The sequence below is a fragment of the Pseudomonas mandelii genome (genome assembly GCF_900106065.1).
Taxonomy (GTDB): Bacteria; Pseudomonadota; Gammaproteobacteria; order Pseudomonadales; family Pseudomonadaceae; genus Aquipseudomonas; species Aquipseudomonas mandelii.
The window spans coordinates 5,305,835-5,420,288 of record NZ_LT629796.1 but is presented as its reverse complement, the minus strand read 5'-3'; the positions used below and the strand labels follow the sequence as shown (position 1 = coordinate 5,420,288).

The 114,454-nt window shown below is 60.0% G+C and carries 107 protein-coding genes and 2 pseudogenes (2 of these 109 cut by a window edge); 53 read left to right on the top strand and 56 right to left on the bottom strand.

Annotation, left to right across the window (positions count from 1 at the left end):
* From benA to BLU63_RS25240, 5 genes are all read right to left on the bottom strand, one after another.
* On the bottom strand, positions 1-164 hold the beginning of the coding sequence (gene benA, locus BLU63_RS25260) for a benzoate 1,2-dioxygenase large subunit (RefSeq protein ID WP_083376536.1). The gene continues 1,201 nt to the left of window position 1, outside the view; 164 of the gene's 1,365 nt are visible here — the first part of the coding sequence; its start codon is at positions 162-164; the stop codon falls past the left edge of the window.
* Between the two features lie 298 nt (positions 165-462).
* Positions 463-1,422: an AraC family transcriptional regulator gene (locus tag BLU63_RS25255; protein WP_083376535.1), complete on the bottom strand. Its 960-nt coding sequence runs from the start codon at positions 1,420-1,422 to the stop codon at positions 463-465.
* Positions 1,423-1,690: 268 nt separating this feature from the next.
* Entirely contained in the window at positions 1,691-2,620 is a 930-nt protein-coding gene (gene catA / locus BLU63_RS25250) for a catechol 1,2-dioxygenase (RefSeq protein ID WP_083376534.1), read from the bottom strand.
* A gap of 55 nt (positions 2,621-2,675) precedes the next feature.
* Positions 2,676-2,966: a muconolactone Delta-isomerase gene (catC, locus tag BLU63_RS25245; RefSeq protein WP_010455050.1), complete on the bottom strand. Its 291-nt coding sequence runs from the start codon at positions 2,964-2,966 to the stop codon at positions 2,676-2,678.
* 10 nt (positions 2,967-2,976) lie between these two features.
* Entirely contained in the window at positions 2,977-4,125 is a 1,149-nt protein-coding gene (locus BLU63_RS25240; RefSeq protein ID WP_162179690.1) for a muconate cycloisomerase family protein, read from the bottom strand.
* Between the two features lie 127 nt (positions 4,126-4,252).
* On the opposite strand from BLU63_RS25240, the gene BLU63_RS25235 reads away from it, so the two are divergent.
* The gene (locus BLU63_RS25235) at positions 4,253-5,134 is read left to right on the top strand and encodes a LysR family transcriptional regulator (protein ID WP_083376533.1); all 882 of its coding nucleotides are present in this window, start codon (positions 4,253-4,255) and stop codon (positions 5,132-5,134) included.
* On the opposite strand, the gene BLU63_RS25230 is transcribed toward BLU63_RS25235, so the two are convergent.
* On the bottom strand, positions 5,131-5,373 hold the full coding sequence (locus BLU63_RS25230) for a DUF1652 domain-containing protein (RefSeq protein ID WP_083376532.1): 243 nt from the start codon (positions 5,371-5,373) through the stop codon (positions 5,131-5,133). The two genes, BLU63_RS25235 and BLU63_RS25230, sit on opposite strands and share 4 nt — an antisense overlap.
* Before the next feature lie 118 nt (positions 5,374-5,491).
* Positions 5,492-6,391 carry a polysaccharide deacetylase family protein gene (locus BLU63_RS25225; protein ID WP_083376531.1) on the bottom strand — a complete coding sequence of 300 codons (900 nt, stop codon included), beginning with the start codon at positions 6,389-6,391 and terminating at the stop codon, positions 5,492-5,494.
* A 279-nt stretch (positions 6,392-6,670) separates the two neighbouring features.
* On the opposite strand from BLU63_RS25225, the gene BLU63_RS25220 reads away from it, so the two are divergent.
* From BLU63_RS25220 to BLU63_RS25210, 3 genes are all read left to right on the top strand, one after another.
* Entirely contained in the window at positions 6,671-7,351 is a 681-nt protein-coding gene (locus BLU63_RS25220; protein WP_083376530.1) for an SOS response-associated peptidase, read from the top strand.
* Between the two features lie 251 nt (positions 7,352-7,602).
* A complete protein-coding gene (locus tag BLU63_RS25215; protein ID WP_077749271.1) occupies positions 7,603-7,875 on the top strand; it encodes a hypothetical protein in 273 nt (90 codons plus the stop codon).
* A gap of 181 nt (positions 7,876-8,056) precedes the next feature.
* Positions 8,057-8,284, top strand: coding sequence for a DUF6555 family protein (locus BLU63_RS25210; RefSeq protein ID WP_077749272.1), 228 nt, complete (start codon positions 8,057-8,059; stop codon positions 8,282-8,284).
* Between the two features lie 124 nt (positions 8,285-8,408).
* Here the strand turns inward: BLU63_RS25210 and BLU63_RS33100 are convergent, their stop codons facing one another.
* The 3 genes from BLU63_RS33100 to BLU63_RS25200 are packed head-to-tail and all read right to left on the bottom strand — an operon-like array spanning position 8,409 to position 9,636.
* Positions 8,409-8,567, bottom strand: a complete 159-nt coding sequence (locus BLU63_RS33100) for a hypothetical protein (protein ID WP_167362281.1) — start codon at positions 8,565-8,567, stop codon at positions 8,409-8,411.
* Between the two features lie 59 nt (positions 8,568-8,626).
* Positions 8,627-8,938: an AzlD domain-containing protein gene (locus BLU63_RS25205; protein ID WP_010455066.1), complete on the bottom strand. Its 312-nt coding sequence runs from the start codon at positions 8,936-8,938 to the stop codon at positions 8,627-8,629.
* Positions 8,938-9,636, bottom strand: coding sequence for an AzlC family ABC transporter permease (locus BLU63_RS25200; RefSeq protein ID WP_042932778.1), 699 nt, complete (start codon positions 9,634-9,636; stop codon positions 8,938-8,940). The genes BLU63_RS25205 and BLU63_RS25200 overlap by 1 nt, the downstream gene beginning before the upstream one ends.
* A gap of 168 nt (positions 9,637-9,804) precedes the next feature.
* On the opposite strand from BLU63_RS25200, the gene BLU63_RS25195 reads away from it, so the two are divergent.
* A complete protein-coding gene (locus tag BLU63_RS25195; RefSeq protein WP_010455070.1) occupies positions 9,805-10,179 on the top strand; it encodes a DUF2784 domain-containing protein in 375 nt (124 codons plus the stop codon).
* A gap of 146 nt (positions 10,180-10,325) precedes the next feature.
* Here the strand turns inward: BLU63_RS25195 and BLU63_RS25190 are convergent, their stop codons facing one another.
* Together BLU63_RS25190 and BLU63_RS25185 are read right to left on the bottom strand one after the other, a co-directional pair.
* The gene (locus BLU63_RS25190) at positions 10,326-11,903 is read right to left on the bottom strand and encodes a sensor domain-containing diguanylate cyclase (protein WP_083376529.1); all 1,578 of its coding nucleotides are present in this window, start codon (positions 11,901-11,903) and stop codon (positions 10,326-10,328) included.
* A gap of 165 nt (positions 11,904-12,068) precedes the next feature.
* Positions 12,069-12,596, bottom strand: coding sequence for a DUF3087 domain-containing protein (locus BLU63_RS25185; protein ID WP_083376528.1), 528 nt, complete (start codon positions 12,594-12,596; stop codon positions 12,069-12,071).
* 226 nt (positions 12,597-12,822) lie between these two features.
* Here BLU63_RS25185 and ppnN point away from each other — a divergent pair, with 226 nt between their 5' ends.
* Positions 12,823-14,196, top strand: coding sequence for a nucleotide 5'-monophosphate nucleosidase PpnN (gene ppnN, locus BLU63_RS25180; protein WP_010455076.1), 1,374 nt, complete (start codon positions 12,823-12,825; stop codon positions 14,194-14,196).
* A 177-nt stretch (positions 14,197-14,373) separates the two neighbouring features.
* On the opposite strand, the gene BLU63_RS25175 is transcribed toward ppnN, so the two are convergent.
* Positions 14,374-14,550 carry a DUF2790 domain-containing protein gene (locus BLU63_RS25175; protein WP_083377299.1) on the bottom strand — a complete coding sequence of 59 codons (177 nt, stop codon included), beginning with the start codon at positions 14,548-14,550 and terminating at the stop codon, positions 14,374-14,376.
* 204 nt (positions 14,551-14,754) lie between these two features.
* Here BLU63_RS25175 and BLU63_RS25170 point away from each other — a divergent pair, with 204 nt between their 5' ends.
* The 4 genes and pseudogenes from BLU63_RS25170 to BLU63_RS25155 all read left to right on the top strand — a co-directional run bounded on the left by BLU63_RS25170 (position 14,755) and on the right by BLU63_RS25155 (position 16,989).
* Entirely contained in the window at positions 14,755-15,495 is a 741-nt protein-coding gene (locus BLU63_RS25170) for a response regulator (RefSeq protein ID WP_077749277.1), read from the top strand.
* A 22-nt stretch (positions 15,496-15,517) separates the two neighbouring features.
* Positions 15,518-15,858, top strand: a pseudogene (locus BLU63_RS32865) (HAMP domain-containing protein); the annotation flags it as partial.
* 216 nt (positions 15,859-16,074) lie between these two features.
* Positions 16,075-16,500, top strand: coding sequence for a hypothetical protein (locus BLU63_RS25160; RefSeq protein WP_083376526.1), 426 nt, complete (start codon positions 16,075-16,077; stop codon positions 16,498-16,500).
* A 264-nt stretch (positions 16,501-16,764) separates the two neighbouring features.
* The gene (locus BLU63_RS25155; RefSeq protein ID WP_010455083.1) at positions 16,765-16,989 is read left to right on the top strand and encodes a hypothetical protein; all 225 of its coding nucleotides are present in this window, start codon (positions 16,765-16,767) and stop codon (positions 16,987-16,989) included.
* Positions 16,990-17,147: 158 nt separating this feature from the next.
* Here the strand turns inward: BLU63_RS25155 and BLU63_RS25150 are convergent, their stop codons facing one another.
* Together BLU63_RS25150 and BLU63_RS25145 are read right to left on the bottom strand one after the other, a co-directional pair.
* Positions 17,148-18,431, bottom strand: coding sequence for a Zn-dependent hydrolase (locus BLU63_RS25150; protein WP_083376525.1), 1,284 nt, complete (start codon positions 18,429-18,431; stop codon positions 17,148-17,150).
* A gap of 130 nt (positions 18,432-18,561) precedes the next feature.
* Positions 18,562-20,046 (bottom strand): NCS1 family nucleobase:cation symporter-1, encoded by a 1,485-nt coding sequence (locus BLU63_RS25145; protein ID WP_010455088.1) that lies wholly within the window; start codon positions 20,044-20,046, stop codon positions 18,562-18,564.
* A 553-nt stretch (positions 20,047-20,599) separates the two neighbouring features.
* Here BLU63_RS25145 and hydA point away from each other — a divergent pair.
* The 3 genes from hydA (at position 20,600) to preA (ending at position 24,839) form a co-directional block, all read left to right on the top strand.
* Positions 20,600-22,039 (top strand): dihydropyrimidinase, encoded by a 1,440-nt coding sequence (gene hydA / locus BLU63_RS25140; RefSeq protein ID WP_010455090.1) that lies wholly within the window; start codon positions 20,600-20,602, stop codon positions 22,037-22,039.
* A gap of 157 nt (positions 22,040-22,196) precedes the next feature.
* Entirely contained in the window at positions 22,197-23,564 is a 1,368-nt protein-coding gene (locus BLU63_RS25135) for an NAD(P)-dependent oxidoreductase (RefSeq protein ID WP_077749282.1), read from the top strand.
* Positions 23,565-24,839, top strand: a complete 1,275-nt coding sequence (gene preA, locus BLU63_RS25130; RefSeq protein ID WP_010455094.1) for an NAD-dependent dihydropyrimidine dehydrogenase subunit PreA — start codon at positions 23,565-23,567, stop codon at positions 24,837-24,839.
* A gap of 147 nt (positions 24,840-24,986) precedes the next feature.
* Here the strand turns inward: preA and BLU63_RS25125 are convergent, their stop codons facing one another.
* Complete coding sequence (locus BLU63_RS25125; protein ID WP_010455096.1) at positions 24,987-25,607, bottom strand: TetR/AcrR family transcriptional regulator; 621 nt, start codon at positions 25,605-25,607, stop codon at positions 24,987-24,989.
* A 318-nt stretch (positions 25,608-25,925) separates the two neighbouring features.
* Between BLU63_RS25125 and BLU63_RS25120 the strand changes: the two genes are divergently transcribed.
* From BLU63_RS25120 to BLU63_RS25090, 7 genes are all read left to right on the top strand, one after another.
* Positions 25,926-27,221, top strand: a complete 1,296-nt coding sequence (locus tag BLU63_RS25120) for an OprD family porin (protein ID WP_083376524.1) — start codon at positions 25,926-25,928, stop codon at positions 27,219-27,221.
* Between the two features lie 185 nt (positions 27,222-27,406).
* Positions 27,407-28,225, top strand: a complete 819-nt coding sequence (locus BLU63_RS25115) for an NAD-dependent epimerase/dehydratase family protein (protein WP_010455099.1) — start codon at positions 27,407-27,409, stop codon at positions 28,223-28,225.
* A gap of 53 nt (positions 28,226-28,278) precedes the next feature.
* The gene (locus BLU63_RS25110; RefSeq protein ID WP_083376523.1) at positions 28,279-29,172 is read left to right on the top strand and encodes an SMP-30/gluconolactonase/LRE family protein; all 894 of its coding nucleotides are present in this window, start codon (positions 28,279-28,281) and stop codon (positions 29,170-29,172) included.
* Positions 29,173-29,233: 61 nt separating this feature from the next.
* The gene (locus BLU63_RS25105; protein WP_010455104.1) at positions 29,234-30,205 is read left to right on the top strand and encodes a TRAP transporter substrate-binding protein; all 972 of its coding nucleotides are present in this window, start codon (positions 29,234-29,236) and stop codon (positions 30,203-30,205) included.
* A gap of 78 nt (positions 30,206-30,283) precedes the next feature.
* Entirely contained in the window at positions 30,284-30,811 is a 528-nt protein-coding gene (locus BLU63_RS25100) for a TRAP transporter small permease (RefSeq protein WP_010455106.1), read from the top strand.
* Positions 30,812-32,092 (top strand): TRAP transporter large permease, encoded by a 1,281-nt coding sequence (locus BLU63_RS25095; RefSeq protein ID WP_010455107.1) that lies wholly within the window; start codon positions 30,812-30,814, stop codon positions 32,090-32,092.
* Between the two features lie 125 nt (positions 32,093-32,217).
* On the top strand, positions 32,218-33,102 hold the full coding sequence (locus BLU63_RS25090) for an aldose 1-epimerase (RefSeq protein WP_083376522.1): 885 nt from the start codon (positions 32,218-32,220) through the stop codon (positions 33,100-33,102).
* Here the strand turns inward: BLU63_RS25090 and BLU63_RS25085 are convergent.
* The 12 genes from BLU63_RS25085 to pedF form a co-directional block, all read right to left on the bottom strand.
* Positions 33,087-34,814 (bottom strand): hybrid sensor histidine kinase/response regulator, encoded by a 1,728-nt coding sequence (locus BLU63_RS25085; RefSeq protein WP_083376521.1) that lies wholly within the window; start codon positions 34,812-34,814, stop codon positions 33,087-33,089. The two genes, BLU63_RS25090 and BLU63_RS25085, sit on opposite strands and share 16 nt — an antisense overlap.
* Positions 34,798-35,961, bottom strand: a complete 1,164-nt coding sequence (ercA, locus tag BLU63_RS25080) for an alcohol dehydrogenase-like regulatory protein ErcA (RefSeq protein ID WP_010455114.1) — start codon at positions 35,959-35,961, stop codon at positions 34,798-34,800. The genes BLU63_RS25085 and ercA overlap by 17 nt, the downstream gene beginning before the upstream one ends.
* 227 nt (positions 35,962-36,188) lie before the next feature.
* Complete coding sequence (gene pqqE, locus BLU63_RS25070) at positions 36,189-37,322, bottom strand: pyrroloquinoline quinone biosynthesis protein PqqE (RefSeq protein ID WP_010455116.1); 1,134 nt, start codon at positions 37,320-37,322, stop codon at positions 36,189-36,191.
* Positions 37,319-38,071 (bottom strand): pyrroloquinoline-quinone synthase PqqC, encoded by a 753-nt coding sequence (gene pqqC, locus BLU63_RS25065; protein WP_083376520.1) that lies wholly within the window; start codon positions 38,069-38,071, stop codon positions 37,319-37,321. The genes pqqE and pqqC overlap by 4 nt, the downstream gene beginning before the upstream one ends.
* 139 nt (positions 38,072-38,210) lie before the next feature.
* Positions 38,211-39,125 (bottom strand): pyrroloquinoline quinone biosynthesis protein PqqB, encoded by a 915-nt coding sequence (gene pqqB / locus BLU63_RS25060; protein WP_083376519.1) that lies wholly within the window; start codon positions 39,123-39,125, stop codon positions 38,211-38,213.
* A 53-nt stretch (positions 39,126-39,178) separates the two neighbouring features.
* Positions 39,179-39,250 carry a pyrroloquinoline quinone precursor peptide PqqA gene (gene pqqA / locus BLU63_RS25055; protein WP_010455123.1) on the bottom strand — a complete coding sequence of 24 codons (72 nt, stop codon included), beginning with the start codon at positions 39,248-39,250 and terminating at the stop codon, positions 39,179-39,181.
* Between the two features lie 248 nt (positions 39,251-39,498).
* Complete coding sequence (gene exaC, locus BLU63_RS25050) at positions 39,499-41,019, bottom strand: acetaldehyde dehydrogenase ExaC (protein ID WP_010455125.1); 1,521 nt, start codon at positions 41,017-41,019, stop codon at positions 39,499-39,501.
* 262 nt (positions 41,020-41,281) lie between these two features.
* Entirely contained in the window at positions 41,282-43,060 is a 1,779-nt protein-coding gene (locus BLU63_RS25045) for a PQQ-dependent methanol/ethanol family dehydrogenase (protein ID WP_010455128.1), read from the bottom strand.
* Between the two features lie 272 nt (positions 43,061-43,332).
* The gene (locus BLU63_RS25040) at positions 43,333-44,271 is read right to left on the bottom strand and encodes a quinoprotein relay system zinc metallohydrolase 1 (protein WP_083376518.1); all 939 of its coding nucleotides are present in this window, start codon (positions 44,269-44,271) and stop codon (positions 43,333-43,335) included.
* A 16-nt stretch (positions 44,272-44,287) separates the two neighbouring features.
* The gene (locus BLU63_RS25035; protein ID WP_010455133.1) at positions 44,288-45,049 is read right to left on the bottom strand and encodes a quinoprotein dehydrogenase-associated SoxYZ-like carrier; all 762 of its coding nucleotides are present in this window, start codon (positions 45,047-45,049) and stop codon (positions 44,288-44,290) included.
* Positions 45,046-45,924, bottom strand: a complete 879-nt coding sequence (locus tag BLU63_RS25030) for a substrate-binding periplasmic protein (RefSeq protein ID WP_083376517.1) — start codon at positions 45,922-45,924, stop codon at positions 45,046-45,048. The genes BLU63_RS25035 and BLU63_RS25030 overlap by 4 nt, the downstream gene beginning before the upstream one ends.
* A 3-nt stretch (positions 45,925-45,927) precedes the next feature.
* Positions 45,928-46,389 carry a cytochrome c-550 PedF gene (gene pedF / locus BLU63_RS25025; protein ID WP_010455137.1) on the bottom strand — a complete coding sequence of 154 codons (462 nt, stop codon included), beginning with the start codon at positions 46,387-46,389 and terminating at the stop codon, positions 45,928-45,930.
* Between the two features lie 254 nt (positions 46,390-46,643).
* Between pedF and exaA the strand changes: the two genes are divergently transcribed.
* Together exaA and BLU63_RS25015 are read left to right on the top strand one after the other, a co-directional pair.
* Complete coding sequence (gene exaA / locus BLU63_RS25020; protein WP_083376516.1) at positions 46,644-48,536, top strand: quinoprotein ethanol dehydrogenase; 1,893 nt, start codon at positions 46,644-46,646, stop codon at positions 48,534-48,536.
* Between the two features lie 235 nt (positions 48,537-48,771).
* Positions 48,772-49,419 (top strand): pentapeptide repeat-containing protein, encoded by a 648-nt coding sequence (locus tag BLU63_RS25015; RefSeq protein ID WP_010455142.1) that lies wholly within the window; start codon positions 48,772-48,774, stop codon positions 49,417-49,419.
* A 139-nt stretch (positions 49,420-49,558) separates the two neighbouring features.
* Here the strand turns inward: BLU63_RS25015 and BLU63_RS25010 are convergent, their stop codons facing one another.
* The 3 genes from BLU63_RS25010 to BLU63_RS33565 are packed head-to-tail and all read right to left on the bottom strand — an operon-like array spanning position 49,559 to position 51,581.
* Complete coding sequence (locus BLU63_RS25010) at positions 49,559-50,197, bottom strand: response regulator (protein ID WP_083376515.1); 639 nt, start codon at positions 50,195-50,197, stop codon at positions 49,559-49,561.
* Positions 50,194-51,456 carry a sensor histidine kinase gene (locus BLU63_RS25005; protein ID WP_083376514.1) on the bottom strand — a complete coding sequence of 421 codons (1,263 nt, stop codon included), beginning with the start codon at positions 51,454-51,456 and terminating at the stop codon, positions 50,194-50,196. The genes BLU63_RS25010 and BLU63_RS25005 overlap by 4 nt, the downstream gene beginning before the upstream one ends.
* A gap of 2 nt (positions 51,457-51,458) precedes the next feature.
* Positions 51,459-51,581 carry a hypothetical protein gene (locus BLU63_RS33565; protein WP_255311831.1) on the bottom strand — a complete coding sequence of 41 codons (123 nt, stop codon included), beginning with the start codon at positions 51,579-51,581 and terminating at the stop codon, positions 51,459-51,461.
* 159 nt (positions 51,582-51,740) lie between these two features.
* Here BLU63_RS33565 and BLU63_RS25000 point away from each other — a divergent pair, with 159 nt between their 5' ends.
* From BLU63_RS25000 to BLU63_RS24975, 6 genes are all read left to right on the top strand, one after another.
* Positions 51,741-52,925, top strand: coding sequence for an ABC transporter substrate-binding protein (locus tag BLU63_RS25000; RefSeq protein WP_083376513.1), 1,185 nt, complete (start codon positions 51,741-51,743; stop codon positions 52,923-52,925).
* Positions 52,926-52,965: 40 nt separating this feature from the next.
* Positions 52,966-53,925 carry a YVTN family beta-propeller repeat protein gene (locus tag BLU63_RS24995; RefSeq protein WP_077749296.1) on the top strand — a complete coding sequence of 320 codons (960 nt, stop codon included), beginning with the start codon at positions 52,966-52,968 and terminating at the stop codon, positions 53,923-53,925.
* Positions 53,922-54,653, top strand: coding sequence for an ABC transporter ATP-binding protein (locus tag BLU63_RS24990; protein WP_083376512.1), 732 nt, complete (start codon positions 53,922-53,924; stop codon positions 54,651-54,653). Before BLU63_RS24995 ends, BLU63_RS24990 begins: the two co-directional genes overlap by 4 nt.
* Positions 54,650-55,441 carry an ABC transporter permease gene (locus BLU63_RS24985; RefSeq protein ID WP_083376511.1) on the top strand — a complete coding sequence of 264 codons (792 nt, stop codon included), beginning with the start codon at positions 54,650-54,652 and terminating at the stop codon, positions 55,439-55,441. Before BLU63_RS24990 ends, BLU63_RS24985 begins: the two co-directional genes overlap by 4 nt.
* 298 nt (positions 55,442-55,739) lie before the next feature.
* Positions 55,740-56,297, top strand: coding sequence for a PQQ-dependent catabolism-associated CXXCW motif protein (locus tag BLU63_RS24980; protein ID WP_077749299.1), 558 nt, complete (start codon positions 55,740-55,742; stop codon positions 56,295-56,297).
* Positions 56,298-56,353: 56 nt separating this feature from the next.
* Positions 56,354-57,019 carry a response regulator transcription factor gene (locus BLU63_RS24975; protein WP_010455152.1) on the top strand — a complete coding sequence of 222 codons (666 nt, stop codon included), beginning with the start codon at positions 56,354-56,356 and terminating at the stop codon, positions 57,017-57,019.
* A gap of 180 nt (positions 57,020-57,199) precedes the next feature.
* Here the strand turns inward: BLU63_RS24975 and nahK are convergent, their stop codons facing one another.
* The 4 genes from nahK to BLU63_RS24955 form a co-directional block, all read right to left on the bottom strand.
* Positions 57,200-59,797, bottom strand: coding sequence for a hybrid sensor histidine kinase/response regulator NahK/ErcS' (gene nahK, locus BLU63_RS24970; protein WP_077749300.1), 2,598 nt, complete (start codon positions 59,795-59,797; stop codon positions 57,200-57,202).
* A complete protein-coding gene (nosP, locus tag BLU63_RS24965) occupies positions 59,766-60,929 on the bottom strand; it encodes a nitric oxide-sensing protein NosP (RefSeq protein WP_010455155.1) in 1,164 nt (387 codons plus the stop codon). The genes nahK and nosP overlap by 32 nt, the downstream gene beginning before the upstream one ends.
* Positions 60,930-61,204: 275 nt before the next feature.
* Positions 61,205-62,389 carry a porin gene (locus tag BLU63_RS24960; RefSeq protein WP_010455156.1) on the bottom strand — a complete coding sequence of 395 codons (1,185 nt, stop codon included), beginning with the start codon at positions 62,387-62,389 and terminating at the stop codon, positions 61,205-61,207.
* A 175-nt stretch (positions 62,390-62,564) separates the two neighbouring features.
* Positions 62,565-63,371, bottom strand: a complete 807-nt coding sequence (locus BLU63_RS24955) for a sulfite exporter TauE/SafE family protein (protein WP_083376510.1) — start codon at positions 63,369-63,371, stop codon at positions 62,565-62,567.
* Between the two features lie 161 nt (positions 63,372-63,532).
* On the opposite strand from BLU63_RS24955, the gene BLU63_RS24950 reads away from it, so the two are divergent.
* The 6 genes from BLU63_RS24950 (at position 63,533) to BLU63_RS24920 (ending at position 71,696) form a co-directional block, all read left to right on the top strand.
* Positions 63,533-64,396, top strand: a complete 864-nt coding sequence (locus tag BLU63_RS24950; RefSeq protein WP_083376509.1) for an MBL fold metallo-hydrolase — start codon at positions 63,533-63,535, stop codon at positions 64,394-64,396.
* A gap of 161 nt (positions 64,397-64,557) precedes the next feature.
* Positions 64,558-66,081, top strand: coding sequence for an alpha/beta hydrolase (locus tag BLU63_RS24945; protein ID WP_083376508.1), 1,524 nt, complete (start codon positions 64,558-64,560; stop codon positions 66,079-66,081).
* Positions 66,082-66,151: 70 nt separating this feature from the next.
* Positions 66,152-67,453, top strand: coding sequence for an ISL3-like element IS1411 family transposase (locus BLU63_RS24940; RefSeq protein ID WP_011920678.1), 1,302 nt, complete (start codon positions 66,152-66,154; stop codon positions 67,451-67,453).
* A gap of 85 nt (positions 67,454-67,538) precedes the next feature.
* Entirely contained in the window at positions 67,539-68,189 is a 651-nt protein-coding gene (locus tag BLU63_RS24935) for a caspase family protein (protein ID WP_197678974.1), read from the top strand.
* Positions 68,190-68,270: 81 nt separating this feature from the next.
* The gene (locus BLU63_RS24930; protein ID WP_011920678.1) at positions 68,271-69,572 is read left to right on the top strand and encodes an ISL3-like element IS1411 family transposase; all 1,302 of its coding nucleotides are present in this window, start codon (positions 68,271-68,273) and stop codon (positions 69,570-69,572) included.
* 480 nt (positions 69,573-70,052) lie between these two features.
* A complete protein-coding gene (locus BLU63_RS24920) occupies positions 70,053-71,696 on the top strand; it encodes a hypothetical protein (RefSeq protein WP_083376507.1) in 1,644 nt (547 codons plus the stop codon).
* A 31-nt stretch (positions 71,697-71,727) separates the two neighbouring features.
* Here the strand turns inward: BLU63_RS24920 and bkdR are convergent, their stop codons facing one another.
* Positions 71,728-72,216, bottom strand: coding sequence for a Bkd operon transcriptional regulator BkdR (gene bkdR, locus BLU63_RS24915; protein ID WP_083376506.1), 489 nt, complete (start codon positions 72,214-72,216; stop codon positions 71,728-71,730).
* Between the two features lie 186 nt (positions 72,217-72,402).
* Here bkdR and BLU63_RS24910 point away from each other — a divergent pair, with 186 nt between their 5' ends.
* The 5 genes from BLU63_RS24910 to BLU63_RS24890 all read left to right on the top strand — a co-directional run bounded on the left by BLU63_RS24910 (position 72,403) and on the right by BLU63_RS24890 (position 78,624).
* On the top strand, positions 72,403-73,638 hold the full coding sequence (locus BLU63_RS24910; protein WP_010455169.1) for a 3-methyl-2-oxobutanoate dehydrogenase (2-methylpropanoyl-transferring) subunit alpha: 1,236 nt from the start codon (positions 72,403-72,405) through the stop codon (positions 73,636-73,638).
* Position 73,639: 1 nt separating this feature from the next.
* Positions 73,640-74,698, top strand: coding sequence for an alpha-ketoacid dehydrogenase subunit beta (locus BLU63_RS24905; protein WP_010455171.1), 1,059 nt, complete (start codon positions 73,640-73,642; stop codon positions 74,696-74,698).
* Positions 74,699-75,976, top strand: coding sequence for a dihydrolipoamide acetyltransferase family protein (locus tag BLU63_RS24900; RefSeq protein ID WP_083376505.1), 1,278 nt, complete (start codon positions 74,699-74,701; stop codon positions 75,974-75,976). It begins immediately after the preceding gene.
* 3 nt (positions 75,977-75,979) lie between these two features.
* The gene (gene lpdA / locus BLU63_RS24895; protein ID WP_083376504.1) at positions 75,980-77,362 is read left to right on the top strand and encodes a dihydrolipoyl dehydrogenase; all 1,383 of its coding nucleotides are present in this window, start codon (positions 75,980-75,982) and stop codon (positions 77,360-77,362) included.
* A gap of 242 nt (positions 77,363-77,604) precedes the next feature.
* Entirely contained in the window at positions 77,605-78,624 is a 1,020-nt protein-coding gene (locus BLU63_RS24890) for a branched-chain amino acid aminotransferase (RefSeq protein ID WP_010455177.1), read from the top strand.
* Between the two features lie 57 nt (positions 78,625-78,681).
* On the opposite strand, the gene BLU63_RS24885 is transcribed toward BLU63_RS24890, so the two are convergent.
* The 3 genes from BLU63_RS24885 to BLU63_RS24875 form a co-directional block, all read right to left on the bottom strand.
* Positions 78,682-79,515, bottom strand: a complete 834-nt coding sequence (locus BLU63_RS24885; protein WP_083376503.1) for a TIGR03915 family putative DNA repair protein — start codon at positions 79,513-79,515, stop codon at positions 78,682-78,684.
* Positions 79,512-80,732 carry a putative DNA modification/repair radical SAM protein gene (locus BLU63_RS24880; protein WP_077749306.1) on the bottom strand — a complete coding sequence of 407 codons (1,221 nt, stop codon included), beginning with the start codon at positions 80,730-80,732 and terminating at the stop codon, positions 79,512-79,514. The genes BLU63_RS24885 and BLU63_RS24880 overlap by 4 nt, the downstream gene beginning before the upstream one ends.
* Positions 80,733-80,812: 80 nt before the next feature.
* Positions 80,813-81,568 (bottom strand): ArsR/SmtB family transcription factor, encoded by a 756-nt coding sequence (locus BLU63_RS24875; RefSeq protein ID WP_083376502.1) that lies wholly within the window; start codon positions 81,566-81,568, stop codon positions 80,813-80,815.
* An 82-nt stretch (positions 81,569-81,650) separates the two neighbouring features.
* Between BLU63_RS24875 and BLU63_RS24870 the strand changes: the two genes are divergently transcribed.
* Both BLU63_RS24870 and BLU63_RS24865 read left to right on the top strand, forming a co-directional pair.
* Positions 81,651-82,775, top strand: coding sequence for a cytochrome P450 (locus BLU63_RS24870; protein ID WP_083376501.1), 1,125 nt, complete (start codon positions 81,651-81,653; stop codon positions 82,773-82,775).
* A 208-nt stretch (positions 82,776-82,983) separates the two neighbouring features.
* Positions 82,984-83,727, top strand: coding sequence for an SDR family NAD(P)-dependent oxidoreductase (locus tag BLU63_RS24865; RefSeq protein WP_083376500.1), 744 nt, complete (start codon positions 82,984-82,986; stop codon positions 83,725-83,727).
* 33 nt (positions 83,728-83,760) lie between these two features.
* On the opposite strand, the pseudogene BLU63_RS24860 reads toward BLU63_RS24865, so the two are convergent.
* A pseudogene (locus BLU63_RS24860) lies at positions 83,761-84,624 on the bottom strand (LysR family transcriptional regulator).
* Positions 84,625-84,758: 134 nt separating this feature from the next.
* Here BLU63_RS24860 and BLU63_RS24855 point away from each other — a divergent pair.
* The gene (locus BLU63_RS24855; RefSeq protein WP_083376499.1) at positions 84,759-85,790 is read left to right on the top strand and encodes a D-cysteine desulfhydrase family protein; all 1,032 of its coding nucleotides are present in this window, start codon (positions 84,759-84,761) and stop codon (positions 85,788-85,790) included.
* 151 nt (positions 85,791-85,941) lie between these two features.
* Positions 85,942-86,289 carry a pyocin S6 family toxin immunity protein gene (locus BLU63_RS24850; RefSeq protein ID WP_306092901.1) on the top strand — a complete coding sequence of 116 codons (348 nt, stop codon included), beginning with the start codon at positions 85,942-85,944 and terminating at the stop codon, positions 86,287-86,289.
* 72 nt (positions 86,290-86,361) lie between these two features.
* Here the strand turns inward: BLU63_RS24850 and BLU63_RS24845 are convergent, their stop codons facing one another.
* Positions 86,362-86,700, bottom strand: a complete 339-nt coding sequence (locus tag BLU63_RS24845; protein ID WP_083376498.1) for an FKBP-type peptidyl-prolyl cis-trans isomerase — start codon at positions 86,698-86,700, stop codon at positions 86,362-86,364.
* Positions 86,701-86,865: 165 nt separating this feature from the next.
* On the opposite strand from BLU63_RS24845, the gene BLU63_RS24840 reads away from it, so the two are divergent.
* Positions 86,866-87,939, top strand: a complete 1,074-nt coding sequence (locus tag BLU63_RS24840) for a sensor domain-containing diguanylate cyclase (protein ID WP_083376497.1) — start codon at positions 86,866-86,868, stop codon at positions 87,937-87,939.
* Positions 87,940-87,948: 9 nt separating this feature from the next.
* On the opposite strand, the gene BLU63_RS24835 is transcribed toward BLU63_RS24840, so the two are convergent.
* Positions 87,949-88,257, bottom strand: coding sequence for an RcnB family protein (locus BLU63_RS24835; protein WP_077749312.1), 309 nt, complete (start codon positions 88,255-88,257; stop codon positions 87,949-87,951).
* A gap of 205 nt (positions 88,258-88,462) precedes the next feature.
* On the opposite strand from BLU63_RS24835, the gene tcuC reads away from it, so the two are divergent.
* Entirely contained in the window at positions 88,463-89,755 is a 1,293-nt protein-coding gene (gene tcuC, locus BLU63_RS24830) for an MFS transporter (protein WP_083376496.1), read from the top strand.
* A 25-nt stretch (positions 89,756-89,780) separates the two neighbouring features.
* A complete protein-coding gene (locus BLU63_RS24825; RefSeq protein WP_010455200.1) occupies positions 89,781-90,557 on the top strand; it encodes a substrate-binding domain-containing protein in 777 nt (258 codons plus the stop codon).
* Here the strand turns inward: BLU63_RS24825 and BLU63_RS24820 are convergent.
* Positions 90,547-91,461: a LysR family transcriptional regulator gene (locus BLU63_RS24820; RefSeq protein ID WP_010455202.1), complete on the bottom strand. Its 915-nt coding sequence runs from the start codon at positions 91,459-91,461 to the stop codon at positions 90,547-90,549. The genes BLU63_RS24825 and BLU63_RS24820 overlap by 11 nt on opposite strands.
* 157 nt (positions 91,462-91,618) lie before the next feature.
* On the opposite strand from BLU63_RS24820, the gene BLU63_RS24815 reads away from it, so the two are divergent.
* Positions 91,619-93,430: a monovalent cation:proton antiporter-2 (CPA2) family protein gene (locus BLU63_RS24815; protein WP_010455204.1), complete on the top strand. Its 1,812-nt coding sequence runs from the start codon at positions 91,619-91,621 to the stop codon at positions 93,428-93,430.
* Between the two features lie 109 nt (positions 93,431-93,539).
* Here the strand turns inward: BLU63_RS24815 and hcnC are convergent, their stop codons facing one another.
* The 5 genes from hcnC to BLU63_RS24790 form a co-directional block, all read right to left on the bottom strand.
* The gene (hcnC, locus tag BLU63_RS24810; protein ID WP_083376495.1) at positions 93,540-94,790 is read right to left on the bottom strand and encodes a cyanide-forming glycine dehydrogenase subunit HcnC; all 1,251 of its coding nucleotides are present in this window, start codon (positions 94,788-94,790) and stop codon (positions 93,540-93,542) included.
* The gene (gene hcnB, locus BLU63_RS24805) at positions 94,783-96,192 is read right to left on the bottom strand and encodes a cyanide-forming glycine dehydrogenase subunit HcnB (protein ID WP_083376494.1); all 1,410 of its coding nucleotides are present in this window, start codon (positions 96,190-96,192) and stop codon (positions 94,783-94,785) included. The genes hcnC and hcnB overlap by 8 nt, the downstream gene beginning before the upstream one ends.
* A complete protein-coding gene (gene hcnA / locus BLU63_RS24800) occupies positions 96,189-96,503 on the bottom strand; it encodes a cyanide-forming glycine dehydrogenase subunit HcnA (protein WP_010455211.1) in 315 nt (104 codons plus the stop codon). Before hcnA ends, hcnB begins: the two co-directional genes overlap by 4 nt.
* 237 nt (positions 96,504-96,740) lie before the next feature.
* On the bottom strand, positions 96,741-97,280 hold the full coding sequence (locus BLU63_RS24795; RefSeq protein ID WP_010455213.1) for a hypothetical protein: 540 nt from the start codon (positions 97,278-97,280) through the stop codon (positions 96,741-96,743).
* A 304-nt stretch (positions 97,281-97,584) separates the two neighbouring features.
* Positions 97,585-98,526, bottom strand: a complete 942-nt coding sequence (locus tag BLU63_RS24790; RefSeq protein WP_010455215.1) for a hypothetical protein — start codon at positions 98,524-98,526, stop codon at positions 97,585-97,587.
* 277 nt (positions 98,527-98,803) lie between these two features.
* Here BLU63_RS24790 and BLU63_RS24785 point away from each other — a divergent pair, with 277 nt between their 5' ends.
* Together BLU63_RS24785 and BLU63_RS24780 are read left to right on the top strand one after the other, a co-directional pair.
* Positions 98,804-99,487 carry a response regulator transcription factor gene (locus tag BLU63_RS24785; RefSeq protein WP_010455216.1) on the top strand — a complete coding sequence of 228 codons (684 nt, stop codon included), beginning with the start codon at positions 98,804-98,806 and terminating at the stop codon, positions 99,485-99,487.
* Positions 99,465-100,859, top strand: a complete 1,395-nt coding sequence (locus tag BLU63_RS24780; protein ID WP_077749319.1) for a sensor histidine kinase — start codon at positions 99,465-99,467, stop codon at positions 100,857-100,859. Before BLU63_RS24785 ends, BLU63_RS24780 begins: the two co-directional genes overlap by 23 nt.
* Before the next feature lie 136 nt (positions 100,860-100,995).
* Here BLU63_RS24780 and BLU63_RS24775 read toward each other — a convergent pair whose 3' ends face one another.
* The 3 genes from BLU63_RS24775 to BLU63_RS24765 are packed head-to-tail and all read right to left on the bottom strand — an operon-like array spanning position 100,996 to position 103,249.
* Entirely contained in the window at positions 100,996-101,406 is a 411-nt protein-coding gene (locus BLU63_RS24775) for an SRPBCC family protein (protein ID WP_083376493.1), read from the bottom strand.
* A 26-nt stretch (positions 101,407-101,432) separates the two neighbouring features.
* Positions 101,433-102,230 carry an SDR family NAD(P)-dependent oxidoreductase gene (locus BLU63_RS24770; RefSeq protein ID WP_010455223.1) on the bottom strand — a complete coding sequence of 266 codons (798 nt, stop codon included), beginning with the start codon at positions 102,228-102,230 and terminating at the stop codon, positions 101,433-101,435.
* Between the two features lie 11 nt (positions 102,231-102,241).
* The gene (locus tag BLU63_RS24765) at positions 102,242-103,249 is read right to left on the bottom strand and encodes an aldo/keto reductase (protein WP_010455225.1); all 1,008 of its coding nucleotides are present in this window, start codon (positions 103,247-103,249) and stop codon (positions 102,242-102,244) included.
* Positions 103,250-103,367: 118 nt separating this feature from the next.
* Here BLU63_RS24765 and BLU63_RS24760 point away from each other — a divergent pair, with 118 nt between their 5' ends.
* Complete coding sequence (locus BLU63_RS24760; protein WP_083376492.1) at positions 103,368-104,264, top strand: LysR substrate-binding domain-containing protein; 897 nt, start codon at positions 103,368-103,370, stop codon at positions 104,262-104,264.
* A 726-nt stretch (positions 104,265-104,990) separates the two neighbouring features.
* The gene (locus BLU63_RS24755; protein WP_083376491.1) at positions 104,991-105,350 is read left to right on the top strand and encodes a DUF6124 family protein; all 360 of its coding nucleotides are present in this window, start codon (positions 104,991-104,993) and stop codon (positions 105,348-105,350) included.
* A 132-nt stretch (positions 105,351-105,482) separates the two neighbouring features.
* Here BLU63_RS24755 and BLU63_RS24750 read toward each other — a convergent pair whose 3' ends face one another.
* Entirely contained in the window at positions 105,483-108,740 is a 3,258-nt protein-coding gene (locus BLU63_RS24750; protein WP_083376490.1) for an RCC1 domain-containing protein, read from the bottom strand.
* Positions 108,741-109,005: 265 nt separating this feature from the next.
* On the opposite strand from BLU63_RS24750, the gene BLU63_RS24745 reads away from it, so the two are divergent.
* Positions 109,006-109,926, top strand: a complete 921-nt coding sequence (locus BLU63_RS24745; protein ID WP_077749432.1) for a LysR substrate-binding domain-containing protein — start codon at positions 109,006-109,008, stop codon at positions 109,924-109,926.
* Here the strand turns inward: BLU63_RS24745 and BLU63_RS24740 are convergent.
* From BLU63_RS24740 to BLU63_RS24725, 4 genes are all read right to left on the bottom strand, one after another.
* Positions 109,847-110,440 carry a DinB family protein gene (locus BLU63_RS24740; RefSeq protein WP_077749433.1) on the bottom strand — a complete coding sequence of 198 codons (594 nt, stop codon included), beginning with the start codon at positions 110,438-110,440 and terminating at the stop codon, positions 109,847-109,849. The two genes, BLU63_RS24745 and BLU63_RS24740, sit on opposite strands and share 80 nt — an antisense overlap.
* Positions 110,441-110,542: 102 nt before the next feature.
* The gene (locus BLU63_RS24735; protein WP_083377298.1) at positions 110,543-111,658 is read right to left on the bottom strand and encodes an NAD(P)/FAD-dependent oxidoreductase; all 1,116 of its coding nucleotides are present in this window, start codon (positions 111,656-111,658) and stop codon (positions 110,543-110,545) included.
* A gap of 16 nt (positions 111,659-111,674) precedes the next feature.
* Positions 111,675-112,988 carry an MFS transporter gene (locus BLU63_RS24730; RefSeq protein WP_010455258.1) on the bottom strand — a complete coding sequence of 438 codons (1,314 nt, stop codon included), beginning with the start codon at positions 112,986-112,988 and terminating at the stop codon, positions 111,675-111,677.
* 270 nt (positions 112,989-113,258) lie between these two features.
* Complete coding sequence (locus BLU63_RS24725) at positions 113,259-114,047, bottom strand: SDR family oxidoreductase (RefSeq protein ID WP_077749434.1); 789 nt, start codon at positions 114,045-114,047, stop codon at positions 113,259-113,261.
* A gap of 154 nt (positions 114,048-114,201) precedes the next feature.
* Here BLU63_RS24725 and BLU63_RS24720 point away from each other — a divergent pair, with 154 nt between their 5' ends.
* A protein-coding gene (locus BLU63_RS24720; protein ID WP_083376489.1) for an iron-containing alcohol dehydrogenase crosses the window boundary here: on the top strand, positions 114,202-114,454 show its 5' end (the start). Its footprint extends 914 nt past the window's final position; only the first 253 of its 1,167 coding nucleotides appear in the window; the start codon lies at positions 114,202-114,204; its stop codon lies beyond the right edge, outside the window.

Below are 114,454 nucleotides of genomic sequence, written 5' to 3'. Positions count from 1 at the left end.
ATCTGGCTTTCGTGCGCCAGGTACAGCCAGTTGCCTTCGAAGATGTGTTTCATCTCCAGGTCGAACAGCCGTGGATCAGTGAACATCTCGCGCTTGCAGCGGTAGATGCCCTGTTCTTTGTCATCTTCAAGCAGGGAGTGAAGGTATTCGGGTCGCAGGGACATGGCCGCCGCCTCCATTGTTTTTATTCAGGCAGGGCCATGCTAGGACGGGGGGATGCGGGGGACTATCCGATGGGTGCAGACCTGTATCCGTTTACTGCAACGTGCGGTGAATCATTGATGCCCACCCATCAGGACCGACAGGAACCTGTGGCGAGGGAGCTTGCTCCCGCTCCAATGCGCAGCAGTCGCAAACCTGTGACCCCCGGTTTTGCAGAATAATCGCGGTCGCAGGTTTTGGGGTTGTTTCGCAGCCCGGCGGGAGCAAGCTCCTTCGCCACAAGTTGCATGTCGCCAGGGGTCAGTGCCGGCGCTTGAGGGTGTCGGACGGTAACTCGCCGAACTGTTTGCGGTAGTTGTCGGAGAACCGCCCCAGGTGCAGGAAGCCGTAATCCATGGCCACTTCCGTGACGTTTCGCACGTTGCAGGTCGGGTCGCTCAGGCACTGGTTGATGCGTTCGAGTTTCTTCTGCCGGATGTAGTTTTGCGGCGAAGTCCCTGCGTTGCGTTCGAACAAACCATACAGCGAACGCAAGCTCATCCGCGCCTGACGCGCCAGTTCTTCACTGTCGATGTCCTGCTTGAGGTTGCGCGCGATGTAATCGGCAATCCCTTCGAACGTCGTCGCCGGCGAGCCAAGGCTGCTGCGGATGACGTTGGTTTTCATCAGGCTGAGCATCTTGCTGACGATGATCTGCGCGTAGTGTTCCTGAACCCGGGGAATCTGCTGGGTGGCCTCGGCTTCCTGGCAAATCATCGCCAGCAGGCCGACAAAACCTTCCAGCTCATCAAGCTGATAACGATTCTCCAGAAACCGCACGCCCTGCCCCGGATAGCGCCAACGCTGCTCCTCGCACACCGACTCGAACAGCCGGGTAGGTACTTTGAGGATGAATTTTTCGCAATCGTCGGAGTACGTCAAGTCCACCGGGTCGTCGGGGTTGATCAGCAGCAATTCACCTGGCGCAAAGTAATGCTCCTGACCGTAACCGCGCCACAGGCAGTTGCCGCGCAGTAGCACTTGCAGGTGATAGATCGTTTCCAGCGCGCCCGAGGTCACCCGCACGCTGGCGCCGTAGCTGATGCGGCACAGGTCAAGGCTGGCGAATTTGCGATGATCGAGGCTGGCCAGAGGACGGCCGGCCCTGGGCATGAGGATGCAATGATTGCCGACATGCTGATTGACGTAACCCGACACCGCGTAAGGGTCGGCGTGGTCGAATACTCTGCTGCGCTGACTCAACAGTTGCGCGTGCATCATCGGGTTACTCTCGTTGTTGTTATCGATTGCGTCGGGTCATTCTAAGGCCGTATCTGCAGCGGTGTGTCAGTGGGCTGACCTGTGGAAGGTTCTGGCCCTATCGCGAGCTGGCTCGCTCCCACAGTTGACCGCGTTCGCCCTGATGTAACTTGGTCAATGTGGGAGCGAGCCTGCTCGCGATAGGGCCATCAGTCTCAACATCAACGTTGACGGACACCCCGCATTCGCAAGCAGACTCGCTCCCACAAAGATTCGACGATCGAGGCAATCAATCCTCGAGCGCGCGAACCCGTTCGTGGCGCTGCTGCTCGTCAGGTTGCGCGGAGGTCTGCAAGGTGAAATCGAAGTCAATCTCGGCAAACCGGCCGCTGACACCATGGGCCGCCGCGCGCTGCGGGTCGTCGCTGAAGGTGATGTGGGCGATCAGCTCGTCGCGGGTGGCGTAGGCAAAATCGTCATGCAGGTACTGATCGCCATCGAGGTTGATCTGGGTGGTCAGGTGACGATGGTCCGGCGCGGAGATAAAGAAGTGAATGTGCGCCGGACGCTGGCCATGACGGCCCAGTTGATCGAGCAATTGCTGGGTCGGACCGTCCGGCGGGCAACCGTAGCCCGACGGCACGATGCTGCGGAAACGGTAGCGGCCCTCGGCATCGGTGACGATACGGCGGCGCAGGTTGAATTCCGATTGCGTGGTATCGAAGTAGGAATACGTGCCGCCCGTGTTGGCGTGCCAGACATCCACCACTGCGCCGGCCAAAGGTTCGCCAGCGGTGTTGCGTACCTGGCCCTGCATGAACAGAACCACGCCCGGATCAACGCCATCGTCCAGTCGTGCCTCAGCCTCGGACAACGGCGCGCCCGCCACATACAACGGGCCTTCGATGGTCCGCGGCGTACCGCCCGCCTTCCCCGCCTGCTCGTCTTCGGCGTCCATCAGCAAGTCCAGGTAGTGTTCCAGGCCGAGGCCGGCCACCAGCAAACCGGCCTCCTGGCGCGCGCCCAGCACGTTGAGGTAATTGACCGCTTTCCAGAACTCTTCCGGGCTCACGGCGAGGTCTTCAATGATGTTTACCGAATCACGCAAAATACGGTAAACCAAGGCTTTGACCCGCGGGTCGCCAGCGTCGTTGAGCAAGCCGCTGGCGTCTTCGAGAAACTTCTGGGCACTGGCAGTGTGGGAAATCTTGACGTTCATTTTTTGGGGTTCCTCATCTTGTAATTATGGGCGTAGCGAACTGAACAGGCTGGGTTCAGCGGTCATCCTCGCGAATGGAAGAAGGATGCCGGCACATCGCATCGACCTCGATCGCCATGTACGGAAACAGCGGCAATTGCATCAGCAGGTCGTGCAGTTCCTGAACGCTGTCGACGTCGAAAACGCTGTAATTGGCATAGTGCCCCGCGATGCGCCACAGGTGACGCCATTTGCCTTGCTCTTGCAGGCGCTGGGCCAGGGCTTTTTCATCGGACTTGAGCTGGGTGGCGAGATCCGGGTTGATGTCGACCGGCAGATTCACGGTCATTTTTACGTGAAATAGCATGATGCTCTCCTCAGGCTTGATGAACGGAAGTGGATGTTTTGTCGCGCCGGAAAAACGCCAGGCGTTCCTCATCCAGGCTCAGGCCAAGGCCCGGTGTTTGCGGCACGTGCAGCGCAAAATCGCGATAGACCAGCGGCTCGCTGAGCACGTCTTCCGTCAGCAGCAACGGGCCGAACAGCTCGGTGTCCCAGGCCAGTTTATTCAGGGTGATAAAGGCATGGGCCGAGGCTAGCGTACCGATCCCTCCTTCAAGCATAGTGCCGCCGTACAGACCGATACCGGCGGCTTCGGCGATGGCGGCGGTCCGCAGCACGGCCCGTGGCCCGCCGTTCTTGGCGATTTTCAGGGCGAACACCGAAGCGGCCCCTTCGCGTGCCAGATTGAAAGCGTCTTCCACGCACTCGATCGATTCATCGGCCATGATCGGCGCCGGGCTCATGGCGTTCAGGCGCACCATGCCCGCGCGGTTGGTGCGTGAGATCGGCTGTTCGATCAAGTCGATGCCGTTGCTGCCCAGTATCCGGCAGGCGCGCAGTGCGACCGCCTCGTCCCAGGCCTGATTGACATCGACCCGCACGCTGGCGCGATCGCCCAGGGCTTTCTTGATGGCAATAACGTGGGCCAGGTCACGATTGACTTCTCCGGCACCGATTTTCAGTTTGAAGATCCGGTGGCGCCGCAGGTCGAGCATTTTTTCCGCTTCGGCGATGTCCTTGTCGGTGTCGCCGCTGGCCAGGGTCCAGGCCACCGGCAGCGCATCACGAACGCGACCGCCCAGCAACTCACTGACCGGCAGGCCAAGGCGTTTGCCCTGGGCGTCGAGCAAGGCGCTTTCGATACCTGATTTGGCAAACGTGTTACCTCGAATGCTGCGCTCCAGGCGCAACATCGCCGCATTGATGTTGCCGCTGTTCTCACCGATCAGCAGTGGCGCGAAGTGTTTGTCGATATTGGTCTTGATGCTGTCCGGGCTTTCATTGCCATAGGCCAGGCCACCAATGGTGGTGGACTCACCAATGCCTTCGATGCCATCGGCGCAGCGCACGCGGATGATCACCAGAGTCTGGTTCTGCATGGTGTGCATGGCCAGTTTGTGCGGGCGAATGGTCGGCAGATCGACGATGATCGTCTCGATCGATTCAATGGCAGTTGCACGCATGTCGATACCCGTCAGGTTCTTTAAGTTCTGAAATGGATTCTCATGCGGCTTTTTGCCGACGGCCAATATAGAATTGGTCTGGATCGATACCTTAAAGGTATTCAGCCGCTCAATGCCTGGAGGCACCATGGAATTGCGTCACCTGCGGTATTTTCAGGTGTTGGCTCAAACCCTCAATTTCACCCGCGCCGCCGAACTGCTGCACATTGCCCAGCCCCCGTTGAGCCGACAGATCCAGCAACTGGAAGATGAACTCGGGGTGTTATTGCTCGAGCGTGGCCGTCCGCTGAAGCTGACCGACGCCGGGCGCTTCTTCCATGAACACTCCACCGCCTTGCTCGAACAGCTGGCCAAGGTCTGCGACAACACCAAGCGCATCGGCCTGGGGGAAAAGACCTGGCTGGGCATCGGTTTTGCGCCATCGACGCTGTATGGCGTGCTGCCGGAACTGATTCGTCGCTTGCGCAGTGGCGAGCCTCTGGAGCTTGAGCTCGGGCTTTCGGAAATGACCACGCTGCAACAGGTGCAGGCGCTCAAGGCCGGGCGCATAGACATCGGTTTCGGGCGGATCCGCATCGACGACCCGGCGATCATCCAGACGGTATTGACCGAAGACCGGCTGGTCGCCGCCCTGCCCGCCGGCCACCCACTGCTGGCCGGGCCGATCAGTCTGCGCCAACTGGCGAAAGAGCCTTTTGTGCTGTACCCCGGCAATCCACGCCCCAGCTACGCCGACCACGTTATTGCGCTGTTCGAATCCTACGGCGTGAGCATCTACGTGGCGCAATGGACCAACGAACTGCAAACAGCAATCGGTCTGGTAGGGGCCGGTATCGGGGTCACACTGGTGCCCGCGTCGGTGCAGTTGCTGCACCGCGACGACATTGGTTTCACCCCGTTGCTGGAAGACAACGCGACGTCACCGATCATTCTCAGTCGGCGCGTGGGCGATGTGACGCCGGGGTTGAACCATTGCTTGAAGATAATTGATGAACTGCTGCCCCGCTAACCGGCGAAGGCCCGGCGCCCGGCACGCAGTTCGGTGCGTAATTCGCCAATAAGGTCGGAGATCGCGCGAACGGTGGTCAGCCTGGCGGGCGTTACACAGGGAATCAGCAAATCGATGCGCCCGGTGGCCCGGTCGTACACTTTGATCCGCAACAATCCATTGGGATTCACTGTGCACTCGCAGGAGAGCGGCTTAAAACCGGACTCTACAATGATGCAAAGGACTGAAATAGAAACCATGACTGACGCCTCCTTGGCGGCTCATCGGATTCGACCCGCTGAGGATAGATCCATTTTCGCCCGTCTGCGCCCGCCGGCCTCACATTAAGTGTTAGCTGTTTCTCATTTTGCTGAAGTTCTAATGAGAATCCCCGTCCCACAACCAATTCCAGATCCCCGGCAACTTCACTGCCTCTGAACCGCTTCTGACGGTGCGCGCCAAAGCCGCCCGTTGCAGCGCCGCCCTGTCGTCGTAAAACGGCTTCTGCGCCACCGTCACCCCCGTGGCACGGGCGCTGTCGAGGAGGATTTGCAGGTATTCGCGGGCATGCCGGGCGGTGTAGCGATTAAGGTCGTGGAAGGTCACCACCACCGGAATCACACCGTCCACCGTCGGCAATTCGCCCAGTGCAATGCGTTCACGCACTTCGGACAGTTGCCGCAACATGTTGGCCCGTCGCCGCGGGCTGGCGTTGAAGCCCCAGATCTTGCCGTCGTTGGCGCTCAGGTCGGTCAGCAGCAGGTGCAGGCCATGTCGCTGATAGGCGGCGAACACGCGTTTGTCATAGCTCCAGAACGGCGGACGCACCAGGGTGGGCGGTGCGCCGGTGATTGCGGCAATGTCGGCACTGCCCTTGCTCAATGATTGCTCCAGCTCTTGCGGGCTCAGCGAGCGGTGATTGGTGTGCGAGTGGGTCGCCGTGTGGAAACCCAGCACATGCCCTTCAGCCTGCTCCCGGTGCATGACCCCGCGTCCGATGTCGCTGTCGCCGGCCCGTGGCGCGCCGGTCTGCACGAAGAACACCGCTTTGATCCCCGGTTGCACCGGGTTCTGCGCGAGGCTGTCGAGCACCGTCATGCTCGGGTTCCAGAAACTTGACGCGCTGGGACCGTCGTCGAAGGTCAGCACAAAGCGGATCGGTGGCTGCGCGCGCAGACGCTGTTCGGTCTGCGGGGTCAGCTCGATCGGTGAAGCGATGCAGCCAGCGAGCCCGACAGCGATGGCTAGCGTAGTGAGAGCCTTGAACAACTGTTTCATGGTTTGCCTTGGGCCAGACCGTAATGGTCATCACGTTAAAACGGCAAAAACCCTTCGCCCATTGATCCCTTGTCAGCCCGCAGGTCGCTGCAGGCCGAGGTTGGATCAGGGTACACAGTGTTTGGTTCCAGCGCTCACCCTCGTGGCTTACCGCGCCAACGACTGCTGGAACCATCGCCAGAGCTACATTCGTCAGGAATTGGCCGTTCAACCACAGCATCCTCGCGAAGGACGGTACCCGTGCTCCTACACTAAAAGCTCAAGCCTGAGGATTAACCGATGTGCGGACGACTCTCGCAGTACCGTGGCATTCACGACTTTGTCGCGGTGCTGAGCATTCCCGACGCGCTGATCAACCATGTCGGTAATGAACCGCTGGCCCGCTACAACGCTGCGCCCACCACTCAACTCGCCCTCCTACACCTTGAGCCTGAAGGGTTGCACGCCGATTCGGTGCGCTGGGGATGGCGGCCGCACTGGGCGAAGGACCGGGCGGCGCCAATCAATGCCCGGGTCGAGAAAGTCGCTCATGGCCCGTTCTTCCGGGCGATCTGGCCGCACCGTGCGATTGTGCCGATCGACAACTGGTTCGAATGGGTGGATGCCGGCGACACGACGCGGCAGCCGTGGCTGATTCGTCGACGGGATCGGGCGCCGATCTACTGCGCGGCGATCGGCCAGTTCCCTCACGGTGGCAGCGAGCCGCGCGGCGACGACGGTTTCGTCATCATCACGGCGGACAGCGCTGGCGGCATGCTCGACATTCATGACCGACGGCCAGTTGTATTGTCTGTGCAACTGGCACATGAATGGCTGGACCCGGCTACGCCCAAAGAGCGTGCCGAGCAGATGGTGCTCATGCAAGGTGAAGTCAGTGAAGTGTTCGAGTGGTACAGGGTCGATAAGGCAGTGGGAAATGTCAGGAACCAGAGTGCAATGTTGATTGATAAGCTGACTTGAATTGGATCCATTTCCGGTTTCTAAATAGCCGAACGGCATAAACGTTACACAGACTGTTTCATCCAAGAAACACTAAAAGGAATGCGGCAAAACGATGCATTAACCGCTTGTCTGACAAATGAATTGCTGTACATACATTTAGTAGTGCTACAGATAGCATGCGCGCCGCATTTCCCCTGGCAGTACCTAATTGACCAAAGAGTCAATAAACAAGGAAATCCCTAAATCCAACGAGCCTGCAGAGAACTAAGTTGCGCGAAGATCTTGTCATTAATCAAGTCGGCGGTCTGGAGTGCGTGTACCTGTCGCTGACAGAACGCTATCAACTTGACTGCTTTATCGGGCAATACATAAAGACCCGAAACCTGCGTTCCATCCCCAATATCAACGACATCCTGCGCTCAACCCTCGCAGCCTACTCCGGCAAGCCGCCAGTCATGGTCAACGAATTGAATGCCTGGATCGACAAGACGTTGGGCTACCGGGCCTCCCACCCGGATTTTCCGTCACTGGACGATATTTGAAGTGAGGCGCTGCTGAGTTCAGCACAAGACTGAACGAACCGAACATTGTTGCACTCTGAAGAAGAGGCCCATCGAGGCCTCTTTTTTTCAGCTCTTATCCGCACAAGGATTGCACCCCAGACTTTGCGAATTGCCCGTTCGATGCCTGAATCAAAGCCCTGGCGAATTTAAGGAGGAATACATGAGCGAACTCGTTCCCTATGCCGTGCATTATTTGCTCGATGGCGTTCGTCAGCACTTTTTCAAACTGGCTGAACAGTTCTCCGATGTTGACGCGATTCGTTCAGCCTCGGCGCATGCCTTTCCGCAATCCGACGGAAAGATCGCCGCCCACGCCTCCCCCGAAACGGCGCGTTTGAGCGCTCAACAACTGGGTATCACGCAGATACGTTGGAATGAGGCGATCTGACGGCCTTACCCGCCCCGCTTGATCGCGAATGACTGTTCAATCAAGCAAAGTACTTCAGACACACCTGCTTTTGTGGCGAGGGCGCTTGCTTGACTGAAGATCAGCGGTGGGGGATGCGGACCCGTCAGGGCTTCAGCGGACGCTCTTGGTCACGATCTGACAGTTCTTTACCATCGTCGGGGTGCTTCCAGTCCGGTGTCGAACGCCTCTGTCGCTCAAGCTCTTCTTGAGTCGGTTCATCCTCATCTTCATCCAGATCAGGACGTTTTGGTTCATTGGCCATACGCGCCTCGCTTCCTGAAGGAATTCCCTTTAAGCGTAGAACAGTTTCCGAAGCGCGACTCAAAGCCACCAGCGCAGCAAAAAGAAAAACCCCATGCTCAAAAGCATGCTGAGCAAGGTATTGCGGGTGTACAGCACCAATCCCACTGCCACCAGCGAACTGATCAGGTACGGGTTGTCCCACTGCAGATTCAGCTGTTTGTCCGGCATGAACACAATCGGTCCGCAGATCGCGGTCAACATCCCCGGCACGGCAAAACCGAGGAACTGCCGGGCATTACTGCTCAAGCGCAGCGGCAGTCGTGGTTCGAGGAATACGTAGCGGTTCAGGAAGACGAGCACGCCCATCCCGATAATTACAGCCCAGACCATCATGTGCGCCCCCCATGGAATTTGTTGCAGATGAAGCCTGCAGTCATGCCCGCCAACCCCGACAGCACCAGCGCCGAGCCCCATTGCCAGTAGCTGAACAACACGGAACAAAACAGCGAAACCGCGACGCAGACCACCGTCGGAACGTTGCGTACCACCGGGGTGATCAGGGCAATGAAGGTCGCAGCGATGGAGAAGTCCAGCCCCAGGTGTTCGAGGCCGGGAATGCTGCTGCCGAGGACGATGCCGGCCAGCGTGAACAGGTTCCAGGCGATGTAAAACGTCAGGCCAACGCCCAGGGCGTACCAGCGATTGAACTGCTGTTTGTCATGCTGGCTGGTCAGTGCGAACAGCTCGTCAGTGAGCAAAAACCCCAGCCCCACGCGCCAGCGACCCGGCAGCGGTGAAATCACCGAACGCATACTCATTCCGTACAGCAAATGCTGGGAGGTCAGTAACAGCGTGGTCAGCAAAATCGAAAAGATCCCGGCACCGCCCTTGAGCATGCCGATGGCGACCAATTGCGCGGCACCGGCAAACACGATGCTCGACAACCCTTGACCTTGCAGCGGCGTGAGATTGGCCTCGATGGCCATGGACCCGGCCAGCAGACCCCAGGGCGCGGTCGCCAGGGACAACGGCATGATCGCTACAGCGCCGCGAAGAAAGGCACTGCGCGGCATGAGTGAGTTCGACATAAAGCTCTACAACCAGGGGAAGACGCCAGACTGTGCCAGCAGTTGCGTTCGATGGCTTGAACAATCTTGCGCACTTGCGGGCAGCACTTGCCGAATAGCTCTGGGCAGCAGCAAGGAACAGAACCCGAGTACCATGGAGCCATTCGCCTAACGCGTCAGGGAGTCGACATGCTTTACCGGATCGCCGCCGATGGGCTGGTGCTGTTTCATTTGCTGTTCATTCTGTTCGTGCTGTTCGGCGGGCTGCTGGTGCTCAAATGGCGACCGCTGATCTGGTGGCACCTGCCCGCTGCTGTGTGGGGCGTGAGTGTGGAAGTCTTCCACCTGATGTGTCCCCTGACTCAATGGGAAAACGTCATGCGCCAGGCCGCTGGGCAAACCGGTTACGGCGGTGGCTTCATCGAACACTACGTGTGGCCGGTCATTTACCCCGCAGGGCTGACACCGGCGATTCAACTGGCGCTGGGCAGCGTGGTGCTGGTGATCAACGTCATGGTCTATCTTCGGCTGATCAGGTTGTGGAAGTTACGCCGGGCAGCCTGAAATACCCGCCGAGAATCGAAAATGCTGTCGATTGAAGACCTGACGTTGCTTCAAGCCATCCGCGAAACCGGCAGCCTGTCGCGGACCTGGGCAAAGCGCCTTCTACCGTGTCCTGCGGTCCAGGGCAGTGACCGCTTCGTTTCAAGTCAGTTGGCGATGACGCTCATGTTCCGCCCACTGGCCTTGGCCACGTACAACGCTTTGTCCGCAGCGGTGACCAGGTCGTCGGGCTGATCCTGCGAGGCCGGGTTGTAGGCGCAAACCCCCACGCTGACCGTCACCATACCCTCAGGGCATTCGCTGTGTACGATGCCGGCCTGCTGCACCCCGCGACGAATTTTTTCGGCGACCAGAAACGCCCCCACATAGTCGGTGCCGGGCAGCACCACCGTGAACTCCTCGCCGCCATAGCGGGCGGCCAGATCGCCGGGGCGTTTGATGTTGTCCTTGATAATCGCGCTGATTTTGCGCAGACAGTCATCACCCGCCACGTGCCCATAACGATCATTGAAGCTCTTGAAGTGATCGACATCGATCATCAGCATGGCGAGGTGGGTCACCGTGCGCCGGGCCCGGCCCATTTCCGCGAGGATGAACAGATCGAACTGACGCCGGTTGGAGAGCCCGGTGAGTGCGTCTTCGAGCGCCAGCAGTTCAAGGCTGCGGTTGACCTCGATGAGCTTTTCCCGGGCATCAAGCAGCACGCTCTGAAAATGATTCTGCTGCTTCATGAAGCGAATGAGGCGATAGCCGAGCCCTCCCAGAAACACCAAAAGCAACAGCACGATGCCAGCGCTGAGGATGGACTCCTCGCGCCAGCCGGCCAGGACGTCTCGCTTGTCCAGGCCGGCAAAGACGATCAGCGGATAACCATCAACCCGCCGAAACCCCACCACTCGCTCCACACCATCAACATATGACTTGACGGTGGCCGTGCCGGAATTGCCCTTGGGCAACAGCTGCATGAACAGCGGCCCCTTGGCGACGCTGGTGCCGACGTCGGCTTCGTTGAATGGCCGGCGAACGACGATGCTGCCATCGTCGGCGATCAGGTTGATCACGCCGTTTTGGCCCATGTCGATGCTGTCGTACAGCGCGAGAAAATGGTCGAGGTAGATCGTTGCCAGCGCCACACCGGCGAAACTGCCATCTGGATGATTGATCCTGCGTGACACGGTCATGATCCATTCGCGGGTCGATCGACTCTTGATCGACGGTCCGATATGAGGTCCCCGGTCAGTATGTTCACGATGGTAGATGAAGTATTCACGGTCGGAATTGTTCGCACCGGGTATATCCGCACCGTTGGAATTGGCGATCCACCCCCCTTTTTCGTCAAATACGAACAAACCATGGAGCTGGGTCAGCTCACTGCGTTGGGCGGCGAGCAACCGTCTGAATCTGGGCAGCTGCGCTGAGGCCACGCCCTCGTTTTCGACGCGGTCCACCAAGGCAAACAGCAGCGTATCGGCCTGTTTGATTGACGACTGCGCTTGCGACGTCAGGGTCTGGGCAAGGTTGGACATTGCCACTTCTTTGTCATGCAAATGGTACTGGCGCGAGTTCCAGGCTTCCCAGATCACAATGGCCGTCAAGGACAGGCACACCGCCACGAGCAGGACAACCGCGTAGCGGACCCTGCGCTGGGACTCGATTTGCTCGGCCCCCCAAGGCGCGACGGGCCGGCTGTGTTCAATTCGGTCGTTGATGGACGGATGTCCCATGACGCTCCCTGACTCGTTATGACATGGCGACTTTTCCCGTTCGCCCTTTTAGCGCCATCCAGTCGTGCCTGACACTCGGACCGCTATACCCCACCAGAAACAAGATAGGCGATTTGCTCGCGTTGTGACGGGTTTGTGTGGGGTGAGGATGCGACCCCACGGGATTTACTTCGGTGTCTGCTTCACTGCTTCAAGCCAGGCCGGGTTCAGTTGTGTCTGTTCGGTGTCGAGGCCCAGCGCTTCCATCCGCGCCTTGTGTTGCTCCACTTCCCGGCTCAATTGCCCATGGTCGCTGGAGTTGCCGTCCAGTTCGTGCATCTGGCTCAAGCCCAGATGGTAGAAACGCAGCAGTTTCATGGCCGTTGGATCACCCGTCTCCACCGCCGCTGTCACCTGATGCATCACATTGGTGATGCTCATCAGGCTGCGCTTGAGCTGCCAGCCGTACACCGCCGGCGCCATCCAGGCCTGAGACCAGAACATGCCGCGCATCAGCGCCACCATCAGCAGCACCGCGACAAACACGCCGCCGACGTTAAATCGCAGATTGTCGCCCCCCGGCTCGCCAAACAACGCCACCGCCGCAGTGGACAGCACCATCGCCAGCGCTAGAAATATCAGCGCAATAATGACCGTGCTGCGCCGCGTCTGCTTTCGAAAGAGTTCGGCGTTCATCGGCTGGATTTCGAACATCGTGACGGGGTTCCTTGCATCAATGGTAAAAGGCTCGGTGAGCGAAAAGACTGCGGGGCATTATCGCCCCTGTGCAGGATTTAGCTATGCTGGGCGCCTCTTCATCTTTTCATCGTCAAACGGGGAACATGGCGATACAGCGCAGTTCGTGCCATCTTCTTTCTTGGATACACACTATTCGGATGCCATTTGCCTGTTTGAACGGCATCGTTTTAAGGATCATTGAATGACCCAACGACAAGTAATCAACGCCTCCGTCAGCCCTAAAGGCAGCCTGGAAACCCTTTCTCAACGTGAAGTACAGCAACTGAGCGAAGCCGGATCCGGCAGCACCTACACCTTATTCCGCCAGTGCGCCCTGGCCATCCTCAATACCGGCGCCCATGTTGATAACGCCAAGACCATCCTTGAAGCCTACAAAGATTTCGAAATCCGCATCCACCAGCAGGACCGCGGCGTCCGCCTGGAACTGCTGAATGCCCCCGCTGACGCCTTCGTCGACGGCGAAATGATCGCCAGCACCCGGGAAATGCTGTTCAGCGCCCTGCGTGACATCGTCTACACCGAAAACGAGCTCGACGCCCAGCGCATCGACCTGAGCACCTCCCAGGGCATCAGCGACTACGTCTTCCACCTGCTGCGCAACGCCCGCACCCTGCGCCCCGGTGTCGAGCCGAAGATCGTGGTGTGCTGGGGTGGCCACTCGATCAACACCGAAGAATACAAATACACCAAGAAAGTCGGCCATGAACTGGGCCTGCGCAGCCTCGACATCTGCACCGGTTGCGGCCCCGGCGTGATGAAAGGCCCGATGAAAGGCGCGACCATTGCCCACGCCAAGCAACGCATCCACGGTGGCCGCTACCTCGGTTTGACCGAGCCCGGCATCATCGCCGCCGAAGCGCCGAACCCGATCGTCAACGAACTGGTGATCCTGCCGGACATCGAGAAACGCCTGGAAGCCTTCGTGCGCGTGGGCCATGGCATCATCATTTTCCCGGGCGGCGCCGGCACAGCCGAAGAGTTCCTGTACCTGCTCGGCATCCTCATGCACCCGGACAACGCAGGCCTGCCCTTCCCCGTGGTGCTCACCGGGCCGAAACATGCGGCGCCGTATCTGGAGCAACTCGACGCGTTTGTCGGCGCAACGCTGGGTGACGCCGCGAAACAACACTACGAAATCATCATCGACGACCCGGCCGAAGTCGCGCGCCAGATGACCCAAGGCCTCAAAGCGGTCAAACAGTTCCGCCGCGAGCGCAATGACGCGTTCCATTTCAACTGGCTGCTGAAAATCGACGAAGGCTTCCAGCGCCCGTTCGACCCGACCCACGAAAACATGGCCAACCTCAAACTCAGCCGCGACCTGCCACCCCACGAACTGGCGGCAAACCTGCGCCGCGCGTTCTCCGGCATCGTCGCCGGCAACGTCAAGGACAAGGGCATCCGCCTGATCGAAGAACACGGCCCTTACCAGATCCGTGGCGATGCGGCGGTCATGCATCCGCTTGATCAATTGCTCAAGGCCTTCGTTGCGCAGCACCGGATGAAACTGCCGGGTGGCGCGGCTTATGTTCCGTGCTATCAGGTGGTTGCATAACAAAGCTTATGTGAGCTGTAACATCGCGAGTCGGCCTTGTGAGAGCGAGGTTGCTCGCGATGAGGCCGGTACATCCAACTGTGCTGTTGCCTGTACGACCGCTATCGCGAGCAGGCTCGCTCCTACAGGTTGAACGGGCAAATCCGGGGAATCTGGTCGGCCCGAAGGCCGCCGAGATCAGCCGCCCTGATTGCCACACGCCGCAAACTTGCTGTAATCCAATACCTTCTGCGTACCGCTCGAATCCAGATACGTCACCCGCGCATTCACAATCCCGCAATTTGCTCCGCCGTCTTCTACAGTGGAAATCACCGTCTTGATATCCCCATTTAAACGGCCGGAGGTATCTTCCATGTGTCGTAAAACCGGGACTACTAAGGCGTAAGGTGTCACACAGGGCAACCAATACAGTTCGATACACCCGCCCCTGAAAAAAAGCCGACTTGTATGCCCCTGTATCAAAGTCATCTCCAGATACAGTGAGATACAAAGGCCGGCAGGCAGGTGCGGCGTGGCTCCCTAGAATGCGCGACGTGCGAATAACAAGAGGTTTGAGCAATGGAACACGTGAACCACATCCTGATCGTCGATGACGATCGCGAGATCCGTGAACTGGTCGGTAATTACCTGAAAAAGAACGGCCTGCGCACCACCGTGGTTGCCGATGGCCGGCAGATGCGCAGCTTTCTTGAAACCAACACCGTGGACCTGATCGTGCTCGACATCATGATGCCCGGCGATGACGGCCTGCTCCTTTGCCGCGAACTGCGCTCAGGCAAACACAAGGCCACGCCGATCCTGATGCTCACCGCCCGCAACGACGAAACCGACCGCATCCTCGGCCTGGAAATGGGCGCGGACGATTACCTGACCAAACCGTTCTCCGCCCGCGAACTGCTGGCGCGGATCAACGCCGTACTGCGCCGCACCCGGATGCTGCCGCCCAACCTGCTCATCACCGAAAGCGGCCGGTTGCTGGGCTTCGGCCGTTGGCGCCTGGACACCACCGCCCGCCACTTGCTGGACGAAGACGACACGATGGTTGCACTCAGTGGCGCCGAGTACCGCTTGCTCCGGGTATTCCTCGATCACCCGCAGCGCGTGCTCAGTCGCGACCAGTTGCTCAACCTCACCCAGGGCCGCGACGCCGACCTGTTCGACCGCTCCATCGACTTGCTGGTGAGCCGTCTGCGCCAACGGCTGATGGATGACTCCCGGGAGTCGACCTACATCAAAACCGTGCGCAGCGAAGGCTACGTGTTCTCCTATCCCGTGGAATTGCTCGGCGCCGAATCATGAAACGCTACCTGCATTGGCCACGGACGCTGTCGGTGCGCAATATGCCTTGGCGTTTACTCGCATCCAAGGTGCGCAACAGCACTTCCAGGCACACCTGAAACTCGCCGACGGCAGCCCGCTGACCATCGACGTCCGGCCATCGGTGATGCCGTTGCCCTCGTGGCTGCCGATGGTGCTGCTGGTGCAACTGACCCTTTTATTGATCTGCACCTGGCTGGCGGTCAGGGTCGCCATCCGCCCCTTACCCGCCTCGCCCAGGCAGTGGACACCCTTGGTCCGAACACCCACGCGGTGCATCTGGACGAAAAAGGCCCGACCGAAGTCGCCCATGCCGCCAAGGCGTTCAACGCCATGCGAAGGCGGCGGCCTGTGCGCTGAGCTCACCCTCGCGGCACAACCCTTGTAGCAGCTTGGGGCAAGGGTTTTGTATCCGTCTGTATAAGAACCCCGAACGGATACGTATAAGCCGATTTCAGCGCGTTCAAGCACACATCACCGATACACCCGGGCGTTTAACTGTGTTCACCGGATAGCAGCAGCTACCGACCCACACACATTCAAGCGCACGGAGAATCACCCATGTTCAACTTCTCGAAAGTCTCGTCCCTGGTACTCGGTCTGGCATTGGTTGGTGGCCTCGGCCTGTCGAACCTGGCGTCGGCCAATACCGTCAGCGCTGCGTCCCACAGCCAGATCCAGCAACTGTTGGTGGAAGGTGGCTCGGACCGGTTGCAACAGAATCGCGTCGCTGAATATGGCTCTGAAAACCTGCAAAACAACCGTGTTGCTGAAGGTGGTTCCGATCGCCTGATCGAGAACCGCGTTGCCGAAGGCGGTGCTGATCGCCTGCAAGAGCTTCGTGAGCGTGTGGCTGAAGGTGGCGCGGATCGCCTGCAAGAACTGCGCGAACGTGTCACGTCGATCAACCCGAAGAATGCCGTACAAGGGGGTGTTGTCGTCGCGGAGAATCGCCCTGAGTTCGGTTCCAAATATCAGCGTTACTGATCAAACTCTGCAAACCGCCAGAGATCAAATGTAGAAGCGAGCCGGCCCCGGGCGGCGTGGTGGTGGCGCGCTGGCAACAGGCGCTGGATGAAATGAGACGCGACGGACGTCTCGAACGACTCAGGCAGCGTTGGCCCAGCCCCCCCCCCCCGCTGACAGTGGATCAACGCGCTCGATATCAACTATGCGCAAGGGTGTTTTCTCATCGCGACGCTCCAGCACTACAGTGGCCACATCTTCTCCCCACTCTACTGGAGCAACATCATGAAAAGCATCATTGGTCTTGGTTTCGCCCTGTCGGTTCTTGGCGCAACATCCGCCATCGCCGCCCCACATGCCACCTCGCAAGTCGTTGCGGCAGCCAAAGTCAGCCAACCGGCAACATTGAACGTGAACACTGTCGGCGTTGATCACAAAGACAGTCAGGCCAGCAAACTCTACGTCGCGGAAAACCGCCCTGAGTTTGGTTCGAAGTATCAGCGCTATTGATTAACGGCTTTGGGCCGTTTGAAACAGGAAACCCCGGGTAGATCCGATCTACCCGGGGTTTCTCGTATCCGGGCAGGCGTGTAACCGAATCACTGTAGATCGTAGGCTCCAGCGGCGCAGGCGCAGGCGCAGCCAAAGTCTACGATCATGTTCGCGCTTCAGGCCGCCAGTTGGCCGCTGGCAATCGCCGCCGACGCGGCCAGCATCGCCCGCAACAACACCGCACACCCTGCCGCCAGATCATCCGGCGCGGCATTTTCGATTTCGTTGTGGCTGATGCCGCCTTCGCACGGCACGAAGATCATCCCGGCCGGGCCGAGTTCAGCGAGGAAGATCGCGTCGTGCCCTGCTCCGCTGACGATGTCCATGTGCGACAGCCCCAGACCTTGCGCAGCCCCGCGTACCGCTTCGACGCAACCCTTGTCGAAGTAGAGCGGCGGGAAGTCGGCGGTGGGTGTCAGTTCGAAGGTCAGGCCGTGCTCCTCGCAGGTGGTTTCGATGACTTCACGGACTTCGGCGATCATCGAGTCCAGGCGCGCCGGTTCCAGATGACGGAAATCCAGGGTCATGCGCACTTCGCCGGGGATGACATTGCGTGAGCCGGGATAGGCTTGCAGGCATCCGACGGTGCCGCAGGCATGAGGTTGATGGCCGAGAGCGGCGCGATTCACTGCGCCGACAATCACGGCAGCGCCGACCAGGGCGTCCTTGCGCAAGTGCATCGGCGTCGGGCCGGCGTGGGCTTCGACGCCGCGCAGTTTCAGGTCGAACCATTTCTGGCCGAGGGCGCCCATGACGATGCCGATGGTTTTGTGTTCGTCTTCGAGGATCGGGCCTTGCTCGATGTGCGCCTCGAAATAGGCACCGACGGCATGGCCGCTGACCGTGCGTGGGCCGGCGTAACCAATGGCATTCAACGCTTCGCCGACGGTGACGCCATCGGCATCGACCTTGGCCAGGGTTTCTTCTAGGGTGAATTTTTCCGCGAACACGCCGGAGCCCATCATGCACGGGGCGAAGCGCGAGCCTTCTTCGTTGGTCCAGACCACCACTTCCAGCGGCGCTTCGGTTTCCACGCCGAGGTCGTTGAGGGTGCGCAGCACCTCGACGCCGGCCAGCACACCGAAGCAGCCATCGAACTTGCCGCCCGTGGGTTGGGTGTCGATGTGGCTGCCGGTCATCACCGGGGGCAGGTTCGGGTTGCGGCCGGGGCGGCGGGCGAAGATGTTGCCGACGGCGTCGACGCTGACGGTGCATCCGGCGTCTTCACACCAGTTGACGAAAATGTCCCGGGCCTGACGGTCGAGGTCGGTCAGGGCGAGGCGACAGACGCCACCCTTGACCGTGGCGCCGAGTTTGGCCAGGTCCATGAGCGACTGCCACAAGCGGTCGCGGTTGATGTGCTGATGGGTGGACTGCAGAACGTCTACAGCAGCGTTCATGGTGATCTCCTCAGGCAGTTCTTATGAATATTTGTTTGGTGTTTTTGAGGCCGTCTTCGCGAGCAACTTCGCTCCTGCAAGGAATACGCGAACCTGTAGGAGCGAGGCTTGCCCACGAAGAGGCCAGTGCTCACGCCGCAGATTTCGCGATTGACGCGCTAGGCCGCATCGAGCACAACCCGTAATAAATCAGCCCCCCCAGCGCCGAGCCGGTAAACCAGCCATAACTGTAAAACCAGCTGAACGCATCGCTGCCCAGGGACAGCAGCGTCAACGCCACCGGCACGCCAAACGCGATAAACCCGAACCAGTTCCACGCCGGGTACACGTCATCGCGATACAGACCGGCCAAGTCCAGTTGCTGTTTCTTGATCAGGAAATAGTCCACCACCATGATCCCGGCGATCGGCCCCAACAGGCTCGAATAGCCCAGCAACCAATTGGAGTAAACCGTCTCCAGGCTCAGATCCGAAACGATCAATCCAAGCTTCTTCAACAGCTCATGGGCCATCAGCGCCAGGCCGACCAGGCCAGTGAGGATCACCGCCTTCGTGCGGTTGATGAGCTTGGGCGCGACGTTCTGGAAATCGTTGGTCGGCGACACGATGTTGGCCGCCGTGTTGGTGGACAACGTGGCAATGATGATCAGCGCCATGGCCACCGCGACCCAGACCGGGCTCTGAATGTGACCGATCAGGGTGACCGGATCGGAGACGCTGACGCCCACCAGTTTGACCGAGGCCGCCGTCATTACCACGCCCAGCGAGGCGAACAGGAACATGGTCAGGGGCAGTCCGATGATTTGCCCGATGATCTGGTCCTTCTGGCTTTTCGCATAACGACTGAAGTCCGGAATGTTCAGGGACAACGTGGCCCAGAACCCGACCATCGCGGTCAGCCCGGCGGCAAAGTAACTGACCACGCTGGCCCCTTCCGGGCGCTTGGGCGGGATCGCCATCAGCTCGGTCATCGACACGTTCGGCATGGCCCACACCAGCAGGCCTGCGCCCACCAGCACCAACAGCGGCGCCGAAAGGGTTTCCAGCCATTTGATCGAGTCCGCACCGCGAATCACCACCCACAGGTTCAAGGCCCAGAACACCATGAAGCCAATTACCTCGCCGGTGCCGCCCAGGGCTTTCCAGCCGTCGAACACCGAGCCGAGAAACAGGTGAATGGCCAGTCCGCCAAACATTGTCTGAATGCCGAACCAGCCGCACGCCACCAGCGCCCGAATCAGGCAAGGAACGTTGGAGCCGAGGATGCCGAAGGACGAACGCAGCAGCACCGGAAACGGAATGCCGTACTTGGTACCGGGGAAGGCGTTCAGGGTCAGCGGGATCAATACGATGATATTGGCGAACAGAATCGCCAGCAGTGCTTCGCCGACGCTCAGACCGAAATAAGCGGTGAGTACGCCGCCGAGGGTGTAGGTCGGCACGCAAATCGCCATGCCAACCCACAGGGCGGTAATGTGCCATTTGTTCCAGGTTCGTTCACGCACCTTGGTCGGTGCCATGTCGTGGTTGTAACGGGGACTGTCGAGGACGTCGCTGCCGGCTTCGAGCTCAAACAAGCCGTCGCGCTCGGTCACTTGCGATCTGATCTGTTGCATGGCCGCTCCACTGTTCTTTGAATTATTTTTTGCTCATCAGGGGCTGTTGGCATCAATAAGCGTGCCGGGCACCCCGTTTTCGCATCGGGCAGTTCCACAAAAACTTCGCAACCAACTGATGTTTATCAGTTTTTATATACCGTCCAAATAGTCCCTTGGTTACTTGCCTGTTCACTCAGGCCGAATGCCGGGCAAGTTGTCCGAACCGTCAGGGCTCAATCTGGTGCATGGGTCTTTTTTTCAAAGTTGCGCATCAACCATAGACCATCCTCAAGCAGCTGATTTCACATAAGAAATCTCGTTCATTTTGAGAACCTGTCAAGTGCGTCAAAATGGTTCAGGACCACACCATTTTGGTGATTTCACAATTTAATCGTTATTTATCAATATGTTAAAACAGATATAAGCTTATAAAAAATATTCTTGCTCATTCCATAAACTCAGACTAGTTTCTATTCCTGACAGCGCTGACAGGAATACACCTGTTTGCGCCGGCTTCATATAAAACATTTAGAACCGACATAAGTCGGTCATTGCCTGCGAGGAACTCGGAATGTCTCTGTTGATCCGTGGCGCCACCGTTATTACCCATGATGAAAGTTATCGCGCCGACGTCTATTGCGCCGACGGCGTGATAAAAGCCATCGGCGACAATCTTGATGTTCCGGCCGGCGCCGAAGTGCTCGACGGCAGCGGCCAATACCTGATGCCCGGCGGCATCGACCCGCACACGCACATGCAACTGCCCTTCATGGGCACCGTGGCCAGTGAAGACTTTTTCAGTGGCACTGCGGCAGGCCTTGCCGGTGGCACCACGTCGATTATCGACTTCGTGATTCCCAACCCACAGCAATCCTTGATGGAGGCGTTTCATCAGTGGCGCGGCTGGGCCGAGAAGTCGGCGTCGGATTACGGTTTCCATGTCGCCATTACCTGGTGGAGCGAACAGGTGCGCGAGGAAATGGCGGAGCTGGTCAGCCAGCATGGGGTCAACAGCTTCAAGCATTTCATGGCGTACAAGAACGCGATCATGGCCGCCGACGACACCCTGGTAGCGAGTTTCGAGCGCTGCCTGGAGTTAGGCGCGGTTCCGACCGTGCATGCGGAAAACGGTGAGCTGGTCTATCACCTGCAACGCAAGTTGATGGCCCAGGGCATCACCGGTCCCGAAGCGCATCCATTGTCGCGACCTTCTCAAGTGGAAGGCGAAGCCGCGAGCAGGGCAATCCGCATTGCTGAAACCCTGGGCACGCCGCTGTACCTGGTGCATGTCTCGACCAAGGAAGCGCTGGACGAAATCACCTACGCCCGCAGCAAGGGCCAGCAGGTCTACGGCGAAGTGTTGGCCGGGCATCTGCTGCTGGACGACAGCGTCTACCAACACCCGGACTGGCAGACCGCCGCCGGTTACGTAATGAGCCCGCCCTTCCGTCCTCGCGGCCACCAGGAAGCGCTTTGGCACGGTTTGCAATCAGGCAACCTGCACACCACCGCCACTGACCACTGCTGCTTCTGTGCCGAACAAAAAGCCGCCGGGCGAGATGACTTCAGCAAAATCCCCAATGGCACTGCCGGTATCGAAGACCGCATGGCTGTGCTCTGGGATGAGGGGGTCAACACCGGCCGTTTGTCGATGCAGCACTTCGTGGCGCTGACCTCCACCAACACCGCGAAGATCTTCAACCTCTACCCGCGTAAAGGTGCGATCCGCGTGGGCGCTGATGCGGACCTGGTGCTGTGGGATCCGGAGGGCACGCGGACCATTTCGGCGAAGACTCACCACCAGCAGGTCGACTTCAACATCTTCGAAGGCAAGACCGTGCGCGGTGTGCCGAGCCATACCGTGAGCCAGGGCCGAGTGGTGTGGGCCGATGGTGATCTGCGCGCTGAGCGTGGTGCCGGGCGGTATGTCGAACGGCCGGCGTATCCGGCGGTGTTTGACTTGCTGAGCAAGCGGGCTGAGCAGAATAAGCCGACTGCCGTGAAACGCTGAAAATCGAGGCCTTCGGCCTTCGCGGGCAAGCCTCGCTCCTACAGTGGTACGCATTCCAAAAAACAGGAGCGAGGCTAGCCCGCAAAGAGGCCGGCAGCGACAACACAAAACCAATGCCCATCAGAGGCAGTACCTCAATAACCGTGAGGCCAACACCGTGATCAAGTCCCTGAACCACCTCCCGCATCCCTATGAGAATGCGGCCGCCCTCGCCGGCCACTTCACCGACCTGGCACCGCCACTCAACGACCGTCAGGCGCATCTGGAAGCTTCGCGCTGCCTGTATTGCTACGACGCGCCGTGCGTGAATGCCTGCCCGAGCGAGATCGATATCCCGTCATTCATCCGCAATATCCATCAGGACAACGTCCAGGGCGCCGCGCAGAAAATCCTCTCGGCGAACATCCTCGGCGGCAGCTGCGCACGGGTGTGCCCGACGGAAATCCTCTGCCAGCAAGCCTGCGTGCGCAACAACGACCACGAGTGCGCACCGGTATTGATCGGCCTGTTGCAACGTTACGCCGTCGACAACGCGCACTTCAGCGAACACCCCTTCCAGCGCGCCGCCACCACCGGCAAACGCATCGCTGTGGTCGGTGCCGGCCCGGCCGGGTTGTCCTGCGCTCACCGCAGTGCGATGCATGGCCACGACGTGGTGATTTTCGAAGCACGGGAAAAGGCTGGCGGCCTCAACGAATACGGGATCGCCAAGTACAAACTGGTGGATGACTATGCGCAGAAGGAGCTTGAGTTCCTGCTGCAGATTGGCGGCATCGAAATCCGTCACGGCCAGAAACTCGGCGAAAACCTGACACTCAGCGAACTGCATCAGCAATTCGACGCGGTGTTCCTTGGCCTCGGCCTGGCCGCCAGCAAGCAACTCGGTTTGCCTCACGAAGACGCCCCCGGCCTGCTCGCTGCCACCGATTACATCCGAGAACTGCGTCAGGCCGATGACCTGAGCCAACTGCCGCTGGCCGATCATTGCATCGTCCTCGGCGCCGGCAATACGGCCATCGACATGGCCGTGCAAATGGCCCGCCTCGGCGCTCACGACGTGAATCTGGTGTACCGCCGTGGTGTCGAGGAAATGGGCGCCACCGGTCACGAGCAGGACATCGCCAAGGCCAATCAGGTGCGCTTATTGACGTGGGCGCAACCCGAAGAAGTGTTGCTCGATGACCAAGGCAACGTGCGCGGCATGCGCTTCGCCCGCACGCACCTGGTGGACGGTCGTCTGCAAACCACCGGCGAAACCTTCGAGCTGGCCGCCGACGCGATCTTCAAAGCCATCGGCCAGGCCTTCGACGCCAGCGCCCTCGCCGATCCGCTGGCACGCGAACTCAAACGCCAGGGTGATCGAATCCAGGTCGATGAACAGCTGCGTACCAGCATTCCCGGCGTGTATGCCGGTGGCGACTGCACCAGCCTCGATCAGGACCTCACCGTGCAAGCCGTGCAGCATGGCAAACGGGCGGCCGAGGCCATCAACGCTCAACTGATGCTCAACGTGGAGGCTGCGTAAATGGCCGATCTTTCGATTGTCTTCGCCGGCATCAAATCGCCGAATCCGTTCTGGCTGGCCTCCGCGCCGCCGACCGACAAGGCCTACAACGTGGTTCGTGCCTTCGAGGCTGGCTGGGGCGGCGTGGTCTGGAAAACCCTGGGTGAAGACCCGGCAGCGGTGAACGTGTCGTCGCGTTACTCCGCGCTCTTCGGTGCCAACCGTGAAGTGGTGGGCTTCAACAATATCGAGCTGATCACCGACCGCTCGCTGGAGATCAACCTGCGGGAAATCACCCAGGTCAAAAAGGACTGGCCGGACCGCGCGCTGATCGTGTCGCTGATGGTGCCCTGCGTCGAAGAGTCGTGGAAGTTCATCCTGCCGCTGGTGGAAGCCACCGGCGCCGACGGCATCGAATTGAACTTCGGTTGTCCCCACGGCATGCCGGAACGCGGCATGGGCGCGGCGGTCGGCCAGGTGCCGGAGTACGTCGAGCAGGTCACCCGTTGGTGCAAGACCTATTGCTCGCTGCCGGTGATCGTCAAGCTCACGCCGAACATCACCGACATTCGCGTCGCCGCCCGTGCGGCCCATCGCGGCGGGGCCGATGCGGTGTCGCTGATCAACACCATCAACTCGATCACCAGCGTCAATCTGGAGCGCATGGTCGCCAATCCCGCCGTGGGCAGCCAAAGCACCCACGGTGGTTATTGCGGTTCGGCAGTGAAGCCGATTGCGTTGAACATGGTCGCCGAAATCGCTCGTGATCCGCAGACTCAGGGTTTGCCGATCTCCGGCATTGGCGGCATTGGCAGCTGGCGTGATGCCGCGGAATTCATCGCCCTGGGCAGCGGCTCGGTCCAGGTGTGCACCGCGGCGATGCTGCATGGCTTCCGGATTGTCGAGGAGATGAAGGACGGTCTGTCACGCTGGATGGACAGTCAGGGTTACGCCAGCATCCCGGAGTTTTCCGGTCGCGCAGTGGGCAATACCACGGACTGGAAGTACCTGGACATCAACTATCAAGTGATTGCGAAGATTGATCAGGACGCGTGCATTGGCTGCGGACGCTGCCACATTGCTTGCGAAGATACCTCGCACCAGGCGGTAGCCAGTTTGAAGCAAGCGGACGGAACGCATAAGTATGAAGTGATTGATGATGAGTGCGTCGGCTGCAACCTGTGCCAGATCACCTGCCCGGTGGAGGATTGCATCGAGATGGTGCCGATGGAGAACGGCAAGCCGTTTCTGGATTGGAATCATGACCCACGAAATCCCTACCATGTTGCCGTTTGAGATCTGCGTCGCCTGAGCCTTCGCCTGCGTCTTCGCGGGCAAGCCTCGCTCCTACAGGTTTTGTGTCGATCCACGATTAATTAATCGACGCTGGCCCTGTAGGCGCGAGGCTTGCCCGCGAAGAGGCCGTCAGCCGCACCGCAAACCTCAAGGCTCCAACCCGATCCCGCGCAAAATCACACTCGTCACCGTCTGCACCGCCCGTTCGAACTGCATGTCCGACAGTGGCTGATGGTCGTTGAGGATATTCACCTGATGATCAAAGTCCGCGTAATGCTGGGTCGACGCCCAGATCATGTACAGCAGGCTTGAAGGCTCCACCGGCAGGATGCGTTTGTCGTCCACCCACTGGCGGATTTTCGCTTCTTTCATCTTGGCCCAGTCGTACAGGCTCGCGTCCAGCGCTACGCCCAGGGTGGGGGCGCCGTGGATGATTTCATTGGCCCAGACTTTCGACCCATAAGGCCGGCTGCGCGAGTGGTTCATCTTGGCGCGGATGTAGCTGCTGAGCACTACGCGCGGATCATCAAACATCTCGAAGCACAGCGCGTCCTGCTTCCACACTTCCAGCAAACCCAACAGCACGGCGCTGTACAGCTCGCTTTTGGTGCTGAAGTAGTAATGCAGGTTGGAGCGCGGCAGTTGCACTTCGGCGGCAATGTCGGCCATGGCGGTGCCGCCGAAGCCTTTTTCGGCGAAGACCTTTTCGGCCCCCAGCAAAATCTTCTCGACGTTACTGCGACGAATCTCGATCTTGTGATTGCCCATGAGGGCTCCCTGACAACAGCGTTGGCCAAGACTAGCATCCGCTCTAGCTCGCGGCGACAAGGGAAAAACGAAACTTCACTCGCAGGTAAACTGGCGCTCCTTTCGACCGGCCTCCGAGGCAGCAGCGGTGTCTCCTCGGCTCCTTGCCCCCGACAATCGTGAGCCGAACCGGATCCCACAGGGATTCGAGCACACCGGCGCAAGTCATCGTATAACTTCTGATTGACAATCCCTGAAAGCCCCGCAAATAATCGCCCCAATGTTGTACGACGACGTATGACAAAAAATAAAAACAACAAGAAACAAGGGAGCGTCACTGTGAGCAAACTCGTCCGCAATTCCTTCGCCAGCACCCCTCGCCCGACCTTTGTATGCCGCACCACCCTGAGCCTGATCGGTTGCAGCGGCCTGGCCTTCGCCTTGCCGATGACCAGCTATGCAGAAGGTTTCGTTGATGACGCCAAAGCCACGTTGAACCTGCGTAACGCCTACATCAATCGCAATTACACCAACCCGGCCTATCCCCAGGGCAAGGCTGAGGAATGGACGCAAAACTTCATCCTCGACGCCAGGTCCGGATTCACCCCGGGCCCGGTCGGTTTCGGTGTGGATGTGCTGGGCTTGTACTCGCAAAAACTCGACGGCGGCAAAGGCACAGGCGGCACCCAGCTGCTGCCGATCCACGACGACGGCCGCCCGGCCGACAATTTCGGCCGCATGGGCGTGGCCCTCAAAGGCAAAATCTCCAAAACCGAAGTGAAGGTCGGGGAATGGATGCCGGTGCTGCCGATCCTGCGCTCCGACGACGGCCGCTCGCTGCCGCAAACCTTCCGTGGCGGCCAGGTGACGTCCACCGAGATCAGCGGCCTGACGCTCTACGGCGGCCAGTTCCGCCAGAACAGCCCGCGCAACGATGCGAGCATGGAAGACATGTCCATGAACACCAAGGCCGCGTTCACTTCGGACCGCTTCAACTTCGGCGGCGGCGAATACGCGTTCAACGACAAGCGCACCCAGGTCGGCGTCTGGTACTCGGGACTCAGCGACATTTACCAGCAGCAATATTTCAACCTGAGCCACAGCCAGCCCATCGGCGACTGGACCCTGGGGGCCAACCTCGGTTACTTCATCGGCAAGGAAGACGGCAGCGCTTTCGCTGGCGACCTCGACAACAAAACCGCATTCGCCATGCTCTCGGCCAAATATGGCGGCAACACCTTCTACGTCGGCCTGCAAAAACTCAGCGGCGACGACGTCTGGATGCGGGTCAACGGCACCAGCGGCGGCACCCTGGCCAACGACAGCTACAACTCCAGCTACGACAACGCCAAGGAAAAATCCTGGCAGTTGCGTCACGACTATAACTTCGTCGCCCTCGGCGTCCCTGGCCTGACGATGATGAACCGCTACATCAGCGGCGATAACGTGCACACCGGGACGATCACCGATGGCAAGGAGTGGGGCCGCGAGTCGGAACTGGCCTACACCGTGCAAAGCGGCCCGCTGAAGAACCTCAACGTCAAATGGCGCAACGCGACCATCCGCAAGAGCTTCAGCACCAATGAATTCGATGAAAACCGCATTTTCATCAGCTACCCGATTTCGTTGCTGTAAGGCAGACATCCCTTGCGGGCTCACATCAATCCTGTGGTCAGAAGATCCTCTTATCACAGGGATGTGTGAAATGACCCTCCGTCATTTTCAACCAAAGTCGCGTTGACAAGACTCGGAAAGCCTAACGATACTTCAACAAAGTCATACGACAACCTACAACAATAATAGCGCCCCAAGGGACTCCCATGACCACCACTTCCACAGCCCCTTTCAATCGCCTGTTGCTGACCGGTGCCGCCGGTGGCCTCGGTAAAGTGCTACGCGAAAGCCTGCGCCCTTATGCCAACGTCATTCGCCTGTCGGACATCGCCGACATGTCCCCCGCCACCGATGACCGCGAAGAAGTCGTCAAATGCGACCTGGCGGACAAGCAGGCCGTCCACCAGCTGGTCGAAGGGGTGGACGCGATCCTGCACTTTGGCGGCGTCTCGACGGAGCACTCGTTTGAAGAGATCCTCGGTGCCAACATCTGTGGGGTCTTCCACATCTACGAGGCCGCACGCCGCCATGGCGTGAAACGGGTGATTTTCGCCAGTTCCAACCACGTCATCGGCTTCTACAAGCAAGGCGAAATCATCGACGCCCACTGCCCTCGCCGCCCGGATAGCTATTACGGCTTGTCCAAGTCCTACGGCGAAGACATGGCCAGTTTCTATTTCGATCGCTACGGCATCGAGACCGTCAGCATCCGCATCGGCTCCTCGTTCCCGGAACCGCAGAACCGCAGAATGATGAGCACCTGGCTGAGTTTCGGCGACCTGACCCACTTGCTCGAACGCGCGCTGTACGCGCCGAACGTCGGGCACACCGTGGTGTACGGCATGTCCGACAACAAGAACGTCTGGTGGGACAACCGTTTCGCGACCGCCTTGGGCTATGCACCGCAGGACAGCTCTGAAGTGTTCCGCGAAAAAGTCGAAGCGCAGCCGATGCCTGCGGCGGACGACCCGGGCATGGTTTACCAGGGTGGCGCGTTTGTGGCGTCCGGCCCGTTCGGTGACTGAAACCGCTGACTTCACTTGATCCCCACAACAAAAATCCAAGGGAATGAGTTGCCATGCAAGCCGAATTGATTGTTGATGCCCGTAACGCGGTAGGAGAAAGCCCGGTCTGGGTCCCCGAGGAAAACGCCCTGTACTGGGTGGATATTCCTGCCGGTGGATTGCAGCGCTGGAGCGCCGACAGCGGTCATGTCAATGCCTGGAAAGCCCCACAAATGCTCGCCTGCATCGCCCGTCACCGCGATCGCGGTTGGGTGGCCGGGATGGAAAGCGGCTTCTTCCATTTGCAGCCGCACAACGACGGCAGCCTCGACAGCGAACTGCTGGCCCACGTCGATCATGCCCGCGTCGACATGCGCCTGAACGACGGTCGCTGTGATCGTCAGGGCCGTTTCTGGGCCGGCAGCATGGTGCTGAACATGGGCGCCAACGCCGCCGATGGCACGTTGTATCGCTACAGCGCCGGGCAACGCGGACCGCTCGAAGCGCAACTCGGCGGGTTCATTGTGCCCAACGGCCTGGGCTTCAGCCCGGACGGCCGGACGATGTACCTGTCTGATTCCCATCCCCTGGTCCAGCAGATCTGGGCCTTCGATTACGACATCGACAGCGGCACGCCGTCCAATCGGCGGTTGTTCGTCGACATGAATCAATTCCCCGGACGCCCCGACGGCGCCGCCGTTGATGCTGAAGGCGGCTACTGGATCTGCGCCAACGACGCCGGGCTGATTCACCGCTTCACCCCGGACGGTCGACTGGACCGTTCCCTCGCCGTGCCCGTGAAAAAACCCACCATGTGCGCCTTCGGTGGCAGTCGACTGGACACGCTGTTCGTGACCTCGATCCGCCCCGGTGACGACGATGACCCGCGATCACTGGCCGGCGGCGTGTTTGCGCTCAATCCCGGCGTCAAAGGTTTACCGGAACCGCTGTTCAACGATCTGCTTTAACCGCTTCTGCTACACCCTTGCGCCTTGAATACAAAAAAAATAACAAACTGGAGACACCCCCATGGACTTCAAACGCACCTTGCTCGCCGCTGCACTTCCTTTGGCCTTCACCCTCAGCAGTGCCGCTCAGGCGCTGGAAATCAAGTTCGCCGACATCCACCCCACTGGTTATCCGACCGTGGTGGCCGAGGAGCAACTGGGCAAAACTCTGGTGGCCGACAGCAACGGCGCCCTGACCTTCAAGATGTTCGCCGGCGGTGTGCTCGGCTCGGAAAAAGAAGTGGTTGAACAAGCCCAGGTCGGCGCCATTCAGATGGCGCGGGTCAGCCTCGGTATCGTCGGGCCGGTGGTGCCGGACGTGAACGTGTTCAACATGCCGTTCGTGTTCCGCGACCAGGCGCACATGCGCAAGGTCATTGACGGTGAAGTCGGCGACGAGATCCTGGCCAAAATCACCGATTCCGAGTTTGGCCTGGTTGCCCTGGCCTGGATGGATGGCGGTACTCGCAACATCTACACCAAAAAACCGGTCAACAACCCCGAAGATCTCAAAGGCATGAAGATCCGCGTAATGGGCAACCCCATGTTCATCGAAACCATCAACGCCATGGGCGGTAACGGTATCGCGATGGACACTGGCGAAATCTTCAGTGCCTTGCAGACCGGTGTGATCGATGGCGCAGAAAACAACCCGCCAACGCTGCTTGAGCACAACCACTATCAAAACGCCAAGTTCTACAGCTTGACCGGCCACCTGATCCTGCCCGAGCCTATCGTGATGTCGAAAATCACCTGGGAAAAACTCACCCCCGAGCAGCAGACGCTGGTGAAGAAAGCCGCCAAAGCCGCACAGGCGCAGGAACGCATCTTGTGGGATGCGAAGACGGCCAGCAGTGAAGAAAAACTCAAGGCCGCCGGGGTCAAGTTCATCACCGTCGACAAGAAACCTTTCTATGAGGCAACCGCCTCGATCCGCGAAAAATACGGCGCACCCTATGCCGACCTGATCAAGCGCATCGAAGCCGTTCAGTAACCCTCCTTGCCCTCATGAAAGGCCCGGCGCCATTGACGTGGGTATATGTCAGTGCGCGCCCGGTTACGGTGAAACCCGATGAAGAATCTACTGCTACGCATCAACGACAAAATTTACATGACCTGCATCTGGGTAGCCGGTCTGTCGGTCCTGACCATTTCCCTGATCATTCCCTGGGGCGTCTTTGCCCGTTACGTCCTCGGCACCGGCTCAAGCTGGCCGGAGCCCACCGCCATCTTGCTGATGATGGTCTTCACCTTCATCGGCGCCGCTGCCAGCTACCGCGCCGGCGCGCACATGGCCGTGGCCATGCTCACCGACCGCATGCCCCCCGGAGTGCGCAATGCGATGGCGATTGTCTCGCAACTGCTGATGGCGACCATCTGCCTGTTCATGACTATCTGGGGCACCAAGCTCTGCCTGTCGACCTGGAACCAGTTCATGAGCGCCATGCCGACGCTGCGCGTGGGCATCACCTACATGCCGATCCCGATTGGCGGGTTGCTGACGCTGATCTTTGTTCTGGAAAAACTCTTGCTCGGTGACCAGAGCAACCGTCGGGTCGTGCGTTTCGACCTGGTTGAAGAAAGCGAAGGGGCTGCCTGAATGGACGCGTTGATTCTGTTGGGCAGTTTTATTGCACTGATCCTGATCGGCATGCCGGTCGCTTACGCACTGGGGCTTTCTGCCCTGATCGGTGCGTGGTGGATCGACATCCCGTTCCAGGCGCTGATGATTCAGGTCGCCGGCGGCGTGAACAAATTCTCGTTGCTGGCGATTCCGTTCTTCGTACTGGCCGGCGCGATCATGGCTGAGGGCGGCATGTCCCGCAGGCTGGTGGCCTTTGCCGGTGTGCTGGTCGGGTTTGTCCGTGGCGGCTTGTCGCTGGTCAACATCATGGCGTCGACCTTCTTCGGCGCAATCTCCGGCTCTTCGGTGGCGGACACCGCCTCGGTCGGCTCGGTGCTGATTCCTGAGATGGAACGCCGCGGCTACCCGCGGGAGTTTGCCACGGCCGTCACGGTCAGCGGCTCGGTGCAAGCGCTACTGACCCCGCCCAGCCACAACTCGGTGCTCTACTCACTGGCCGCTGGCGGCACGGTGTCGATTGCGTCGCTGTTCATGGCCGGCGTCGTCCCCGGGCTGCTGATGAGCGCGTGCCTGATGGTGCTGTGCCTGATCTTCGCGAAAAAGCGCAACTACCCCAAGGGCGAAGTCATCCCCTTGAAGCAGGCGCTGAAAATCTGCGGCGAAGCCATGTGGGGCCTGATGGCGATGGTCATCATCCTCGGCGGGATTCTCTCGGGTATTTTCACCGCCACCGAATCGGCGGCGATTGCGGTGCTGTGGTCGTTCTTCGTGACCATGTTCATCTACCGCGACTACAAGTGGAGTGAACTGCCGAAGCTGATGCACCGCACGGTGCGGACGATTTCGATCGTGATGATCCTGATCGGCTTCGCGGCGAGCTTCGGCTACATCATGACGCTGATGCAGATTCCGTCGAAGATCACCACGATGTTCCTGACCCTGTCGGACAACCGTTACGTGATTCTGATGTGCATCAACGTCATGCTGCTGTTGCTCGGCACCGTGATGGACATGGCGCCGCTGATCCTGATCCTGACGCCGATCCTGATGCCGGTGATTCTGGGCATTGGCGTGGACCCGGTGCAGTTCGGCATGATCATGCTGGTGAACCTGGGGATCGGATTGATCACGCCGCCGGTGGGCGCGGTATTGTTTGTGGGGTCGGCCGTGGGCAAAGTCAGTATCGAAAAAACCGTGAAGGCACTGCTGCCGTTCTATGCCGTGCTGTTCCTGGTGCTTTTGGCCGTGACCTACATTCCGGCGCTGTCGCTGTGGTTGCCAAATTTGGTGTTGTAAAACCTTTTCTGCAGGAGCCAGGCTTGCCGGCGAAAGCGTCCCTGAGTGGGCCTTCGCCGGCAAGCCTGGCGCCTACAAACAGCCTGTTCACCCATTACCGAAAAACCTGAATATCGCGGGTCTACATGACGCCAGAAATTCTCGAACTCAAAGACGAACTCACCCACCTCACCCTCGCCCCCGGACTCGGCGGCAGCGTTGTCAACTGGACCGTTCGCAGTACCGGGCAACCGCTGCTGCGTCACAACGACGCCCATGCGCTGAACACCGGTCTGCCGGGCAAACTGGGCTGCTATCCCCTGGTCCCCTGGTCTAACCGCATCGCCGAAGGAGGTTTTGACTGCCCCGAAGGCTGGCTCGCCTTGACGCCCAACAGCCTCACCGATCCGTTACCGATTCACGGCAGCGCCTGGCAACAACCGTGGCAGGTGATGTCGCAGACCCATGACGAAGTCATCCTGCAACTCAACAGCATTGCCCCCTTCGCCTATCGCGCCCGGCAGCGGTTTCATCTGAAAGAGGGCCGATTGAGTATCGATCTGCACGTCACCCACTTGGCCAAACACCCCGCGTGGCATGGGCTCGGCCTGCACCCGTACTTTCCGCGCACCGCCGGCACGCGACTAAAGGCTCAAGCGGAAAAAGTCTGGTTATGCGATCAATCGAAACTGCCGACCGAACGGATGGACGTGCCCGACGAGTGGGACTTTCATCAGCTTAAAACCCTACCGGACACGCTGGTCGACAACGGTTTCTGCGAATGGGACGGTCATTGCCTGATCCAGCAACCCGAGCTCGGTTATGAACTGGAATGCCAGGCCACCGGCAGCGATAACTACCTGCTCTACTGCCCGGTGGGCCTGGGTTTTTTCTGCATCGAACCGGTCAGCCATCCGGTCAACGCCCACCACTTGCCGGGTCGGCCGGGGCTGCGTCTGCTGGAGCAAGGTCAATCCACCGAACTGGGTTTCAGCCTGCACTATCGCCCGCTTGATCAGCCCAACATCTGACTGAGCACTGCACGCAACTTGCCGGGTTTCACCGGCTTGTTCAGCAGCGGCGCGTCGAGTCTCTGCAACGAGCGCCGACATTGGTCGGTGCGGTCGGCGGTGATGATCACCGCTGGAATCGTCCGTTTGAAATGCTCGCGCAAGTGCCGCACCACATCACAGCCCACCACCCCGTGATCGAGGTGGTAGTCCGCCAGAATCAGTTCCGGCGCCCGCCCCTGCAAGGCCGCCAGCGCTGAGTGTTCATCCGTGGCAATGACCACCTCGCAACCCCACTGCCCGAGCAGAGCGTTCATGCTCTCCAGAATGCTCACTTCGTTGTCCAGCACCAGCAGGCGCCGGCCCGGCAACGGGTTACCCGTACCCGGCTGCGGCGCGGCCAGACTGATCGGTAGCGGAATCTCATGGGAAATCGGCACGTCAATGCTGAACATCGAACCGCGTCCCGGGCGCGAATGTACGCCGATTTTATAGCCGAGGATCTTGGCGATACGCTCGACAATCGCCAGTCCGAGCCCCACGCCCTTACGGTCAGCGGCGCGCCCGACGTCCAGTTGATTGAATTCGAGGAAGATCGAGTCCAGCCGGTCCGCCGCGATCCCGCGCCCGGTGTCCCACACTTCCAGGCGCAGCATGTTGCCGCGCCGTCTGGCCCCCAGCAGAATGCAGCCCTCATCGGTATATCGGCAGGCGTTGCTGAGAAAGTTGCGCAGGATTCGGGTCATCAAGCGCAGGTCGGTGTGAATGGCGTAGTCGCCCATGTGCACCCGCAAGTTCAACCCGGCGGCCTCGGCCACCGACTGGAACTCCGAGACCAGCGGCGCGAGCAATTCGTCGAGGCGGTACAACGCGACGTCCGGCTTGACGGCGGCCTGATCGAGTCGGGAGATGTCGAGCAAATCGGTGAGCAAATCTTCAGCGCCTTCCAGGGCCTGGTGCGTGCGCTCCACCAGCACCTGCTCGACATCCGGCAATTTGCGCTCGCGTAACGTCGAGATCAGCAAACGGGCGGCGTTGAGCGGTTGCAGCAAGTCATGGCTGGCGGCAGCGAGGTATTTGTCCTTGCTGCGGTTGGCGGCTTCGGCGGCGTCCCGGGCGTCGCGCAACGCTTCTGCGATCTGTTTACGCTGGGTGATCTGCTGTTGCAGGTTGCGATTGGCTTCGAGCAGTTCGTCGGTGCGCGCAGTCACCCGCTGCTCCAATTCGTCATTGAGTTGTTGCAGGCGCTGCTGGGCGATTTTGCGTTCGGTGATGTCGGCGACAAAGCCCTCTACCAGCCCTTCCTGATCGGGTTTGAGCAACAGGTTCATCAACACGTCGAGGCTGCTGCCGTCCTTGCGCCGCAATTGGGTTTCATAACCGTGGAGGCTGCCTTGGTGGCGGAGGATTTCGCCGATGTTCTCCAGCTCCCGGGCACCGCCGACAAACAGGTTGCTCGCCAGGTCCGCCAGCGAAAACAACACTTCTTGCGGGTCCTGATAGCCGAGCATTCGTGCCAGCGCCGGGTTGGCGGCGCGCATGCCTTGCAGCAGGCTGGCCTGGAAGATCCCGTGCACGGCGTTTTCGAACAGCCACTTGTAGCGGTTGCGCTCGGCTTCCAACTCGTCCAGCCGTGCGGCGAGTTCCGGGTAATGGCTCTTGCGCGCCGAGTGGCTGCCTAATCCCAGTAGCCCGGCGAGCGCGCGTTGCTGCTCGTCAGAGGGCTTCGCCATAGACGACCTCGACATCACGCTGACTGGATTCGCGCGGGTTGGTGAGGATGCAGGGGTCGTGCATGGCGTGTTGCGACAGGAACGGAATGTCCGCGGTGCTGACCCCGTGCAATCCCAGGGTTTCATGGAAGCCGATCGCGTGTTTCAGGGCGATCAGGTGCTCGACCAGCCGTCCGCTGATCTGCCGGTGATTGAGGCCACGGCAATCGATGCCGAGGGTCTCGGCGATCACCTTGAAGCGATCCGGCGCCGAGCTGTAGTTGAACGCCACCACGTGTTCCACCAATACCGCGTTACACAAGCCGTGGGGCAAATCGAGGAAGCCGCCGAGGCTGTGGGACATCGCGTGCACCGCGCCCAGAATCGCGTTGGAGAACGCCAGGCCGGCCTGCATGCTGCCCAGCATGATTTTTTCGCGCAGGGCGATGTCGCCCGGGTTGGCGATCATCTGCACCAGGTTGCCGTTGATCAGGCGCATCGCTTCCAGGGCGTGCGGGTCGGTCAGTGGCCCGTGGCCGGTGGAGACGAACGCTTCGATGGCATGCACCAGCGCATCGATGCCGGTACAGGCCGACAGGAACGGGTCCATGCTCAGGGTGGTTTCCGGGTCGATCAGCGACACGTCCGGCACCACGGCCTTGCTGACGATGGAGAACTTCATGCGTTCTTGCTGGTTGGAAATGATCACGAATTGCGAGACATCGGCCGAGGTGCCGGCGGTGGTCGGAATCAGGATCAACGGCGGGCTGGGCACACGAATGGTGTCGACGCCTTCGAATTCAAGGATGTTGCGCCCATGGGCGACGACGATGCCGATGCCTTTGCCGCAATCCATCGGGCTGCCACCGCCGACCGCAACGATCACATCGCAGTGGTTTTCCTTGTACAACTCGGCGCCGAGCATGACTTCCTCGACCCGCGGGTTGGGTGACACGTCGCTATAGAGAAAGTAATCGATGCCCTGGGCTTGCAGGCTGGCTTCGACATCGGCCACCCAACCGGCGGCAATCACACCGGGGTCGCTGACCACCAGCACCTTGCGCGCACCAAAGGTTTTGGCGCAGTTGCCGACGTTATGCCGGCAACCGGCACCGAAGATGATTTCAGGCGAAACGAATTTACGCAGCTGGCTGAGACTCTGGCTCATTGGAAAGCCTGTTTTTATTGTTTTGAAGGTAGAACCACACTAACCCATCCCGACGCGAATGCAATCAGACCAATGGGTAGCAAGCAGGCCGATATTGTATTCACCGTAAATCCCCTGTGGGAGCGAGCCTGCTCGCGAAAGCGGTGGGTCAGGCAATGTAGATGTTGAATGTGCAGGCCTCTTCGCAAGCAGGCTCACGCCTACAGGGAATTTGTGTCGTCCTTGGTTTATCCGCGATAGATCAGCCGCGATGCTTTCTCGTTACGCAACGTAAGGTGCTCCATGCCCTGCCCCGGCGCGTCCGCTTCGTCGCGGGCCTTGAGGATCACCCCGTGGTGCGCCGACTTGCTGCACACCGGGTCGGCGTTTTCGGCATCACCGGTCAGCATGAACGCCTGGCAGCGACAGCCACCCAAATCCTTGTGCTTCTCATCGCAGGAGCGGCACGGCTCTTTCATCCAGTCATCGCCACGAAAGCGATTGAAGCCGAAGGATTCGGTCCAGATGTGCGAGACGCTATGCTCGCGCACGTTGGGAAACTCCACCGGTAACTGGCGGGCGCTGTGACAAGGCAGTGCCGTGCCGTCCGGGGTGATGTCGAGAAACAGGTTGGCCCAGCCGTTCATGCAGGTCTTGGGGCGCTCTTCGTAGTAGTCCGGGGTGACGAAGATCAGCTTGCAGGGATGCCCTTGGGCCTCGAGTCGCTCGCGGTATTCGTTGGTGATGCGCTCGGCACGCTGCAATTGCTCGCGGGTCGGCAACAGGCCGACGCGGTTGAGCTCGGCCCAGCCGTAGAACTGACACGTGGCCAGCTCGACGAAGTCCGCTTCCAGTTCCAGGCACAGGTCGATGATCTGCGCGATCTGGTCGATGTTGTGCCGGTGGGTGACGAAATTCAGCACCATCGGGTAACCCTGGGCCTTGACTGCTCGGGCCATGGCGAGCTTCTGGGCGAAAGCCTTGCGCGAGCCGGCGAGCATGTTGTTGACCTGCTCGTCGGCGGCCTGAAAGCTGATCTGGATGTGGTCCAGCCCGGCGACCTTGAAGTCGCGGACTTTCTGCTCGGTCAGGCCGATGCCCGAGGTGATGAGGTTGGTGTAATAACCCATGTCCCGCGCCGCTTTGATCAGCTCGGCCAGGTCCTGTCGCACCAATGGTTCACCGCCAGAAAAACCCAGTTGCGCCGCGCCCATCTCCCGGGCTTCGCGGAACACCCGAATCCATTCTTCGGTACTCAATTCCTCGCCTTGCTGGGCGAAATCCAGCGGGTTGGAGCAATACGGGCATTGCAACGGGCAGCGATAGGTCAGCTCGGCCAATAACCACAAGGGCGGACCGGGTGGCTGTTCGATCAGGTTCACAGGGCGATCCCCCGGTGCCAGACATTCTGCTTGGAGACGGTGTGATACGGCGGCCGACCCAGCTCATAGGCCATGCTCATCGCATCGAGCATGCTCCACAGCACGTCGAGCTTGAACTGCAGAATCTCCAACATGCGTTGCTGGCCTTCGACCGTGACGTAGTGCGCCAGGGTGATGCGCAAACCATGCTCGACGTCGCGCCGCGCCTGGCTCAGGCGCGTGCGGAAATAGTCGTAACCGGCCGGGTCGATCCACGGGTAATGGGTGGGCCAGGCGTCGAGTCGGGACTGATGGATCTGCGGCGCGAACAGTTCGGTGAGCGAACTGCTGGCCGCTTCCTGCCAACAGGCGCGACGGGCGAAATTGACGTAGGCGTCCACCGCGAAGCGCACGCCAGGCAGCACCAATTCCTGAGAAAGGATTTGCTCACGGTCCAACCCCACCGCTTCACCCAGACGCAGCCAGGCTTCAATGCCGCCTTCGCTGCCGGGGACGCCATCGTGGTCGAGGATGCGTTGCAGCCATTCACGGCGCACGTCGCGGTCCGGGCAGTTGGCGAGGATCGCGGCATCCTTGAGCGGGATGTTCACCTGGTAGTAGAAGCGATTGGCGACCCAGCCCTGAATCTGCTCGCGGGTAGCACGGCCGGCGTACATGGCTTGGTGGAACGGGTGGTGGATGTGGTAGTAGGCGCCTTTGGCGCGCAGGGCTTGCTCGAACTCGGCGGGGGACATGGGTTGGTCAGTCATTGCGGTTCTCCGGATTTCTCGGTGTTACGGCTGACACCTTCGCGGGCAAGCCTCGCTCCTACAAGGTCTCGCCGACTGCAGAAGTAGCGCACGACACAAAACTTGCAGGAGCGAGGCTCGCCCGCGAAGAGGCCATGAGCTACAGCTCAATACTCATGCCATCAAAAGCCACCTCAATCCCCCGCCGCGCCAGCAACGCGCGCTCAGCCGAGTCTTCATCGAGGATCGGATTGGTGTTGTTAATGTGGATCAGCACTTTGCGTTGACGGGTAAACCCTTCCAGCACTTCAAGCATCCCGCCAGGACCGCTTTGCGGTAGATGCCCCATTTCACTGCCCAGGCTCTGGCCGACTTCACACACGCGCATCTCGTCGTCGCGCCACAGGGTGCCGTCCAGCAGCAGGCAATCGGCGCGCTGCATCCAGCTCAGCACTTCGTCGTCGATTTGCCCAAGGCCCGGGGCGTAGAACACGCTGGCGCCGCTGCGCCGGTCTTCGATAAACAAACCGATGGTGTCGCCCGGTTGCGGATGGCCACGATTGGGCGAGTACGGCGGCGCGTTGCTCACCAGGGGAATCGCGCGAAATTGCAGGTGTTCGCAGGCTTTGATGCGGAATGGTTCACGGTCCAGCCCGACCGGTTGCCAGTGCAACCCGCCGTTCCAGTGCTCAAGCATGGTGAATAAGGGAAAACCACTGCTCAGGTCTTGATGCACGCGTTCCGTGCACCAGACCGAATGCGGGCAGCCTTCGCGCAGGCTCAACAGACCGGTGCAATGGTCGATCTGGCTGTCCAGCAGGACGACCGCGGCGATCGCCGTATCGCGCAAGCGACGGGCCGGTTGTAGCTCCGGGAAACCTTCAAGCTGCGCGCGAATGTCCGGTGACGCATTGCACAGCACCCACTCCACACCGTTGTCGCTCAGGGCAATCGACGACTGCGTGCGCCGTTGCGCCCGCAGGCTGCCATTGCGCATCCCGGCGCATTGGCGGCAGTTGCAGTTCCATTGCGGAAAACCGCCACCAGCGGCGGAACCGAGAACGCGGATGTGCATGGGAGGCTCCAGAAGGCAGGCCCGGCCAACGCGACGGCTGGCCGGGTGGACAATCAACGGTTGGCGAAATACATCGTCACTTCAAAACCAATGCGCAGATCGGTAAACGCGGGTTTATTCCACATGGGTCAATCCTCTTCTTGTGCCGGGACATTCCGGTAAAGCCATTAATGCACGGGGCGCGAGACGACCGAATGCTACTTTCGAACGAGGTCACGGCGTGCGTTGGTAGGGGGTCTTCAGGCACACAAAAAACCAATGTGGGAGCGAGCCTGCTCGCGAAGAGGCCAGCACATTCAACATGGATGTTGACTGCCAGGCCGCCTTCGCGAGCAGGCTCGCTCCCACAGGGGATTGCGGTGTGCCTAGGGGATCAGAAGAAGCCCATCGGGTTGATGTCATAGCTCACCAGCAGGTTTTTGGTCTGCTGATAATGGTCGAGCATCATCTTGTGGTTTTCACGGCCGACACCGGACTTCTTGTAGCCACCGAACGCCGCATGCGCCGGGTACAGGTGGTAGCAGTTGGTCCAGACCCGCCCGGCCTTGATCGCGCGGCCCATGCGGTAGGCGCGGTTGATGTCGCGGGTCCACAGGCCGGCGCCGAGACCGAACTCGCTGTCGTTGGCAATCGCCAGAGCTTCGGCTTCGTCCTTGAAGGTGGTGATACCCACCACCGGGCCAAAGATTTCTTCCTGGAACACGCGCATTTTGTTGTGGCCCTTGAGCAGGGTCGGCTGGATGTAATAGCCGCTGGACAAGTCGCCCTCCAGACGCTCGGCCGCGCCGCCGGTGAGCAGTTCGGCACCCTCCTCCTGGGCAATTTTCAGGTACGAGAGGATCTTGTCGTATTGCTGCTCGGACGCCTGTGCGCCGACCATGGTTTCGGTGTCCAGCGGGTTGCCGCGCTTGATCTTGACGATCTTCGTCATCACCACTTTCATGAAGTCGTCGTAAATCGACTCCTGCACCAGGGCCCGGGACGGACAGGTGCAGACTTCACCCTGGTTGAAGAACGCCAGCACCAGGCCTTCAGCGGCCTTCTCGATGAACTGCGGCTCGGCTTGCATGATGTCTTCGAAGAAGATGTTCGGCGACTTGCCGCCCAGCTCGACGGTGCTTGGAATGATGTTCTCGGCCGCGCATTTCATGATGTGCGCGCCAATCGGCGTGGAACCGGTGAAGGCAATCTTGGCGATGCGCTTGCTGGTGGCCAGCGCCTCACCCGCTTCACGGCCGAAGCCCTGAACGATGTTCAAAACGCCGGGTGGCAGCAAGTCGGCGATCAGCTCGGCGAAGACCATGATCGACAGCGGTGTCTGTTCGGCGGGTTTGAGCACCACGCAGTTGCCGGCAGCCAGGGCCGGGGCGAGTTTCCAGGCGGCCATCAGCAGCGGGAAGTTCCACGGGATGATCTGCCCGACCACGCCGAGCGGCTCGTGGAAGTGATAGGCGGTGGTCAGCTCGTTGATCTCGGCGGCGCCGCCCTCTTGGGCGCGGATGCAGCCGGCGAAATAACGGAAATGGTCGGCGGCCAGCGGCACGTCGGCGTTCAGGGTCTCGCGCACGGCCTTGCCGTTGTCCCAGGTTTCGGTGACAGCGAGGATTTCCAGGTTCTGTTCGATACGGTCGGCGATTTTCAGCAGCACCAACGAGCGATCCTGGGCCGAGGTCTTGCCCCAGGCATCCGCCGCCGCATGGGCAGCGTCGAGGGCTTTTTCGATGTCGGCGGCGTTGGAACGCGGGAATTCGGCGATGACTTCACCGGTGACCGGCGAGGTGTTGGTGAAGTACTCGCCATTGACCGGGGCAACGAACTCGCCGCCGATGAAATTGCCGTAGCGCGCTTTGAAGGTAACGACGGCGCCGGGTGTTCCGGGTTGTGCGTAGATCATGGTGGGCCTCTGTCTGGGTCGATGCCTGTCGGGCAAACAGGCGATGAACCGATAGTAGAGAGCCCCGCGTGCCAGACGAATGCGCCGTTGGCAGGGGGACTCTCGTTATTTGGTCGTAGAAAACGCCTCGGTTCTTGATCGTTCCCACGCTCCGCGTGGGAATGCCTCAACGGACGCTCCGCGTTCGGCTCTTGGGACGCAGAGCGTCCCGGGCTGCATTCCCACGCAGAGCGTGGGAACGATCAATGCAGTGGATTCAGGGTTAGTGTTTGGCCACGACGAGGTCTTTGGGCAGCTTGAAGGTCCAGAGCATCCCGCCCTGGTTGAAGTCCTTGATGCGCTTGGCTACTTCGCCGCCCCACAACGGCACGGCGCCACCCCAGCCGGACAGCACCGAAACGTATTGTTCGCCGTCCATTTCCCAGGTCACAGGCGAGCCGAGGACGCCGGAGCCGGTCTGGAATTCCCAGACTTTCTCGCCGGTCTTGGCGTTGAACGCCTGCAGGAAACCTTCCGGCGTACCAGTGAACACCAGGTTGCCCTTGGTGGTCAGCACCCCGCCCCACAGCGGCGCGAAGTTCTTGTGGCGCCAGACTTCCTTGCCGGTCTTCGGATCGATGGCACGCAGCACACCGATGTAGTCTTCGTTCAACGGCTTGATGGTGAAGCCTGCACCGAGGAACGCCGCGCCTTTCTTGTAGGCGATGCCTTCGTTCCAGATGTCCATGCCCCACTCGTTGGACGGCACGTAGAACAGTCCGGTGTCCTTGTTGTAGGCCATCGGCATCCAGTTTTTCGCGCCGAGGAACGCCGGGGCGACGAACACCGAACTGCCTTTGGCTTCGGTGCCCGGTGCGCCAGGGCGGCTGGCTTCGTTGTAGATCGGCCGGCCCTCTTTATCCAGGCCCGTGGCCCAGGTGATCTTGTCCACGAACGGGAAGCCACGGATGAATTTGCCGTTGGTGCGGTCCAGCACGTAGAAGAAACCGTTACGGTCAGCGGTGGCGGCGGCTTTGATTTCTTTGCCGCCTTCGGTGTAGTTGAACGACACCAGCTCGTTCACGCCGTCATAGTCCCAACCGTCGTGAGGCGTGCTCTGGAAGTGCCATTTGATGGTGCCGTCGTCCGGGTTGAGCGCCAGGCGCGACGACGAGTAGAGGTTGTCGCCAGGACGCAGGTGCGAGTTCCACGGCGCCGGGTTGCCGGTGCCGAACAGCAGCAGGTTGGTTTCCGGGTCGTAGTAACCGCCGAGCCAAGGCGCCGCGCCGCCGGTTTTCCAGAGATCGCCGGGCCAGGTCTTGCCGGCTTCACCGCCGGAGATACCGTTCTCTACCGCTTTGCCGTCCTTGTAGGTGTAACCCATGTGGCCTTCGACGGTAGGTCGGGTCCACAGCAGATCGCCGTTTTTCGGGTCGTAGGCTTCGATCTTGCCGACCACGCCGAATTCGCCACCGGCCACGCCCGTGATCAGTTTGCCGTTGATGACCAGCGGCGCGGCGCTGATCGAATAACCTTCTTTGTGGTCGGCAACTTTCTTGCTCCAGACCACTTTACCGGTGTCCTTGTTCAGGGCCACAAGCTTGGCGTCGAGGGTGCCGAAGAACACCAGGTCGCCGTACAGCGCAACGCCACGGTTGATCACATCACAGCAAGGACGGATGTCATCGGGCAGGCGCGCATCGTATTGCCAGAGTTTCTTGCCGGTGCGTGCATCCACGGCGAACACCCGCGAGTAGGAACCGGTCATGTACATCACGCCGTCCTTGATCATCGGCTGTGCTTGCTGACCGCGCTGTTTTTCCCCGCCAAAGGAGAACGCCCAGACCGGGCGCAAGTCCTTCACGTTACTGACGTTGAGGGTGTCCAGCGGGCTGTAGCGCTGACCCTGGACGCCCAGACCGTTGGTGACGATCTGCTCCGGGTTCTTGGGGTCCTGGAGAATGTCCTGGTCGGTGACGCCGGCCAATGCCTGGCCGGACAACAGCATGGCACTGAGCAACAGGCTCAAGACGAAGGGTTGGCGACGTGCGGGTTGGGTCATGACGGCTGCCTCTGCGGTTTTTGTTATACCCGGGAAATTTTCCCGGTCTGGTGCAGATTCTTGGGCGCCGCCGCCCTCGCAACAATTGCCCGCAGTGTGGAGATTGCTAGTTCCTTAGTAGCGGGTCGGAGCAGATGAACACCGGTTATGTAGGTCGACACCGGCCCCTGTGGGAGCGAGCCTGCTCGCGAAGGCGCCGTGTCAGGCAAGATTATTGTCAATCGACACACTGCTTTCGCGAGCAGGCTCGCTCCCACAAAAAAGTGTGTGGGTCATTTGTTTGCGGTGGAATCGACTCGGGTCATCTGCGCGCGCTCATAGCGCGGATACAGATGACTGACGCTGCGAATCAGCTCATAGCGACTCAGGCTGATGCCAGCAAACCGCTCGGGAATGGGGCTGCGGATCATCTCACTCATGTCACTGCCATTGGCGGCGCCGTCGCGCATGAGCTGATCGAGCCAGGTGAGGTAGTCGCGCATTTGCTCGAACGGTTTTGTGTCCGTGGCCACCGGTCCATGGCCGGGCACGATCAGCGTCCACGGCAGGCCTTGTAGCGTGGCGATGTCCGCCAGCCACACCGACAGCCCCGGACTGTTGGGCGTGGTCAGCGCCCTTTGATAAAACACCAGGTCCCCGGCAAACAGCACGCCGGTTCTCTGGTCGAGAATAGCCAGATCCGCACCGGTGTGCCCACCCAGGCTCAGCAGGCGCAGATCGTGATTCCCAAAATTCAATACGCCAGGCTCCAGCGTCCGGGTCGGCAGCAGCACTTCGGTGCCGCGCATCCAGTCCCCCACCAGTCGATACATATTTTCGGCCATGGCGTCACCCTGCCGATGCAACAGCTCGGTGGTGCCGGCCAACGCACCGATTGGCACGTCGCTGAAGGCCTGGTTGCCCAGCACATGGTCCGGGTGGTGATGGGTCAGCAACACCTCAATCACCGGTTTATCAGTGGTCGCGGCGATGGCTTTGCGCATCGCTTCGCCGTAGCGCCTGGACGGCCCGGTGTCGATCACCACCACCCCGCGGTCAGTGACGATGAACGCGGTATTGACGATGTTGCCGCCGTTGGCCTTGGCGAAATTGTCGGTGCTGCCTTCGAGCAGCCAGGTGTCTTCGGCGATTTGCCGGGGCTTGAGCACATAGTCGAGGTCCGCCAGGACCGGCAGGCTCAGGCTCATGAACAACAGCAGCATCCAGCGCATCACGCGCTCCTTGGGGTCAGGGTATGGCCGCATCGAATTGATTGCCGCTGTTGTCGCGCAGCACCAGGCGCGTCTGCCCTGCCCCTTCGATGTCGAAGGCCAGGTTGGGGTTCTCGCTGACGGCGGGAAACAGCTCCAGTCGGGCCAGCAGCTGATCGTTCCCGTCGCGCAGTTCAGCATGGTTGATAAAGAATTCAGGGATGCCGCTGACCATGCCGTTGTCCATCGGATGCGCCACTTGCAAGCGCACCCGGCTGAACTCACCGCGTGGATAACGACCGCCCAGTACTTCGCCGATGTGCTCTTCCCAGCCAGGCTCGGTGCGCACGACGCTGGGCGCAGTGCAACCACCGCCCGCCGCATCGATCAGTGTCGAGCCGACATGCCAGAGGCCGTCACGGGTCAGCACCGCCGCGCGCAACGGCGTGGCTTGTTCGATACGGATGCGGATCGACAGCCACGGCAATACGCGATCCAGCGGTTGGAAATCGACTATTTTCGGCAGCGGATTGAGTTCCGCCCAAGCGAGGATTTTTACCACCTCGCCTTTGAACGCCCGGGCGTCGATTTCCAATGGCACTTGCCGGGCATCTTCGGCGAACGGCGGCGCCAGCAGCTTGACCCGGTCATCGAATACGAACGGTGCATTGCCGAGCATCTGCTTGTGGTAGAAGGCCCACATCACCGAGGGCACCGGGTCTTTGCCCGGTTCGATACCGGCAGCGTGCGCCGCCAGGGGCAACCAGCAGAGCAACAGGCAACTCGCTCGCCAGTTCACGGTTGGTACATCTCGGGCACGTCATAGCGCAGGCCGTAATGACCGTAAATGGTGTTGACCGCCCCTTCACGGATCAAGCCCTCCAGCGCCTCTTCCACGGCATAGGCCAGTTGCCGGTTGCTTTCATGCACCGCCATGCCGATCTCCCAGAGTTGCTTGCCCATGTTCGGGTAAGCGTTTTGCGCCAGCGCCACTTGTGGATCGTTGGCTTGGTGAACTTGCCAGTCGATCTCGCCACGCATGGCCATCACCGCATCGACTTCACCGGCCTTCATCGCGGCGAAGGCTTGCGGTACACCGGGATAGTGGTGGGTTTTGCCGGCGAGCATGCCGTTAAATACCGACGTCAGGTAGAACGACGGCACGCTGTCGACTTCGACGCCAATCGGATGGTGTTCGAACACGGCGACGCTGCCTACCTTGTCGAGACGGCGGCGATCATAGGCGACCTGCCATTGTTCGTTCTGGTACGGCCCGAACATCACCACATGGCCGTTTTCCAGCTCACCCAGTTCGTTACGTTTTTGCGCGTAATCGCGGTCATACGGCACGCGCATCATCAGGTCGGCCAGTTGCAGATCATGCAACTGGCTGGCCCGCCAGATGTAGTCGCGCAGGTCGTCATCGAGCTTCTCGCCGGCGGGCGCCCAGATCAGCGTCAGGCGCACGCCCAGCGCTTTGGCCAAGGCTCCGGCGAGCTCGACATCAACCCCGCGAGGCTGGCCGGCGTCTTCAAAACTGTAGGGGGCGAAGTCCTTGTAGACCGCCACTTTCAACTCCCCGGCAGCGATCATTTCGTCATAGGTACGGACCTGCGCCTGCACGATCTGGCAGCACAGCAACACAGCGCTGATCAACACAGCGAGCAGGCGCATGGGTTACTCCTCGACGCGAACAGTGTCCAGGTAGGTGCGCACAGCCCACAGAGCTTCCTGACTCAGGTAATCGGCCATTTTAGGCATGTAGACCCGACCATCGCGCACAGCGCCGTGACGCACGCGTTCGACGAACCATTCATCCCCCGCTTCGCCAACATCGAGCATGCGCAAATCGGGGGCGATGCCGCCGGACTTGGCTTCCAGGCCATGACAAGCGGCGCAGTTCTGGTTATAGGCCGATGAACCGATTTCCACGGCTTTCTCATGTTCCGGGGAGGCGCGATACGGATTCACCGCCGCCCAACCGTCGGCATCCACCTGCACGCCGGCGTCCTTGATCGGGGTCAAGCCTGGGGTGGCGATCGCCTGCGGTACCACGTTGCCGTGGGCCCAGACGGAGCCTGCACTGATAAAACCGGCCAGCAGTCCGGCAACGAGCAAGGCGTTGCGTTTTGTTGTCATTGTTATGCCCTCAAGATTGCACGCAAAACCTCTTTGAAGAGGCTATGGCACCCATCTTGGTACGGGCTTCGCACAATCCCCATGCTGCTTTGGTGGCCGCCGTCTAGTCCCTTGGTAGTAGGGCTTGTGACGCACACCCAAATCAGGTGCCGTTCGGGAAGTCTTCCCGGCCACAGCGGGACTTTTTCCGTATCCGGCAACCGGCCGGGCGCACCACCCTGTGCAGGCCAAAACCTCCACTGGGAACCGCAACCATGACAATAAGATCGCTACCCGCCCTTTCCCCTCTGTCTATCGCCGTGCAGGCTTTTCTGCTGGTGGGCAGCCTGTCCCTGAGTGCTGCAAGTCACGCCGCAACCGCTCCGGCCACGCCCACCCGCAACGTGACGTGGGAAGACATTGCCAACGATCACCTGACCACCAAGGACGTGCTGCAATACGGCATGGGCACCAACGCTCAACGCTGGAGCCCGTTGGCTCAGGTCAACGACAAGAACGTGTTCAAGCTGACGCCGGCCTGGTCCTATTCGTTCGGCGATGAGAAGCAGCGCGGCCAGGAATCCCAGGCCATCGTCAGTGACGGTGTGGTCTACGTCACCGGTTCCTACTCGCGGGTATTCGCCCTGGATGCCAAGACCGGCAAGCGCCTGTGGACCTACAACCATCGCCTGCCGGACAACATTCGTCCGTGCTGCGATGTGGTCAATCGCGGGGCGGCGATCTTTGGCGACAAGATCTACTTCGGCACCCTCGATGCGCGCCTGGTCGCCCTGGACAAGAACACCGGAAAGGTGGTGTGGAACAAGAAGTTCGGCGATCACGCCGCTGGCTACACCATGACCGGCGCCCCGGTGCTGATCAAAGACAAGACCACCGGCAAGGTACTGCTGATTCACGGCAGCTCCGGCGATGAGTTCGGCGTGGTCGGCCAGCTGTTTGCGCGCGACCCCGATACGGGTGAAGAAGTCTGGATGCGGCCCTTCGTCGAAGGCCACATGGGCCGGCTGAACGGCAAGGACAGCACCACCACCGGCGACGTCAAGGCACCGTCCTGGCCGGATGACCCGACCACCGAAACCGGCAAGGTCGAAGCCTGGAGCCACGGCGGCGGTGCCCCTTGGCAGAGCGCCAGTTTCGATCCGGACACCAACACCATCATCGTCGGCGCCGGCAACCCCGGCCCATGGAATACCTGGGCGCGCACCGCCAAGGATGGCAACCCCCACGACTATGACAGCCTCTACACTTCTGGCCAGGTCGGCGTCGACCCGAGCACCGGCGAGGTGAAATGGTTCTACCAGCACACGCCAAACGATGCCTGGGATTTCTCCGGCAACAACGAACTGGTGCTGTTCGATTACAAGGACAAGGACGGCAAAACGATCAAGGCCACCGGCCACGCGGACCGCAACGGTTTCTTCTACGTGGTCGATCGCAACAACGGCAAATTGCAGAACGCATTCCCCTTCGTCGACAACATCACCTGGGCCAGCCACATCGACCTCAAGACCGGCAAACCGGTGGAAAATCCAGGCCAGCGTCCGGCCAAACCTTTGCCGGGCGAGACCAAGGGCAAGTCAGTGGAAGTGTCGCCGCCGTTCCTCGGCGGCAAGAACTGGAACCCGATGGCGTACAGCCAGGACACCGGGCTGTTCTACATTCCGGGCAACCAGTGGAAAGAGGAATACTGGACCGAAGAGGTCAACTACAAGAAGGGCTCGGCCTATCTGGGCATGGGTTTCCGCATCAAGCGCATGTACGACGATCACGTCGGCTCCCTGCGCGCCATGAACCCCACCACTGGCAAAGTGATTTGGGAACACAAGGAAGCGCTGCCGCTATGGGCCGGCGTATTGGCCACCAAAGGCAACCTGGTGTTTACCGGCACCGGCGACGGTTTCCTCAAGGCGTTCGACGCGAAAACCGGCGCTGAGCTGTGGAAGTTCCAGACCGGCAGCGGCATCGTCTCGCCGCCGATCACCTGGGAACAGGACGGCGAGCAATACGTCGGCGTGACCGTCGGTTACGGCGGTGCGGTGCCGTTGTGGGGCGGTGACATGGCCGAGCTGACCAAACCGGTGGCTCAGGGCGGATCGTTCTGGGTGTTCAAGATTCCGAGTTGGGACAACAAGACTGCGCAGAAGTAATCCGCTTGCCCCCTGTGCTCACAGGGGGTTTTCTGGTGCTCAACAAGCTTTTCTGTGGCGAGGGCGCTTGCTCCCGCTGGGCTGCGAAGCGGCCCCCTCATTTTTCAGCAACACCGAGTTGCCTGGATTTACGACTGCTGCGCAGCCGGGCGGGAGCAAGCTCCCTCGCCACAGGAACCCACATAACCGTTGTTTTTTGTGTATCCAGCTGCCCTCCACCTTTCGAGGACCTGTCATGAAGTACCTGCCTCTACTGCTATGGCTTGCCGCCCTTCCGGTTTTCGCCGACAACGGCGACGACTCCCCACTCATCATCAACGGCTGCACCATCGCCGATCACAGCCAATGCCCCGGCGCCAATCTCAAAGGCGCAAACCTGAGCAATCAGGACCTGCGCAACATGAACCTCAGCGGCGCCGACCTGCGCGATGCCGACCTGCGGCACGCCCGACTCGACCTCGCCAACCTGGAAAAAGCGCAACTGCAAGGCGCCAACCTGACCCGCGCCAGCCTGCAACAAAGCAACCTGCGGCTGGCGGATTTCACCGGTTCAACGTTGATGGCGATTCAGGGCTGGGGGATGTTTGCCCAAGGCGCGCAATTCCAGGACGCCAACCTCAGCGGCGCCTACCTGCAATTCGCCCGCCTCTCCGGCGCGAGAATGCACAACACCAATCTGCGTGCCGCGGACCTGGAAATGACCTGGTTGAGCAAGGCTGACCTCAAAGGTGCCAACCTCAGTGACGCCAACCTGCAAGAAGCCAAATTAAGTGAAAGCAATCTGGAACAGGCCAACCTCAGCGGGTCGCGGCAGCATTATGCGAATTTTCAGGATGCGAACATGGAAGGCTGCAGCGGTTGCCCGACGACCTGGAACAAATGAACTGTATGCACACAAAACCATTGTGGGAGTGAGCCTGCTCGCGATAGCGGTGTAACAGTCAACTGAGAGGTTGAATGTGCCGACGTATTCGCGAGCAGGCTCGCTCCCACAGTGGATATGGGTTGCCGGCACTGTCGAGTCAGCCCGCCTTGCGCACCACCCCCATATCAATCCCCAAATGCACCAGTTCGGCATGGGACGTGACCTGCAATTTGCTCTTGAGCAAGGTCAGGTGGTTGGAGACGGTTTTGCTGCTGATGCTCAACTGTTCGGCAATCAACCGCGCTGGCGTGCCTTTGGCGAGCATCACGAAAATCTCCAGCTCGCGCTGGGTCATGCTCTGCAATCGCGGGTCGCTGGCGTCCTGTTGCGGGTGGCACGCCAGTTGGGTGGCCAGGGGCTGTTCGATGTAGGCATGGCCGGCGAGGATCCGCTGCACCGCCTCGATCAGCACTTGCGGCGCCGAGCTCTTGGTCAAGTAACCCGAGGCACCCGCCTCCAGCGCCTGGCGCACCAAGGGCAGTTCATCGTGCATGCTGAAAAACAGCACCCGCAGTTGCGGCAGCCGTTGACGCAAACGTCGGGTGGTTTCCAGCCCGCTGATCCCCGGCAAACCGAAATCCATGATCACCAGGTTCGGCACGGCTTCCTGAACCCGGATCAGCGCGTCTTCGCCGGTGGCAGCTTCACGCACGTCCATTGCCGGCAACAACGCCCGCAACAAACTCGCGTAGCCCTGACGGACCACCGCATGGTCATCGACCAGCAGAATATTCATGACACCTCCAAAGGCATGCTCAAGGCCAGCGCCCATCCGGCGCCGGGGTGGCTGATGACCCGCAATTCGCCGCCGACGCTGCGGGCGCGTTCGTACATCGAATACAAACCGACGCCGGGCCGCTGCGGTTGTGTGGCGCCGCGCCCGTTATCGCGAATCAACAGGTGCAGATACGCGCCTCGATGTTGCAGGCGAACCCGCACCCGGGTGGCCTGCGCATGCCGGGCGACGTTGGTCAGCGCTTCCTGCAACAGGCGATAGAGCTGGGTTTTGTCCGGCGCGGACAAGGGCGGCAACTGCGCGCCGATCCGCAGCTGGCAGTCAATGCCGTGCCGCCCCTGCCATTGCTCCACCAGCAAGCCAAAGGCTTCTGCCAACGGCAGGTGTTGCAGTACCACCGGATAGAGGTCATGCACCAGCGCCCGAAATCCCTGTTGCAGGTGTTCGCAGTTGTGTTCCAGCTCACGCACCGTGCGTTCCATCACCACGGGTTGATCCGTCACCAGCCGCAACAGACAGGCCTGGGCGCGAATCCCCGCCAGGTACTGGCCGAGATCATCGTGCAGGGTCTGCGCCAGATGAGTGCGCTCCTGTTCCTGCACCGCCAATAACGTCTGTGTCAGATGGGCGTTATCGGCGCGCGACTGCTCCAACGCAGTGGTCATGCGATTGAAATGCGCTGCCAGCTGCCGTGCCTCCGGCATACCTTCTGCGCGCAATCGCACCTTGAGCTGGCCGCCCGAGACCTGCTGCAACGCGCGCAACAATTCATCGAGCAAGCCCATGCCACGGCGCACGGCCCAGCGGATGGTAAGCAGACTCAAGATCAAGGCGAGGCCGCACAGGCCCAGCAATTGCTGCAGCGAATCCCAGACTTCGTCGATCTCATCCCGTGGATCGACCGCGATCTGCACGCGCCGGCCATCGTGCAAATCCAGGACTCGCGCACTGTGCCGGGCTTCGGCGAACAACAGCCGCCCGAGCCAGGCGTCGAGTCCAGCCTGAACCGGCAGCCGTGCCGCTTCGCCGGGCTCCAGCCAGCGCACCCGCACATGCCGCAGGCTGCCCGTCAGTCGGGGCTGGAGGCTGGCGGGATCACGCTCGGCGGTTTCGCTCAGGTACTCGACCACCGCCTCGGCGGATTGCAGCTCGCGCTCCACGTCCGCCAGCGCCTGGTGCACCAGCAACCCCATGCACGCCAGGGTGACCAGGACGAAAAACCCGCAGACCCAAAGGTTGATCCGCCACAGGGCCGACACGGTTAGCGCCCCGGTGTCGCGGGCAAGACCAGCAATGACACCGGGCGGGGGCTGTGGAGCTTGTCGACGCCGATCAGGGTCAGGATCAACAACAACGGCAGGAGCAGCGCTTTGAGAATACGCATGGTCAATCTCCTCCAGTGTGATGGCCGTGATGACCCATGCTAAAACCGCGCCGCTCCGGGCGAGCTACTACCTTGGTACTGCCTGACTGGTACTTTCTGCATATTTCAATCTGCCTCACAGGCTTCCTATGCTGGCGCTACCTGTAATGGAGTGCCTTTATGCGCCAGCTTGCCCCTTACGCCCTGATCTACCTGCTGGCGATTGCCTGCGCCGCCGGGCTGGCGACGCAGAGCCAGGCGGCGGATGCGCCGTTGCAGGTGCGGATCGGCTACCTGGGCTACCGGCCTGACCCCGGTCCGCTGCTGTCCAACGTGATTCCCGAACCAGTCGATGCCGGGCTTCGCGGTGCCGAACTGGCGATCACCGACAGCAACAGCACCGGGCGTTTTCTCAACCAGAGTTACAGCCTCGTCACGGCCAATGCCGACAGCCCGGACGCGCTGATTGAAGCGGCCAAGGCCCAACATGCACAGGGTCTGCGCCTGTTTGTGGTGAATGCGCCGGTGGAGAGCCTGCGCCGGCTCAGCGCCGTGCTGCCCGACAGCTTGCTGTTCAACGCCGGCAGCCCGGATGACAGCCTGCGCACCACCGACTGCCTGCCAAGCGTGCTGCACAGCCTGCCGAGCCGGGCGATGCTCGCCGATGCCCTGGCGCAGTTTCTGGTGCTACGCAAATGGCAACGGGCGCTGCTGATCGTCGGCCCGACCCCGGACGATCAGGCCTACGCAGCCGCCCTGCGCCGCGCCGCCAAACGATTCGGCCTGACACTGGTGGCGGAAAAAGCCTGGAGCTTCGACAACGATCAGCGTCGCAGCGCCCAGGCCGACATGCCGCTGTTCACCCAGACCGCCGAATACGATGTGGTGCTGGTGGCGGACGAACGTGGCGATTTCGGTGAATACGTGCCCTACCAGACTTGGTACCCACGGCCGGTCGCCGGCACGCAGGGCCTGACCCCCGTGGGCTGGCACAAAACCGTGGAAACCTACGGCGCCGCCCAATTGCAGAAACGCTTCGAAGCCCTGGCCGGGCGCTGGATGAATGACCGCGACTTCGCCGCCTGGATCGCCGTGCGCAGCATCGCCAGTGCGGTGAGCAAACTGCGGCAGGTCGATCCCGTGGCGATCCGCACCCTGGAAATCAGCGATCAATTGCCGCTGGACGGTTTCAAGGGGCGCAAGCTCAGTTATCGCCCGTGGAACGGTCAGTTGCGCCAACCGATTCCCATCGTCCAGCCCCGAGCGCTGGTCAGCACGTCGCCGCAAGACGGCTTCCTGCACCCTTTCAACGAAATGGACAGCCTTGGCTACGACAAGCCCGAGGTCAGCTGCCGCTTTCCCTGAGCCAGCGTTCCACAAGAACGACAACAAAAAGGAATCCGCCATGCGTCGCACCCTGCTCTCTTGCGCCCTGCTGCTCGCCGCCGGGCACGCCGCTGCCAGCACCGCCTGGGTCTCCAACGAAAAGGACAACACCCTGAGCCTGATCGACCTGCAGACGTTGCAAGTCACCGACACCCTGCCCGTCGGCCAACGGCCGCGCGGTTTGCTGCTGTCCCACGACAACAAGCTGCTGTACATCTGCGCCAGCGACTCGGACCGGGTCCAGGTGATGGACGTCGCTACCCGCAAGATCATCAAGGAGTTGCCGTCGGGCAAAGACCCCGAGCAGTTCGCCCTGCATCCCAACAATCGCTGGCTCTACGTTTCGAACGAAGACGATGCACTGGTGACGGTAATCGATACCGAAACCTCAAAGGTGCTAAGCCAGATCAGCGTTGGCGTCGAACCCGAAGGCATGGCCGTCAGCCCCGACGGCAAGTGGGCGGTGAACACCAGCGAAACCACCAACATGCTGCACTGGATCGACACCAGCACCCAGACCCTGGCCGACAGCACCCTGGTCGATCAGCGGCCGCGTTTCGTCGAGTTTTCACCTGAAGGCTCGCAACTCTGGGCCTCGGCGGAAATCGGCGGCACGGTGACCATTCTCGACGTCGCCACCCGCAAGGTCCTCAAGACCCTGACTTTCCAGATCAAGGGCGTGCACCCGGACAAGGTCCAGCCGGTGGGCATCAAGCTCAGCGCCGACGGCAAGTACGGTTTCGTCGCCCTAGGCCCGGCCAATCATGTGGCGGTGATTGACGCCAAGACCTTCGAGATTCTTGATTATCTGTTGGTCGGTCGTCGGGTCTGGCAGATGTCGTTCACCCCCGATCAAAAACAGTTGCTGGCCACCAACGGCGTCAGCGGCGATGTATCGGTGATTGATGTCGACAGCCTCAAAGTGACCAAATCGGTGAAAGTCGGGCGCTATCCGTGGGGCGTGGTGGTGACGCCATGAACGCACTGGAAGTCAGCGAACTGAGCTTCGCCTATGGCGCGCGGGAGGCGTTGCGGCAGGTGAATTTCAGCCTGGCGCCCGGGCGTTTCGCGGCGTTGCTGGGGCCGAACGGCGCGGGCAAATCGACGCTGATTGCCCTGCTCACCCGGCTCTATGATTTGCAGCGTGGGGACATCCGGGTCGGCGGCTGCTCCTTGCGCAACGCGGCGCGTCCGGCGCTCAAGCAATTGGGCGTGGTGTTCCAGCAAAGCACGCTGGACCTGGACCTCAGTGTCGAGCAGAACCTGCGTTATCACGCCGCGCTGCATGGCATGTCCCGGCGCCAGACCGGCCTGCGGGTCAACGCCGAACTGGCGCGGCAGGCGCTGACCGAACGCCGTCGCGAGCGGGTGCGTGAACTCAATGGCGGTCACCGGCGCCGGGTGGAAATCGCCCGCGCCTTGCTGCATGAGCCACGGCTGTTGCTGCTCGACGAGGCCAGTGTCGGCCTCGATCCGGCCAGCCGGCTGGCGCTCAATCAACACATTCGCGACCTGTGTCGCGAGCAGCACATCAGCGTGCTCTGGACCACCCACTTGCTGGATGAAGTGCAGCCGAGCGATGACTTGCTGATTCTTCATCAGGGCCGTCTGGTGGCCAGCGGGCAGGCTGATGCCTTGAGCCAGGCGCATGGCGGCGACCTCGGTTCGGCCTTCACTCGCCTCACGACATCAGGAGCCGCGAGATGAATGCGTATTGGCAATGCTTCAGCGGCATCGTGCTGCGTGAATGGCTGCGCTTTGTGTTGCAGCGCACGCGGTTTCTCAGCGCGCTGGTGCGGCCATTGCTGTGGCTGCTGGTGTTCGCCGCCGGTTTTCGCGCGGCCCTCGGGATCGCGATCATTGAGCCCTACGACACCTACATTCCGTATGAGGTCTACATCATCCCGGGGCTGGCCTGCATGATCCTGCTGTTCAACGGCATGCAAGGTTCGCTGTCGATGGTTTACGACCGGGAGATGGGCAGCATGCGCGTGCTGCTGACCAGCCCCCTGCCCCGGACCTTCCTGCTGTGCAGCAAACTGTTGGCCACTTCGCTGATTTCGCTGTTGCAGGTGTATGCCTTTCTGGCGATTGCCTGGGTGTACGGCGTGCAGCCACCGGCCATGGGGCTGTTGATCGCCTTGCCGGCGTTGTTGCTGGTGGCGTTGATGCTCAGTGCGCTGGGCCTGCTGCTGTCCAATGCGATCCGGCAACTGGAGAACTTCGCCGGGGTGATGAATTTCGTGATCTTCCCGCTGTTTTTCCTGTCGTCGGCGTTGTATCCGCTGTGGAAGATGCGCGAATCCAGCGAGTGGCTGTACTGGCTGTGCGCGCTGAACCCGTTTACCCACGCTGTGGAACTGGTGCGGTTTGCCCTGTATGAGCGTTTCAATCCGCTGGCGCTGGCGGTGTGCATGGGGCTGACGCTGCTGTTCGCCCTGCTCGCTGTCCTCACTTTCAACCCGCAACACGCCGCGCTGCGCAAAACCAGCTGACACCATCAATCCCCCTGTGGGAGCAGACTCGCTCCCACAGGGGATCTGCGTCCTACAGATATTGCGAACAAATGAAAACCCCCTGTGGGAGCGAGCCTGCTCGCGATAGCGGAGTGTCAGTCAATAGAGATATTGAATGTTAAGCCGCCATCGCGAGCAGGCTCACTCCCACAGGGGATTTGTGGTGCACTGGCCAGGGAAATTACTACTTTAGTACTGGTTTTCCTGTCTATCGTCGCATTCCCAACGCCCCGAGACTGGCATGTAATGGGTTCATAACTATAAGGATTGAACCCCCATGCCACGTGCCCAACGTCGTCTGTTGCGCCCTTCCCTTGCTGCGCTGTCGCTGAGCCTGCTGCTGGGCGCCGCGCACGCCGATACACCGCTGTTCTCCGCCGACGGCTATCGCATCAACCTCTATCGCAGCCCGACCCCGAATCAGCTTCAAGGCGCGGCCATCGTCGACACCGCCGCCCTGCAAACCCTGCTCACCCAGACACCGCGTCCGGTGTTGATCGACGTTTATCGCCGCCAATGGCTGCAAGGACGATTCATCGAAGACCAGCCCCACGAGAACCTGCCCGGCAGCCATTGGCTGGCCAATACCGGCGACGGCGACCTCACAGCTGACTGGCAGGGCTATTTTGCGCGTAACCTGAACGCATTGACCGCAGGAGACTTGGCGCAACCGCTGGTCTTCTACTGCCGCTCCGACTGCTGGCTGAGCTGGAATGCGGTAAAACGCGCCGCGGCCATGGGCTATAAGACACTGTATTGGTACCGCGACGGCCTGGACGCCTGGCAAGCCGCCAACCTGCCCGTTGAACCGGCCCGGCCCGAGCCCTTCCCCTGACCTTTACGCGTGCGTGTTGTTGCCACACCATAATGAAAATAATGAGGTGAAAGGCTATGTACAAAATTCTGATTGCCGACGATCACCCGCTGTTTCGCGAAGCCATTCATAACGTCATCAGCGATGGTTTTCCGGGCAGCGAGGTGATGGAAACCGCCGATCTCGACAGTGCCCTGCTGCTGACTCAGGAGCACGACGACCTGGACCTGATCCTGCTCGACCTGAACATGCCGGGCATGCACGGCCTCAATGGCCTGATCAACCTGCGCAACGAGGCGCCGACCATTCCGGTGGTGATTGTTTCAGCCGAGCAGGACAAGCAGATCGTGCTGCAAGCCATCACCTATGGCGCAGTGGGTTTCATCACCAAATCCTCGCCCCGGGTGCAGATGACCGAGGCCATCCAGCAGATTCTCAATGGCAATGTGTACTTGCCGCCGGACATCATTCGCACACAAAAGTCAGGCACCCATCGGCGCATGAATGACAACCCGAGCTTCCCGCCCGAACTGCTCCAGGCGCTGACCCGCAAGCAGTTGCTGGTGCTGGAACGCATGACCAAGGGTGAATCGAACAAGCAGATCGCCTACACCCTGGAAATCGCCGAAACCACAGTCAAGGCGCATGTCTCGGCGATCTTGCGCAAACTCAATGTGCACAACCGGGTGCAAGCGATTCTGAGTGCTGGGGATATTGATTTCGGGTCTTATCTGCGGCGCTGAATGTTGGGCATTCCCAGATCCCTGTGGCGAGGGAGCTTGTTCCCGTTGGGTCGCGAAGCGGCCCCCTTCAAACTTCCAGGTAAACCGAGTCGCCTGATTTACGACTGCTTCGCAGCCGGACGGGAGCAAGCTCCCTCGCCACAGAAAGCCTAGTCACCACAGGTCTGATGCCCGACGCGGCTAACGGGATGGGCCAAGCAAATGACTCATTGCCGTTTTCAGCTTCATCGGCCGTACAGGCTTATGCATCAACGTATGCCCCAACTCGCGAATCTGCTGCTTGAGCTCATTGCTGTAGTTGGCGGTAATCATCATCGCCGGGATCGCTGAACCGCGCCGGGCGTTGATCCGGGCCACGGCATCGACGCCGTTCTGCTCGTCATCGAGGTGATAGTCGGCGATCAGCAAGTCGGCTTCTTCGTGGTAGTTGTCCACCTGCCGCGCCAGGTCCTGCTCCGACAGTGCCGTGACCACCCGACACCCCCACCCTTCCAGCAACGTGCGCATGCCAGCGCAAATCGCCGCGTCGTTATCCAGCACCCACACCCGCGCTCCGCGCAGACGCTCAAGCATCGGCTCACTCATCAACAACGCTGGCTGAGCCTTCGGAGCCGTGGCGCTCAATGGCACCTCGACGGAAAACATCGAGCCCTTGCCCGGCCACGAACGCACATGAACGCGATGACCGAGAATCCCGGCAATCTTCTCGACGATGGCCAGCCCCAGCCCCAACCCACGGTCCTGATCCGGACGCTGCACATCGCCCCGTTTGAACTCCTGGAAAATCTCTTCCAGTCGATTTTCGGCAATGCCCATCCCGCTGTCCCACACCTCGATCGTCAACCGCTGATGATGACGCCGACATCCGAGCACCACCCGACCGCTGTAGGTATAACGAATGGCGTTGCTCAGCAGATTGCGCAGGATCCGCGCCAGCAACTGAATGTCGCTGCGCACCAGCGCCGAACACGGGATGAAATGCAGCTCCAGCCCTTCATTGCGGGCCACCTGTGTGTACTCGGCCGCGAGGTTTTCCAGCAGCTCGCTCAGGGCGAACGGCGCGATGTCGGCTTTGATCACCCCGGCATCCAGTTTGGAAATATCCACCAGCGTGCCTAGCAGGTTTTCCACGTCCTCCAGCGAATTGCTGACATTGCGCACCAAAATCGCATTGGCCACCGGCTCGCGACGTTCCAGCAAAGCGCTGGTGAATAGCCGAGCCGCGTTGAGCGGTTGCAGCAGGTCGTGACTCACGGCGGCGAGAAACTTGGTTTTTGACAGGTTGGCCTGCTCCGCCTCAAGTTTGGCCTCGCGCAAACGCGATTCCACGCGCCGGCGCTCGTCGATTTCACGCAGCAATTGGTCATTGAGGGTGGTCAGTTCGGTGGTCCGTTCGCGTACCCGCAACTCAAGATTCTGATAAGCCTGGTGCAGCGCCTCGGCCGTGCGGCGGCGCTCGGTGATGTCACGGATCAACACGAAGATCCCCACCACTTCCCCGGTGGCCAGGCGATTGGGCACGTAGGAGCGCAGCATGTAGCGCTCCTGATTGTTGATGTTGGTTTCGGCAAATTCGAACGTCACGCTCTCACCGGCCAAGGCCCTGGCCACGTAGGCCTCGAGGCGCTGGTAATGCTGCGCGCTGTGAACTTCGCGCAGGCTCTGCCCGAGCATCACGCCGCGAGGCCAGCAGTACCATTCTTCGTAGACCTTGTTGGTGAATTCGTAGACCAGATCGGCATTGAGGTAGGCGATCAACGCGGGGACATGGTCGGTGATCAGGCGAATCCAGCGCTCGCTTTCGCTGAGGGCTTCGGCGTGCTGGTAACGTTCGGTGATGTCGGTGAAGGTATTGACGAAGCCACCGGTGGGCAACGGATGCGTGCGGATTTCCAGCACCCGGCCATCGTAAAGACGTTGCTCGCATTCCTGCACGTGCCGCCCGTTGGCATCGCGACTGGCCGGGGTCAGCAGGGTCAACTCGCTGTCGCCGATCACTTCGGCAAACGGCCGATGGGCCGCCACCGGGGCGAGCCCGCTCAGTTCGAGGAAGCGCCGGTTCCACAGTTCCAGGATGCCTTCGGCATTGACCATGGCCACGCCTTGGGACAGGTTGTCGACCGCCCGTTGCAGCAAGTGCGATTTCTGCGCCACGGCTTGCTCGCGGCGCACGGTTTCGCTGAGTTTGACGTCAGTAATGTCGGTGAACAGGATCACCCGCCCACCTTCCTGCGTGGGCCGTTCGCTGACTTGCAGCCAGCGGCCGTCCTGCAAGCGATAGATCAGGTTTTCGTCGGCATGCCCACGGGGTTCTTCCGTGAACAACCCGGTGGCGGACATCAGCCGTTTCACCTCGACCAGGCGCATGCCGGCGTTGATCCGCACCCGGCTGTTGTCCCAGAACGCCTTGAAACGGCTGTTGAACAAAACGATGCGCTGCTCGGCATCGAACAGCACAAAGGCATCGGAAATGCTCTCGATGGCATCGATCAGATGCTGATGCGCGGTTTCCGCCCGCAGGCGCGCTTCGCTGAGCAAGTGATTGCCCGACTTGAGCTCGGCCATGGCCTGGTTCAAGGCATCGGTCCGCTCACGCACCTGCTCGGCTAGCACCACCGAATGCTGGAACGCCGCGTAGGGATCATTGCCGCGCGTGACGCCGGATTCGATCCGCTCGATCAGCGCGCCGTTGATGCGCTGCAGTTTATGGTTGTCGTGGCGCAGGCTGGCGAGCTGCGCCTGCAGCTCAACGATGTCCAGGGGACCGGCCTCGGGCAATGGCAACCCCGGTGAAGGTCTGGTTGATGTGCATGCCATTGAACTGTTCTCCGTAGGTGTTGAAACCCATCACCCGTTGGTCGCGCAAAAACGTTCCGATCTGCTCCAGGCTGCCGCCGTCTTCCAGCTCCAGACGCCTGAGAAAACAGTCACAGCCGATGGTCAGTAACAGATCGCCGAGGCGCTCCTGCAAGCCTTCGAACAAGGTTTGCAGATTCGGCAGCATCGGGCCGGGGGTCATGACGGTGAGGACGATGCCGTTTTCCACGGCACAGTAGAAACTCAGGCTCAGGTCTGGATGAACCTGCTGGATCGCCCGCACGTAATACTGATCGTTGATCCGCACCGCCAAGGGGTGAGCGGCGAAGACCCGGTGATCGAGTTCGGCCACCGGCACGCCGATGTGTCGGGCGTACTCCTCGGCAGCCGGCTCGGCATTCAGTTCAAAGACCCGGCGCGAGGCGCTGTCGGCTCCGGTGACCACCAGTTTCTCCGCCCTCGGCAAGATGTGGTGCGTGGTGAACACCTCGAAATCCAGCCAGGTGTTGACCAGCACCACCACCGCCGCGCCGCTGTGAAACTCGCCGCCGAAATAGACGTGGGTGTGGGTCAGGTAGTTGTCATCGCCGGCCGAACCGCCGAAATGCGGGATGTCGCCCAACGCCGCGCTCAACGCAGCGAGGACCATTTCTTCGCGGCTGGAAAGACCATCGAGCAAGGTCAGGGCAAAGCTGTTGCCTTTGATCGGCGCCAGGGTGTTGCTGCGACAGCCGCTGGCCAGGCGCTCGACCATTTGCTGGGCGTCGATCAGGCTGAAGCGCTCCATCTCGCTGATCAGTTCGGCGTCGATGGAAAAATGCCGATGGTCGAACCCCACCGCCGTCACGCAATTGCGGCCGTAGCCCAGGGGCGTGATCTCCCCGGCGCTGGTGCAGCCGACCAGGCGAATGCCGCCGAAGCTCAGATGCAAGGCCTGGCCCAGCGCCTGCAAATCGTACTCGGCGGAGCAGAAGAACAACACGAAGCCCAGATGCGGGTGCAATAACTGCCGCGCGAGCTCCTGAGCCACTTGTTGGGCATCGGTGGCCTGGGACATGCCGCTGACCACCCCTTCACTCTGGACCTGCTGCATGACCACCCCCGCAGGTGCCCGTGTATGAGACACGAGTGTACGAAGCCTGCGGGCTGCGACGTATGCTACTTGGGTAGCGGGTAGCCGCTTCGATGGGATGAGAGTCGGCGGGTTGACGGCTTGATGGCTGAAGCTTTTGTGGCGAGGGAGCTTGCTCCCGCGGGACTGCGCAGCAGTCCCCCAACCGGCCGATGCGCGACCAGAATAGGGACCGCTACGCGCTCCAGCGGGAGCAAGCTCCCTCGCCACAGCGGTAGGGTTCACAGATCAGCTTGTTACCAGTTCAACACCGCCCCCACCGCAAAAGTGTCGGTGTCTTCGTTCTGGGCGCTGGTGTCGTGGCCGTTGATTTCGAACTGGTTGTACTCGGCCACGAGTTTGAGGTTGTCGTTGACGTCATGGAACAACGCAATGCCGCGGGTTTCATAGTCCGCGCCGCTGCCGACCACACCATTGCCGTCGTCATTGGTCTTGCCGTAAGACAAGGCCAGGCGGTTTTTGCCCAGCTTGTACGAGCCTTGCAGCAAGTAACCGTCGCTGTCGACGTTGCGCAGGGTCGGTTCGCCGGCGTTGTTGGTGAAGAACGGGTTAATCCCTTTGGCCTGGAAACCGGAGCCGGTCAGCGACAACCCGCCCATCTTCGCCTGCACACCGTAGCCGACGCCTTTGGAGGTGACCGATTCAACGGTGGAGTCGGTATTGTCCGACGTCTGGTAGCTGCCGTTGACCCAGCTGTAAATCTTCGCGCCGCCGACATCAAACTGATAGGTGACCTCGCTCTCGGTACGCGGATTCTCCTGATACGCCTTGCCCAACGGGCTGCTGTCGTTGGTGTCCACCGGGTCGAGAATCCCAACGGCCACCCGCAAACCCTCCATCACCGGGGTGCGATAGGTGATCTGCGAGGTCGGGAACGGGTACGGGTAACCCGTACCGATATTGCCGAACGACACGCCGCCACCGTCCACCAACCCCAGGGTATCGCTGACCTGGCCGTAACCGGCGAGCATTTCATCGAGCAGAATGTTGGAGCGGGCGAACAGGCCGAAGTCCTTGCCGATCAACACTTCGCCCCATTCCGGATTGGCCACGGTGCCGTAGAACTGCCGCACGTCGATGGCGGTGTCGGTGCCATTGGTCTGGCTGTCGTTGATGGTCACCCAGAACGACGCCCGCGCACCGAGCTTCAGGTCATCGACCTGTTTGCCCATGTTGAAACCCAGGTAATTGGGCAGATAGCCCATTTTCACCCGCGCCTGTTTCCGGTCGTACTGGTCGCCTGCACGGTCCACATCGCTGTTCACGTAGAAGGCGTTGATGTAGCCGTCGGTTGAGAACGTGGTCTGGTCCTTGTCGTACAGCACGATCTCGGCCTCGGCCATCGTGCTCAAACCGAGGGTCGAGAGGCTGGCGATGAAGGCAGGCAAGTAACGATGCTTGAAGTTCTTATTGTTGTGCATGACGCGCTCCGCAGCGGGGGACTGGATGTCGGAGGCGATTATCGAAAGGGGACGGGCGGCGGCATACGCTGCCTTGGGGGCGGTTTTGAAGTGCTTTGGAGTGGCCGGGCGTGAGCGGCAAATTCGGTGTAAGACCGGGCTCAGGCACGGCCCGGAACTTTAGGTGTAAGACCGGCTAGGTCGCCGCTCTGAACAGCATGTAGGCCGCGACCACGACACACACGCTGGCAAAACCGATTTGCAGGGCCCGGGCCGGGACGCGCGCGCTCAGTTGTCGGCCAGCGATCATGCCGACCACGCTGGCAACAATGAACGCCACACCCAATGCGTCGATCCTGACCCCGGCATGAAACGCCCCGATCACACCGATGGCGGAAATCAGGCTGATCACCATCAAGGAGGTGGCGACGATGCCGCGCATCTGCACATCGGTCAGTTGCTTGAAGGCAGGGACAATCAAGAAGCCGCCACCGACCCCGAGCAACCCGGAAACAACGCCGGTCACCGCGCCCAATGCCGCGAGGGTCGCGGTGCATTTGGCGGTCCAGGAAAAACGCCCGGTCTGCTGATCGAGCATGCAGTTCTTCTGACCCCAGTTGGCGTGGCCGTGGTCGCTCGGTCCTTCTTCCTGGCGCTCGCGACGCAGCATCCGCCAGGCCACCATGACCATCAGCAGACTGAACAGAATCATCAGGATTTTTTCCGGCAACTGATGGGCGAGGTAGATGCCGACCGGCGAAAAAATCGCCCCCAGCAGTGCGATCAGCAACGCCGCGCGATAGCGCACCAGGCCATGGCGCAAACCATCAATGGCCCCGACCGCTGCCGCGCTGCCCACCGCAAACAACGCCACCGGCGCAGCCTGGGTCATGGTCAATCCCAGCCCCAGCACCAAGGCCGGCACCGCAAGAATGCCGCCCCCTGCCCCGGTCAATCCCAGGACGAGGCCCATCACCACGCCAAAAAAACCTGCCAACAGCATAAAACGCTCGTAATCCGTGGGAAAAAGCCGGGAACGCCCGGTATCGATGTCTGACAGGATAGAGCCCGTGCGAATTTTTTCCTTCAGCATTTAACGCGGGGCTGGTCAGCGCAGGGAAAATGACACTACCCTCTTGGCTCGTCCTGAAAGAAACGGCCACCATGCCTGCCTTGATTGAAGCTTTTTTAGACCCTGCCTCCTCGACCTACAGCTACGTGATTCATGAAGGTGCTGGCAGTCAATGCGCCATCGTCGACCCGGTCCTCGACTACGACCCCGCCGCCGGTCGCACCGCCACCACCCAGGCGGACAAAATCATCGCCTTCGTTCGCAAGCATCAACTGCAAGTGCAATGGCTGCTGGAAACCCACGCCCATGCCGATCACCTGTCCGCCGCACCGTATCTGCGTCGCGAGCTGGGCGGGAAAATCACCATCGGCCAGTCGATCAGCAAGGTCCAGGGCGTGTTCAAGGCCCTGTTCAACCTTGAGCCGACATTTCGCAGTGACGGTTCGCAATTCGACCACCTGTTCGCCCCGGACGAATCATTCATGATCGGCCACCTCAAGGCCACGGCCCTGCATGTGCCCGGCCACACCCCGGCGGACATGGCCTATTTGATCGACGGTGACGTGATTCTGGTAGGCGATACTTTGTTCATGCCAGACGTGGGCACGGCCCGTTGCGACTTCCCCGGCGGCAATGCCCACCAGATGTTCGCCTCGATCCAAAAACTGCTGGCCTTCCCCGCCAGTGTCCGGCTCTACGTCTGCCACGACTACCCACCCGAAGGCCGCGAATCCCGCTGCATGACCACGGTCGGCGAGCAACGCAAAAGCAATATCCACGTCCATGACGGCATCGACGAAGCGGCGTTCGTCGCCATGCGCACCCAGCGTGATGCCGGGCTGGGCATGCCAACGCTGTTGCTGCCGGCGATTCAGGTGAATGTGCGGGCGGGGAATATGCCGCCGGCGGAGGACAATGGCTCCGTATATCTAAAAATTCCGATCAATAAGCTTTGAAGAGAAGTTTTTCCCGATGTTTTTCTCATTTATTTGTCAAATGTGTCCGAATTAAACAAGGAAAATGACTTTCGAGGCCATTTGCCACTATTTTTATGATTTAACAAACACGCCTTCGCGGGTCGAACTATGCTCTTTTGACGTCGCGGAGGGATCCAAAAATGAGCGTAATCGGTAACCACGTCTGGCATAGTCAAAACGGGTTGTTCAACACTAATACCGACAGTGAAATAGGAGATGTGGCGAGAATTCTGAATCTTGCACACGACACCGACAGCGAAAACGGATTGTTACTGCAGTTCCACGGTGGATTGGTCGACAAAACCAGTGCGTTGTCAGTTGCAACCAAACTGATCCCCGAATACATCAGCGCTAAAACTTACCCCGTATTTTTTGTTTGGGAGTCGGGGCTAAAGGAAACGCTGATTAACAACCGAGCTGAACTGGCACAGGATCCGGCGTTTAGAGAGCTGGTGAAAAAAGTCACTGAATGGGTCATTAAGAAGTCCAGCCCCACGTCAAACATCGCTCTTAAAGGGGGCGGCGACAAGCTTATCAACGTTTACCAACTGCGCAGCGAGTTTGATAACTGGTTTGACCAGCGCCGGGATACTCCCCCCGTTTCAGAAACAGACATTCAATCCAGCCAAGTCAAAACCAAAGGGCTTTCGAATCTATCCGTCGATCAACTGGCCTACGATATCGAGATAGGCCTTAATGATGATCCTGGCTTTAGAAAAGCCATGGCAGAAGCTTATAACGCGACTCTCACGCCTACGGAGTTTGCTACCAAGTCAGCCGGAACTCATAAAAAGGCCAACGTTTTATTGCTCAGCGAGACGTCGCAGAACGAGCTATTTGGCTCCAGACTGCCAGGCACCCAGACTAAGGGTCTTTTGAGCTGGATTGCCGTCGCCCGTTTCGTTGCAAAGTTGGTCATCGCAGTCATCAAGCGTTATCACAACGGTCGCGACCACGGCCCGTATTGCACGGTTGTAGAAGAGGTTTTACATGCAGCGTATGGAAATCTCTTGGGGGCCGGCATCTGGAATCAAATGAAAAAAGATACCGAAGACAGCTTCGGCACATTGCCCGGCTGCTGTGCAACCGCAGTCGTCAAATATCTAAAACAACTAGAGGATAGCGGGAAGACCTTTTCGAAAATCACACTGGTAGGCCACAGTACCGGTGCAATTTACGTGTGCAATTTTCTGGATGCGGTGGCCGCGGCAGATTTAAAAACGAAGATCAACGTGGTGTTCCTTGCACCTGCAGTAACCTACGACCGTTTTGCCAAAACAGTAACCGCGCATCAAGGCTCTCTGTTGAAATCGTTCCGTATGTTCGCAATGAACGATGAGCGTGAGTCTGCAGACCAGATGCTCAGCATTATCTACAACCGAAGTTTACTTTATTTTGTTTCGGGTTTGCTTGAGGGGCAGGTACCCGCAACGGGTGGGTGGCAAAGCGTTGTTGATATGCCGTTAGTGGGGATGGAGCGCTTTCTCAATCATACGGCGGTATTCGGCACGGACCCAGCCGTCAAGATAGTTACGGCATTTCTCGCTGCGGACCCTTCCCGTATCGCTTGGTCACCTTCATCCAGAGGGCCTGGCTTGAACACCAATGCCAGCCATCACGGCGATTTCGGGCTCTTCGCATTTAAGGGTGTAGAAAAAATCTGACCGGCTGGAAAAGGAGTCGAGGATCTTAGAAAATGTAAGCTCTCACACCAACAAAAACTAAGCCCCCGACGTGAACAATCTTACCTTTTCTAGCCCTGATCTTTCCAGCTTTTGCCAACTGAATAACCTCGGCCTGACTGCCACTGGACAACATCTTTGTGCAGAGCGCGCCGTCATCGAATGTCGTTTAACCAAAGCACCCGAGCCATGCCCCAAGTGCGGGGCTGCTGGTGTTTCACGCGGTACTGTCGATAGGCATCTTGCTCACACACCTTACGGACAACGACCAACCAGATTGCTGCTGCGTATCCGTCGCTGGCGTTGTGCTTGCGGCTGTTTCTGGCATGAAGATACAAACAGTGCAGCACCTCCACGTTCAAAGCTTTCATATGGGGCGATACGCTGGGCATTAGCTGCCATCGTGCTGGATCATCTGTCGGTATCTCGTGTTGCGAGCCAGCTTGATGTTGCATGGCACACCGCTAATAATGCCATTATCAACGAAGGACGGCGCCTGCTTTTTAATGACTCGACACGTTTTGACGGTGTGACCGTGCTGGGCGTGGATGAGCATGTTTGGCGACATACACGCTGTGGTGACAAGTACGTCACCATCGTGGTTGACCTTACGCCCGTGCGTAACAAAAACGGGCCGGCCCGCTTGCTCGATGTGCTGGAAGGCCGCTCCAAACAAGCCTTTAAGCAATGGCTACAGAGTCGCCCCAAATCGTGGCGTGACCAGATCGAAAGCATTGCCATGGACGGTTTTACGGGGTTTAAATCTGCAGCGCAAGAAGCCCTGCCTCAAGCCCAAACCGTGCTGGATCCTTTCCATGTCGTGCGCTGGGCAAGCAACATGCTGGATGAATGCCGCCGGCGTGTGCAACACGACATCCTGGGCCGCAGAGGGCGTAAAAATGACCCGCTCTACAAAAGCCGTCGAACGCTACTGACTCGGATCAGCTACCTGTCTGACGCCAACAAAAAGCAACTGTTCCAGCTGTTTGCAGATGAGCACCACCTCGAAGTGGATTGCACCTGGAGCATGTACCAACGGGTGGTCAGCGCCTACAACGAGCCGGATCGAAAACGTGGTAAAAAACTCATGGAAGAGGTCATAAATATCATTACAGCCAGCGACTTGCCCAAAGCGCTCATCGAGGTGAAAGGCTTGGGGGAAACGCTGAAAAAATACGCTGAGAGCATCCTTGCCTACTTCGACCGGCCAGGAACCAGCAACGGTCCAACAGAAGCTATCAACGGGCGACTTGAGCACTTACGAGGTACCGCCTTGGGCTTTAGAAATTTAACCAATTACATAGCCAGGTGCTTGCTGAAGTCAGGAGGGTTTAGAAATCAGCTACACCCTTAAATGCGAAGAGCCCGATTTCGATGATCAAGATTCGGATACGCTTCTCAGCATTCAGAATCTGGTTACTCAGTGAGGACCTATCGCCATGGCTGACATGGATCATGCGATTCTGCTGGGAATTTCCAATTATTCATCTCCGGACTTTCAAACGTTGGAAGGCCCCTCGAACGATGTCGAATTGTTCCGTCAATGGCTCCTCGACAAAGACGGGGGTGCCGTTCCAGCAGAAAATATCAAGTTCCTGACATCGCCTGCGCTGGATCAACAACCCAAAAATGACGCCAGATCTTGGTCCCCTACTGCCGAACAATTTCTCAATCACTATGACAAGCTGACCATTGACGAAAACGATGCGTACATTCGACGTGAAGGCGCACGACTCTATCTTTATTTTTCCGGGCACGGCTTTTCCGAGAGAAACGATATGTCGACAGGGGCAGCGCTTTTTGTAGCAGGTGCCAGTCGTTCGCGCCCCTTGAACATTCACGGTACAGCCTTTGCCTGGGAAGCCAGGGACCTGGCTTTATTTGATGAAATCGTCCTGATCATGGATTGCTGTCGCGACTCAGAAACGGCACTCCGTTATGCAAGCCCAGGCAAGAATCAATTTGTTGCTGAACTCGCCGCCAATGTTCGAGTACTGGCCATTTATGGCTCAGCCAAAGGTGGTAAGGCGCAAGAACGCAAAATTGCGGAGCGCGGCGACAAAACCGGCTCTTCGCATTTAAGGGTGTAGAAAAAATCTGACCGGCTGGAAAAGGAGTCGAGGATCTTAGAAAATGTAAGCTCTCACACCAACAAAAACTAAGCCCCCGACGTGAACAATCTTACCTTTTCTAGCCCTGATCTTTCCAGCTTTTGCCAACTGAATAACCTCGGCCTGACTGCCACTGGACAACATCTTTGTGCAGAGCGCGCCGTCATCGAATGTCGTTTAACCAAAGCACCCGAGCCATGCCCCAAGTGCGGGGCTGCTGGTGTTTCACGCGGTACTGTCGATAGGCATCTTGCTCACACACCTTACGGACAACGACCAACCAGATTGCTGCTGCGTATCCGTCGCTGGCGTTGTGCTTGCGGCTGTTTCTGGCATGAAGATACAAACAGTGCAGCACCTCCACGTTCAAAGCTTTCATATGGGGCGATACGCTGGGCATTAGCTGCCATCGTGCTGGATCATCTGTCGGTATCTCGTGTTGCGAGCCAGCTTGATGTTGCATGGCACACCGCTAATAATGCCATTATCAACGAAGGACGGCGCCTGCTTTTTAATGACTCGACACGTTTTGACGGTGTGACCGTGCTGGGCGTGGATGAGCATGTTTGGCGACATACACGCTGTGGTGACAAGTACGTCACCATCGTGGTTGACCTTACGCCCGTGCGTAACAAAAACGGGCCGGCCCGCTTGCTCGATGTGCTGGAAGGCCGCTCCAAACAAGCCTTTAAGCAATGGCTACAGAGTCGCCCCAAATCGTGGCGTGACCAGATCGAAAGCATTGCCATGGACGGTTTTACGGGGTTTAAATCTGCAGCGCAAGAAGCCCTGCCTCAAGCCCAAACCGTGCTGGATCCTTTCCATGTCGTGCGCTGGGCAAGCAACATGCTGGATGAATGCCGCCGGCGTGTGCAACACGACATCCTGGGCCGCAGAGGGCGTAAAAATGACCCGCTCTACAAAAGCCGTCGAACGCTACTGACTCGGATCAGCTACCTGTCTGACGCCAACAAAAAGCAACTGTTCCAGCTGTTTGCAGATGAGCACCACCTCGAAGTGGATTGCACCTGGAGCATGTACCAACGGGTGGTCAGCGCCTACAACGAGCCGGATCGAAAACGTGGTAAAAAACTCATGGAAGAGGTCATAAATATCATTACAGCCAGCGACTTGCCCAAAGCGCTCATCGAGGTGAAAGGCTTGGGGGAAACGCTGAAAAAATACGCTGAGAGCATCCTTGCCTACTTCGACCGGCCAGGAACCAGCAACGGTCCAACAGAAGCTATCAACGGGCGACTTGAGCACTTACGAGGTACCGCCTTGGGCTTTAGAAATTTAACCAATTACATAGCCAGGTGCTTGCTGAAGTCAGGAGGGTTTAGAAATCAGCTACACCCTTAAATGCGAAGAGCCACAAAACCTGCAGCCTGCTGACCCATGCCCTGCTCAAAGCGCTGACTGATGCAACACCTGATGAGGGTAGTCGTCTCTCGAGCACGTCTCTAAGAAACTACGTCAACAATATTTGGGGGGATATATGTGCTGGCATTCCCGCGGACACTCCGCGCTTTGTACTCCCGGAAGGTGAAGACGTATTTTTTAAAGCTGGCAACAAGGGATTGTTGCAAAACTTTGTACTTAGCGCACCTCCACTTCCTGGCACCGTGCTCACCTTTTACCTGGGAAGCCTCAACTCACCCGTTGCTCAGTGTGTGTTTGCGCAGGATACGGTGAGTATCGAGAATCCGATCGGGAGTATTGCCAGTTCCTTATCCGTGAAGGACCTTCGATTCGCCCTTAGATTGAAACCAGGCTTCTACAAAATTCAAGCATCGACTGGCGCATACACTTCAGCCCCATTTGAAGTGACAGGAGAACGAGATGTCCCCCTCTGAAGATAAGCCTGACGGCTTGGTCGATATCCAGATTCGTACAAAAAACGGCTTTGATGAGCTCGGACTTATTAATGGTCGATTCGAAGAGGTCGAATCCGGCCTCGGCACACTCACTGCGTCAGTTGAACCAGGTTTTTATAAAGTCAGACAGCGTATAGGCGATCTTGAGCAGTCTCAAATCATTGAGGTTGCATCCGATACGACGACTGACTTCGAGCTGAACACGTTGACATTTGAATCAGCTCTACCCCTTCAGGGATCAGAAGCCTCAATGCCGGAAAAAGAGGCGCTGATGCGCGAGCCTTCACCCTATGTAGAAGGGCAACCACCGCCCATACAGATATTTTTATGGGACCCGCAACCTGAAAGCCAAGAGCGCACCGGCCCCCTGGAACTACCTGGGCCAGAGATTCTAAATCAGTTTCGGTTACGGGCCTTCAAAGGTGAAGTGGAGTGTGATTTTTCAAAAGTGGACGCATTGCCAGGAACTACGGGGGTTTTTCTGGTTAACATCAACGTGCCGGTAGGGACTTATCTTCTAGTTCAGCCCGCAGCACAGACAGAACGCTGTATGCCTCTACATGTTCTTGAAAATTGGGCGCCTCAAGTCTACTTTCGGGTTATCCGGGATTCTCGGGGAGCCATGTTGCCGCTGGACTTCAATCACTCCAGCATTACCTATGTCACGCACCTGCAAGCATTGCATACCAAAGAATTGACCCTCCTTGAGGTCGCTCGCAAAGCATTGGCCAGAGGTCGATCAGTCAAGAGCCAGGCGCTAGTTGATGATCTGGTCAACGGCGACTATCAAGATCCGCTGTTGCACCTGATTGGCGCTCACCTTTTACTGCTGTCGGCGAATTCCGAATCAGCGGAAAGCATCCAACAACTTCAGAAAGTCGTCGATGGGTTGATCGTATCGTTGGGTCGTGACTTTCCCGATGTGATTGCTTTGCAAATCGCACTAGCACAATTACGCCAAGAACCACTGGCTGCTGACCTTGCCCTTTGCGCTCCGCCCATACTTCAACGGAGCTGGGATCTGCTCTTACTGGCCTATCGAAACTCAACGATCATCAGTGAAGTCATGGATTTCCCCTACATCGTTGAACCAACATCAACTTGGTTTGTATGGTTAGGCAAAACGCTCCATACCCCGAACGAAGCCGCGATAAACAGCCTGCGTCAACGCCTCCTCGCACTGGTGAATACTACACTCACGATGAACGTGAACAAACTGGTGAGGTGGATCGATAGTTCGGATTCCATTCCAGAGCTTCCAGCGGCAGCGGCTGACAACGCTGCCCCTTTGATCAAAGCTATGTTGCAAGATGAGCATTTAATCAAATGGGTCCAACGTTTGCTGGATCAAGCTGAGCAAGACCCAACTCTTCAGAGTCCACTGGATCAAGCCTTGCTGATGAAACTCTGCTCCGCTCAGACTCAATTCTTCGCCAAACGAAGAGGTAACGACAAAGTGGCCACAGATATCGTGCGCAGCTTTGAAGTTCCTGCCCAGGATGTTGCAAGCAGCGCGGTGAGGATTCTCATCAGTTTACTTAAGCAAGGATACAAAAAATTGCCCCAGCTGCTCGAGGTATACGAAGTCGAATTGAAGAAAAACAATTGATGAGCAAGCCGAAATTGCTTTTCGTCGGTTCCTACCCCCCTAAAGTCAGGCCATTCGCAGGCAACGGCAACGCGGTTTTATAGCGCACTTGCTTGAGCGCAAAGCTTGAACGGATGTTGGCCACACCAGGCACTTTGGTCAGGAAGTCCATCATGAAGCGTTCCAGCGACTGAATGGTCGGCACCAGCACCCGGATCAGATAGTCCGGGTCCCCCGCCATCAAATAGCATTCCATTACTTCCGGGCGATCCGAAATCGCTTCCTCGAAATGCTGCAACGCCTCTTCCACCTGTTTCTCCAGGCTGACATGAATAAACACGTTCACGTGCAGACCCAGCAAGTCGGCGTCCAGCAGCGTCACTTGCTCGCGAATCAGCCCTAATTCTTCCATCGCCTTGACCCGGTTGAAGCACGGCGTTGGCGACAGGTTCACCGAGCGTGCGAGGTCGGCGTTGGTGATACGGGCGTTCTCCTGAAGGCTGTTCAAAATGCCGATATCGGTACGGTCCAGTTTGCGCATGAGACAAAACCACCTGTTTTTTTATGTTTATGCAGGTTTTTTATCCTCAAATGATCTCCCGCGCAACGAAACAGAGATAAATATTCTTCTGCGCCGGGCCTATGATTGTTGTAGGACAGGATTTCTTTTATCGAAGAATGACGGTCAGCTCACTACAAGAAATTCACAAGATCGAGCGTAGAAGCCATGAACCAAGCGTATGAACCGCTGCACCTGCACGTTCCCGAACCATCGGGCCGTCCTGGCTGCAAAACCGACTTCTCCTACCTGCGTCTGACCGACGCCGGCACGGTGCGCAAACCCCCAATCGACGTTGAACCCGCCGACACCGCCGACCTGGCCAAAGGCCTGATTCGCGTGCTCGACGACCAGGGCAATGCCCTCGGTCCATGGGCTGAAGGCGTACCGGTCGAGATCCTGCGAAAAGGCATGCGCGCCATGCTCAAGACGCGGATCTACGACAACCGCATGGTGGTCGCCCAGCGTCAGAAAAAAATGTCGTTCTACATGCAGAGCCTTGGCGAAGAAGCCATCGGCAGCGGCCAGGCCTTGGCGCTGAACGTCGATGACATGTGCTTCCCGACCTACCGCCAGCAAAGCATCCTGATGGCACGCGATGTACCGCTGGTAGACCTGATCTGCCAACTGCTGTCCAACGAGCGCGATCCGCTCAAGGGCCGTCAGTTGCCGATCATGTATTCGGTCAAGGACTATGGCTTCTTCACCATTTCCGGCAACCTCGCCACCCAATTCGTACAAGGTGTGGGCTGGGGCATGGCCTCGGCGATCAAGGGCGACACCAAAATCGCCTCGGCGTGGATTGGCGATGGCGCCACCGCTGAATCCGACTTCCACACCGCCCTCACCTTTGCCCACGTTTACCGTGCGCCAGTGATCCTCAACGTGGTCAACAACCAGTGGGCGATCTCGACGTTCCAGGCGATTGCCGGTGGTGAAGCCACTACGTTCGCCGGTCGTGGCGTGGGTTGCGGCATTGCCTCCCTGCGGGTCGACGGCAACGATTTCGTCGCGGTCTATGCCGCCTCCGCCTGGGCCGCCGAACGCGCTCGCCGCAACCTCGGCCCCACGATGATCGAATGGGTCACCTACCGCGCCGGCCCTCACTCCACTTCCGATGATCCGTCCAAATATCGTCCTGCCGACGACTGGAGCTACTTCCCGCTGGGCGACCCGATTGCGCGCCTCAAGCAGCACCTGATCAAGATCGGCCACTGGTCCGAAGAGGAACACGTTGCCGTCAGCGCCGAACTGGAAGCCGAGGTGATTGCCGCGCAAAAAGAAGCCGAGCAGTACGGCACCCTGGCCGGTGGCCAGATTCCAAGCGCCGCGACCATGTTCGAAGACGTCTATAAAGAGATGCCGGAGCACTTGAAGCGCCAGCGTCAAGAGTTGGGGATCTGACATGAACGATCACAACAATAATATCGAGTTGGAAACCGCCATGACCACGACCACCATGACCATGATCCAGGCCCTGCGCTCGGCCATGGATGTGATGCTTGAGCGTGACGACAACGTCGTGGTGTTCGGCCAGGACGTCGGTTACTTCGGCGGTGTGTTCCGCTGCACCGAAGGCCTGCAGACCAAGTACGGCACCTCCCGGGTGTTCGATGCGCCGATCTCAGAAAGCGGCATTGTCGGCGTTGCCGTGGGCATGGGTGCCTACGGTCTGCGCCCGGTCGCCGAGATCCAGTTCGCCGACTACGTGTACCCGGCGTCGGACCAGATCATTTCCGAAGCCGCGCGCCTGCGCTATCGCTCGGCCGGCGAGTTCACCGCACCGATGACCCTGCGCATGCCTTGCGGCGGCGGCATCTACGGCGGCCAGACCCACAGCCAAAGTATTGAGGCGATGTTTACTCAGGTCTGCGGCTTGCGCACGGTCATGCCGTCCAACCCTTACGACGCCAAAGGCCTGCTGATCGCCTCCATCGAAAACGATGACCCGGTGATCTTCCTCGAGCCAAAACGCCTGTACAACGGCCCGTTCGACGGCCACCACGACCGCCCGGTAACCCCGTGGTCGAAACACCCGGCCGCCCAGGTCCCGGACGGTTACTACACCGTGCCGCTGGACGTGGCCGCCATCGCCCGTCCCGGCAAGGACGTGACCATCCTGACCTACGGCACCACCGTTTACGTGTCGCAAGTCGCCGCAGAAGAAACCGGGATCGACGCTGAAGTCATCGACCTGCGCAGCCTTTGGCCGCTGGACCTGGACGCCATCGTCAAATCGGTGAAGAAAACCGGCCGCTGCGTGATCGTTCACGAAGCGACCCGCACGTGCGGCTTCGGCGCCGAACTGGTCGCCCTGGTGCAAGAGCATTGCTTCCATCACCTGGAAGCGCCGATCGAACGCGTCACCGGTTGGGACACTCCCTACCCGCACGCGCAAGAGTGGGCGTATTTCCCTGGTCCGTCCCGAGTGGGCGCGGCGTTGAAACGGGTCATGGAGGTCTGAATGGGCACGCACGTTATTAAAATGCCGGACATTGGCGAAGGCATTGCAGAAGTTGAATTGTCGGTATGGCACGTCAAGGTTGGCGACATGGTCGTCGAAGATCAGGTGCTCGCCGATGTCATGACCGACAAGGCGATGGTCGACATCCCGTCTCCGGTGCACGGCAAGGTGATTGCGCTGGGCGGACAGCCAGGCGAAGTCATGGCGGTGGGCAGCATCCTGATCAGCATTGAAGTTGAAGGCGCGGGCAATGTTAAAGAGTCGGCTCAGCCGGCAGCCCCTGCGGTAAAAGAAGCGCCGGTTGCGACGCCGAAAGTTGAGCCCGTGGTCGCAAGCAAACCGGTCGTTGCAGCAGCGCCCCGAGCCGCCGTTTGCCAAGGCCCGATGGTCGCTCGCGAAGCCGACGAACGCCCGCTGGCCTCCCCGGCCGTGCGCAAGCATGCGCTGGACCTCGGCATCCAGTTGCGTCTGGTCCGTGGCACCGGCCCTGCCGGTCGCGTGTTGCACGAAGACCTCGACGCCTATCTGGCCCAGGGGCAGCAGCCGCAATCGACCGTGGCCGCCGCTTACGCCCAGCGTAATGACGAAGAGCAAATCCAGGTCATCGGCATGCGCCGCAAGATCGCCCAGCGCATGCAGGATGCCACTCAGCGTGCCGCTCACTTCAGTTATGTCGAAGAAATCGACGTCACCGCCGTTGAAGAACTGCGCGCGCACCTGAACGAAAAACACGGGGCGACCCGAGGCAAGCTGACATTGCTGCCGTTCCTGGTCCGCGCCCTGGTTGTCGCCCTGCGCGACTTCCCGCAGATCAATGCCCGTTACGACGACGAAGCCCAGGTCATCACCCGCCTCGGCGCCGTCCACGTGGGCATCGCCACGCAAGCCGACATCGGCTTGATGGTGCCGGTGGTGCGTCACGCCGAAGCCCGCAGCCTGTGGGATAACGCGGCCGAAATCGCCCGTTTGGCCACGGCCGCACGTAATGGCAAGGCCAGCCGCGATGAACTGTCCGGCTCGAGCATCACCCTGACCAGCCTCGGCGCGCTGGGCGGCATCGTCAGCACGCCGGTGCTGAACCTGCCGGAAGTGGCGATCGTCGGCGTCAACAAGATCGTCGAACGCCCGATGGTGGTCAAAGGCCAAATCGTGATTCGCAAGATGATGAACCTCTCCAGCTCCTTCGATCACCGCGTGGTCGATGGCATGGACGCGGCGCAATTCATCCAGGCCATCCGTGGTTTGCTCGAACATCCCGCCACCCTGTTTGTGGAGTAAGAGATGCAGACTTTGAACACCACTCTGCTGATCATCGGCGGCGGCCCTGGCGGTTATGTGACGGCGATCCGTGCCGGCCAGTTGGGCATCTCGACCATTCTGGTGGAAGGCGAATCGTTGGGCGGTACGTGCCTGAACATCGGCTGCATTCCGTCGAAGGCGTTGATTCATGTCGCTGAACAGTTCCACCAGACGCAACACCACAGCCAGCACTCTGCGCTGGGCATCAGCGTCTCCGCGCCAACCCTCGACATCGGCAAAAGCGTCGAGTGGAAGGACGGCATCGTTGATCGCCTGACCACCGGCGTCGCGGCGCTGTTGAAAAAGAACAAAGTCCAGGTCATTCAAGGCTGGGCGAAAGTGATTGATGGCAAAACCGTGGAAGTAGGCGATACGCGAATCCAGTGCGAGCACCTGGTGCTGGCCACGGGCTCGAAAAGCGTGAACCTGCCGATGTTGCCGATTGGCGGACCGATCATCTCCTCCACCGAAGCCCTGGCCCCGACGTCCGTGCCGAAACGCCTGGTCGTGGTCGGTGGCGGTTACATCGGTCTGGAGCTCGGAATTGCCTATCGCAAACTCGGCGCTGACGTGAGCGTGGTCGAGGCGCAGGAGCGCATTCTGCCGGCCTACGATGCCGAACTGACCCAGCCGGTACACGACGAACTGAAAAAGCTCGGTGTAACGCTTTACTTGAAGAACAGCGTCCAAGGCTTTGATTCTTCTAGTAATACACTGCAAGTTTTGCAACCGGGTGGCGACACCCTGAACCTGGAAACGGATCAGGTGCTGGTGGCCGTCGGTCGCAAGCCGAATACCCAGGGCTGGAACCTTGAAGCGCTGAATCTGGACATGAATGGCTCGGCGATCAAGATCGACCACCGCTGCCAGACCAGTATGCGCAACGTGTACGCCATCGGCGACCTGAGCGGCGAACCGATGCTCGCGCACCGGGCCATGGCTCAGGGCGAGATGGTGGCCGAACTGATCAGCGGCAAATCCCGCGAGTTCAACCCGACCGCCATCGCTGCCGTGTGCTTCACCGACCCGGAACTGGTGGTGGTCGGCAAGACCCCGGACGACGTCAAGGCTGCCGGCCTGGACTGCATCGTTTCCAGTTTCCCGTTCGCGGCCAATGGCCGGGCGATGACGCTGGAATCGAAAAGCGGCTTCGTGCGCGTCGTGGCACGCCGTGACAATCATGTGATTGTTGGCTGGCAAGCGGTGGGTGTGGGCGTTTCGGAGTTGTCGACGGCGTTTGGCCAGAGCCTGGAAATGGGCGCTCGGCTGGAAGACATTGCCGGCACGATTCATGCGCATCCGACGCTGGGCGAGGCGGTGCAAGAAGCCGCGCTGCGCGCTTTGGGGCATGCACTGCACCTGTGATTCAGAACATGGATGGCGGCATAGATGACCCCATCGCCAGCAGGCCAGCTCCCACATTTGCAATGCCTTCTCCTGTGGGGGCCAGCCTGCCAGCGATTTCTTGAGGTCAACTCGATTTATCTGTCTGTCATCCGATAGTCCGGGCTGCGAAACAGGCCCGTAATGAAGTATTGTTGTCCCCATCCAGAAAAACGTCAGAAGCCTTGAACCGTTTCGGCGGTTGTTAAGTGATAGAGGGTGTCATGGGTAACGAAAGCATCAATTGGGACAAGTTGGGTTTTGACTACATCAAGACAGACAAGCGCTATCTGTCGCACTGGCGTAATGGCGAGTGGGACACAGGCACCCTGACCGAAGACAACGTGCTGCACATCAGCGAAGGCTCCACTGCCCTTCACTATGGCCAGCAATGCTTCGAGGGCCTGAAGGCTTATCGTTGCAAGGACGGTTCGATCAACCTGTTCCGCCCGGATCAGAACGCCGCCCGCATGCAACGCAGCTGCGCCCGTCTGCTGATGCCGCAGGTGTCCACCGAGCAGTTCGTCGAAGCGTGCAAGGAAGTGGTCCGCGCCAACGAGCGTTTCATCCCGCCTTACGGCACCGGCGGCGCGCTGTACCTGCGTCCGTTCGTAATCGGCGTGGGTGACAACATCGGCGTGCGTACCGCCCCCGAGTTCATCTTCTCGATTTTCTGCATTCCGGTCGGCGCTTACTTCAAAGGTGGCCTGACCCCGCACAACTTCCTGATCTCCAGCTACGACCGCGCCGCTCCACAAGGCACCGGTGCAGCCAAGGTCGGTGGCAACTACGCGGCCAGCCTGATGCCAGGTTCCCAGGCCAAGAAAGCCCACTTCGCCGACTGCATCTACCTCGACCCGATGACTCACACCAAAATCGAAGAAGTCGGCTCGGCCAACTTCTTCGGGATCACCCACGACAACAAGTTCGTCACGCCGAACTCGCCGTCGGTCCTGCCAGGCATCACCCGTCTGTCGTTGATCGAGCTGGCCAAATCGCGTCTGGGCCTGGAAGTGGTTGAAGGTGACGTGTTCATCGACAAGCTGTCCGACTTCAAGGAAGCCGGCGCTTGCGGTACCGCTGCGGTGATCACACCGATCGGCGGCATCAGCTACAACGACCATCTGCATGTGTTCCACAGCGAAACCGAAGTCGGCCCCGTCACCCAGAAGCTCTACAAAGAGCTGACCGGTGTTCAAACCGGTGACGTCGAAGCGCCAGCGGGCTGGATCGTCAAGGTTTGATCTGACGCCAGCGGCATCGAAGCCCTCCATCGCTTTGGCGATGGGGGGCTTTTTTTATCAGCGCTGCCCGGCTTCTCCCCGCGCAATACGTTTACCGCCCCTGCCCTTGATTCCACTCGCCTGGCCGTCCTGTTGCTTGCCCGTGCGGGCCTGGGTGATCAGTCCCGGAATCAGCGCACCTTCCGGCAGGTTTTTCCAGAACCGGGCCGGCAAATGCCCTTGCATGACTTTCGGATTCAGGCGCGCCGGATTGAAGATGTGGCTGTAGTAGGTCAACCACATGTCGCTGTGCGGGTCGTCGACGTTTTGTGCCAGCTGCTGCCATTCAATTGGGCACTGGCGTTGGTGGATCAACTGCTCACCGTCGTAGTAGACCCCGTCCCTGGGCGTTGCAATCAACCAGCGATGCCGGCCCATGCGCCCGATAAAATGTTCACTGGCACTGTGCAGGATGTCGTGGGCGGGTTCATGCCAGGCAACGTATTGCGGGCCCTCACTTTCAGGCATTGCGACGAATCGTACGAATGCATGTAAGTGATGAGATTCACGCTGTACCTGTTTGATTCTTCTATGAAATTCACTGCCTAATTTGTCTCCCGCCAGCATGGCGGTGCGGTCACCATGACTGACCCGCCACAGCACTTCGTACAACAGACTCCAGCGCTGATCCCCCCGATAACGAGCGGCGCGCTCCAGGGTGTCCAACAGCGTTCGCGGTATTCGTGCGTGAAACGGCCCCTGGGTTTGAGGTGGCGCATCGTCGCTGGCGAACAGATCGCAGACGCCTTCACTGGCCCAACTCACCCGGCTCGGGTCCACCTCATGGCTGAGCAGCCAGCGCGCCTGCTGGCGCCAGAGGTCGAACAGGTCATCGCAATCGAGGCTGATCATCCCCATAACCCCATTTGTTGCGGCTGCGGCCGGTCGCGCAATTGCTGATACAACAAATGGCTGGTGACCTCCGCCTGCTGCGGGTGGTAATCGCTGGTGATGAAGAACGGTTTGGCCTTGGCCAGCACGCAACGCATTCGGGTCAGGTCTTCGTAGCGGATGCGGCGCTGACGGCGCAATTCCACCAGGCGCTCGGTAGTGCGAAGGCCAATACCGGGAATGCGTGCGATCAACGATGCCTCGGCGCGATTGAGGTCCAGTGGGAAGATCTCGCGGTTCTCCAATGCCCACGCCAGTTTCGGATCGATGTCGAGCGCCAGGTGCCCGGGCCCCTTGAACAGTTCGCCAGCGGTAAAGCCGTAGCTGCGCAACAGGAAGTCCGCCTGATACAAACGGTGCTCGCGCATCAATGGCGGCGCGGCCAGCGGCACGCTTTTCGGGCTGTTGGGGATCGGGCTGAACGCCGAGTAATAGACCCTTCGCAAACTGAAGTTGCCGTACAACGCCTGGGCGCTATGGAGAATGGTGCTGTCATCGGTGTCATCAGCACCGACGATCATCTGCGTGCTCTGCCCGGCCGGGGCAAATTTCGGTGCGCGGGGTTCGTTGAGTACGGTCTGGACACCGGTGTAGATGGTTTGCATCGCTTGCTTGATCGAGCCCAGCTGTTTCTCGGGGGCCAGGGTTTGCAGGCTGGCGTCGGTGGGCAGTTCAATGTTCACGCTCAAGCGATCGGCATAGCGCCCCGCTTCCTCGATCAGCGCCGGATCGGCTTCGGGAATGGTCTTGAGGTGGATGTAGCCCCGGAACTCGTGGTCTTCGCGCAGCAGTTTGGCCACGCGGATCAGTTGCTCCATGGTGTAGTCCGCCGAGCGAATGATCCCGGAACTGAGAAACAACCCACTGACGCAGTTGCGCCGGTAGAAATCCATGGTCAGCGTCACCACTTCTTCCGGCGTGAAGCGTGCGCGTGGCACGTCGCTGGAACGTCGATTGACGCAATACTGGCAGTCATAGAGACAGAAGTTGGTCAGCAGAACCTTCAGCAACGACACGCAGCGGCCGTCCGGCGTGTAGCTGTGGCAAATGCCCATGCCGTCGGTCGAGCCCAGGCCGCTCTTGCCCTCGGAACTACGCTTGGGCGCGCCACTGCTGGCGCAAGACGCGTCGTACTTGGCGGCGTCGGCGAGAATGCTGAGCTTGTCGATGAGTTCCATGGGGCACGCCTATTACTGTGTGGATATACAGTATAGGCTCGACCTTCAAGGCACAAGTCATCAGCGAACCCTTGGTCGGGTCAGATCACATCACGCGCAGGTTGCGGTGGGCGTTGTTCGCGGATGGGTTGCACGGTTGGCTGCGCCAGCGTCAGGTCGAATTGTGCACCCAATTCCTTGCGCCCCAGCGCCGTCAACGCCAGCGCCCTGCTGTCCAGATCCTGCGTCACCCATTTGCGCTTGATCGCGGTTTGCAGCAACGCCGCCCCCAGCGAACCTCCCAAATGTGGCCGACGCATGCTCCAGTCCAGGCATGGGCACGCGAAGCGGCGACGCAAGGTGTTCAGGTCATTGACTTCAATGCCCAACCTTTCCATCAACGCCTCGCCGCTGTCGCTCAGGCGATAAGCCTGCTCGTCAATTTCCAGCAACCAGCCTTTTTCCAGCATCCGGTCGTGCAGCAGCACCGCCAGCGTCCCGGCCATGTGGTCATAGCAAGTGCGGGCGAATTGCAGGCGATCCGGTGTACGCGAGTTGAAGGTCGGCGCAGTGTTCTGGCCGATCACCATCAGCGCTTCCAGCGCCTGGGCCACGCGCTTGTCGGCGAGGCTGTAATAACGATGGCGGCCCTGCACGTGCAAACGCAGCAGCGCCAGCTCCTTGAGCTTGGCCAGGTGAGCGCTGGCGGTGGAAGCGCTGACATCGGCAATCGCCGCCAGCTCAGTGCTGGTGCGGGCGTGGCCGTCCATCAGCGAACAGAGGATTTTCGTCCGGGCCGGTTCCGCGATGGCCGCGGCCACTTGAGAGACGCCGATGTCGTGTTGTTCAACGTTCATATTTCGCTCCCGGACGAATCAAGGCCGTTTCGAACTGGAGATAGTAGCAACACTTCTCCCACCACGAACAAGGCTGCGACCCATGGACCCGATCATCGCTGCGACTCATACCGATCCCTATCCCTATTACGCCCGGCTGCGCGCCGAGGGTGGGCTGGTGTTTCACCAAGGACTGAAATTGTGGGTGGCGAGCAGCGCCCAGGCCGTTGCGGCTGTGCTGGCGCACCGGGATTGCCATGTCCGACCGGCCGCTGAGCCGGTACCCAAAGGGATTGCCGACGGCATGGCCGGCAAGGTATTCGGGCAATTGATGCGGATGAATGAGGGCGAGCGCCAGCGTTGCCCGAGGTCGGCGATTGAGCCGGGGTTGGCGCTGATTGATGTGGACGAGGTCAACGCACTGGTGAGCGCGCGGTTGATCACGCCGGATGCCGACGGGTTGTATAACGCCATGTTCCGAGGGCCGGTTTGCGTGGTGGCGGCGCTGTTGGGGTTTTCACCGGCTCAGGGCCGGGCGATCAGTGAGCTGACGGCGGATTTCGTGGCATGTCTGTCGCCGCTCAGTGATCCGCTGCAATTGGAAACTGCCCACGCTGCCGCTGAGAAGTTAAGGGGGCATTTCGTTGAGTTGCTAAATGATCCGGGCAATAAAAGCTCACTGCTCGCCGGGATTCGGGCGCGCTTCGCGGGTGATCCTGAAATGTTGATTGCCAATCTGATCGGGCTGTTTTCCCAGACGTATGAAGCCACCGCCGGACTGATCGGCAACGCAATGTGGGCGTTGATTAAAAACCTGTCGCTGCTACGCGACTCGACACCCGTTGACGACTTGATCGCCGAAGTTCAGCGCTTCGACCCTTCGGTGCAGAACACCCGCCGGTTTGTCGCAGCACCGTGCGAAATCGAGGGTGTAAGTCTCAATGCCGGCGATGTGGTTCTGGTGCTGCTGGCTTCGGCCAATCGAGACCCCCAACTCAATGAGAGTCCCGACGCATTCATTCTGGATCGCCCGCAGCGGCGCAGTTTTACGTTTGGTGCGGGGCGGCATCAATGTCCGGGGCAACTGCTGGCGTTGGGGATTGCCAGTGCCACGTTGAGCGAAATTCTGCTGCATCCCCCTGCGCTGGATCGATTGGCCTGGAAGTACCGGCCTTCGCTGAACGGGCGTATTCCAGTCTTTAGCGAGTATTCCCCGTCGCCGCAATGAAGGTCATCGCCACCAAGTGTCATTTTGACTACCGCGCAGTCGTTACGACTACTTTTCAATGGAGTCAAAGTAACAACAGAGCCCCCACAACCCGCGTCCTGCCTGACATCCCGGACTGGCCCGTTTTTTGATCACACATTTACGCTTTCGATCAACCAACGATCGCCCCGTAAAAGACAGGCTGGATTATCAGGAAGAGGATTACTGCATGCTCAACGAATTTCACAATCGCTTGGCCGTCGTTACTGGCGCGAGTTCCGGCATCGGCCTGGCTGTTACCGAACAGCTATTGGAGCAAGGCGCTCGCGTATTGGCGATGTCACGCCAGATAGGTGGCCTGGGCGAATTGGCGGAACGCTACAAGGATCAACTCGCCTGGGTGGCCGGAGATATCACCCGCCAAGAGGACCTCGCCCGGCTGGGCACTCGCGCCGAAGCCTTGGGGCCAGTGGATTTCGTGGTGCCCAATGCCGGCATTGCGCAACTGGCCGGTGGCCTGGATGTAGCCGCCTTCGACCGACAGTGGGCGGTCAACGGCGCCGGTGCGCTGAACACCTTGGCCTGCCTGCGCAGCCACCTTGCGGCGACCGCGTCGGTGGTGTTCATCGGCACGTTCCTGGCCAACGTGACCTTTCCTGGTCTGGCCGCCTACATCGCCTCGAAAGCAGCGCTGATGGCGCACGTCCGGACCCTGGCCGTAGAATTGGCGCCTCACGGCGTCCGTATCAACACCGTATCGCCAGGCCCTACGGCTACCCCGATCTGGTCGACGCTTGGCTTGAAGCCTGCGGAACTGGGCGATGTCGCCAACTCGGTGAACCAGCGGCTGCTCGACGGAGAGTTTCTAAAACCGGGTGCCGTGGCAGACGTCATCCTGTTCCAATTGAGCCGTGGCGCACGTAGCGTGTACGGCCAGGATTGGGTGGTCGACAGCGGGTACACCCTGCGCTAGCCCCGCATTTGTCTGCGCTTCAGGACGCCACGATCACGCCAGTCGATCCGCGACAAACTCGACAAAGGCGTGCAACTTGGGCAACGATTTCCTGGAGCGCGGATACACCATCTGCACCGGTTTGGGCGGCGGTACGTAGGCGTCCATGATCCTCACCAGTTCACCTTTGGCCAACGCCGCCGACACCAGAAAATCGGGCTGCATCAAAATCCCCTCCCCGGCCACGGCCGCCTGCAACAACACCTGACCGTCATTGCTCTTCAACACGGCGCTTTCGGGCCAGGGCACTTCGCTGGAGCCGTTTCTCAGCGGCCAGGCAAACCGGTTGTTCCAGGACGTATGAGTGAGAATTCAGTGCCGGTGCAGGTCCTCGGGGGACTGCGGTTCCTGCCATCTTTCCAGATACCGGGGCGAAGCGCAGATCACCATGCGATACGGCGGCAACGGCGTGGCCAGCAGGTTGACGCCAATCAGCTCGGAAATCCTGAACGCCAGATCGAATGACGTCTCGTACAGATCGATCACTTCATTGCTCAAAATCAGCTCGACCTGGATCTGCGGATAACGCTGCATGAATTCGGACACCAGCGGCCCGACCAGGGAAACGCCGAGACTCATCGGCGCGGTGATGCGCAACAGGCCGCTAGGTTCCGGGCTGGACGCTTCCACCCGACTGAACGCGTAGTTCACTTGCTCCAGCGCCAGTTTGGCTTCTTCGTAAAACAGCCGCCCCTCGCCCGTGATGGATTGCCGACGCGTGGTGCGTTTAATCAGCTGGGTATTGAGGGTTTTCTCCAGCCCCTGAATATGCCGCCCGACCATCACCGCCGACATCCCGACTTCACTGGCCGCATCGGCGAAGCTGCCCGCCTCGACCACGGCGACGAAGACTTCCATTTGCCTGAGTTTGCTCATGTCCCTGCCTTGCATTCAATACATCAGGTTAAAGGAGTAATAACCGGCGATGCGTTTATCACCCGGGACTTTGTCCCTAGAGTCACTGCAATAAAGTGCATAACGAGGCGCCATTGATGCAAACCCTACTGGACATGTCACTGAGTTCTTTTGCGCGGGCAGACCTGTTGCAAGGCCCGACGCCGATTCAGCGCGCCGAACGCCTGGAACAGCTGCTGGGTTTGAAGGCACAAGGCATCGGCCTGTTTCTCAAGCGCGATGATCACATGTTGATCGGCGGTGGCGGCAACAAACTGCGCAAACTCGAATTCCACCTCGGCGCGGCGCTGGCGGCCGGGGTCGACACGGTCATCACCATCGGCGGTCTCCAGTCCAACCATGCACGGCTAACGGCCGCCGTGTGCGCCCGCCTGGGCATTGTCTGCGAATTAATCCTGACCCGCTCGGTGCCCAAAGCCGAAGTGGACTACGAGCTCAACGGCAACGTCCTGCTCGATCAGTTGTTCGGCGCCGACATACGGGTGCTTGCCGGCGGCAGCGACTCGCTTACCGAGGCCGAGAAACGCGCCGCCCACCTTCGGGAAGCCGGGCGCACAGTGTTGGTGATTCCAACGGGTGGCTCAACGCCGCTGGGCAGCCTCGGTTACGCACGCTGCGCTGCGGAGATCGCGCAGCAGGAAACGCAACTCGGCCTCACCTTCAACCAGGTGGTCGTGCCCAATGGCAGCGCCGGCACCCACGCCGGACTCGCCGCAGGGTTCCAGTTGCTGGGTCGGGGTACGTCGATGGTCAAATCGTATTCGGTCTTGTCTGATCGGGACACGTCAGCGGACAGAACCGTGCGACTGACTCAGGACGCACTGACGTTATTGGGCAGCAGCGCCGTCGTTGAGGCGTCAGAGATTGTGATTGATGGCAGTCAACTGGGCGAAGGTTACGGTCTGCCGACCCCCGCGATGCTCGACGCGGTGCGCCTGATGGCTCGCGCGGAAGGTCTGTTGATTGACCCCGTGTATTCCGGGAAAGCGTTTGCCGGGCTGTTGGGTGATATCAGGCAGGGACGTTTCCAGCGCGGTGACAATCTGCTGTTTGTGATGACCGGGGGAACGCCGGGGTTGTATGCGTATCGGGAGACGTTTCAGGTCTGATCCGAAAGGTTAACGGGAATCTGTGGTGAGGGTGCCTCTTCCCTCACCAATTTTGGAAAAAACGACCGAACATTCAGAAAAAACTTACATCCATTTAATGCCCATTGCTATAGCGTCCGCATCGTTTACAAAAGTTGAAACAAGGATGCTCATGGCTAGCAAGACAGACACACCTGCAGTTCAAAACCCACCGTCACGCGACGGGCACCCGGCTTGCAACAACCGCCAGGATCACTCGGGAATAGATCAGCAGGCCCACTACGTTTTCTGGATCAGTGGATTTTCAAAAGGTGATGATGAGGGTGACTTCTTAAGGTACGAACTGACCGTTCTACCTGAATTTGAAGCTGCAATATTGAATGTACTTGGCTGGAACAATCTTGATGAAAGCGCCTATGGGGATTGTTTACTGACCGCCGAGCAAATTATAAAAATCGCCATCGCCATTGATGTGCAGCTACCGACTGACCTGGACCTCTTCATAGGCGTGCGGGAATAGTGGGGAAAGCTGTTTGATTGCAGCGAGGGGCTTGCCTCCTCGCAGCACCAGCCATTTCAGCCCACGCGCCAATCAATCATCCCGCGTCAGCACTTCCAGCAATTCAATCTCGAAAATCAAATTCGAATTCGGCGTGATCGCGCCCATCGTCCGCTCGCCGTAGGCCAAATGCGCCGGCACCCACAATTTGCGCTTGCCGCCCACCTGCATGCCCAAAATTCCCTGATCCCAACCCTTGATCACCCTCCCTGTGCCAATCACACACTGAAAAGGTTTGCCACGGCTGTAGGACGAATCGAATTCGGTGCCGTCTTCCAGCCAGCCGCGGTATTGGGTGGTGATCAGTGCGCCTTTGACGGCGGCTTTGCCGTCGCCCACTTCAAGATCGATTATCTGCAATTCATCATTCATCACGTTCACTCTATTGTTCTCACACCCGACAGGGCCCAATGGGCGCCGTTTTCCCAGAAATGTGCGCCATTGGCAACCCATTCGGAACGGTTTTCGGCATTAACCTCAACTAAGATAAGCAACACCAAGACACTCGGATCAATATGACACGATGGCAACCCCTGAATGAATGACGTCTGGACCAGCGCAGCCATCGGCTCAGTGATGCTTGCCCTGATCATTGCGCTGATCTGCCGCGAGCGCTCGCTGCAAAAACAATTGACCGAGCAACGCGCGCTGATCGCCAGCCTGTCCGAAGGCCTGCACATTCGCCAGGACGGCGACGCCGAGCGTTTCAAGCGCAGCCAATACTTCGCCCGCATCGGCACCTGGGACTGGGATGTCGACACCGACAAGCTCTACTGGTCGGACGCGATCTACGGGATGTTCGGTTTCAAGATCGGCGAGGTCACACCCTCCTACGCACTGTTCTGCGCCTGCGTACACCCGGACGACCGGGCCAACGTTCGTGCCGGGGAATTGCGATGCCTGGAAACCGGTGAAAACCATGACGAGGAATACCGCGTGGTCTGGCCCGACGGCAGCATTCGCTGGCTGCGGGAAACCGGCAACGTGGTCAAGAACGACCATGACGCAACCATCAAGATGATGGGTGTGGTGCGCGACATCACCGAGGAAAAAGCCTCGGCCAGTTACCTGCAACACCTGGCCCATTACGACCCGTTGACCGGCCTGCCCAATCGCCTGGTGCTTGAAGAACGTCTGTGCGAAGCGCTCGAACAGGCACGGGTCAGCGCCACCCGGGTGGCATTAGTGTTTGTCGATCTCAACGGGTTCAAGGCGATCAACGACCACTACGGTCATGCGGCCGGCGACCGGGTCCTGATCACGACCGCTACGCGATTGAAGAAAATCCTGCGCTCGACCGACACCGTTGCCCGGATCGGCGGCGATGAATTCGTGGTCATTCTGCAAGGGTTGCCCCAAGGCGTCAGCCTGCAAGACGAGGCTCGCACCATCTGCCAGAAAATCTTCGTCGAACTGTCACCGCCCATCACCATCGGCAACGACCAACGCCACATCGGCACCAGCCTCGGGGTCGCGGTATTCCCGGACCATGCGCCGAGCATGGACCGGTTGATTCATATAGCGGACCTGGCGATGTATGAGGCGAAACGCAGCGGGAATAATCAGTATCGATTGGGCACTGAAAGCCCGGTGCGCGCTCACAGCGAGTAGCCGTTCGACCTAACGCTCAACCGGCGTAATGTCCACAATCGTGCCGTTGGTGATCATCACCATCATGTACTTGTCATTGATCTGCACCCACTGCGCCTGTTCCTTGGGTGCTTTCAGGCCTTTCGCCTTCCAGTTGCGCAGCGCTTTATCTGTGTGTTGATACATGTCCGGAGCGCGATCGCCGACCACCAGTTCGCGGGTGTTATTGACGCCGGGCTGGACGGTTTTTGCGGCGGGTTCATCCGCCTGAACGAGGGGGCTGATGCCGGCAACGCCAGCAGCGATAGCCAGGGCGGCGATGAGGGATTTGCTGTTCATGGGTGATCCTTGGTTGATGGCATACCCAACTCCGACTGTGTCCGCGGTGAATCATTCCGTTCGCACACATTGATCCGCTTCACGCATTAATGCATGCCAACAATGCACTTATCATATCGATCACCCTGCTCCACCATTCGCCTCAATAAGAACCGTGCACTGCGCCCAGGCAATGCACGTCATAAAAGCGGTGGAGTACAGGTCAATGACAACAGCAATCCCTTCCGGGCGCTCTCGCGCCGGAGCAATTTTCCGGGTCACTTCCGGCAACTTCCTAGAGCAGTTCGACTTCTTCCTTTTTGGCTTTTACGCCACGCAGATCGCCGCTGTCTTCTTTCCAGCCAGTAGCGAATTCGCCTCGCTGATGATGACCTTCGCGGTGTTTGGCGCAGGCTTCCTCATGCGTCCGTTGGGCGCGGTGGTGCTGGGTGCCTACATCGACGATGTGGGTCGGCGAAAAGGGTTGATTGTGACGCTGTCGATCATGGCCAGCGGCACGATATTGATTGTGTTGGTGCCCGGTTACGAATCCATCGGGCTGTTCGCACCGGCCATCGTCCTGATCGGCCGATTGCTGCAAGGCTTCTCGGCCGGTGCGGAAATGGGCGGGGTCTCGGTATACCTCTCGGAGATCGCCACGCCCGGCAACAAAGGCTTTTTCACCAGTTGGCAGTCGGCCAGTCAGCAAGTGGCAATTATTGTCGCAGCGGCATTGGGGTATGGACTGAATCAATGGATGGCGCCGGCCATGATTGCCGACTGGGGCTGGCGGATACCGTTTTTCGTTGGCTGCCTGATCGTGCCGTTCATTTTCTTTCTGCGGCGCAACCTGGAAGAAACCGAAGAATTCACCGCGCGCAAACACCGCCCGAGCATGGGCGATGTGTTCCGCACACTGGCGCAGAACTGGGTGATCGTCTTCGCCGGAATGATGATGGTCGCGCTGACCACGACCGCCTTTTACCTGATCACCGTGTACGCACCGACGTTCGGCAAAACCGTGCTGCACCTGAGCACGTCCGATGCGCTGCTGGTGACCTTGCTGGTGGGGGTGTCGAACTTCTTCTGGCTGCCCCTGGGCGGGGCCTTGTCCGATCGTATCGGACGACGTCCGGTGTTGATCGCCATGGCGTTGCTGACCCTTGCCACCGCGTATCCGGCGCTGACCTTCCTGGTCAACGCGCCGAGCTTCATGCACATGCTGCTGGTGTTGCTGTGGCTGTCGTTCATTTACGGTTTGTACAACGGCGCGATGATCGCTGCGCTGACGGAAATCATGCCGGTCGAGGTGCGGGTCGCCGGTTTCTCCCTGGCCTACAGCCTGGCCACGGCGGTATTCGGTGGTTTCACCCCGGCGATGTCGACCTTCCTGATTCAGTACACCGGCGACAAAGCCGCGCCCGGCTACTGGATGAGTTTCGCCGCGCTCTGCGCCTTGTGCGCGACGCTGTATCTCTACCGCCGCTCGACCGGTCGCCTGCAACCGGCGATGTCTTGAACCCGTCCTTTTCGAGAAGATGCCCATGAAGAAGCTATTTAACCTTGCAGCCCTGGCCTTGGCGGCCAGCCTTGGCCTGAGTGCTGTCGCCCAGGCCGAAGAGATTCGCGTGATGACCTCCGGTGGCTTTACCGCTGCCTACAAAATACTCGGCCCGAAGTTCGCAGCATCCACCGGTAACACGCTCGACACCGCCCTGGGGCCATCGATGGGCAAGGCACCGGAAGCGATCCCCAATCGCCTCGCTCGAGGTGAAAAGGCCGACGTGGTGATCATGGTCGGCTACGCCCTCGACGACCTGATCAAACAAGGCAAAGTGGACCCCGCTTCACGGGTGGAACTGGCAGATTCGCGGATCGGCCTGGTGGTGCGCGAAGGCGCGCCGAAGCCAGACATCAGCTCGGTGGACGGCTTGAAAAAGACCCTGCTTGATGCCCGGTCGGTGGCGTACTCCGACAGCGCCAGCGGCGTATACATCGAGAATCAACTGTTCAAGCGCCTGGGCATCGAAGATCAATTGAAACCTAAATCCACAATGATCCCGAAAATCCCGGTCGGCTCGGTGGTTGCCACGGGCGACTATCAGTTGGGATTCCAGCAAGTCAGTGAATTGCTGCCCGTGCCGGGGGTCAGTTTTGTAGCGAAGCTTCCGGAATCGGTGCAGTCGGTGACACGTTTTGCCGCCGGCATTCCAGTCGGCGCGCAACACCCCGCCGAAGCCAAGGCACTGCTCGACTATATGGCCTCTGCAGCCGCCCAGTCGGACGTGAAAGCAACCGGCCTGGATTCGGTCAGCCGCTGAGAACAGGTGGCTGCACTTTCATTTCCACCACTAGCCGTTCCAGCTCCAACGCCGCCGGGGTCAGGGTTCGCCCCCGGCGTTTGATCAGACCGACACTGCGCATCACTTGCGGATCGGTCAGCGGCACCCGTGTCAGGATCGGGTGATCGGCTGCCGGCATCGCCATCGACGGCACCGCGGCCACCCCTAATCCCGCCTCCACCAGCCCAATCATCGTCGTGACATGGCGGGTTTCGCAGATACTCGGCCGCTGCGGCACGATGCCGGTCAGTGCCTGGTCCAGCAAAAAACGATTGCCGGACGTCTTGTCCAGCGAGATGTAATCCTGCTGATAAAACTCATCCCAGGTCACGCTGCTACGGCCGGCCAACGGATGATCGCGCCGACAGGCCACCACGTAACTTTCTTGCACCAGCGGCTCGAACTCGACCTCGGCCTCCAGCGCGCCCATGAAACTCAGACCGAAATCCGCCTCACCGTTGACCACTGCGCTGAGCACGTCATGCGCGCTGGAGTCGAGTACCTTGACTTTGATCCGAGGGAATTGCCGGTGGTAATGGGCAATCACGCGCGGCATGAAGTAATAAGCCGCCGAGGGTACACAGGCGACCGTGACATGGCCGAGCCGGGTTGAAGCCACTTCACTGATGCCCAGCAACGCGACGTCGAGGTCATCGAGCAATCGCTCGACACTCGGCATAAACCCACGGCCGGCCTGGGTCAGGCTGACCTTGCGGGTGGTGCGCTCGAACAAGCGAACACCGAGGGCATCTTCGAGTTTTTCAATTCGCCGGCTCAGTGCTGGCTGGGAAATGCGCACGGTATCGGCCGCCTTGCGAAAGCTGCCCTGCTCGACCACGGCACGGAAGGCTTGCAGATCGTTGAGGTCGAAATTGATCGCCATGGTGTGCACTCGAGGGACGGACAGATTGATCAGCTTATCCTATGAATGTAACCAATTGATGCAAGTTGTAACAGCATGACTCCCGCTCTTTGCTGACGTGTGAAGTCCCAACCTTTATCCTGTCGCCCCCGCCGTACCGAGTAGCTGGAGTTTTGTCATGCCCCATGAAGGCAACCTTTTACAAGCCGCCGTTGTGTTCCTGTTCGCCGCGGTGCTCACCGTGCCCTTGGCCAAACGCCTGCAATTGGGGGCTGTGCTGGGTTATCTGTTTGCCGGTGTCATCATCGGTCCATCTGTGCTGGGATTAATCGGCAATCCACAAAGCGTCAGTCACATCTCCGAACTCGGCGTGGTGCTGCTGCTGTTCATCATCGGCCTGGAATTGTCGCCGCGTCGCTTGTGGGTGATGCGTAAATCGGTCTTTGGCGTGGGCCTGGCACAGGTGCTGTTGACCGGTTCGGTGATCGGCGTGCTGGCGCTGTTTGTCTTTGGCCAGCCGTTGAACAGCGCCATCGTCCTCGGCTTGGGGTTGGCGTTGTCATCTACCGCGTTTGGCCTGCAAAGCCTGGCCGAGCGCAAGGAACTGACCAGCCCTCACGGGCGTTTGGCGTTCGCGATTCTGCTGTTCCAGGACATTGCCGCGATCCCCTTGATTGCCATGGTGCCGCTGCTGGCGGGCGGTGATCACACCACCACGGCGACTGAGGATTTGAATCACGGTTTGCGGGTGTTGGGCAGCATCGCGGTGGTGGTGATCGGCGGGCGGTATCTGCTGCGTCCGGTGTTTCGCGTGGTGGCCAAGACCGGTTTGCCCGAGGTGTCTACCGCCACCGCGTTGCTGGTGGTGATCGGCACGGCGTGGCTGATGGACCTGGTCGGCGTGTCGATGGCGCTTGGGGCGTTCCTCGCCGGGTTGCTGCTGGCGGACTCTGAATACCGTCACGAACTGGAAGCGCAGATCGAACCGTTCAAGGGCCTGTTGCTGGGCCTGTTTTTCATCAGCGTCGGCATGGGCGCCAACCTGAGCCTGCTGCTCAGCGCGCCAATCACGGTGTTGGGCCTGACCCTGTTGCTGATCGCAATCAAACTGCCGCTGCTGTTTGTGGTGGGCCGATTGGCCGGCGGCTTGGGCAGGGTCAGTGCGATTCGCCTCGGCATCGTGCTCGCTGCCGGTGGTGAATTCGCGTTTGTGGTGTTCAAGATTGGCCGCGACCAGGGGTTGTTCGAGGCGCGTCTGTACGACTTGCTGGTGCTGACGATCACCCTGTCCATGGCGGTCACGCCGCTGCTGTTGCTGCTGTGCGCCCGCCTGTATTCGCCGAAGGTGCAGCCTGTGGTGGTGCCGGAGAAATTCCGCGACATCGACACCGACGCACCGCGTGTGGTGATCGCCGGCATGGGCCGGATGGGGCAGATCGTGGCGCGGATTCTGCGGGCACAAAACATCAAGTTCGTGGCGCTGGACACGTCCGTGGAAACCATCGAGCTGTCCCGCAGCTTCGGCGGCGTGCCGGTGTTCTACGGCGACCCGATGCGCCCGGAAATCCTCAGCGCGGCCAAGGTCGAGCAGGCGGAGTACTTTGTCATCGCCACCGATGACCCGGACACCAACATCAAGACCGCCGAGGTGGTGCACAAGCTCTATCCGCACATCAAGATCATCGCCCGGGCCCGTAACCGTCAGCACGTGCACCGGCTGGTGGACCTGGGCGCCGAGGCGATTCGTGAAACCTATTATTCGAGCCTGGAAATGAGCCGTCGCACCCTGGTCGGACTGGGGCTGACCCAGGCGCAGGCCGATGCGCGGATCAAGCGCTTCAAGCATCACGATGAACAGGTGCTGGAGGCTCAGCATGCGGTTTATGACGATGCCGCGAAGGTGCTGCAGACCGCCCAGGAAGCTCGGGCGGAACTGGCGCGGTTGTTTGAGGCGGATCAGATGGAGGAGCGGGAAGCGGGCAAGGCTTGAGTCATTGGGTGAGTCTTATGCCGCTTTCGCGGGCAAGCCTCGCTCCTACAAGGACACCAGACCTGTAGGAGCGAGGCTTGCCCGCGAAGAACGATAACGCGGTGTAATGTCAGGCCAACTTCTTCAACCCAACGCGCTCCTCGGCAAACCGATCCGCCAAAAACGGTGTGATATCCAGCGGCAGCGGTTCGTTGTTAACCAGTTTATCCAGCAGCACCCCGGTAATCGCCGACGTCAGAATCCCCGTGCGGAAATGCCCACAGGCATTCAGATAACCCTCCACCCCGTTCATCGGCCCGAGAATCGGCAACTCATCCGGCGACCCCGGCCGCAGCCCCGCCCAGGTCCGCTTGAGATTCACATCCGCCAGCTCGGGAAGACAGCGCACCGCCCCCTGCACCAGCCCGGCAATTTCCGGGTAGGTGGTGGTCACGTCGAAGCCTTTATCCTCCGTCGTGCTGCCAATCAGGATCTCGCCGTTGTCTTTCTGCGCCACATAACAATCGCTGGTGGTCAGGCAACCGTTGAGGATTTTCGGCAGGCGTTCGGTCAGCAGAATCTGCCCCTTCACCGGTTTCACCGGAATCCGGATACCGGTGGCCTGCTCACTCAAATCCGCCGCCCAGGCACCCGCTGCGTTGATCAGCGTGCTGCAGTGAAACACTCCGGCTTCGGCCGTCTGCACACCGCTGACGCGAGAACCCTGGTGCAAAACCCCGGTGACGTTGGTGTTGAAATACAGGTCCACGCCGTTCTGTCGGGCACCTTCGGTGTAGGCATCGGCCAGTCGGAATGGACTGACTTGATGGTCGCAGAGAAATTCCAGCGCCCCGCTCGCCTCATGGCTGACACTCGGCTCGGCCGCGCGCAGCGCCGCCTGGTCGAGCCAGCGCACCTGATCGGCCAAATGGGGAATGCAGGCTACGATGTGTTCGGCGTAGAGTCGGTCTTCCTCGTCGTAGATCACGAATTTCAGGCCGGTCTTTTCGAACTTGAAATCCATCCCGTGACGGTCTTTCAACTCGCGGTGCAGTGCCGGGTACATCGCGTTGGACTGCAAGGCGAAATCGAAGAACGACTGCGGCAGGATGTGCGGCGTGCTGGAATCCACCACCACCGCCGAACCCTGGGCTTCACGCTTGCGGTTGGCTGACATCATGCGAAAGAAAATTACCCCGCAGCCCAGTCCTACCGACTCGCCAATCGCCCACAAGCCACCGGCTGACGCGCGGGTAGCGTTGCCCGGGCGCTTGCAGTCGATCAAGGCGACTTTGAGGTTTTTGCGCTTGGATAACTGATAGGCGCAGGACGCCCCGATCACACCGCCACCAGCGATGACCACGTCATAGGACTTACTCATGATTCGCGGCCTCCGTGCCGACTGAGTGGAACGCAGAAAAGGGAATCGGATCGATAGGGAAACGCGGCCGCAACCAACCCACGTCCTGCCGACCGGTGACTTCGCGCAACCGGTCGGTGCAATAGCCGACGCACATCCGCCCCTGACAATCGCCCATGCTCACTCGGGTGCGCATTTTCAGGCTGGCCAGGTCTTGCACGCCTTGCTCCAGTGCCCGGTCGATGTCGGCGCGGGTCGCGTGTTCGCAACGGCAAATCACCGTATCGGCGGCCGGCAGCGCGGTTTGCCCGGCGCCGCGCTCGGTGTATCGGTCGACCGCCGCGCGAAAGCGCACGATGGCCTTGAGTTTCGACAAATAGCGATTGCGCCGTACCAGGGCCAGTTCCGCGTCCAGCACGTCCCGTTGCAGCAGGATCGATGTGGCCGCAATCCGTCCCGCGAGCATCGCCGCTTCGCCACCGCGAATGCCGCCCATGTCACCGGCCAGGTGCACGTGAGGCTCGCTGCTTTGCTGCCAGATATTGGCACTGGCACGCAGATAACCGTCGTCGCTGTACCCGTGGTTCAGACCCATCTGCTGACTGAGTTGGGTGCGCGGGATAAAACCGTAGCCAACCGCCAGCGTTTGCGCAGCAATCTGCTCGGCACGGGTCAGGTCCGGCACCCAGGTGCTGGAATATGGCGCCACGGTCACGGCATTCAGCTCTCCTTCGCCCTGCGCCGCCACCACGCCCCAGCCGTAATGCATGGGGATGCCATGCAGCTTGAGGAACGCGAGCATGCTCAAGCCATCGAGGAACAACTGCGGCTTGTTCAGCAGTGACAGGCTTTCCCGAGCGATCTTGCCGAACGCGCTGGCCTCGTAAACACCCGCGACGGTCACACCGCACGCGTGCAGCTGACAGGCCACCAACGGCAATAAAGGGCCGGTGCCGGCAATCACCACGGGGCCTTGAGGCTTGACCACCCCGCTCTTGATCTGCAATTGCAGGCCGCCCAGCAGGATCACCCCGGGCAAGGTCCAGCCAGGGAACGGCACGCTGCGTTCATGGCAACCGGCGGCGAGCAGCAATTGCGGGTAGTCGACTTTCTGTAACTGCTCCTCGCTGTCCAGCACCACCAACGCGCGCGTGCCTTCGGCACCGATCACGCGGTGATTCAGGCGCACCTCCATCAGCGCTGCGTGCGCCTGGAACTCGCCATGCAAGGTGGCCAGCGCCTCCGAGTACCGCGGCCCCAGATAGTCCAGTTGCACGCCATCGCGCAACGGTCCGCGATAGACCACCCCGCCCAGCCGCGAAGCTTCTTCAAGCAACGTGCAACGCACGCCGTGCCGGGCCAGTTCAATGGCCGCCGCCATCCCTGCCGGCCCACCGCCGACGATCACTGGAAGCAGGCTCATACACCCTCCTGCTCAACGATGCGGTTGACTTGGGTTTCGACCCGCATGCCGTCACGCACCACGGTCTGACAGGCGCGACGTTTGTGCCGACCATTGATTTTCACCAGGCAGCATTGGCACACGCCCATGCCGCAATAGGCGCCGCTGATTTGGTCGTGATCGTTACGGGCCACCTGGCGCAGGCCAAGGGATTGAATGACCGAGAGGACGGTTTCACCGAGGGCGGCGCTGACCGGTTGGCCGTTGATATGCACAGTCATATCCGCGCGCGGTAGCGGCTGGATATCAAACATTCTGTCTAGGCGAGGCATTGCGATGTTCTTCCATGAGAGTTCAGGTGAGGTTCCACAGCTCCTTGCTGCACTAAACCTTGCGGGCCAACGACTCGGTAAAAGGCTCGCACCGGTACTTCGACAGCGCAACAGGGTGCGCGTCAAAGCAATGTAGTCGAAGCCACAGAAGGGGCTTGGATCTTTTACGGTAGGAGATATCGCAGAAGAGAATATTGATCCAGGCCAGTGAAAGACTCCGCCCCCCCAGCCTGCCGATCAGTTAGAGAAAACGTACTGACCCTTGACCTTTTTCGATCCCACGAAGCCCAGGTCCGGGAACAACAGGTTTTTTACCAAGGCGACGAAGAACACCATGCCCAGGGTGATAACGACGCCGACCACGGTCATCACCGGGTCTTCTTCATATCCCTTGAACATCCGCGAAATCTGGCTGACGGTCAGAATCACGTAAATGGTGTAGGCCTGTGCCACGTTTTTGTAGAAGCCCCAGGCAAACGCCAGCGGTACCAACACCGCAAACAGGGTGAAAAACACGACCGCACCAGAACCGATCATCGCGCCCAGGTAAAACCCGGACACCGCACCCAGCAAGGCCTGTACGCAGGTCAGCGCGATCAGAAGGGTGACCTTGCGTGAATGCTTTTCCCGCAGTGCCGGATCGGGCCGGGCGCCAATCCAGTAAGCCAGCACCCGATCCTTGACCGCCCCACCGGAGAACGCCTTGAACGTCTCGGTTTTGGAGCGCCCGGCGTCGAGCATCGCCACCAGTTGCCGCTTGATTTCCTTTTTGTCCAACGTACTTCTCCCCTTCTTGAGTCAATGCAAAATAAAGGTGGGAGCGAGCCTGCTCGCGAAAGCGGTGCATCAGGCGACATCCTCATCGACTGAAAGTCCGCTATCGCGAGCAGGCTCGCTCCCACAGTGGGGCATCTTCGCTTTATTGGCCGCCAGAAAGCAAAACGCCGCTTCCACCCGAGGCGGAAGCGGCAGAGGCATGAGCCTCAGTCAATCAATGCATGAACAGGGCGATCAGGATGATGATCGGGATGGGCACGCCAAGAAAAAACAGTAGTAATGAGCGCATGGTAATTCTCCTGGGTTAGCGAACAGGTGGCACGGAAGTGGTGGTCACGTAGGTGTCGGTTTCCAGATACACCACGGCATCCCGACGACGGCCGCCGAAGGTCGCGGCAAGGCTGGCAAAAAACGCACCGATCAGCAGTGCAATGAACATCCACAGCGAGGTCCAGGCAGCGACTTTGGCGGCAGTGTCAGCCGCTTGTTGCGCAGCGAGCTTGGCGTCGGCCACGGCTTTCTGGGTGCGGGCGTAGACTTCATCGACACGGCGTTCGGCATCGGCCTGGGTCAGGTTGGTGCGCTGGGCGACCAATTGCGCCAGGTAAGTCCGGTCTTCGGCGGACAGCTGACCGTCATTGCTCAGGGAGCGAACGAAGATGCGAGTCACGGTGCTGCGGGCGGCGTCATCGCTGACGGCAGCCGGACGATCATCGCGGAACAGACTGTCAACGAAATAGCCGTACTGGTCACTGTCGGTATTACCCGCCGCGGTGCCCGCCGCCTGAGTCGCAACGCTGGCAGCGCCACCGACCACACTCGCCCCGGCTTGCACGCCGCCGCTGACAATGCTGCTGACCGAACCGACGACCAGTGTCGCGGTGACCAGCGTGGCCACGCACCAGGCCAGGAAGCCATGGGCTGTGTCACGGAAATAGACTTCATCGCCGTGCATGTTGGCCCACTTCACCCGCAAGCGACCGGCAATATAGCCACCGAGTCCGGATGCGACGATTTGCGTAGCGGCCAGCCAGATGATCGTCGAGATCCCCAGGCCTTTGGCACTCACGCCTTCATTGGCCCAGGGTGAAACAGCCGAGAATCCCAGACCAAATCCCAGCAGCACCAGAATCAGCGACAACGCCGCCGCTGCAGCGGCACCGGCAAAGATCGCGCCCCAGGACACACCCGATAGCGTGCTTGATTCTTCGTAGGCGGGATAGAAACCATCAGAGGATCTATTCATTGTTTTATCGCTCCAGGCAGAAAGATGGTGTTACAACTCTTCGAAGAAGGAAGTGCAGTCACCGTGCCAGTCGCCAACTTTAAATAAATCGTTTTATTTCAATGATTTATAAATTTTGAACTTCCAATCCCGTTGCATTTTGCAAGGATGGCTGGATAGCAGCGGGTTTTATGCATTGATCAAAAGCGAGCTCGCATGAAGTTTTATTTAGAAAGCCGGCGGTCATTTCTTGGCAAAATGCCGCTCTATGTTGAGCACCTCTAATCAGGCAGGCCCCATGACCCGCATCTTGACCATCGAAGACGACGCCGTGACCGCCCGGGAAATCGTCGCCGAACTCAGTAGCCACGGCCTCGACGTCGATTGGGTCAACAACGGCCGCGAAGGCCTGGAACGTGCGGTCAGCGGCAACTACGACCTGATCACCCTCGACCGCATGTTGCCGGAGCTCGATGGCCTGGCCATTGTCACCACGCTGCGGACCATGGGCGTGGCCACGCCGATCCTGATGATCAGCGCCCTCTCCGACGTCGATGAACGAGTGCGCGGCTTGCGCGCCGGCGGGGACGATTACCTGACCAAGCCGTTTGCCACCGATGAAATGGCCGCCCGGGTTGAAGTCCTGTTGCGTCGCCAGAACACGGTCACGGCCCAGGCAACCACGCTGCGGGTGGCCGATCTTGAGCTGAACCTGATCAGCCACGAAGCCAGCCGCGACGATCAACTGCTGACGCTGTTGCCCACCGAGTACAAGTTGCTGGAATTCCTGATGCGCAACACCGGGCAGATTCTGTCGCGGATGATGATTTTCGAAGAAGTCTGGGGGTATCACTTCGACCCCGGCACCAACCTCATCGATGTGCACATCGGCCGGCTGCGCAAGAAGATCGACCCGCCTGGCAAAGTCCCACTGATTCGGACCGTGCGAGGCTCGGGTTATGTCATTGCTGAACCCCTCTAACGGCTGGCGCTCATCCAGCAGCCGCTTGCTCGCGCTCTACAGTTCACTGTTCGTGATCTGGAGCGGGATTCTGATGGGGGTCATGTACTACGAGGTGTCCGCGTACCTGGACAATCTGGCCAAACACTCGCTGATGCAGCGCCAGCACCTGTTTTCGCACTTTCAAGGCGAACAATTGGCCGACGCCCTCGCCGTCAGCATGACCTTCGACATTCGCGGCATCGACGCCTACGGCCTGTTCGATTCGCAGCACCGTTACCTCAGCGGTGCCCTGCGGCACATGCCCGAAGGCTTGCCGCTGGATGGCAAGATCCACATGCTCGGCGACTGCGCCGAGTCTGACGACCCCAGCCTGCCCACCGACAGTTGCGACGCGGTCGCGACCCAGACCAAGGACGGTCGCTGGCTGGTGCTGGTTCGCGATAACGGTTCGTTGTTTGCCGTGACCCGGATCATTCTGCACGCGTTGCTCTGGGGCGTGACGCTGACCATTTTGCCCGGCATCGCCGGTTGGCACCTGTTGAGGCGGCGTCCGCTGCGGCGGATTCGTGCAATTCAGGCCAGCGCCGAGGCCATCGTCGCCGGCGACCTGACCCGGCGTTTGCCACTGTCCAATCGCCGCGATGAGCTGGACATGCTCGCGGCCATCGTCAACGCCATGCTCGAACGCATCGAACGCTTGATGAACGAGGTCAAGGGCGTGTGCGACAACATCGCCCATGACCTGCGCACACCGCTGACACGCTTGCGGGCGCAGCTGTATCGAATCCAGCAGCAGGCGGATGACGGCTCGACGCTGGCCGTGCAGCTGGACTCGGTGCTCGGTGAAGCCGATACCTTGATGGCGCGGTTTCGTGGATTGCTGCGGATTTCCGAACTGGAGGACCGCCAGCGGCGTTCCGGTTTTGTACAGCTGGATCCGGTGCCGTTGTTGCAGGAGCTGCATGATTTTTACCTGCCGCTGGCGGAGGAAGGCGAGCTGCTGTTCAAGCTGCAATTGCCTGCGTCACTGCCAATGTTGAACGGCGATCGGGCGCTGTTGTTTGAAGCCGTGGCGAACCTGCTGAGCAACTCGATCAAATTTACCCCGCCCGGTGGCGAGGTGATTTTGCGCGGGGTCAATGACGCTGGGCACACGCGAATCGAAGTGCTCGACTCAGGGCCGGGTATCCCGGAAAGCGAACGCGAAGCGGTGTTCCAGCGCTTTTACCGTGCCGAGAGTGGGAATCAGAAAAGCGGGTTCGGGTTGGGGCTTTCGATCGTCGCGGCGATTGTCAGCCTGCATGGGTTTGCGCTTGAAGTGGGCACCAGTGAACTGGGCGGTGCGCGGTTGGTGCTCGATTGCGGCCACGATCTGATTCCCCAGACCTGACCCGGTCTCCCTGAACGAACACATCCCCCTGTAGGAGTGAGCCTGCTCGCGATAGCGGTCTATCAGTCAATCTCTATGTTGAAGCTGAAGACGTCATCGCGAGCAGGCTCACTCCTACAGGGGATTTATGGTGTTTTCAGGCTGGGTAGTTCGCCCGCAGGGCTTCAAGACCGCCCTGATAGATCCCGGCAAACAACGCCTCAACCTCTGTTTCACTGACACCGTCGGGCGTAAAGCGACCCGACCATGTCACCCGAGCCCCCTGCCCCTGAGCCTCGACCTTGATCGTCGCCAGGTACTCGGTCGCCGGAAACGGTGCATGCAAAATCGAGTAGCTGTAAGTCTTCCCGGTGTTATCAAACGTCTCCAACCGCTCAACTACCTTCGCCCCATCCGCCGTTTGCAGGCTGCGCACCCGCCCGCCTTCACTCAGTTCGCTTTTCGGGATAAACGGCAGCCAGTCCGGCAGCGTGTCGAAACCGCCAATCAATTGCCACACCTCATCGGCCGAAGCCGGAATGTCGATAAATGCTGATGCCTTTGCCATGTAATCCTCTCTCTCAATCAATAAATTCAGATGGCCATGCTGTCGACGACACCGCCGTCGACCCGCAATGCCGCGCCCGTCGTGGCCGAGGATAGCGGCGAGGCGATGTAGGCCACCAGGTTCGCGACTTCTTCGACATTCGCCACACGCTGGATGATCGAGGTCGGCCGGGCCTTGCGCACAAACGCATCGGCTTCTTCCCGGACACTACGCCCCGATTCGGCGGTTGCCTCCTTGAGCATCTGCTCCAGGCCATCGGTCAATGTCGGGCCGGGCAGGATCGCATTGACCGTCACGCCAGTGCCCGCCAGCCGCTTGGCCAGGCCGTGGGACACCGCGAGGTTGGCGCTTTTGGTCACGCCATAATTAAGCATGTCGGCGGGGATGGCGATCCCGGATTCCGAGGACAGGAAAATCACCCGGCCCCAGCCCTGCTTGACCATGTCCGGCACGTAATGCCGGGACAGGCGCACGCCGGAGATCACGTTAACCTCATAAAAGCGCGTCCACTCGCTGTCCGGCGTGTCGAAAAAATCCACCTCGTTGAAGATCCCGAGGTTGTTCACCAGGATGTCCGTGCGCGGTTCGGCGGCGAACAGCTTTTCGGCACCGTCGGCGGTGCCGAGGTCAGCGGTCAGGCCACGCAATTGCGCGCCCGGCACGCTCTGGCGAATGCTCGCCAGCGCCTGCTCGACCTTGGCCGTCTCGCGGCCGATCACCACCACTGTGGCGCCGGATTCGGCCAGCGCCTTGCTGATGCCCAGGCCAATGCCGGCGGTGCTGCCGCTGACAATGGCGAGTTTTCCAGTCAGATCGATTTTCATGCTCAAACTCCTCAGAGGGGCAATGGCGCGCGTTCGCTCACCAGTTTCGCGTCACGCATCGCCTGCCAGAATGCAGCGGGGATCACGGCCGACAGTGCCGCAACATCTTCGGCAATCCGGTCCGGACGGCTGGAGCCCGGAATCACCGCAGCCACGGCAGGGTTAGCCAGTGAGAACTGCAGCGCAGCGGCCTTGATGTCGACACCGTGGGCCGCCGCGATGCGTTTGATCTGCTCCACTTTGTCGACGATCGCCGGGCTGGCTTTCTGGTATTCGAAATGGGTTCCACCGGCCAGAATGCCCGAGCTGTAGGGGCCGCCGACCACGATTTCGACGTTCTGCGCCAAGGCCGCGTCCATCAGACGTTGCAAGGCCCGGTCGTGGTCGAGAAGAGTGTAGCGACCCGCCAGCAGAAAACCGTCCGGTTGGGCTTCGGTCAGATCAAGGGTCAGCTCGCAAGGTTCGACCTTGTTCACGCCCAGGCCCCAACCCTTGATCACGCCTTCTTCACGCAAACGAGTCAGCACTTTGAACGCGCCGGTGCGGGCCTGGTTGAAGTATTCCAGCCACTGGTCGCCGTAAAAATCCTGGGCGATGTCATGCACCCAGACGATGTCCAGGCGATCGGTTTGCAGGCGCTTGAGGCTGTCTTCGATGGAGCGCATTGTGGCGTCGGCGCTGTAGTCGTTGACGATTTTGTTCGGGCGGCCGTGTTCGAACACCCCGCTCTTTTCGCCCAAGTCACGGGCCGATGCATCTTCGACTTCATCGAGGATGACCCGGCCGACTTTGCTGCTCAGCACGTAGTCGTCGCGGTTGTATTGGGCCAGTGCAGCACCCAGGCGAATCTCCGACAGGCCCGAACCGTAAAACGGCGCGGTGTCGAAGTAGCGAACGCCGGCATCCCAGGCCGCGTGAACGGTGGCCTGCGCCTCGTCTTCAGGAATGGCGCGGAACATGTTGCCCAACGGGGCCGTGCCGAAACCCAGCGCGCCGGGCAGTTTGTCTTTCAAGCTCATGGTTCAAATCCTCGTCAGTTTCAGAGGTCAGCTGAGTGACCGTTGGGCAGATCCTAGATTGCGATGATCGGACCGTCCAAGACATAATGCGCAGCACTTGAGTCCCTATAGGTCTTACATGATCGACATCCGCCAATTGCGCTACTTCGTCGCCGTCGCCGAAGAAGAACACGTCGGTCGCGCCGCCGAACGCTTGCACATCTCCCAATCACCCTTGAGCCGGCAGATCGCCCAGCTTGAAGAACGCCTGGGCCTGACCCTGTTCGAGCGCAGCCAGCAGCGCATCCGCCTGACCCGCGACGGCCAGACCTTCCTCGCCGAAACCCGCGCCCTCCTGACCCATGCCAGCCGCCTCGAATCCCTGGGCAAACGCCTCGGTCGCGGCGAAGAAGGCGGCCTGTGCATCGGCTATATCGAAAACGCCATGCACGCTGGCGTGCTGCCCAATGCCCTGCGGGTGCTGCGCGTCGACCGGCCGAACGTGCACGTTGCGTTGTACAACCTGAGTTCCGCCGAACAACTCGAAGGCCTGCGCCAGCGTAGTCTGGATATCGCCCTGGTCAGTGAACCGCCCGTCGCCGACGACCCGGACCTGCTGGGGTTTCAAGTGCTGGACGACCCGATGCTACTGGCCCTGCCCGAACACCATCCCCTCGCCCACCAGGCCACACTGACCCCGGCCGACCTGGCCAATCAGGAATGGATCGGCGTGCAACACCGACAGAACTGCGCCAGCCGCGAAGACTTCGTCAGCGCCTGCATCCGCGCCGGTTTCACCCCGGACATCCGCATGGAAGCCACCGAGCCCTTCACTGCGCTGGGGCTGGTGGCGTCGGGGCTGGGCATTGCGATGATTCAGAAAGGCTTGAGCCGCAATGCGCCGCCGGGTGTGGTGCTGCGGGAAGTGCCGTGGATTTCGTTTACCACGCCCTTGTGGGCGGCGTGGCACCGGATCAATTTGCGGCCGCTGGTGGAGACGTTCAGGAAGGTGCTGACCGAGCCGGGCCCGCATTGATCGTTCCCGCGTCGAGGCGTCGAACCGTCCGCGTGGGAATGCAGCCCGGGACGCTCTGCGTCCCTTTCAAACGCGGGAACGCGGAGCGTCCCTGGAGGTATTCCCACGCAGAGCATGGGAACGATCAAAAATATGTGTCGGGGCGGCTGGCCTCATCGCGAGCAGGCTCGCGCCTACATCTGGAACGCATACCCCTGTGGGAGCGAGCCTGCTCGCGATGAGGCCGGCCCAAATACCGCAGAACCAACAGATGAGATTTGCTCAATCGGCCCTGCGGTTTTTTGCTTTGACCCACAGATGGAGTGCCGGTGACCTCTCAATCTGTGCAACCCACAAAGCTGGGTGGATGAATTGATGCTGTCGCGCGCGTCTGTTTAAGCCTGAAACGGCGTCTGTTTAAAAACTCTCGCAGATACGTCCTGAAAGCTACAAAACCTTGCGCCGTTGCCTACGGCTGCGCCAGAATCCGCCGGCTTGTGCGCCTTGGGGCCGCTCGGTAACTTGATTCCCGTCACTGCTCATCAGTGATCGGGTTTAGTCGCCCGTGGTTTCTAGCGTGCACAAACGCTATCAGTCAGGCATTTTCTGCCTGCACTCGATGGTAGCTGTGCGCAGGGCGCCCTCGGGCGCGCCGGTTGCTAGATCCCCGGTCGACTAACCTGCGTATAGCTGCCTCCCTCTCGTTTAGTCGCAAGATGGGTGGCGCTCCTTATCAGGATCTAGCTTATGTTCAAAGTAACGCCCAACCCACCGGACACCGATCCGGTCTCCCCCTACGAACCCGATTCAAAAAAGCTCAACGAAGCCGCCGAGCGCGCCCTCGACTTCCACTTCCCATCGAACGCCGACATCAAAGCCACCCCACGCACACGCAGCACTCTGTTCTCCGTAGACCCCGAGGCCACGGCCGAAACCCTGGCGGTTTATCTGGTCGAAATACTCGCCTCGGTCGACGTGATGGTCCATCAGTTGGTGGATCACCTGGAGGGAGAGACGCGCTACGCCCTGCTGGGGATTTCCAACAGCATCATGATGGCGGAGATCACGGCGAACCGGGTGTTGGATAAGATCGATCTGCCCATATAAGTGCCGCTCTGCGGTGAGTGAATAACTGACGTTGAATTGTGCAGCGGTCCCATTTTCCTGGGGCCGCTTCGCGGCACAGCGGACAGATAAATAGATCTGTCCCCTTTTTAATGTAGTCAATCGATCCGTCCCTTAAACACTCACTCCACGCGAAACTGCACTTACCTGATAGGAAACCTGACCGACCAACTGGTCTTGCACTGCACTGCTGTCGCCTCCTTGTCCCGGGTTACCCCAGGTTACAACGCGACCATCGGAGGTCAGGGCGGCGAACGCCTCGTAGCTGGAGTATAAGGCTTGTACATTGATCAGTTGGTCCTCAACCGCTGACGTATCCCCCCCCATACCCGGCTTGCCCCAAGCTACGACGGTACCATTCTTACGCAAGGCTGCGAACGCTTCCCCCGTGCCGGCCACTTGCACAATGTCGTTCAGCAGCGCGATGTCGGCAGGCACCCCGCCGCCCATTTTTCCGTCTCCCCACGCCACTACATGGCCGTTGGCACGACGAGCAGCGAATGCTGATGCTGTCGAGCTCACGTCGACAATATCCTTCAATTCCGCGAACTCTGGGCTGATAGTGCCACCACTTGATGGTTGGCCCCAAGCCACCCATTGGCCTGTAGCGCGCTTCGCTATAAACGCGTCATCATTACAACGCAGCTCGATGATATCGTTCAATGCAGCAATCGGTGCTGGCAGGTCTCCACCAAACTCGCCCCTGCCCCAAGCGACGAGACGGCCGTTGGCGCGAAGGGCCGCAAAGGCCTGATTGGCACCGACGATCATGTTGATATCGGTAAGCAGGGCAATGTCCGTCGGCAGGTTTCCACCCCGATGGGGATCCCCCCAAGCCACCACCTGCCCGGTGGTCCGTTGCGCGGCAAATGCGAAGCCACTGACAACGATCCGCACAATGTCCCTGAGTGCCGCGATTGCAGTAGGCACAGCGCCGCCCCCAATGTCATACCCCCAGGCAACCACCTGATTCGCATTCTTTAAACCGGCAAACGCCGCTGAGTTACCAACAACCCGAACAAAGTCCGAAGGCACAACACTGCCCATGTCCCCACCACTACTTGCGGCCCCCCACACCACCACCGCTCCATGGGTTCGGCGGGCAGCGTAAGCGGAGTAAGTGCTACTGACTTCAACAATGTCTTTCAGGGGGATAATGGCCGGGGGAATCGTCCCACCCCGATCAGCGTTGCCCCAAGCGATCACGTCACCCCCGTCACGATGCGCGACGAAGGAGTGTCCGTTGCCGATAATATTTGCCGGATTGAGGGTGATCTGTTTGTCGGAGGAACGAACCTGTAAAGGTTCCTGTGGCGTTGTATCGGTCCAGGTGGTGGCAGTTGTCCACTCAGTGTCTGTGGCATATTTCCACTGCGCCTCTATGGGTTGCTCGGTAGTGGCATCGAACGCGCTCAATACACGAGAAGCGCCTATATGCCCATACGAATGGCAATTGAAGCGCGCCCCCATGACCTTCAGGTTGCCTGAGCCAATCGCCTGGCCAACCCCAAATTCCAGCACATTCGAATAACTCGTCTCGTTCGTCGCCGCCCGCCAGATCCGGTAACTCACCGTCACCTTCTTGCCGCGATTCGGCTCGATGTGTTCGGCGACAAACGTGGCGTTGAGGGTGAAATTCACATCCTTGTCTTTGGACAGCCCGTTGAGGGTGACGGAGTCTTCCGTGGTACCCGTGACTTCACCCGTCCAGGTGTAGGTCACGATGTCACCGGATTGGGTCGGTTTGACGGTCGGCCTTGGCGCGGTCAGTTTGCCGATGCCGCCGGGCAGGTCCCCGGGCTCCAGCGCTCCGTCCTGTTCACCGAGGACGATGGGTTTGACCAGTTCGAGTTGCGGCTCGCCCACCTGTAGCAGCGCCGCATGCAGCGATTCGCGGCGGATGACTTCACCGTTCGGGCCTTCGCGGAGCAGGTAGTACGACAGCTCCAGCGTGCCGCCTTCCAGGGTTTTCAGGTGCCTGCCGTCCACCGCGATGAAGAAATCTTGCTGGGCTTCGATCTCTTCCCAGGTTGGAAAATACCAATCCAGCTCAGGGGTGTAGCTGCCGGTATCCGGGCGGGTGCCGGCCCAGATGAGGTCGATGGCCATGCCCTGCTGCATGATCGGATCGAACGGAATCCGCACGCGGGGGTAAGGCAGGTCCGGATCAATCGCGCCGTTTTGTTCATCTTCGGCCTTGGGCGCGGCCAGGTGTTTCGGTTCGCCGATGAAGGTGACAAATTGCCCCTTGGACGGCAGGGGGTCGGTCACGCCCGGGCGCTCTACGCGATAGGAAAAAGTCACCTGGGTTTTGGCCAGTTGGCGCACGTCGGCGTTGGACAGGATGACTTTGTAAGTATGCGGCAGGTTGTCGACCGTCTGGGCCGGCGCGATGACTTCCACGGCCTCGTTGTCCACGGTGGTGCCGCGCATCTTCAGGATGATGCGGTCGTCCTGCTCGAACGCCGGCGCTTTGGCCCAGACCTCGCCCGTGATGTCATCTTCGCCCAGCGCATCGAGGTCGAGAACGTTGTTCACGGCCTCCTGGACGACCGGTGCGTCCAGAAAATCGACGCCGGTCATGACCACCAGCCGCGTGGCCTTGCACCAGTCTTCCGAAAAATTGTGCACCACATCGCGCACGCGGAAGGTGACCGCCAGCCCGGAGATGTCGGTGTCGCCCGCGGCCAGGATGGTGGCTTCGTCGACGTGGATCACGATCGGGTGAGTGGCCGGGTCGCTGATCTGCTCGGCAGTCAGCGGCGCGGATTCCACGAGCACACCGCCCCAGCTCAGCACCATGACATCGCCCACCGCCGCATCCGGATAAGGCACGCCGGTCCCGGACTCGGCCCGAATGATGATGTCCACCCCGGCCGCGGCGATCTCCTTGTCGACGATGTTCTCGACGATGGCCGGATCGATGAACAGGTACAGGTTCGAGTGGCTGCCTTCTTCCGGGTTAAGGTCCTGGCCCGCAGGAATCTCCAGCTTGGCGTAGAGCTTGAGCGCCGGCGTAAACGTCTCGGCGCCCTGATTGAAACGGGTCACCCGGTACGCCAGCGTGTGCGCCCCGGTCAGCCAATGCCTGGGCTCGACCCACAAGGTCACTCGCTGACCGACTTCGGCGTCGTCGGTGATGATGTGCTGATTGACCACCTGGCCGTTGAACTGCAGCTCGACCTTGTCGCCTTTGCCCATGCTTGACCAGGCCGGGACGTAGACCTTGAGCCCGCTGATGGGGAAGTTGTCCAGGGCGGCGGCACGGTTGATTGCCCAGACGTCAGTGGAAGAGTCCAGTAGACGGGCACCGGGGATTTCTGGTTCACGCAGCAGCCTGGAAACGGGGTGACGGACGGGTTGCACGAGCATGGGGAGACTCCTGTCGAGGGGGGATGTGCGACGGAGTCATTTAAGGTGTTAGAAAGGGCGGTTGGCTACTGTCAGAAATAACAGGTTGGGTATGTTTCCAGATGAATGGCAGTCATCCCCTTGGGCAGTATCTATCCGGATTACGCGGCGCCAAACAGACAAATGACTATACCCCCCGCTCCTTACTGTCATCGACGGTCACCGTCGCATCGCTCGGGTTTGATGCTTTACTGAAAAGACCCTGAACCCCAGCGAGAACGCCGCAATGAACCGCAACGACCTGCGCCGCGTGGACATGAACCTGCTGGTGATTTTCGAAACGTTGATGTTCGAGAAGAACCTGACCCGGGCCGGGGAGAAACTGTTTCTCGGTCAGCCCGCTGTCAGTGCTTCGCTGGCCAAGTTGCGCGATCTGTTCGACGACCCGCTGCTGGTGCGCAACGGTCGGGTGTTGGAGCCGACCCAACGGGCGTTGGCGATTCTCAAGGAGTTGCAGCCGGCGATGGACACCATTTCCGGCGCGGTCAGCCGGGCCAAGGATTTCGACCCGTCCACCAGCCGCGATGTGTTCCGCATCGGCTTGTCCGACGACGCCGAGTTCGGTCTGTTTCCGCCGCTGCTCAAGCAAATACGCGAAGAGGCGCAGAACGTCGTGGTGGTGGTGCGAAGGGTGAATTACTTGCTGATGTCACCGATGCTCGCCTCCGGGGAGATTTCCGTCGGGATCAGTTACACCACGGAACTGCCGGCCAATGCCAAGCGCAAGAAATTGCGCGACCTGAGCGTGAAGATTCTGCGGGGCGACAACCGTCCCGGCCCCCTGACCCTGGATGAGTATTGCGAACGCCCTCATGCGCTGGTGTCTTTTTCCGGAGACTTGACCGGTGCTATCGACAACGATCTGGCGCGCATCGGCCGCTCGCGGCGGGTGGTGCTGGCGGTGCCGCAATTCGCCGGGTTGCGTGCCCTGCTGGCCGGCACCGACCTGCTGGCCACGGTGCCGGATTACGCGGCGTGTGCGCTGATCGAAGGCAGCAGCCAGCTGCGGGCCGACGACCCGCCGTTTGACATCGTGCTGTCCGAACTGTCCATGGTCTGGAACGGGGTCAACGATAACGACCCGGCAGAACGTTGGTTGCGTTCGCGAATTGCGCAACACATGTCGGCTGAGTTGCCGGTGCTTTGAGCGCGTTGAAAGCCGGGTCGGTCTCGCGCAGGAAGATCGGCAGGTCGGTCATCGGTGGCATCGCCGGGATGTCGAAATACATCTGGATCACCCAGCCGCGGTGGTAACTGGCGTGATTGACCACGTGCAGCAGCATCGCGCCGGCGCTCATGGTGCCGCTCTCGCCGGAGACGAACGTGAACTCGACCGGCTTATCCAGCGACCTCTCGGTCTGCCTTGCGCTCCAGTTGCAATACCAGTGATCGATGTCCTTTTGCGCCATGCGCAAATCAGCCAGGTCGGGATGGAGCAGATCGTGTGAGGTTTTGAAGCCGTGCCCTCGGCCTTCGAGGTGAGCCTGCCAGATGCAGTCCACGACATAGATATGATTCAGGGTGCCGATCATGTTCTTGAACACCGACACCCGCTCTTTGTTGACCTCCCCCGGCGGCAGCGCGGCCAGGCTGTCAAAGAGGCGCTCATCGGCCCATTGCTTGTAATCGGCAAGCATGCGGGCAGTGCGTATGTTGATCATCAGAGTTCTCCCATTACGATGGGCACACTGGCAAGCATAGACCGCTCGGCGGCTGGCAGCGCAGACGCTGATAACCGGCACCTCACCGCAACGCGACAGCTGCTACAGGGAATGCGGTGTCAGGCGTTGTACCACCCGATCAGCCAGCGCCAGGCAGCTGGTGAGGCCCGGCGATTCGATGCCGAACAGATTCACCAACCCCGGCACACCATGCTCGACCGGGCCACTGATGAGGAAGTCGGCGGCCGGTTCGGTCGGGCCGGAAATCTTCGGGCGGATGCCGCTGTAGGCGGGTTGCAGACTGTTATCGGCTAACGTCGGCCAGTAGCGGCGGATGGCCTGATAGAACCCGTCGACCCGGCGCGGATCGACGCGGTAATCGACATGGTCGACCCATTCGACGTCCGGCCCGAAACGCGCCTGCCCGCCAAGGTCGAGGGTCATGTGCACGCCCAGGCCGGCGCTCTCCGGTGCCGGATACACCAGATGCCGGAATGGCGCCCGGCCACTGAAACTGAAATAACTGCCCTTGCACAGGCGTGCCTCGGGAACGTATTGCGTCGGCAAGCCTTCGATCCGGCTCGCCACCTCCGGCGCGGACAAACCGGCGCAATTGATCAACTCGCGACAGGTCAAGGTCATCGGCTGTGCGCCGCCCATGTGCAATTCGAAACCTTGTTCGGTGCAACGGGCGGACACCAACGGCGTGTGCAAGGCAATCGAGGTGCCCGAGGCTTCGACGTCTGCCTGAAGCGCCAGCATCAGCGCATGGGAATCGACGATCCCGGTGGACGGCGACCAGAGCGCGGCGACGCAGGACAGCGCCGGTTCAAGCGACCGTGCCTGCCCGGCGTCCAGCCATTGCAAGTCATCGACGCCATTGCGCCGGCCCTGCTCCAGCAACCTCTGCAAGGCCGCGCACTGGCTGTCATCGGTGGCCACGATCAACTTGCCCAGGCGTTGGTAATCGACACCGCGCTCATCGCAAAAGGCGTACAGGCGATGCTTGCCCTCCACGCACAATTGCGCCTTCAGGCTGCCGCTCGGGTAATAGATGCCGGCGTGGATCACTTCTGAATTGCGCGAACTGATGCCCACACCAATCCCCTCGCCGGCTTCGATCAGGATCACTTCCCGCCCGCTGCGGGCCAGTGCCCTGGTCACCGCCAGGCCAACCACGCCGGCGCCGACCACCACGCATTCGATATCGACGCTCACCTGCCCTCCGCTCATGTCAAGCCAGCCCTCGTTCCCGATAATCGATCAGGCTGGAGAATATCGCCAGCAGCATGGCCATGACCACGAAGAAGATCAGCACCAGGAAATACGAGCCGGTGAACTGCACGATCAATCCGATCAGGATCGGCACGATAACCCCGGCCATGTTGCCGCAGAAGTTCATGGTGCCGGCCAGCACACCGGTTTTCGAGGTGCCGCCGAGGATCGACGGAATGCACCAGTACATGCCGCACCAGCGAATGAAAAACATCGCTACGCAGAGCAGACCGATGGCCTTGCCGGCTTCATTGGTATAGGCCACCGCCAGCATGCACAGGGCCGCGACCAGCGCCGAACCACTGAACATGCTGCGCATCACCAGGTTGGGCGAGGCGCCGCTGGTTTTCCATTTATCCCCCAGATAACCGCCCACCAGCTCGCCGACGAAACCGCACATGAAAATCAGGAAGGTCGCACCGCCCATGCTCGAAATGTTCAGGCCGTGGGTCTGGTGCAGGTAGCTCGGCATCCAGGTCAGCAAACCGTAGAACACGCTGAGAATGCAGCAGTAACCGGCGAACATCGCCAGCACCGAACGGTCCTTGAGCAGCTCTTTGAGGGAGATGCTGGTCACCGTGCCGGGTTGGCTGACTTTGCGATTGCCTTCGGTGATGTGCGCCAGTTCCGCCGCGTTGACACCGGGGTGTTCGCTGGGATGGTTGCGGATGTATTTCCACGCCAGTACACCGGCAAGCATGGTGCCGATACCGGCGATCACGAAGGCGATGCGCCAGGAATCGAACCAGCCGATCAGCCCGGCAATGATGATCGCGCCGAAAGCACTGCCCAGCGGTGCGCCGCCATCGACCAGCACCGCGCCGCGTCCGCGTTCGTTGGGGGTCAGCCAGGCGCCGTTGAGTTTGGCCCCGGCCGGCATGATCGGCGACTCGGCGATGCCCAGCCCCATGCGCGTAATCAACAGCGTGATCCAGTTATGCGCACCAGCAGCCAAGGCCTGGAAGGCGCCCCAGGCGACAGTCGCGATGACGATGACGCGACGGGTCTGAAAACGGTCCAGCAGCATGCCGCCGGGAATCTGCATCAATGCGTACGACCAGAAAAACGCACTGAGCATCAAGCCTTCTAGCGCGGGAGGGATCTGGAACTCACTGGAAATCAGCGGCAAGGCCACCGACAGCGAAGCGCGGTCGATGTAGTTGATGGCGGTCAGCAGCAACATGATGAGGAAGATCCGCCAGCGCACGCTGGTCGGACGCTCGGTGGCAGACGCGGCGGCGAGCCGCAGGGTTTCGGCACTCGGATTGTTCATGAGGGGCGCTCTTGTTGTTGTGGGTGCAAGCGGCCCAATACCCGCCTATTAACGCAAAACCTGTAGGAGCGAGGCTTGCCCGCGAAGGCGGAGTGTCAGTGGACATCATTGTTAATGACACATCGCCTTCGCGGGCAAGCCTCGCTCCTACTGGGTTTACATCTTGGCTGACGGGTATTGGGCAAGCACCCCAACTCTAATCACGCGTCCTCGGGCTGAATAATGAGGGGATCTGATTAGGGGATCACCAAACGTCATCCCCCGAAAAGATCAGAACGTCCCGGGGTAACTGCCGCCGTCCAGCAGCAGGTTTTGCCCGGTGAGGAAACCGGCATTGGCGCTGCAGATGAACGCGCAGTAGGCGCCGAACTCATCGGGTTGCCCGAAGCGCTGGGCCGGCACGTGCTTGCGCCGCTGTTCGCTGATGCTTTCGACGCTGGTGCCATTGGCCTCGGCGGCGGCGCTCAGGGTCTTGTGCAAACGCTCGGTCTCGAACGGTCCCGGCAGCAGATTGTTGATCGTCACGTTATGCCCGGCCAGCCGCGACTGGCGTGCAAGCCCGGCGATAAAACCGGTCAGGCCACTGCGTGCGCCGTTGGACAGTCCCAACACATCGATTGGCGCCTTCACCGCGCCGGAGGTGATGTTGACGATACGCCCGAAACCGCGCTCGGCCATGCCATCGACGCAGGCCTTGATCAGCTCGATGGGCGTGAGCATGTTGGCATCCAGCGCCTTCAGCCAGTCGTCGCGCTGCCAGTCACGGAAGTCACCCGGAGGCGGTCCGCCGGCGTTGTTGATCAGGATGTCCACCTGCGGACACGCCGCCAACACCTGGTCGCGCACTGCGGGCGTGCTGATGTCCCCGGCCACCGTGCGCACGTCGATGCCCGGCGCCAGGCTGCGCAATTCTGTAGCGGCAGCCTGCAAGGTTTCGTCACCCCGGGCGTTGATCACCAGGTTGACGCCCTCCTTCGCCAAGGCCCGCGCACAGGCCAGACCCAGGCCCTTGCTGGCGGCGCAGACGATGGCCCAGCGACCTGAAATACCCAAATCCATGACGATGCTCCTGACGGTTGGAAAACCTCACGTTACCACCAGGACCCGCCTCGCCGGGGGATGACAAAGGGTGATCGGCGGATCAGACCTTTTCATTATCAGCCGCCTCCCACGCTTATTACTGTCTGCGGACCAATAAGAACCGGAGAAACCCATGAACCCGTTCCAGTTTTATTTCCCCACCACTTTGAAAAGCGGCAACGGCCTGGTGCGTCAGGCCGGTGCATTGCTCAAGCCCCATGTTCGGAAAAAACTGCTGGTGGTCACTGACGCAGGGCTGATGGCGTCGGGCGTGATGGAAGGTTTTTTCGCCTCCCTGGCCGAGAGTGACATCGGCTATGAAGTGTTTTCCGGCGTCGAACCGAACCCCACCACCGACGTGCTGGAACGAGCCGTGGCCTTCCTGA

Bases quoted from the DNA above. Each gene is read 5' to 3' on its own strand.
- BLU63_RS24950 (WP_083376509.1), top strand. From the start codon at position 63,533: ATGCCTGCCTTGATTGAAGCTTTTTTAGACCCTGCCTCCTCGACCTAC.
- nosP (WP_010455155.1), bottom strand. From the start codon at position 60,929: ATGCAGCAGGTCCAGAGTGAAGGGGTGGTCAGCGGCATGTCCCAGGCC.
- BLU63_RS24865 (WP_083376500.1), top strand. From the start codon at position 82,984: ATGCTCAACGAATTTCACAATCGCTTGGCCGTCGTTACTGGCGCGAGT.
- BLU63_RS24890 (WP_010455177.1), top strand. From the start codon at position 77,605: ATGGGTAACGAAAGCATCAATTGGGACAAGTTGGGTTTTGACTACATC.
- BLU63_RS24875 (WP_083376502.1), bottom strand. From the start codon at position 81,568: ATGAACGTTGAACAACACGACATCGGCGTCTCTCAAGTGGCCGCGGCC.
- lpdA (WP_083376504.1), top strand. From the start codon at position 75,980: ATGCAGACTTTGAACACCACTCTGCTGATCATCGGCGGCGGCCCTGGC.
- BLU63_RS24780 (WP_077749319.1), top strand. From the start codon at position 99,465: ATGTCATTGCTGAACCCCTCTAACGGCTGGCGCTCATCCAGCAGCCGC.
- BLU63_RS25185 (WP_083376528.1), bottom strand. From the start codon at position 12,596: ATGTTCGAAATCCAGCCGATGAACGCCGAACTCTTTCGAAAGCAGACG.
- BLU63_RS24885 (WP_083376503.1), bottom strand. From the start codon at position 79,515: ATGATCAGCCTCGATTGCGATGACCTGTTCGACCTCTGGCGCCAGCAG.
- BLU63_RS24905 (WP_010455171.1), top strand. From the start codon at position 73,640: ATGAACGATCACAACAATAATATCGAGTTGGAAACCGCCATGACCACG.
- hydA (WP_010455090.1), top strand. From the start codon at position 20,600: ATGTCTCTGTTGATCCGTGGCGCCACCGTTATTACCCATGATGAAAGT.
- pqqB (WP_083376519.1), bottom strand. From the start codon at position 39,125: ATGCACATCCGCGTTCTCGGTTCCGCCGCTGGTGGCGGTTTTCCGCAA.
- BLU63_RS25085 (WP_083376521.1), bottom strand. From the start codon at position 34,814: ATGGCGAAGCCCTCTGACGAGCAGCAACGCGCGCTCGCCGGGCTACTG.
- BLU63_RS25175 (WP_083377299.1), bottom strand. From the start codon at position 14,550: ATGGAAGATACCTCCGGCCGTTTAAATGGGGATATCAAGACGGTGATT.
- BLU63_RS24775 (WP_083376493.1), bottom strand. From the start codon at position 101,406: ATGGCAAAGGCATCAGCATTTATCGACATTCCGGCTTCGGCCGATGAG.
- BLU63_RS24745 (WP_077749432.1), top strand. From the start codon at position 109,006: ATGAACCGCAACGACCTGCGCCGCGTGGACATGAACCTGCTGGTGATT.
- BLU63_RS24920 (WP_083376507.1), top strand. From the start codon at position 70,053: ATGTCCCCCTCTGAAGATAAGCCTGACGGCTTGGTCGATATCCAGATT.
- BLU63_RS24980 (WP_077749299.1), top strand. From the start codon at position 55,740: ATGCCACGTGCCCAACGTCGTCTGTTGCGCCCTTCCCTTGCTGCGCTG.
- pedF (WP_010455137.1), bottom strand. From the start codon at position 46,389: ATGACAACAAAACGCAACGCCTTGCTCGTTGCCGGACTGCTGGCCGGT.
- BLU63_RS25240 (WP_162179690.1), bottom strand. From the start codon at position 4,125: ATGCGTGCAACTGCCATTGAATCGATCGAGACGATCATCGTCGATCTG.
- BLU63_RS24990 (WP_083376512.1), top strand. From the start codon at position 53,922: ATGAACGCACTGGAAGTCAGCGAACTGAGCTTCGCCTATGGCGCGCGG.
- bkdR (WP_083376506.1), bottom strand. From the start codon at position 72,216: ATGCGCAAACTGGACCGTACCGATATCGGCATTTTGAACAGCCTTCAG.
- BLU63_RS25030 (WP_083376517.1), bottom strand. From the start codon at position 45,924: ATGCGCCTGCTCGCTGTGTTGATCAGCGCTGTGTTGCTGTGCTGCCAG.
- BLU63_RS24770 (WP_010455223.1), bottom strand. From the start codon at position 102,230: ATGAAAATCGATCTGACTGGAAAACTCGCCATTGTCAGCGGCAGCACC.
- BLU63_RS25010 (WP_083376515.1), bottom strand. From the start codon at position 50,197: ATGAATATTCTGCTGGTCGATGACCATGCGGTGGTCCGTCAGGGCTAC.
- BLU63_RS25160 (WP_083376526.1), top strand. From the start codon at position 16,075: ATGTTCAACTTCTCGAAAGTCTCGTCCCTGGTACTCGGTCTGGCATTG.
- BLU63_RS24760 (WP_083376492.1), top strand. From the start codon at position 103,368: ATGATCGACATCCGCCAATTGCGCTACTTCGTCGCCGTCGCCGAAGAA.
- BLU63_RS24740 (WP_077749433.1), bottom strand. From the start codon at position 110,440: ATGATCAACATACGCACTGCCCGCATGCTTGCCGATTACAAGCAATGG.
- BLU63_RS25000 (WP_083376513.1), top strand. From the start codon at position 51,741: ATGCGCCAGCTTGCCCCTTACGCCCTGATCTACCTGCTGGCGATTGCC.
- BLU63_RS24855 (WP_083376499.1), top strand. From the start codon at position 84,759: ATGCAAACCCTACTGGACATGTCACTGAGTTCTTTTGCGCGGGCAGAC.
- BLU63_RS25210 (WP_077749272.1), top strand. From the start codon at position 8,057: ATGAGCGAACTCGTTCCCTATGCCGTGCATTATTTGCTCGATGGCGTT.
- BLU63_RS33565 (WP_255311831.1), bottom strand. From the start codon at position 51,581: ATGCGTATTCTCAAAGCGCTGCTCCTGCCGTTGTTGTTGATCCTGACC.
- BLU63_RS25155 (WP_010455083.1), top strand. From the start codon at position 16,765: ATGAAAAGCATCATTGGTCTTGGTTTCGCCCTGTCGGTTCTTGGCGCA.
- BLU63_RS25100 (WP_010455106.1), top strand. From the start codon at position 30,284: ATGAAGAATCTACTGCTACGCATCAACGACAAAATTTACATGACCTGC.
- hcnC (WP_083376495.1), bottom strand. From the start codon at position 94,790: ATGAGTAAGTCCTATGACGTGGTCATCGCTGGTGGCGGTGTGATCGGG.
- exaC (WP_010455125.1), bottom strand. From the start codon at position 41,019: ATGATCTACGCACAACCCGGAACACCCGGCGCCGTCGTTACCTTCAAA.
- BLU63_RS24910 (WP_010455169.1), top strand. From the start codon at position 72,403: ATGAACCAAGCGTATGAACCGCTGCACCTGCACGTTCCCGAACCATCG.
- BLU63_RS24985 (WP_083376511.1), top strand. From the start codon at position 54,650: ATGAATGCGTATTGGCAATGCTTCAGCGGCATCGTGCTGCGTGAATGG.
- BLU63_RS24725 (WP_077749434.1), bottom strand. From the start codon at position 114,047: ATGGATTTGGGTATTTCAGGTCGCTGGGCCATCGTCTGCGCCGCCAGC.
- hcnA (WP_010455211.1), bottom strand. From the start codon at position 96,503: ATGCCTCGCCTAGACAGAATGTTTGATATCCAGCCGCTACCGCGCGCG.
- catC (WP_010455050.1), bottom strand. From the start codon at position 2,966: ATGCTATTTCACGTAAAAATGACCGTGAATCTGCCGGTCGACATCAAC.
- BLU63_RS25090 (WP_083376522.1), top strand. From the start codon at position 32,218: ATGACGCCAGAAATTCTCGAACTCAAAGACGAACTCACCCACCTCACC.
- hcnB (WP_083376494.1), bottom strand. From the start codon at position 96,192: ATGAGCCTGCTTCCAGTGATCGTCGGCGGTGGGCCGGCAGGGATGGCG.
- ppnN (WP_010455076.1), top strand. From the start codon at position 12,823: ATGACCCAACGACAAGTAATCAACGCCTCCGTCAGCCCTAAAGGCAGC.
- catA (WP_083376534.1), bottom strand. From the start codon at position 2,620: ATGAACGTCAAGATTTCCCACACTGCCAGTGCCCAGAAGTTTCTCGAA.
- BLU63_RS25255 (WP_083376535.1), bottom strand. From the start codon at position 1,422: ATGATGCACGCGCAACTGTTGAGTCAGCGCAGCAGAGTATTCGACCAC.
- BLU63_RS24820 (WP_010455202.1), bottom strand. From the start codon at position 91,461: ATGGCGATCAATTTCGACCTCAACGATCTGCAAGCCTTCCGTGCCGTG.
- exaA (WP_083376516.1), top strand. From the start codon at position 46,644: ATGACAATAAGATCGCTACCCGCCCTTTCCCCTCTGTCTATCGCCGTG.
- ercA (WP_010455114.1), bottom strand. From the start codon at position 35,961: ATGAGCCAGAGTCTCAGCCAGCTGCGTAAATTCGTTTCGCCTGAAATC.
- pqqC (WP_083376520.1), bottom strand. From the start codon at position 38,071: ATGACTGACCAACCCATGTCCCCCGCCGAGTTCGAGCAAGCCCTGCGC.
- BLU63_RS25110 (WP_083376523.1), top strand. From the start codon at position 28,279: ATGCAAGCCGAATTGATTGTTGATGCCCGTAACGCGGTAGGAGAAAGC.
- BLU63_RS24835 (WP_077749312.1), bottom strand. From the start codon at position 88,257: ATGAACAGCAAATCCCTCATCGCCGCCCTGGCTATCGCTGCTGGCGTT.
- BLU63_RS25115 (WP_010455099.1), top strand. From the start codon at position 27,407: ATGACCACCACTTCCACAGCCCCTTTCAATCGCCTGTTGCTGACCGGT.
- BLU63_RS24845 (WP_083376498.1), bottom strand. From the start codon at position 86,700: ATGAATGATGAATTGCAGATAATCGATCTTGAAGTGGGCGACGGCAAA.
- BLU63_RS24975 (WP_010455152.1), top strand. From the start codon at position 56,354: ATGTACAAAATTCTGATTGCCGACGATCACCCGCTGTTTCGCGAAGCC.
- BLU63_RS24765 (WP_010455225.1), bottom strand. From the start codon at position 103,249: ATGAGCTTGAAAGACAAACTGCCCGGCGCGCTGGGTTTCGGCACGGCC.
- BLU63_RS24850 (WP_306092901.1), top strand. From the start codon at position 85,942: ATGGCTAGCAAGACAGACACACCTGCAGTTCAAAACCCACCGTCACGC.
- BLU63_RS25045 (WP_010455128.1), bottom strand. From the start codon at position 43,060: ATGACCCAACCCGCACGTCGCCAACCCTTCGTCTTGAGCCTGTTGCTC.
- tcuC (WP_083376496.1), top strand. From the start codon at position 88,463: ATGACAACAGCAATCCCTTCCGGGCGCTCTCGCGCCGGAGCAATTTTC.
- BLU63_RS33100 (WP_167362281.1), bottom strand. From the start codon at position 8,567: ATGGCCAATGAACCAAAACGTCCTGATCTGGATGAAGATGAGGATGAA.
- BLU63_RS24785 (WP_010455216.1), top strand. From the start codon at position 98,804: ATGACCCGCATCTTGACCATCGAAGACGACGCCGTGACCGCCCGGGAA.
- BLU63_RS24960 (WP_010455156.1), bottom strand. From the start codon at position 62,389: ATGCACAACAATAAGAACTTCAAGCATCGTTACTTGCCTGCCTTCATC.
- BLU63_RS24955 (WP_083376510.1), bottom strand. From the start codon at position 63,371: ATGCTGTTGGCAGGTTTTTTTGGCGTGGTGATGGGCCTCGTCCTGGGA.
- BLU63_RS24730 (WP_010455258.1), bottom strand. From the start codon at position 112,988: ATGAACAATCCGAGTGCCGAAACCCTGCGGCTCGCCGCCGCGTCTGCC.
- BLU63_RS25225 (WP_083376531.1), bottom strand. From the start codon at position 6,391: ATGAAACAGTTGTTCAAGGCTCTCACTACGCTAGCCATCGCTGTCGGG.
- BLU63_RS25200 (WP_042932778.1), bottom strand. From the start codon at position 9,636: ATGTCGAACTCACTCATGCCGCGCAGTGCCTTTCTTCGCGGCGCTGTA.
- preA (WP_010455094.1), top strand. From the start codon at position 23,565: ATGGCCGATCTTTCGATTGTCTTCGCCGGCATCAAATCGCCGAATCCG.
- BLU63_RS24790 (WP_010455215.1), bottom strand. From the start codon at position 98,526: ATGAATAGATCCTCTGATGGTTTCTATCCCGCCTACGAAGAATCAAGC.
- BLU63_RS25040 (WP_083376518.1), bottom strand. From the start codon at position 44,271: ATGCGCTGGATGCTGCTGTTGTTCATGAGCCTGAGCCTGCCGGTCCTG.
- BLU63_RS24840 (WP_083376497.1), top strand. From the start codon at position 86,866: ATGAATGACGTCTGGACCAGCGCAGCCATCGGCTCAGTGATGCTTGCC.
- BLU63_RS25015 (WP_010455142.1), top strand. From the start codon at position 48,772: ATGAAGTACCTGCCTCTACTGCTATGGCTTGCCGCCCTTCCGGTTTTC.
- BLU63_RS24870 (WP_083376501.1), top strand. From the start codon at position 81,651: ATGGACCCGATCATCGCTGCGACTCATACCGATCCCTATCCCTATTAC.
- BLU63_RS24815 (WP_010455204.1), top strand. From the start codon at position 91,619: ATGCCCCATGAAGGCAACCTTTTACAAGCCGCCGTTGTGTTCCTGTTC.
- BLU63_RS25190 (WP_083376529.1), bottom strand. From the start codon at position 11,903: ATGGGACATCCGTCCATCAACGACCGAATTGAACACAGCCGGCCCGTC.
- BLU63_RS24935 (WP_197678974.1), top strand. From the start codon at position 67,539: ATGGCTGACATGGATCATGCGATTCTGCTGGGAATTTCCAATTATTCA.
- BLU63_RS25145 (WP_010455088.1), bottom strand. From the start codon at position 20,046: ATGCAACAGATCAGATCGCAAGTGACCGAGCGCGACGGCTTGTTTGAG.
- BLU63_RS24995 (WP_077749296.1), top strand. From the start codon at position 52,966: ATGCGTCGCACCCTGCTCTCTTGCGCCCTGCTGCTCGCCGCCGGGCAC.
- BLU63_RS24900 (WP_083376505.1), top strand. From the start codon at position 74,699: ATGGGCACGCACGTTATTAAAATGCCGGACATTGGCGAAGGCATTGCA.
- BLU63_RS25125 (WP_010455096.1), bottom strand. From the start codon at position 25,607: ATGGGCAATCACAAGATCGAGATTCGTCGCAGTAACGTCGAGAAGATT.
- BLU63_RS24880 (WP_077749306.1), bottom strand. From the start codon at position 80,732: ATGGAACTCATCGACAAGCTCAGCATTCTCGCCGACGCCGCCAAGTAC.
- BLU63_RS25205 (WP_010455066.1), bottom strand. From the start codon at position 8,938: ATGGTCTGGGCTGTAATTATCGGGATGGGCGTGCTCGTCTTCCTGAAC.
- BLU63_RS25235 (WP_083376533.1), top strand. From the start codon at position 4,253: ATGGAATTGCGTCACCTGCGGTATTTTCAGGTGTTGGCTCAAACCCTC.
- BLU63_RS25105 (WP_010455104.1), top strand. From the start codon at position 29,234: ATGGACTTCAAACGCACCTTGCTCGCCGCTGCACTTCCTTTGGCCTTC.
- BLU63_RS24945 (WP_083376508.1), top strand. From the start codon at position 64,558: ATGAGCGTAATCGGTAACCACGTCTGGCATAGTCAAAACGGGTTGTTC.
- BLU63_RS25230 (WP_083376532.1), bottom strand. From the start codon at position 5,373: ATGGTTTCTATTTCAGTCCTTTGCATCATTGTAGAGTCCGGTTTTAAG.
- BLU63_RS25195 (WP_010455070.1), top strand. From the start codon at position 9,805: ATGCTTTACCGGATCGCCGCCGATGGGCTGGTGCTGTTTCATTTGCTG.
- BLU63_RS25170 (WP_077749277.1), top strand. From the start codon at position 14,755: ATGGAACACGTGAACCACATCCTGATCGTCGATGACGATCGCGAGATC.
- BLU63_RS24750 (WP_083376490.1), bottom strand. From the start codon at position 108,740: ATGCTCGTGCAACCCGTCCGTCACCCCGTTTCCAGGCTGCTGCGTGAA.
- BLU63_RS25095 (WP_010455107.1), top strand. From the start codon at position 30,812: ATGGACGCGTTGATTCTGTTGGGCAGTTTTATTGCACTGATCCTGATC.
- BLU63_RS25220 (WP_083376530.1), top strand. From the start codon at position 6,671: ATGTGCGGACGACTCTCGCAGTACCGTGGCATTCACGACTTTGTCGCG.
- BLU63_RS24825 (WP_010455200.1), top strand. From the start codon at position 89,781: ATGAAGAAGCTATTTAACCTTGCAGCCCTGGCCTTGGCGGCCAGCCTT.
- BLU63_RS24755 (WP_083376491.1), top strand. From the start codon at position 104,991: ATGTTCAAAGTAACGCCCAACCCACCGGACACCGATCCGGTCTCCCCC.
- BLU63_RS25150 (WP_083376525.1), bottom strand. From the start codon at position 18,431: ATGAACGCTGCTGTAGACGTTCTGCAGTCCACCCATCAGCACATCAAC.